The 112,722-nt window shown below is 70.3% G+C and carries 100 protein-coding genes (2 of these 100 cut by a window edge); 60 read left to right on the top strand and 40 right to left on the bottom strand.

The features are described from left to right. The 8 genes in view from ACIBJH_RS05220 to ACIBJH_RS05185 are tightly spaced (at most 44 nt apart) and all read left to right on the top strand, a layout consistent with a single transcriptional unit that may run on beyond the window. Positions 1-172, top strand: partial view of a TIGR03084 family metal-binding protein gene (locus ACIBJH_RS05220; RefSeq protein WP_399115450.1) — the final stretch only. It extends 635 nt beyond the left edge of the window; only the last 172 of its 807 coding nucleotides appear in the window; the start codon falls outside the window, past its left edge; it ends in the stop codon at positions 170-172. Then, positions 88-1,887: an acyclic terpene utilization AtuA family protein gene (locus ACIBJH_RS05215; protein ID WP_399115449.1), complete on the top strand. Its 1,800-nt coding sequence runs from the start codon at positions 88-90 to the stop codon at positions 1,885-1,887. Before ACIBJH_RS05220 ends, ACIBJH_RS05215 begins: the two co-directional genes overlap by 85 nt. Continuing rightward, positions 1,884-3,482 (top strand): acyl-CoA carboxylase subunit beta, encoded by a 1,599-nt coding sequence (locus ACIBJH_RS05210; protein WP_399115448.1) that lies wholly within the window; start codon positions 1,884-1,886, stop codon positions 3,480-3,482. The genes ACIBJH_RS05215 and ACIBJH_RS05210 overlap by 4 nt, the downstream gene beginning before the upstream one ends. An 8-nt stretch (positions 3,483-3,490) precedes the next feature. After that, positions 3,491-5,341, top strand: a complete 1,851-nt coding sequence (locus ACIBJH_RS05205; protein ID WP_399115447.1) for a biotin carboxylase N-terminal domain-containing protein — start codon at positions 3,491-3,493, stop codon at positions 5,339-5,341. A 44-nt stretch (positions 5,342-5,385) separates the two neighbouring features. After that, positions 5,386-6,516: an acyl-CoA dehydrogenase family protein gene (locus tag ACIBJH_RS05200; RefSeq protein ID WP_399115446.1), complete on the top strand. Its 1,131-nt coding sequence runs from the start codon at positions 5,386-5,388 to the stop codon at positions 6,514-6,516. Between the two features lie 39 nt (positions 6,517-6,555). After that, positions 6,556-8,055 carry a 4-coumarate--CoA ligase family protein gene (locus ACIBJH_RS05195; protein ID WP_399115445.1) on the top strand — a complete coding sequence of 500 codons (1,500 nt, stop codon included), beginning with the start codon at positions 6,556-6,558 and terminating at the stop codon, positions 8,053-8,055. Beyond that, positions 8,052-8,786: an enoyl-CoA hydratase family protein gene (locus ACIBJH_RS05190; protein ID WP_399115444.1), complete on the top strand. Its 735-nt coding sequence runs from the start codon at positions 8,052-8,054 to the stop codon at positions 8,784-8,786. Before ACIBJH_RS05195 ends, ACIBJH_RS05190 begins: the two co-directional genes overlap by 4 nt. Next, a complete protein-coding gene (locus ACIBJH_RS05185) occupies positions 8,774-9,400 on the top strand; it encodes a TetR/AcrR family transcriptional regulator (protein WP_399115443.1) in 627 nt (208 codons plus the stop codon). Before ACIBJH_RS05190 ends, ACIBJH_RS05185 begins: the two co-directional genes overlap by 13 nt. A gap of 91 nt (positions 9,401-9,491) precedes the next feature. Here the strand turns inward: ACIBJH_RS05185 and ACIBJH_RS05180 are convergent, their stop codons facing one another. Next, positions 9,492-10,592, bottom strand: coding sequence for a citrate synthase 2 (locus ACIBJH_RS05180; RefSeq protein WP_019075672.1), 1,101 nt, complete (start codon positions 10,590-10,592; stop codon positions 9,492-9,494). A gap of 161 nt (positions 10,593-10,753) precedes the next feature. On the opposite strand from ACIBJH_RS05180, the gene pdxH reads away from it, so the two are divergent. After that, entirely contained in the window at positions 10,754-11,434 is a 681-nt protein-coding gene (gene pdxH, locus ACIBJH_RS05175; protein ID WP_399115442.1) for a pyridoxamine 5'-phosphate oxidase, read from the top strand. 465 nt (positions 11,435-11,899) lie between these two features. Next, positions 11,900-13,318 (top strand): PAS domain-containing protein, encoded by a 1,419-nt coding sequence (locus tag ACIBJH_RS05170; RefSeq protein ID WP_399115441.1) that lies wholly within the window; start codon positions 11,900-11,902, stop codon positions 13,316-13,318. A gap of 7 nt (positions 13,319-13,325) precedes the next feature. Here ACIBJH_RS05170 and ACIBJH_RS05165 read toward each other — a convergent pair whose 3' ends face one another. Next, entirely contained in the window at positions 13,326-14,081 is a 756-nt protein-coding gene (locus ACIBJH_RS05165) for an SIS domain-containing protein (protein WP_399115440.1), read from the bottom strand. Between the two features lie 226 nt (positions 14,082-14,307). Here ACIBJH_RS05165 and ACIBJH_RS05160 point away from each other — a divergent pair, with 226 nt between their 5' ends. Together ACIBJH_RS05160 and ACIBJH_RS05155 are read left to right on the top strand one after the other, a co-directional pair. Next, positions 14,308-15,000 carry a metal-dependent transcriptional regulator gene (locus ACIBJH_RS05160; RefSeq protein ID WP_019075666.1) on the top strand — a complete coding sequence of 231 codons (693 nt, stop codon included), beginning with the start codon at positions 14,308-14,310 and terminating at the stop codon, positions 14,998-15,000. 518 nt (positions 15,001-15,518) lie between these two features. After that, the gene (locus tag ACIBJH_RS05155) at positions 15,519-16,376 is read left to right on the top strand and encodes an alpha/beta fold hydrolase (protein ID WP_399115439.1); all 858 of its coding nucleotides are present in this window, start codon (positions 15,519-15,521) and stop codon (positions 16,374-16,376) included. Positions 16,377-16,490: 114 nt separating this feature from the next. On the opposite strand, the gene ACIBJH_RS05150 is transcribed toward ACIBJH_RS05155, so the two are convergent. The 3 genes from ACIBJH_RS05150 to ACIBJH_RS05140 form a co-directional block, all read right to left on the bottom strand. After that, positions 16,491-18,101 (bottom strand): transporter, encoded by a 1,611-nt coding sequence (locus tag ACIBJH_RS05150; RefSeq protein WP_399115438.1) that lies wholly within the window; start codon positions 18,099-18,101, stop codon positions 16,491-16,493. Then, a complete protein-coding gene (locus tag ACIBJH_RS05145; protein ID WP_399115437.1) occupies positions 18,098-18,871 on the bottom strand; it encodes an ABC transporter ATP-binding protein in 774 nt (257 codons plus the stop codon). Before ACIBJH_RS05145 ends, ACIBJH_RS05150 begins: the two co-directional genes overlap by 4 nt. Positions 18,872-18,955: 84 nt before the next feature. After that, positions 18,956-19,609, bottom strand: coding sequence for a bifunctional DNA primase/polymerase (locus ACIBJH_RS05140; RefSeq protein ID WP_399115436.1), 654 nt, complete (start codon positions 19,607-19,609; stop codon positions 18,956-18,958). Positions 19,610-19,874: 265 nt separating this feature from the next. Here ACIBJH_RS05140 and ACIBJH_RS05135 point away from each other — a divergent pair, with 265 nt between their 5' ends. Both ACIBJH_RS05135 and ACIBJH_RS05130 read left to right on the top strand, forming a co-directional pair. Then, complete coding sequence (locus tag ACIBJH_RS05135) at positions 19,875-21,260, top strand: transcriptional regulator (RefSeq protein WP_399115435.1); 1,386 nt, start codon at positions 19,875-19,877, stop codon at positions 21,258-21,260. Positions 21,261-21,461: 201 nt separating this feature from the next. Continuing rightward, the gene (locus tag ACIBJH_RS05130) at positions 21,462-23,201 is read left to right on the top strand and encodes a hypothetical protein (protein ID WP_399115434.1); all 1,740 of its coding nucleotides are present in this window, start codon (positions 21,462-21,464) and stop codon (positions 23,199-23,201) included. A gap of 27 nt (positions 23,202-23,228) precedes the next feature. Here ACIBJH_RS05130 and ACIBJH_RS05125 read toward each other — a convergent pair whose 3' ends face one another. Continuing rightward, on the bottom strand, positions 23,229-24,542 hold the full coding sequence (locus ACIBJH_RS05125; RefSeq protein ID WP_399115433.1) for an ABC transporter substrate-binding protein: 1,314 nt from the start codon (positions 24,540-24,542) through the stop codon (positions 23,229-23,231). Between the two features lie 117 nt (positions 24,543-24,659). On the opposite strand from ACIBJH_RS05125, the gene ACIBJH_RS05120 reads away from it, so the two are divergent. Further along, complete coding sequence (locus tag ACIBJH_RS05120) at positions 24,660-25,160, top strand: hypothetical protein (protein ID WP_399115432.1); 501 nt, start codon at positions 24,660-24,662, stop codon at positions 25,158-25,160. A 106-nt stretch (positions 25,161-25,266) separates the two neighbouring features. Then, on the top strand, positions 25,267-26,148 hold the full coding sequence (purU, locus tag ACIBJH_RS05115; RefSeq protein ID WP_399115431.1) for a formyltetrahydrofolate deformylase: 882 nt from the start codon (positions 25,267-25,269) through the stop codon (positions 26,146-26,148). A gap of 173 nt (positions 26,149-26,321) precedes the next feature. On the opposite strand, the gene ACIBJH_RS05110 is transcribed toward purU, so the two are convergent. Then, positions 26,322-27,512 (bottom strand): maleylpyruvate isomerase N-terminal domain-containing protein, encoded by a 1,191-nt coding sequence (locus ACIBJH_RS05110; protein WP_399115611.1) that lies wholly within the window; start codon positions 27,510-27,512, stop codon positions 26,322-26,324. A gap of 59 nt (positions 27,513-27,571) precedes the next feature. After that, on the bottom strand, positions 27,572-28,153 hold the full coding sequence (locus ACIBJH_RS05105; RefSeq protein WP_019075572.1) for a sigma-70 family RNA polymerase sigma factor: 582 nt from the start codon (positions 28,151-28,153) through the stop codon (positions 27,572-27,574). A 334-nt stretch (positions 28,154-28,487) separates the two neighbouring features. Here ACIBJH_RS05105 and ACIBJH_RS05100 point away from each other — a divergent pair, with 334 nt between their 5' ends. Next, on the top strand, positions 28,488-28,877 hold the full coding sequence (locus ACIBJH_RS05100; RefSeq protein ID WP_399115430.1) for an STAS domain-containing protein: 390 nt from the start codon (positions 28,488-28,490) through the stop codon (positions 28,875-28,877). Between the two features lie 141 nt (positions 28,878-29,018). Further along, entirely contained in the window at positions 29,019-29,531 is a 513-nt protein-coding gene (locus ACIBJH_RS05095; RefSeq protein ID WP_019075570.1) for an EF-hand domain-containing protein, read from the top strand. Here the strand turns inward: ACIBJH_RS05095 and ACIBJH_RS05090 are convergent. Further along, complete coding sequence (locus tag ACIBJH_RS05090; protein ID WP_399115429.1) at positions 29,515-31,056, bottom strand: class I adenylate-forming enzyme family protein; 1,542 nt, start codon at positions 31,054-31,056, stop codon at positions 29,515-29,517. The genes ACIBJH_RS05095 and ACIBJH_RS05090 overlap by 17 nt on opposite strands. Positions 31,057-31,142: 86 nt before the next feature. Here ACIBJH_RS05090 and ACIBJH_RS05085 point away from each other — a divergent pair, with 86 nt between their 5' ends. From ACIBJH_RS05085 to ACIBJH_RS05070, 4 genes are all read left to right on the top strand, one after another. Next, on the top strand, positions 31,143-32,339 hold the full coding sequence (locus ACIBJH_RS05085) for an amidohydrolase family protein (protein ID WP_262063418.1): 1,197 nt from the start codon (positions 31,143-31,145) through the stop codon (positions 32,337-32,339). After that, positions 32,339-33,472: an acyl-CoA dehydrogenase family protein gene (locus ACIBJH_RS05080; protein WP_399115428.1), complete on the top strand. Its 1,134-nt coding sequence runs from the start codon at positions 32,339-32,341 to the stop codon at positions 33,470-33,472. The genes ACIBJH_RS05085 and ACIBJH_RS05080 overlap by 1 nt, the downstream gene beginning before the upstream one ends. A gap of 3 nt (positions 33,473-33,475) precedes the next feature. Continuing rightward, entirely contained in the window at positions 33,476-34,366 is an 891-nt protein-coding gene (locus tag ACIBJH_RS05075; protein WP_399115427.1) for an acyl-CoA dehydrogenase family protein, read from the top strand. A 509-nt stretch (positions 34,367-34,875) separates the two neighbouring features. Then, entirely contained in the window at positions 34,876-35,346 is a 471-nt protein-coding gene (locus tag ACIBJH_RS05070; protein ID WP_399115610.1) for an ATP-binding protein, read from the top strand. 341 nt (positions 35,347-35,687) lie between these two features. Here the strand turns inward: ACIBJH_RS05070 and ACIBJH_RS05065 are convergent, their stop codons facing one another. Beyond that, positions 35,688-36,644: a cyclase family protein gene (locus ACIBJH_RS05065; RefSeq protein ID WP_399115426.1), complete on the bottom strand. Its 957-nt coding sequence runs from the start codon at positions 36,642-36,644 to the stop codon at positions 35,688-35,690. Positions 36,645-36,739: 95 nt separating this feature from the next. Between ACIBJH_RS05065 and ACIBJH_RS05060 the strand changes: the two genes are divergently transcribed. The 5 genes from ACIBJH_RS05060 to ACIBJH_RS05040 all read left to right on the top strand — a co-directional run bounded on the left by ACIBJH_RS05060 (position 36,740) and on the right by ACIBJH_RS05040 (position 42,764). Continuing rightward, on the top strand, positions 36,740-37,651 hold the full coding sequence (locus ACIBJH_RS05060; protein WP_399115425.1) for an SDR family NAD(P)-dependent oxidoreductase: 912 nt from the start codon (positions 36,740-36,742) through the stop codon (positions 37,649-37,651). A gap of 108 nt (positions 37,652-37,759) precedes the next feature. Beyond that, positions 37,760-38,908: an acyl-CoA dehydrogenase family protein gene (locus ACIBJH_RS05055; protein WP_399115424.1), complete on the top strand. Its 1,149-nt coding sequence runs from the start codon at positions 37,760-37,762 to the stop codon at positions 38,906-38,908. Continuing rightward, the gene (locus ACIBJH_RS05050) at positions 38,908-39,957 is read left to right on the top strand and encodes a Zn-dependent alcohol dehydrogenase (RefSeq protein ID WP_399115423.1); all 1,050 of its coding nucleotides are present in this window, start codon (positions 38,908-38,910) and stop codon (positions 39,955-39,957) included. The genes ACIBJH_RS05055 and ACIBJH_RS05050 overlap by 1 nt, the downstream gene beginning before the upstream one ends. A 101-nt stretch (positions 39,958-40,058) precedes the next feature. Next, on the top strand, positions 40,059-41,390 hold the full coding sequence (locus ACIBJH_RS05045) for an MFS transporter (RefSeq protein ID WP_399115422.1): 1,332 nt from the start codon (positions 40,059-40,061) through the stop codon (positions 41,388-41,390). Between the two features lie 186 nt (positions 41,391-41,576). Continuing rightward, a complete protein-coding gene (locus tag ACIBJH_RS05040; RefSeq protein WP_399115421.1) occupies positions 41,577-42,764 on the top strand; it encodes a lactonase family protein in 1,188 nt (395 codons plus the stop codon). Between the two features lie 26 nt (positions 42,765-42,790). On the opposite strand, the gene ACIBJH_RS05035 is transcribed toward ACIBJH_RS05040, so the two are convergent. Next, on the bottom strand, positions 42,791-43,864 hold the full coding sequence (locus ACIBJH_RS05035; protein ID WP_399115420.1) for a GlxA family transcriptional regulator: 1,074 nt from the start codon (positions 43,862-43,864) through the stop codon (positions 42,791-42,793). An 84-nt stretch (positions 43,865-43,948) separates the two neighbouring features. Between ACIBJH_RS05035 and ACIBJH_RS05030 the strand changes: the two genes are divergently transcribed. After that, the gene (locus ACIBJH_RS05030; protein WP_399115419.1) at positions 43,949-45,262 is read left to right on the top strand and encodes an MFS transporter; all 1,314 of its coding nucleotides are present in this window, start codon (positions 43,949-43,951) and stop codon (positions 45,260-45,262) included. 3 nt (positions 45,263-45,265) lie between these two features. Here ACIBJH_RS05030 and ACIBJH_RS05025 read toward each other — a convergent pair whose 3' ends face one another. Together ACIBJH_RS05025 and ACIBJH_RS05020 are read right to left on the bottom strand one after the other, a co-directional pair. Next, positions 45,266-45,559, bottom strand: a complete 294-nt coding sequence (locus tag ACIBJH_RS05025) for an SCO0607 family lipoprotein (RefSeq protein WP_399115418.1) — start codon at positions 45,557-45,559, stop codon at positions 45,266-45,268. 126 nt (positions 45,560-45,685) lie between these two features. Then, complete coding sequence (locus ACIBJH_RS05020; protein WP_399115417.1) at positions 45,686-46,294, bottom strand: flavin reductase family protein; 609 nt, start codon at positions 46,292-46,294, stop codon at positions 45,686-45,688. Positions 46,295-46,516: 222 nt separating this feature from the next. Between ACIBJH_RS05020 and ACIBJH_RS05015 the strand changes: the two genes are divergently transcribed. After that, entirely contained in the window at positions 46,517-47,110 is a 594-nt protein-coding gene (locus ACIBJH_RS05015; protein WP_399115416.1) for an HAD family acid phosphatase, read from the top strand. Positions 47,111-47,154: 44 nt separating this feature from the next. Here the strand turns inward: ACIBJH_RS05015 and ACIBJH_RS05010 are convergent, their stop codons facing one another. Next, positions 47,155-48,642: an oxidoreductase gene (locus ACIBJH_RS05010; protein WP_399115415.1), complete on the bottom strand. Its 1,488-nt coding sequence runs from the start codon at positions 48,640-48,642 to the stop codon at positions 47,155-47,157. A gap of 40 nt (positions 48,643-48,682) precedes the next feature. Between ACIBJH_RS05010 and ACIBJH_RS05005 the strand changes: the two genes are divergently transcribed. Further along, positions 48,683-49,180, top strand: a complete 498-nt coding sequence (locus tag ACIBJH_RS05005) for a GNAT family N-acetyltransferase (protein WP_399115414.1) — start codon at positions 48,683-48,685, stop codon at positions 49,178-49,180. A gap of 10 nt (positions 49,181-49,190) precedes the next feature. Here ACIBJH_RS05005 and ACIBJH_RS05000 read toward each other — a convergent pair whose 3' ends face one another. From ACIBJH_RS05000 to ACIBJH_RS04985, 4 genes are all read right to left on the bottom strand, one after another. Further along, complete coding sequence (locus ACIBJH_RS05000) at positions 49,191-49,979, bottom strand: enoyl-CoA hydratase/isomerase family protein (protein WP_399115413.1); 789 nt, start codon at positions 49,977-49,979, stop codon at positions 49,191-49,193. Next, positions 49,976-52,201, bottom strand: a complete 2,226-nt coding sequence (locus tag ACIBJH_RS04995) for an acetate--CoA ligase family protein (RefSeq protein WP_399115411.1) — start codon at positions 52,199-52,201, stop codon at positions 49,976-49,978. Before ACIBJH_RS04995 ends, ACIBJH_RS05000 begins: the two co-directional genes overlap by 4 nt. A gap of 114 nt (positions 52,202-52,315) precedes the next feature. Beyond that, entirely contained in the window at positions 52,316-53,509 is a 1,194-nt protein-coding gene (locus tag ACIBJH_RS04990; protein WP_399115410.1) for a flavin-containing monooxygenase, read from the bottom strand. Positions 53,510-53,757: 248 nt separating this feature from the next. Then, positions 53,758-55,356: a subtype B tannase gene (locus ACIBJH_RS04985; RefSeq protein WP_399115409.1), complete on the bottom strand. Its 1,599-nt coding sequence runs from the start codon at positions 55,354-55,356 to the stop codon at positions 53,758-53,760. Positions 55,357-55,596: 240 nt separating this feature from the next. Between ACIBJH_RS04985 and ACIBJH_RS04980 the strand changes: the two genes are divergently transcribed. From ACIBJH_RS04980 to ACIBJH_RS04960, 5 genes are read left to right on the top strand one after another with little or no spacing between them, the layout of a single operon-like run. Further along, positions 55,597-56,049 (top strand): DoxX family protein, encoded by a 453-nt coding sequence (locus tag ACIBJH_RS04980; protein ID WP_399115408.1) that lies wholly within the window; start codon positions 55,597-55,599, stop codon positions 56,047-56,049. An 8-nt stretch (positions 56,050-56,057) separates the two neighbouring features. Then, a complete protein-coding gene (locus ACIBJH_RS04975; protein WP_399115609.1) occupies positions 56,058-56,489 on the top strand; it encodes a Zn-ribbon domain-containing OB-fold protein in 432 nt (143 codons plus the stop codon). Positions 56,490-56,501: 12 nt separating this feature from the next. Beyond that, a complete protein-coding gene (locus ACIBJH_RS04970; protein ID WP_399115407.1) occupies positions 56,502-57,104 on the top strand; it encodes a GNAT family N-acetyltransferase in 603 nt (200 codons plus the stop codon). After that, positions 57,101-57,982 (top strand): GNAT family N-acetyltransferase, encoded by an 882-nt coding sequence (locus tag ACIBJH_RS04965; RefSeq protein WP_399115406.1) that lies wholly within the window; start codon positions 57,101-57,103, stop codon positions 57,980-57,982. The genes ACIBJH_RS04970 and ACIBJH_RS04965 overlap by 4 nt, the downstream gene beginning before the upstream one ends. A gap of 10 nt (positions 57,983-57,992) precedes the next feature. Continuing rightward, positions 57,993-58,670 carry a pyridoxal 5'-phosphate synthase gene (locus ACIBJH_RS04960; protein WP_399115405.1) on the top strand — a complete coding sequence of 226 codons (678 nt, stop codon included), beginning with the start codon at positions 57,993-57,995 and terminating at the stop codon, positions 58,668-58,670. Positions 58,671-58,790: 120 nt separating this feature from the next. Here ACIBJH_RS04960 and ACIBJH_RS04955 read toward each other — a convergent pair whose 3' ends face one another. Beyond that, complete coding sequence (locus ACIBJH_RS04955; RefSeq protein ID WP_399115404.1) at positions 58,791-59,963, bottom strand: thiolase C-terminal domain-containing protein; 1,173 nt, start codon at positions 59,961-59,963, stop codon at positions 58,791-58,793. Positions 59,964-60,039: 76 nt separating this feature from the next. Here ACIBJH_RS04955 and ACIBJH_RS04950 point away from each other — a divergent pair, with 76 nt between their 5' ends. Together ACIBJH_RS04950 and ACIBJH_RS04945 are read left to right on the top strand one after the other, a co-directional pair. Further along, positions 60,040-61,230 (top strand): acyl-CoA dehydrogenase family protein, encoded by a 1,191-nt coding sequence (locus ACIBJH_RS04950; protein ID WP_399115403.1) that lies wholly within the window; start codon positions 60,040-60,042, stop codon positions 61,228-61,230. Continuing rightward, positions 61,227-61,712 carry a nitroreductase/quinone reductase family protein gene (locus tag ACIBJH_RS04945; protein ID WP_381244132.1) on the top strand — a complete coding sequence of 162 codons (486 nt, stop codon included), beginning with the start codon at positions 61,227-61,229 and terminating at the stop codon, positions 61,710-61,712. Before ACIBJH_RS04950 ends, ACIBJH_RS04945 begins: the two co-directional genes overlap by 4 nt. Before the next feature lie 61 nt (positions 61,713-61,773). On the opposite strand, the gene ACIBJH_RS04940 is transcribed toward ACIBJH_RS04945, so the two are convergent. Further along, positions 61,774-62,409 carry a TetR family transcriptional regulator gene (locus ACIBJH_RS04940; RefSeq protein WP_019075507.1) on the bottom strand — a complete coding sequence of 212 codons (636 nt, stop codon included), beginning with the start codon at positions 62,407-62,409 and terminating at the stop codon, positions 61,774-61,776. Between the two features lie 134 nt (positions 62,410-62,543). Between ACIBJH_RS04940 and ACIBJH_RS04935 the strand changes: the two genes are divergently transcribed. From ACIBJH_RS04935 to ACIBJH_RS04925, 3 genes are all read left to right on the top strand, one after another. Continuing rightward, positions 62,544-63,266: a VOC family protein gene (locus ACIBJH_RS04935; RefSeq protein ID WP_399115402.1), complete on the top strand. Its 723-nt coding sequence runs from the start codon at positions 62,544-62,546 to the stop codon at positions 63,264-63,266. A gap of 179 nt (positions 63,267-63,445) precedes the next feature. Beyond that, entirely contained in the window at positions 63,446-65,791 is a 2,346-nt protein-coding gene (locus tag ACIBJH_RS04930) for a PQQ-binding-like beta-propeller repeat protein (RefSeq protein WP_399115401.1), read from the top strand. Between the two features lie 32 nt (positions 65,792-65,823). After that, positions 65,824-66,315, top strand: a complete 492-nt coding sequence (locus tag ACIBJH_RS04925) for a hypothetical protein (protein ID WP_399115400.1) — start codon at positions 65,824-65,826, stop codon at positions 66,313-66,315. Between the two features lie 9 nt (positions 66,316-66,324). Here ACIBJH_RS04925 and ACIBJH_RS04920 read toward each other — a convergent pair whose 3' ends face one another. The 3 genes from ACIBJH_RS04920 to ACIBJH_RS04910 are packed head-to-tail and all read right to left on the bottom strand — an operon-like array spanning position 66,325 to position 68,662. Continuing rightward, the gene (locus ACIBJH_RS04920; protein ID WP_399115398.1) at positions 66,325-67,095 is read right to left on the bottom strand and encodes an enoyl-CoA hydratase/isomerase family protein; all 771 of its coding nucleotides are present in this window, start codon (positions 67,093-67,095) and stop codon (positions 66,325-66,327) included. Continuing rightward, positions 67,092-67,508 (bottom strand): Zn-ribbon domain-containing OB-fold protein, encoded by a 417-nt coding sequence (locus ACIBJH_RS04915; RefSeq protein ID WP_399115397.1) that lies wholly within the window; start codon positions 67,506-67,508, stop codon positions 67,092-67,094. The genes ACIBJH_RS04920 and ACIBJH_RS04915 overlap by 4 nt, the downstream gene beginning before the upstream one ends. Positions 67,509-67,513: 5 nt before the next feature. Next, positions 67,514-68,662, bottom strand: a complete 1,149-nt coding sequence (locus tag ACIBJH_RS04910; protein WP_399115608.1) for a lipid-transfer protein — start codon at positions 68,660-68,662, stop codon at positions 67,514-67,516. Positions 68,663-68,775: 113 nt separating this feature from the next. On the opposite strand from ACIBJH_RS04910, the gene ACIBJH_RS04905 reads away from it, so the two are divergent. Continuing rightward, positions 68,776-70,356: a FadD3 family acyl-CoA ligase gene (locus ACIBJH_RS04905; RefSeq protein WP_399115396.1), complete on the top strand. Its 1,581-nt coding sequence runs from the start codon at positions 68,776-68,778 to the stop codon at positions 70,354-70,356. Between the two features lie 226 nt (positions 70,357-70,582). On the opposite strand, the gene ACIBJH_RS04900 is transcribed toward ACIBJH_RS04905, so the two are convergent. Further along, positions 70,583-70,780 carry a hypothetical protein gene (locus tag ACIBJH_RS04900; RefSeq protein ID WP_399115395.1) on the bottom strand — a complete coding sequence of 66 codons (198 nt, stop codon included), beginning with the start codon at positions 70,778-70,780 and terminating at the stop codon, positions 70,583-70,585. A 229-nt stretch (positions 70,781-71,009) separates the two neighbouring features. After that, entirely contained in the window at positions 71,010-73,964 is a 2,955-nt protein-coding gene (locus ACIBJH_RS04895) for a BTAD domain-containing putative transcriptional regulator (RefSeq protein ID WP_399115394.1), read from the bottom strand. Between the two features lie 210 nt (positions 73,965-74,174). Between ACIBJH_RS04895 and ACIBJH_RS04890 the strand changes: the two genes are divergently transcribed. From ACIBJH_RS04890 to ACIBJH_RS04880, 3 genes are all read left to right on the top strand, one after another. Further along, positions 74,175-75,431 carry an amidohydrolase family protein gene (locus ACIBJH_RS04890; protein ID WP_399115393.1) on the top strand — a complete coding sequence of 419 codons (1,257 nt, stop codon included), beginning with the start codon at positions 74,175-74,177 and terminating at the stop codon, positions 75,429-75,431. Continuing rightward, positions 75,428-76,351: an LLM class F420-dependent oxidoreductase gene (locus ACIBJH_RS04885; RefSeq protein ID WP_399115392.1), complete on the top strand. Its 924-nt coding sequence runs from the start codon at positions 75,428-75,430 to the stop codon at positions 76,349-76,351. The genes ACIBJH_RS04890 and ACIBJH_RS04885 overlap by 4 nt, the downstream gene beginning before the upstream one ends. A 102-nt stretch (positions 76,352-76,453) precedes the next feature. Then, positions 76,454-77,104 (top strand): LuxR C-terminal-related transcriptional regulator, encoded by a 651-nt coding sequence (locus ACIBJH_RS04880; RefSeq protein ID WP_399115391.1) that lies wholly within the window; start codon positions 76,454-76,456, stop codon positions 77,102-77,104. Positions 77,105-77,135: 31 nt separating this feature from the next. Here ACIBJH_RS04880 and ACIBJH_RS04875 read toward each other — a convergent pair whose 3' ends face one another. Next, positions 77,136-77,930, bottom strand: a complete 795-nt coding sequence (locus ACIBJH_RS04875) for a hypothetical protein (protein ID WP_399115390.1) — start codon at positions 77,928-77,930, stop codon at positions 77,136-77,138. Positions 77,931-77,991: 61 nt separating this feature from the next. After that, positions 77,992-78,717, bottom strand: coding sequence for a hypothetical protein (locus tag ACIBJH_RS04870; RefSeq protein WP_399115389.1), 726 nt, complete (start codon positions 78,715-78,717; stop codon positions 77,992-77,994). A 160-nt stretch (positions 78,718-78,877) separates the two neighbouring features. Between ACIBJH_RS04870 and ACIBJH_RS04865 the strand changes: the two genes are divergently transcribed. From ACIBJH_RS04865 to ACIBJH_RS04850, 4 genes are all read left to right on the top strand, one after another. Then, a complete protein-coding gene (locus tag ACIBJH_RS04865) occupies positions 78,878-79,648 on the top strand; it encodes an SDR family NAD(P)-dependent oxidoreductase (protein ID WP_399115388.1) in 771 nt (256 codons plus the stop codon). A 110-nt stretch (positions 79,649-79,758) separates the two neighbouring features. Next, the gene (locus ACIBJH_RS04860) at positions 79,759-80,877 is read left to right on the top strand and encodes an LLM class flavin-dependent oxidoreductase (RefSeq protein ID WP_399115387.1); all 1,119 of its coding nucleotides are present in this window, start codon (positions 79,759-79,761) and stop codon (positions 80,875-80,877) included. Between the two features lie 87 nt (positions 80,878-80,964). Then, positions 80,965-82,686, top strand: a complete 1,722-nt coding sequence (locus tag ACIBJH_RS04855) for an amidohydrolase family protein (protein ID WP_399115386.1) — start codon at positions 80,965-80,967, stop codon at positions 82,684-82,686. Next, entirely contained in the window at positions 82,683-84,146 is a 1,464-nt protein-coding gene (locus tag ACIBJH_RS04850; RefSeq protein WP_399115385.1) for an aldehyde dehydrogenase family protein, read from the top strand. The genes ACIBJH_RS04855 and ACIBJH_RS04850 overlap by 4 nt, the downstream gene beginning before the upstream one ends. A 15-nt stretch (positions 84,147-84,161) precedes the next feature. On the opposite strand, the gene ACIBJH_RS04845 is transcribed toward ACIBJH_RS04850, so the two are convergent. The 3 genes from ACIBJH_RS04845 to ACIBJH_RS04835 form a co-directional block, all read right to left on the bottom strand. Next, entirely contained in the window at positions 84,162-84,599 is a 438-nt protein-coding gene (locus ACIBJH_RS04845) for an SMI1/KNR4 family protein (protein ID WP_399115384.1), read from the bottom strand. A 20-nt stretch (positions 84,600-84,619) separates the two neighbouring features. Continuing rightward, positions 84,620-85,012 (bottom strand): nitroreductase/quinone reductase family protein, encoded by a 393-nt coding sequence (locus tag ACIBJH_RS04840; RefSeq protein ID WP_399115383.1) that lies wholly within the window; start codon positions 85,010-85,012, stop codon positions 84,620-84,622. A gap of 93 nt (positions 85,013-85,105) precedes the next feature. Beyond that, positions 85,106-86,635, bottom strand: coding sequence for a CehA/McbA family metallohydrolase (locus ACIBJH_RS04835; RefSeq protein WP_399115382.1), 1,530 nt, complete (start codon positions 86,633-86,635; stop codon positions 85,106-85,108). 239 nt (positions 86,636-86,874) lie between these two features. Here ACIBJH_RS04835 and ACIBJH_RS04830 point away from each other — a divergent pair, with 239 nt between their 5' ends. From ACIBJH_RS04830 to ACIBJH_RS04820, 3 genes are all read left to right on the top strand, one after another. Next, positions 86,875-89,460 carry a bifunctional FO biosynthesis protein CofGH gene (locus ACIBJH_RS04830; RefSeq protein WP_399115381.1) on the top strand — a complete coding sequence of 862 codons (2,586 nt, stop codon included), beginning with the start codon at positions 86,875-86,877 and terminating at the stop codon, positions 89,458-89,460. Positions 89,461-89,541: 81 nt separating this feature from the next. Next, positions 89,542-90,102, top strand: coding sequence for a hypothetical protein (locus tag ACIBJH_RS04825; protein WP_399115380.1), 561 nt, complete (start codon positions 89,542-89,544; stop codon positions 90,100-90,102). A 157-nt stretch (positions 90,103-90,259) separates the two neighbouring features. After that, complete coding sequence (locus ACIBJH_RS04820; RefSeq protein WP_399115379.1) at positions 90,260-90,703, top strand: hypothetical protein; 444 nt, start codon at positions 90,260-90,262, stop codon at positions 90,701-90,703. A 121-nt stretch (positions 90,704-90,824) separates the two neighbouring features. Here the strand turns inward: ACIBJH_RS04820 and ACIBJH_RS04815 are convergent, their stop codons facing one another. Further along, positions 90,825-91,013, bottom strand: a complete 189-nt coding sequence (locus tag ACIBJH_RS04815) for a DUF397 domain-containing protein (RefSeq protein WP_399115378.1) — start codon at positions 91,011-91,013, stop codon at positions 90,825-90,827. After that, entirely contained in the window at positions 91,010-91,822 is an 813-nt protein-coding gene (locus tag ACIBJH_RS04810) for a helix-turn-helix domain-containing protein (protein WP_399115377.1), read from the bottom strand. The genes ACIBJH_RS04815 and ACIBJH_RS04810 overlap by 4 nt, the downstream gene beginning before the upstream one ends. 112 nt (positions 91,823-91,934) lie before the next feature. On the opposite strand from ACIBJH_RS04810, the gene ACIBJH_RS04805 reads away from it, so the two are divergent. Next, a complete protein-coding gene (locus ACIBJH_RS04805; RefSeq protein WP_399115376.1) occupies positions 91,935-92,327 on the top strand; it encodes an ATP-binding protein in 393 nt (130 codons plus the stop codon). A gap of 734 nt (positions 92,328-93,061) precedes the next feature. Continuing rightward, complete coding sequence (locus ACIBJH_RS04800; RefSeq protein ID WP_399115375.1) at positions 93,062-94,180, top strand: ADP-ribosylglycohydrolase family protein; 1,119 nt, start codon at positions 93,062-93,064, stop codon at positions 94,178-94,180. Between the two features lie 9 nt (positions 94,181-94,189). Here the strand turns inward: ACIBJH_RS04800 and ACIBJH_RS04795 are convergent, their stop codons facing one another. Together ACIBJH_RS04795 and ACIBJH_RS04790 are read right to left on the bottom strand one after the other, a co-directional pair. Continuing rightward, entirely contained in the window at positions 94,190-95,767 is a 1,578-nt protein-coding gene (locus ACIBJH_RS04795; protein ID WP_399115374.1) for a sodium:solute symporter family protein, read from the bottom strand. A gap of 135 nt (positions 95,768-95,902) precedes the next feature. Continuing rightward, positions 95,903-96,691: an SDR family oxidoreductase gene (locus tag ACIBJH_RS04790; protein ID WP_399115373.1), complete on the bottom strand. Its 789-nt coding sequence runs from the start codon at positions 96,689-96,691 to the stop codon at positions 95,903-95,905. An 81-nt stretch (positions 96,692-96,772) separates the two neighbouring features. Between ACIBJH_RS04790 and ACIBJH_RS04785 the strand changes: the two genes are divergently transcribed. Next, entirely contained in the window at positions 96,773-97,612 is an 840-nt protein-coding gene (locus ACIBJH_RS04785) for a hypothetical protein (RefSeq protein ID WP_399115372.1), read from the top strand. A gap of 86 nt (positions 97,613-97,698) precedes the next feature. Here ACIBJH_RS04785 and ACIBJH_RS04780 read toward each other — a convergent pair whose 3' ends face one another. Next, positions 97,699-99,546 (bottom strand): MFS transporter, encoded by a 1,848-nt coding sequence (locus ACIBJH_RS04780; protein ID WP_399115371.1) that lies wholly within the window; start codon positions 99,544-99,546, stop codon positions 97,699-97,701. Between the two features lie 187 nt (positions 99,547-99,733). Beyond that, entirely contained in the window at positions 99,734-102,787 is a 3,054-nt protein-coding gene (locus ACIBJH_RS04775; RefSeq protein ID WP_399115370.1) for a D-alanyl-D-alanine carboxypeptidase, read from the bottom strand. Positions 102,788-103,063: 276 nt separating this feature from the next. On the opposite strand from ACIBJH_RS04775, the gene ACIBJH_RS04770 reads away from it, so the two are divergent. The 3 genes from ACIBJH_RS04770 to ACIBJH_RS04760 all read left to right on the top strand — a co-directional run bounded on the left by ACIBJH_RS04770 (position 103,064) and on the right by ACIBJH_RS04760 (position 105,513). Further along, positions 103,064-103,816: a GPP34 family phosphoprotein gene (locus tag ACIBJH_RS04770; RefSeq protein WP_026179532.1), complete on the top strand. Its 753-nt coding sequence runs from the start codon at positions 103,064-103,066 to the stop codon at positions 103,814-103,816. 388 nt (positions 103,817-104,204) lie between these two features. After that, positions 104,205-105,062, top strand: coding sequence for a helix-turn-helix transcriptional regulator (locus tag ACIBJH_RS04765; protein ID WP_262062656.1), 858 nt, complete (start codon positions 104,205-104,207; stop codon positions 105,060-105,062). Between the two features lie 241 nt (positions 105,063-105,303). Then, positions 105,304-105,513: a DUF397 domain-containing protein gene (locus tag ACIBJH_RS04760; protein ID WP_262062655.1), complete on the top strand. Its 210-nt coding sequence runs from the start codon at positions 105,304-105,306 to the stop codon at positions 105,511-105,513. Between the two features lie 583 nt (positions 105,514-106,096). On the opposite strand, the gene ACIBJH_RS04755 is transcribed toward ACIBJH_RS04760, so the two are convergent. From ACIBJH_RS04755 to ACIBJH_RS04745, 3 genes are all read right to left on the bottom strand, one after another. Continuing rightward, positions 106,097-106,996 (bottom strand): MerR family transcriptional regulator, encoded by a 900-nt coding sequence (locus ACIBJH_RS04755; protein WP_399115369.1) that lies wholly within the window; start codon positions 106,994-106,996, stop codon positions 106,097-106,099. Positions 106,997-107,074: 78 nt separating this feature from the next. Further along, complete coding sequence (locus tag ACIBJH_RS04750) at positions 107,075-107,578, bottom strand: glutathione peroxidase (protein ID WP_359607098.1); 504 nt, start codon at positions 107,576-107,578, stop codon at positions 107,075-107,077. 58 nt (positions 107,579-107,636) lie between these two features. Beyond that, the gene (locus tag ACIBJH_RS04745) at positions 107,637-108,605 is read right to left on the bottom strand and encodes an ArsR/SmtB family transcription factor (RefSeq protein WP_399115368.1); all 969 of its coding nucleotides are present in this window, start codon (positions 108,603-108,605) and stop codon (positions 107,637-107,639) included. Between the two features lie 70 nt (positions 108,606-108,675). Between ACIBJH_RS04745 and ACIBJH_RS04740 the strand changes: the two genes are divergently transcribed. The 3 genes from ACIBJH_RS04740 to ACIBJH_RS04730 all read left to right on the top strand — a co-directional run bounded on the left by ACIBJH_RS04740 (position 108,676) and on the right by ACIBJH_RS04730 (position 112,519). Further along, entirely contained in the window at positions 108,676-109,863 is a 1,188-nt protein-coding gene (locus ACIBJH_RS04740; RefSeq protein ID WP_399115367.1) for an MFS transporter, read from the top strand. A 195-nt stretch (positions 109,864-110,058) separates the two neighbouring features. Further along, positions 110,059-111,189, top strand: a complete 1,131-nt coding sequence (locus ACIBJH_RS04735; protein WP_399115366.1) for a GNAT family N-acetyltransferase — start codon at positions 110,059-110,061, stop codon at positions 111,187-111,189. 193 nt (positions 111,190-111,382) lie between these two features. After that, complete coding sequence (locus tag ACIBJH_RS04730) at positions 111,383-112,519, top strand: DUF475 domain-containing protein (protein WP_399115365.1); 1,137 nt, start codon at positions 111,383-111,385, stop codon at positions 112,517-112,519. Positions 112,520-112,606: 87 nt separating this feature from the next. On the opposite strand, the gene ACIBJH_RS04725 is transcribed toward ACIBJH_RS04730, so the two are convergent. After that, on the bottom strand, positions 112,607-112,722 hold the 3' portion of the coding sequence (locus tag ACIBJH_RS04725; protein WP_399115364.1) for a Uma2 family endonuclease. Its footprint extends 451 nt past the window's final position; 116 of the gene's 567 nt are visible here — the last part of the coding sequence; its start codon lies beyond the right edge, outside the window — the gene reads right to left on this strand; it ends in the stop codon at positions 112,607-112,609.

Genomic DNA, 112,722 nt, shown 5'->3' with positions numbered 1-112,722 from the left:
CCCCGCCCTCGACTTCTGTCTTCTCGTCACCCAGCGAGCCCACCGCGCCGACCTCGCGGTGGAGGCCGTAGGGCCGGAGGCGGATCGATGGCTCGACATCGCCCAGGCCTTCGCGGGACCACCCGGCCCCGGGCGACAGCCGAAGCCGAAGTCGAAGGGGGCCGACCAGTGAGCCCCCAGCCCGCACCCCACCCTGCCGCACCCCTCCGCATAGGCAACGCCTCCGGGTTCTACGGCGACCGTTTCGACGCCCTGCGCGAGATGCTCACCGGTGGGCAGCTCGACGTTCTCACCGGGGACTATCTCGCCGAGCTGACCATGCTCATCCTGGGGCGGGACCGGCTCAAGGATCCGAGTGCCGGGTACGCCCGTACCTTCCTGAAGCAGCTGGAGGAGTGCCTCGGGCTCGCCCATGAGCGCGGGGTGCGGATCGTCACCAACGCGGGTGGGCTCAATCCGGCCGGACTCGCCGATGCCGTAGGGAAGTTGGCCGACCGGCTGGGGATGTCCGTGCGGGTCGCGCATGTCGAGGGGGACGATCTCGTCGCGCGGTATCCGGGGTCGCTCGCCGCCCACGCCTATCTCGGCGGGTTCGGTATCGCCGCCTGTCTCGAAGCCGGCGCCGATGTCGTCGTCACCGGACGGGTCACCGACGCGGCCCTGGTCACCGGTCCCGCCGTCGCCCACTTCGGGTGGGGGCCCGGCGACTACGACCGGCTCGCGGGTGCCGTGGTCGCCGGACATGTGCTGGAGTGCGGGACCCAGGCCACCGGCGGGAACTACGCCTTCTTCACCGAGCACACGGCGGACAAGCTCCGTCGCCCCGGCTTCCCGCTCGCCGAGATCCATGAGGACGGTTCGTCCGTCATCACCAAGCACCCCGGCACGGGGGGAGTCGTCGACGTCGGTACGGTCACCGCGCAGCTGCTCTACGAGACGCAGGGCGCGCGGTACGCCGGTCCCGATGTCACCGCCCGCCTCGACACCGTTCGGCTCAGCCAGGACGGGCCCGACCGGGTGCGGGTCGAGGGGGTGCGGGGGGAGGCCCCGCCGCCGACGCTCAAGGTCGGTCTCAATCGGCTGGGGGGCTTCCGCAACGAGGTCGCCTTCGTGCTCACCGGGCTCGACATCGAGTGCAAGGCCGCTCTCGTGCGGGAGCAGATGGACCTCGCGTTCAGCGACGCCAAGTCCCGGCCCGGTGAACTTCGTTGGGATCTCGCCCGTACGGATCACGCCGACGCATCGACCGAGGAGACCGCCAGTGCGCTGCTTCGGCTTGTCGTCCGGGATGCCGATCAGGAGGTTGTCGGGCGGGCGCTGAGTGCGGCTGCCGTCGAGCTCGCGTTGGCCAGTTACCCGGGCTTCCATGTGCTGACCCCACCTGGAAAGGGAGCGCCCTATGGCGTCTTCGATGATGTGTATGTCCCCCATGACGCCGTCGACCATGTGGCCGTCCTCCACGACGGTCGCCGGGTTGCTGTGGCCCCGGCCCACGACACCCTCGTACTGGAAGACGTTCCACAGCCTGCCCTCCCCGGGCCTCCGCCGGACGGGCCCACGGCGCGGGCGGCCCTTGGTCTGGTCGCCGGGGCCCGTAGCGGTGACAAGGGAGGGAACGCCAACGTGGGGGTGTGGGCGCGTACGGATGCGGCGTGGCGCTGGCTCGCCCATGCGCTGACCGTCGAACGGTTCCGCCAACTCCTGCCGGAGACCGAGGAGTTCACGGTCGTCCGCCATGTACTGCCGAACCTTCGCGCGCTCAACTTCGTCGTCGAGGGCATTCTCGGCGAGGGTGTCGCCGCCCAGCACCGTTTCGATCCGCAGGCCAAGGCCCTGGGCGAGTGGCTGCGTTCCCGTCGACTGGACATTCCGGAGGCCCTGCTGTGACCGTCCTTCCGTCCGCCCTGGACATCAACGGTCCCGACTACCGGGCCAACCGCGAGGCCATGCTCGCCAAGCTCACCGAACTGGACGCCGAGCACGCGAAGGCTCTCGCCGGTGGCGGGCCGAAGTACGTCGAACGGCACCGTAAACGCGGCAAGTTGCTCGCCCGCGAGCGCATCGAGCTGCTGCTCGACCCCGACACGCCCTTCCTCGAACTGTCGCCGCTCGCCGCCTGGGGCAGCGACTACGCGGTCGGCGCCGCCCTCGTCACCGGTATCGGGGTGGTGGAGGGTGTGGAGTGTCTGATCACCGCCAACGACCCCACCGTGCGCGGTGGGGCCAGTAATCCCTGGTCGCTGAAGAAGGCCCTGCGGGCCAATGACATCGCGCTCGCCAACCGGCTGCCCTGCATCAGCCTCGTGGAGTCGGGGGGCGCCGATCTGCCGTCCCAGAAGGAGATCTTCATCCCGGGCGGCGCCATCTTCCGCGACCTGACCCGCCTTTCGGCCGCCGGTATCCCCACGATCGCGGTCGTCTTCGGCAACTCGACCGCCGGCGGCGCCTACATCCCCGGCATGTCCGACCACGTGATCATGGTCAAGGAGCGCGCCAAGGTGTTCCTCGGTGGCCCGCCGCTCGTGAAGATGGCGACCGGCGAGGAGAGCGACGACGAGTCGCTCGGCGGCGCCGAGATGCACGCGCGTGTCTCCGGACTCGCCGACCACTTCGCCGTCGACGAACAGGACGCGCTGCGGCAGGCCCGCCGCGTCGTCGCCCGCCTCAACCACCGCAAGGCGTATGACGATCCGGGCCCGGCCGCACCCCCCAAGTACGACGAGGACGAGCTGCTGGGCATCGTCCCGGGGGACCTCAAAACCCCCTTCGACCCGCGCGAGGTCGTCGCCCGCCTCGTCGACGCCTCCGACTTCGACGAGTTCAAGCCCCTCTACGGCACCAGCCTGGTGACCGGCTGGGCCACCCTGCACGGTTATCCCGTCGGCATCCTCGCCAACGCCCAAGGGGTCCTCTTCAGCCAGGAGTCCCAAAAGGCCGCCCAGTTCATCCAGTTGGCCAACCAGCGCGACATCCCCCTCCTCTTCCTGCACAACACCACCGGCTACATGGTCGGCAAGGAGTACGAGCAGGGCGGCATCATCAAACACGGCGCGATGATGATCAACGCCGTCAGCAACAGCCGCGTACCGCACCTGTCCGTCCTCATGGGCGCCTCGTACGGCGCCGGCCACTACGGCATGTGCGGCCGCGCCTACGACCCCCGCTTCCTCTTCGCCTGGCCCAGCGCCAAGTCCGCCGTCATGGGCCCCCAGCAGCTCGCCGGCGTCCTGTCGATCGTCGCCCGCCAGTCGGCCGTGGCGAAGGGGCAGCCCTACGACGAGGAGGCGGACGCGGCGCTGCGCGCCATGGTGGAGCAGCAGATCGAGTCCGAGTCCCTGCCGATGTTCCTGTCGGGGCGGCTGTACGACGACGGTGTCATCGACCCGCGCGACACCCGCACCGTCCTCGGCCTGTGCCTGTCCGCCCTCCACACGGCGCCCTTCGAGGGTGCGCGCGGTGGCTTCGGCGTCTTCCGGATGTGAGGGATCACGTGATTTCGACAGTACTGGTCGCCAACCGGGGCGAGATCGCCTGCCGGGTCTTCCGCACCTGCCGCGAACTGGGCATCCGGACCGTCGCCGTGCACTCGGACGCCGACGAGAACGCGCTCCACGCACGCGTGGCCGACGCGACGGTACGGCTGCCCGGGGCGACACCCCAAGAGACGTACCTGCGCGGCGAGTTGATCGTGAAGGCGGCCGTCGCCGCAGGCGCGGACGCGGTGCACCCCGGCTACGGCTTCCTCTCCGAGAACGCCGACTTCGCCCGCGCCGTCCTGGACGCCGGCCTGGTGTGGATCGGACCCCCACCCGAGGCCATCGAGGCGATGGCGTCGAAGACCCGCGCCAAGGAGCTGATGGGCATCGCACCCCTCGGCACGGTCACCGAGTCCGACCTGCCCGTCCTGGTGAAGGCGGCGGCGGGCGGCGGCGGACGCGGCATGCGCGTCGTACGCCAACTCGCCGACCTCGACGCCGAGTTGACGGCCGCCCGAGCCGAGGCGACCAGCGCCTTCGGCGACGGCGAGGTCTTCGTCGAGCCCTACGTCGAGGGCGGCCGGCACGTCGAGGTACAGATCCTCGCCGACACCCACGGCACGGTCTGGGCCCTCGGCACCCGGGACTGCTCCCTCCAACGCCGCCACCAGAAGGTGATCGAGGAGTCCCCGGCCCCAGGCCTGACCGATGAACTCGCTGAGCAACTCGCCGAGTTGGCCGTACGCGCCGCCCGCGCGGTCGCCTACGAGGGCGCAGGAACGGTCGAGTTCCTCATCACCCCCGACGGCAGGCCCCACTTCCTCGAAATGAACACTCGCCTCCAGGTCGAACACCCCGTCACGGAGGCCGTGTTCGGCATCGACCTGGTCGCCCTGCAACTGCGGATCGCGGAGGGCGAGCCCCTGGAGCCCACCCCTCCCCACCCCCACGGCCACGCGATCGAGGCCCGCCTCTACGCCGAGGACCCGGCGACCGACTGGACCCCCCAGACGGGCACCCTGCACCGCCTGACCGTCCCGAACGGCGTCCGCCTGGACACCGGCTACACCGACGGCGACGACATCGGAGTGCACTACGACCCGATGCTCGCCAAGGTCGTCGCGCACGCCCCCACCCGCGCGGAGGCAGTCCGCAAACTGGCCGGAGCCCTGGACCGCGCGACGATCCACGGCCCCCTCACCAACCGAGACCTCCTCGTACGCTCCCTGCGCCACAAGGAGTTCACGACCGCCACGATGGACACCGGCTTCTACGACCGCCACCTCACCGAACTCACCGAGCCGGCCCCGGAGCCGTACGCCCCCCTCGCGGCCGCCCTCGCCGACACCCACGGTCGCTCCCGCTTCGCCACCGGCTGGCGCAACCTCCCGTCCCAGCCACAGACCAAGCGCTACGCCATGGCAGGCGAGGAACACGAGGTCCACTACCACCACACGCGGGACGGCCTGACGGCGGAAGGGGTACGCGTAGTCCACGCGGATGTGCGTCTGGTCGTACTCGAAGTGGACGGCGTGCAGCGGAAGTTCGAGGTAGCCCGCTACGACACCGACCAGGTGTACGTGAACGCGACGACCCTGACGGCCCTACCCCGCTTCCCCGACCCGGCAGCCCAACTGGCCCCGGGCTCACTACTGGCCCCGATGCCGGGCACGGTGGTGAGAGTCGCGGACGGCCTGGCCGTAGGAGCCGAGGTGAAGGCCGGAGACCCCCTCCTCTGGCTGGAGGCGATGAAGATGGAACACAAGATCACGGCCCCGGTAACAGGCCGACTGACGGCCCTACACGCCGTGCTGGGTCAACAGGTCCAGGTCGCCTCTCTACTAGCGGTAGTCCAGCCGACCTAAAGGGGCGCGGGGAACTGCGCGACCAGCCACGACGAAGGAGCCACATGCCCACCACCGAAACCGAAGAACACAAGGCACTCCGCCAAGCAGTCTCCGCCCTCGGCAAACGCCACGGCCGCACCTACGACCGCGAGCAACTCTGGTCCGAGGCCGCCAAACTCGGCTACCTAGGCGTCAACCTCCCAGAGGAATACGGCGGAGGCGGAGGCGGCATCGCCGAACTCTCCATCGTCCTGGAGGAGTTGGGAGCCGCAGGCTGCCCCCTCCTCATGATGGTCGTCTCACCGGCGATCTGCGGCACGGTGATCGCCCGCTTCGGCACGGAAGCCCAAAAGCAGGAATGGCTCCCCGCCCTCGCCGACGGCACCCGCACGATGGCCTTCGGCATCACCGAACCCGACGCCGGTTCCAACAGCCACCGCATCACCACCACCGCCCGCAGGGACGGCACGGACTGGCTGCTCACCGGCCGCAAGGTCTTCATCTCCGGCGTGGACCTGGCAGACGCGACCCTGATCGTCGGCCGCACGGAGGACGCCCGCACGGGCCGCCTCAAGCCCTGCCTGTTCATCGTCCCGCGCGACGCGGACGGCTTCACCCGCCGCCGGATAGACATGGAACTCCAGGCTGCGGAGAAGCAGTTCGAGCTGACCCTGGACGACGTACGACTGCCCGCCGACGCGCTCGTCGGAGACGAGGACGCGGGCCTGCTGCAGCTCTTCGCCGGCCTCAACCCCGAACGCATCATGACGGCCGCCTTCGCGATCGGCATGGGCCGCTACGCGCTCGCCCGGGCCGTCGAGTACGCACGCGACCGCACCGTGTGGGACGCCCCCATCGGCGCCCACCAGGCGATCGCGCACCCGCTCGCCCAGGCGCACATCGACCTCGAACTGGCCCGGCTGATGATGCAGAAGGCGGCGTATCTGTACGACGCGGGCGACGACGTCGGCGCGGGCGAGGCGGCGAACATGGCCAAGTACGCGGCGGGGGAGGCGTGCGTGCGGGCCGTGGACCAGTCCGTGCACACCCTCGGAGGCAACGGCCTCACGCGTGAGTTCGGGCTCGCTTCGTTGATAACCGCCGCGCGCGTGGCTCGTATTGCTCCGGTGAGCCGGGAGATGATTCTCAACTACGTCTCCCACCAGACCCTGGGCCTGCCCAAGTCGTACTAGCCACTCGGCGGCCCGCGCCAGTCCGTGCCAGGAGGAACCATGTTCCGCAGCGAGTATGCAGACGTCCCGGCCGTAGAACTCCCCATTCACGACGCGGTGTTGGCCGGAGCCGCGGAGTTCGCGGACGAGCCCGCGCTGATCGACGGCACGGACGGGACGACGCTCACGTACGCCCAGGTGGACCGGTTCCACCGCAGTATCGCGGCCGGGCTCGCCGAGGCGGGCGTAGGAAAAGGGGACGTCCTCGCGCTGCACAGCCCGAACACGGTCGCCTACCCGCTGGCCTTCTACGCCGCCACGCGCGCGGGTGCCACCGTCACGACAGTGCATCCGCTCGCCACGCCGGAGGAGTTCGCCAAGCAGCTGCGGGACTCGGCGGCCCGCTGGATCGTCACCGTGTCACCGTTCCTGGAGTCGGCCCGCCGGGCGGCCGAACTCGCGGGCGGCGTCGAGGAGATCTTCGTCTGCGACAGCGCGCCCGGACACCGCTCGCTGGCCGACATGCTCGCCTCGACGGCCCCCGAGCCGGTGGTCGACATCGACCCCGTGGAGGACGTCGCGGTCCTCCCGTACTCCTCGGGAACGACCGGCGTCCCCAAGGGCGTGATGCTGACGCACACTCAAATAGCCACGAACCTCGCCCAGTTCGAGCCCGCGGTCCCCACCGGCCCCGGTGACCGCATCCTCGCGGTCCTGCCGTTCTTCCACATCTACGGCCTCACGGCCCTGATGAACGCACCCCTGCGCAACGGCGCCGCGGTCGTCGTCCTCCCGCGCTTCGAACTCGAAACCTTCCTCGCGGCCATCCAGAACCACCGCATCACCGGCCTCTACGTCGCCCCGCCGATCGTCCTGGCCCTGGCCAAGCACCCGGCGGTCGCGCAGTACGACCTCTCGTCCCTGAAGTACATCATCAGCGCCGCGGCCCCCCTGGACGCGAACCTCGCCGCCGCCTGCTCGCAGCGCCTGGGCCTGCCGCCCGTGGGCCAGGCCTACGGCATGACGGAACTGTCCCCGGGCACCCATGTGGTCCCCGTGCAGGACATGCCCACGGCGCCCCCGGGCACGGTCGGCGAACTCCTCATCCGCGGCCCCCAGGTGATGAAGGGCTACCTCGGCCGCCCCGACGACACCGCCGCGATGATCGACGAGGACGGCCGGCTGCACACCGGGGACGTCGGCCATGTGGACGCCGACGGCTGGACGTTCGTCGTCGACCGGGTCAAGGAACTCATCAAGTACAAGGGCTTCCAGGTGGCCCCCGCCGAACCGGAGGCCCTCCTGCTCACCCACCCCGGCATCGCCGACGCGGCCGTGGTCGGCGAGTACAACGAGGACAACAACGAGGTCCCGCACGCGTACGTGGTCCGCCAGCAGGCGGCCGTAGACCTCCCCGAACTGACTGAAGGCGAGGTCATGATGTACGTAGCCGAACGCGTCGCCCCCTACAAGCGGGTCCGCCGCGTCACCTTCCTCGACGCCGTCCCGCGCGCCGCCTCCGGCAAGATCCTGCGCCGCGAACTCCGAGGCCGCTCATGACGCTGATCGGCCGCACACGCGAACGCGGCATCGAGACCCTGAGCCTGGACTCGCCCGACACCCGCAACGCGCTCTCGGCGCCCCTGGTGGCCGAGTTGGCGGACGCGCTGACCGACTGCGCCAAGGACACGGACGTACGGGCGATCGTCCTGACCCACACAGGGAACACGTTCTGCGCGGGCGCGGACCTCCGGGACCCACCGCCCCCGGACGCCCTGGTGGCCCTGCTCCGCCAACTCGTCGAAGTCCCCAAGCCGGTCGTCGCCCGAGTGACGGGCCACGTACGGGCGGGCGGTCTGGGCCTCGTCGCGGCCTGCGACATCGCGGCGGCGTCCGGGGAGGCCACCTTCGCGTTCACGGAGGTACGGATCGGGGTCGCCCCGGCGGTGATCTCCCTCCCGCTCCTGCCCCGCACGGATCCCCGCGCCCTCGCCCGCTACTACCTCACCGGCGAACGCTTCGACGCGCCGGAAGCGACCCGCATCGGCCTGCTGACAACGGCGGCCGAGGACGTCGACGACTCCCTCGCCCCCATCCTCGACGGCCTGCGCCGCTCCGCCCCCGAGGCCCTGGCCGAGACGAAACGGCTGCTCACGGCTAGGGTGCTGGAAACCTTCGACCGGGACGCGGCCGACCTGACCGCGCTCTCGGCACGGCTGTTCGCCTCCGCGCAGGCCCGCGAGGGAATGACGGCCTTCCTCGAACGACGGGATCCCGCATGGCTGGTGTGAGCACGGAGCCCGCGCCGGGCACGGTCGACCGCAGACCCAAACAGGACCGCAGCCGGGCCACCCGCCGGCGCCTCCTGGAAGCCGCCGTGTCCTGCCTCGCCGAACACGGCTGGGCAGGCTCCACGGTCTCCGTCGTGGCCGAACGCGCCGGCGTCTCCCGAGGCGCCGCCCAACACCACTTCCCCACCCGAGAGGACCTCTTCACGGCGGCCGTGGAGTACGTGGCCGAGGAACGCTCCACAGCCCTCCGGGCCCTGTTCCCGGAGGGCGCGGACGACCGCCGAGCAGTGGTCGAGGCCTTGGTCGACCTCTACACGGGCCCCCTGTTCCGAGCCGCCCTCCACCTCTGGGTAGCCGCATCGAACGAGGACCAACTCCGCCCCCGGGTAACAGAGTTGGAGGCGAAGGTGGGCCGAGAGACCCACAGAATCGCCGTAGACCTGCTGGACGCGGACGAGTCGAGACCGGGCGTACGAGAAACGGTCCAGGGCCTCCTGGACATGGCAAGAGGCCTGGGCCTGGCAAACCTGCTCACGGACGACAGAGGACGCCGGGAGCGAGTAGTGGCCCAATGGGCGGCACTCTTGGAGCACGCCTTGGGCCGAGGCCTTTAGGGGCGCGGGGTTGTGTCGATTTGCGGCTCCGCCGCGTGGGCGCGACCAGCCACAGCGCACCCGCACCCGCCCACGCACCTCAGGCCTCTCTTCAGTGGGCGATATCCCCAAACCCCTCAATCGACTCAGGCCCCCGAGACGCAGGCCCCACATACCGCGCAGACGGCCGCACCAACCGCCCCGTCCGCTTCTGCTCAAGAATGTGCGCCGACCACCCCGCGGTCCGCGCACACGTGAACATCGACGTGAACATGTGCGCCGGCACCTCCGCGAAGTCGAGCACGATCGCCGCCCAGAACTCGACGTTGGTCGCCAGCACCCGGTCAGGACGCCGAGCGTGCAACTCCGCGAGCGCGGCCTTCTCCAACGCCTCCGCGATCTCGAACCGCGGCGCCCCCAACTCCCGCGCCGTACGCCGCAGTACACGAGCCCGAGGGTCCTCGGCCCGGTACACCCGGTGCCCGAACCCCATCAGGCGTTCACCCTTGTCGAGCGCCTGCCGCACATACGCCTCGGCATCCCCGGTCCGCTCGATCTCCTCGATCATCCCGAGCACACGCGACGGCGCACCACCGTGCAACGGCCCCGACATCGCCCCCACGGCCCCCGACAGCGCGGCGGCGACATCGGCTCCGGTGGACGCGATGACCCGAGCGGTGAAGGTCGACGCGTTCATGCCGTGCTCGGCCGCAGACGTCCAGTACGCGTCCACCGCGGCGACATGCTTCGGATCGGGCTCGCCCCGCCACCGGATCATGAACCGTTCGACGACGGACTGCGCCTTGTCGATCTCGCGCTGCGGCACCATCGCGTTGCCCTGCCCGCGCGCGGACTGGGCGACGTAGGACAGGGCCATGACGGCCGCGCGGGCGAGGTCGTCGCGGGCCTGTTCCTCGTCGATGTCGAGGAGCGGCTTGAGGCCCCAGACGGGCGCGAGCATGGCCAGCGCGGACTGTACGTCGACGCGGATGTCACCGGAGTGCACCGGGATCGGGAACGGTTCGGCCGGCGGCAGCCCGGGGTTGAAGGCGCCGTCGACGAGCAGCCCCCACACGTTCCCGAAGGAGACGTGCCCGACCAGATCCTCGATGTCGACGCCCCTGTACCGCAGGGCGCCGCCTTCCTTGTCCGGTTCGGCGATCTCCGTCTCGAACGCGACGACTCCTTCGAGACCGGGTACGAAGTCGGACATCAGGCGGCTCCTCATGCTGTGGCTCCACGGTCGCGGGGGACTCGCGGGCCGAAGGTAGAGACATCAGCACCATAACGCCGGGTGCCACGGATAGGGAGGGCTGCGGCACTCAGTGCCACCCGAACTCGTGGCCGCACCGGCCGTACGGCAAGATGACCGCCGTGACCGACCGCGACCCCGCCGCCCGTGATCCCCGCCTCGACCCCGCCGCGATGCGCAAGCAGTACCGGATGGCGGGCCTGGACGAAAACGACCTGGCCGCCGCCCCCATGGTCCAGTTCGGCCGCTGGTTCGAGGAGGCGGCGCTCCAGGATCTCGTGTACGAGCCGAACGCCATGGTCGTCTCCACCGCCGACGCCGACGGCCGCCCCAGTTCCCGCACGGTCCTCCTCAAGGACTACGACGACCAGGGCTTCGTCTTCTACACGAACTACGAGTCCCGCAAGGCCCGCGAACTCGCCGCGAACCCGTACGTCTCCCTGCTCTTCCCCTGGCACCCGATGGCCCGCCAGGTCCTGGTCACCGGCACCGCCCGCCGCACCGGGCGTGACGAGACCGCCGCGTACTTCCGCACCCGCCCGCACGGCTCCCAGCTCGGCGCGTGGGCCAGCGCCCAGTCCTCGGTGATCGCCTCCCGGGCCGAACTGGAGTCGTCGTACGCCGAGTTGACCGCCCGTTACCCCGAGGGCGAACAGGTCCCGGTCCCACCCCACTGGGGCGGCTTCCGCATCGCCCCGCGGACGGTCGAGTTCTGGCAGGGCCGTGAGAACCGCCTCCACGACCGCCTCCGCTACACCGCGGAACAGGACGGCAGCTGGCGGGTGGAGCGGCTCAGCCCCTGACCCGTAGGGCTGGCCCCTGACCCGTAGGGGCCCGCAAACGCAGGCGACCCGCGAGCTCAGGTCCCTCCGCCTCGCGGCGGGGGAGCCGGCCGGACGTACCGGCGAGCTCGCGGGTCGGGTGACTGCGTTGGGTTAGGCCGGTTGCGTGCGACTCGCGCACGCGGGTCCGGCGCCGAACCGAGTACGACGGCGGGCCACTAGCCCGCAGTCACCTCTTCCGTCCGGTATTCATACATCTGCCGAACCACCTCCTTTCCGAAGTACTCGCCACCCTAAGAACCCCCTGCCGACGGATCAACCGCTTTTTCCGGATGCGGTCCGCGCCGGTGCCGGGAGGCGGCGCCGTACAACGATTCCCTCAATCTTTAGGAACGTGGTGTGTGCTGCGTCACGTTCGAGTTGAATGATGGTGAGTGAGTGAACCGACGCTCCGTGTCCGCGGACGCAGCCTGACAGGGGGTCCAGGTGAGTGCTTCCCGGCGTAGTGGGACCACCGACGAGTTGGGTCCCGAAGAGCCCGAGCGGGACGGTGGTCCCGAGGGACCCGGTGGGTCCGATCTGCTGGCTGCCCTGCTGGACGGGATGGACGCGGCACTGTGTGCCTTCGACGCCGACGGGGTGCTGACCCACTGGAACCGTGAGGCCGAGCGCATTCTCGGCTGGACCGCGGCCGAGGCCGTGGGGCGGCACGGGCTGGCCGGGTGGGCCGTACGGACCGCGGACGCCGAGGAGGTCGAGGCGCGGCTGATGTCCGCGATGCAGGCGCCCGGGCGGCAGGTGAATGAATTCGCCCTGCTGACCAAGGACGGTGGGCGGGTGCTCGTGCGAACCCAGTCCGCCGCCGTGCGCGGGCCCGACGGGAAGCCCGCCGGCGTCTACTGCGCCTTCAGTGAGGTGCATGCGCAGATCGACCTTGAGCGGTCGATCGCCCTGAGCGAGGCCCTCTTCGAGGACGCCTCCTGGGGGGTCGTGCTCGTCGACGCCGATCTGCGGCCCGCCGTCGTCAACGCGCATGCCGCGCGGGCGCTCGGTACCGGGCGCACGTCCGTCCTGGGGCGGCCTCTCGGCGAGCTGCTGGCCCAGGGCGTCGAGGAGCTGGAGGCCGCGCTCACGCACGTGCTGGCCGAGGGCGCGCCGCCCGCACCGGCCGAGATCTGGGTGAGCGTACGGACGCCCGAGGGGCATCTGCGGCGCTGCTGGCGCAGCGGGTTCCTGCGGCTGGCCTCGCCGCTCACCGAGGAACCGGTACCGCTCGGCGTCGGCTGGCTCTTCCAGGACGTCACCGAGGCCAAGCAGATCGAGCAGGAGGCCTCCCTGCTGCGCTTCCGCGCCCAGCAGCTGCACCGTGCCGCGCGTGCCGCCGCCGAGTGCGAGGACCCGCGCGACGCGGCCACCGTGCACCTCGACTTCGCCCTCGCCGGCTTCGCCGACCACGCGCTCGTCGACCGGGTCGTGGGTGGATCGTTGAACGATTCCGACGGGGACCAGGTCGCGGCCGTACGGCTCGTGCGGGTCGCCGCCACGCCCACGGGGGCGCCGGGGCCCAGCCTGCTCACCGGCGCGGCCGGGCTGCCCGTGCGCTACGGGGAGGGGCATCCCGCCCTGCAGTGCGTCGAACGCGTCGGCTCCGTGCGGGCCAGCATCGGCGTCGCCCCGCCCGAACAGGCCCGGGAGTGGGCCCGGGCCCGCCAGTGGCCCCTGGACGCCGTGCACGCGCTGTGCGCGGTGCTGCGCAGCCGGGGGCGGACGCTGGGTGTGGTGACGTTCCTGCGCGGGGCGGGCCGCAGCCAGTTCGAACGGTCCGACTCGATCTACGCCGAGGACGTGGCCGTACGGATCGCGGCGGCCCTGGACCTGGCGGCGGAGGCGGGCGAGAAACCGTAGGGGTGTCTCAGTACTGGTAGAAGATCCGGTCCCGGTACTCCTCGAAGACCCGGCCGTTCCACTCGTGGCCGCCGTCGACGTTCCCGGAGCGCAGCAGTGGCGGCTCGATGCCGCGGTCGGCCAGGGTCGCCGCGGCCGTCGCCATGACGGCCTGGAGGAGGGCCGCGGTGACGACCGTGGAGGCGGGGGCGAAGGGGGCGGGGATGGCGTCGTGGGTGAGTTCCGCGTCGCCGATCGCGATCTTCGAGTCGAGTACGACGTCGCAGTGGTCCTTGAGATACGTCCCCGAGGAGTGCCGTGACGTCGTCTCCGAGGCGTACGCCACCGAGGTCACGCCGATGACGCGGACGCCGAGGGCGCGGGCCTTCATGGCCATCTCCACGGGCAGGGCGTTGCGGCCCGACAGCGAGATGATCACCAGGGCGTCGCCGGAGCGCAGCGGTGACGTCTCCAGGACCACGCCCGCCAGGCCGTCGACCCGCTCCAGGGCGGAGCCCAGCGTGGCCGGCATGACGTCGACGCCGAGGACTCCGGGGACCACGAGGAGGTTCATCAGGGCGAGTCCGCCCGCGCGGTAGACGAGGTCCTGCGCGGCGAGCGAGGAGTGGCCGGCGCCGAAGGCGAAGAGGCGCCCGCCGTCGGCCACGGTGTCCGCGAGGAGCGTGCCGGCCGCCCCGACGGAGTCGGCCTCTTCGTCGCTGACCCGCTGGAGCAGGGTGATCGCGGCGTCGAAGAACTGGCCGGCCGGCGTACGGTCGCTCATGCGGGAGCCCCCTCGGTGAGTTTGTGTCGCGGATCACCGTGCGGTCTGGACCAAGGGGATGTCAATACGGCGACCGCACGTCTCCAGGGCCGCCGCGGGCGGCCGTAACCGGCTGGTTTCAACGGCGCGGCACGGTTGTCAGTGCGATGCGTCAGAATTGAGTCCAGGGCCAGCGCACGCGCCGCGGAGCCGCCGAGCTTCGGGCAGAGGTAATCGAGGGGCACGTATGTCCGGACTGATCGACACCACGGAGATGTATCTCCGCACCATCCTTGAGCTGGAGGAGGAAGGTGTGGTCCCCATGCGCGCCCGCATCGCCGAGCGGCTCGACCAGAGCGGCCCGACGGTGAGCCAGACGGTGGCGCGCATGGAGCGCGACGGCCTGGTGGCCGTCGCCAGCGACCGCCATCTGGAGCTGACCGACGAGGGCCGTCGCCTGGCCACGCGCGTGATGCGCAAGCACCGGCTCGCCGAGTGTCTGCTCGTCGACGTGATCGGCCTGGAGTGGGAGCAGGTGCATGCCGAGGCCTGCCGCTGGGAGCACGTGATGAGCGAGGCCGTGGAGCGGCGGGTCCTTGAGCTGCTGCGTCACCCCACGGAGTCGCCGTACGGCAATCCGATCCCCGGTCTTGAGGAGCTGGGCGAGAAGGACGGGGCGGACCCGTTCCTCGACGAGGGCATGGTGTCGCTGGCCGAGCTGGACCCGGGCCTGGACGGCAAGACGGTCGTGGTGCGCCGGATCGGCGAGCCCATCCAGACGGACGCCCAGCTGATGTACACGCTGCGCCGCGCGGGCGTGCAGCCCGGCTCGGTGGTGAGCGTGACGGAGTCGGCGGGCGGGGTGCTGGTGGGCAGCGGTGGCGAGGCGGCCGAGCTGGACTCGGACATCGCCTCGCATGTGTTCGTCGCCAAGCGCTGACCACGCCCTGAACCCGGCAGGGTCGTCAACTCGTGGGGCCGGAGAGGCAGTTGTGGCGTTCCGCCGGTCGCGGAGATTCCAAGATTCAGTGCGCTGAATCGCAGCGCGCGGACGCTTCGCGTGCCAGGCTGTCGCGTGAGGCATATGACCGTGAGGGGGCGGGAGGATGTGCCGCAAACGTGGGGAGGGCCCCGGCGCCGTGCGGCGCCGGGGCCTGTCCTCCCCTGTGCTGACCCGGAGCCCCGAGCTCTCAAGGTCATCCCCTTCGGACCGGTTTCCCCGAGCGGTCCGCCTCCCGCTGAAGATCTCCCCTCGGCAGCGGCGATCATTCCTTGAGCGGGGTCACTCGAACGAGGGGTGTTGCGGCCGGGGACCGCATTTTCGAATCTGTATTCGATAACCTGTGGGTGATGAAACGCGCGGGGCGTGACCTGTAGGAAGAGACGAGCAAGAGAAGAGACAGCAGCAAGAACGAACGGCACAAGCGGCAGAGCGTGGCTAGGGGGGTGCCAGGACCAATGGCGCGGCGCATCGACGTGACCGGAGCAGGCGGCGTACGCCTGGCCGCATGGGAGTTCGCGGACCCTCCCAAGCTGGGGGAGATCGAGCGGGCACCCGGAGTTCTCTTACTGCACGGCCTGATGGGCCGCGCCTCGCACTGGGCGTCCACCGCCCGCTGGCTCTCCGAACGGCACCGCGCGGTCGCACTCGACCAGCGCGGCCACGGCCAGAGCGACAAGCCGCCGCAGGCGGCGTTCACCCGTGAGGCCTACGTGGAGGACGCGGAGGCCGCGTTGGAACAGCTGAGGCTCGCCCCGGTCGTCCTCATCGGCCACGCCATGGGCGCGCTCACCGCGTGGCAGCTCGCCGCGAAGCGGCCCGATCTGGTGCGGGGGCTGATCATCTGCGACATGCGGGCCTCCGCGCTGGGCGCGGCCTCGCAGCGGGAGTGGTCCGACTGGTTCAAGTCCTGGCCCGTGCCCTTCGCCACGCTCGCGGACGTCCGCAAGTGGTTCGGCGAGGACGATCCGTGGGTGGAGCGGCCGAACCCGTCCCGGGGCGAGTTCTACGCCGAGGTCATGCACGAGTCAGCCGACGGGTGGCGGCCGGTGTTCGAGCCGGAACAGATGCTGAAGTCGCGGGAGACATGGGTGTACGACGCGCACTGGGAGGAGCTGGCCCAGGTGCAGTGTCCCGCGCTGGTCGTGCGGGGGCTGGACGGGGAGCTGGGGCGGGCGGAGGCGCAGGAGATGGTGCGGGTCCTTCCCAGGGGGGAGTACGCGGAGGTGGGTGACGCGGGGCATCTTGTTTTCTACGACCAGCCTGAGGCTTGGCGGGCGGCTATTGAGCCGTTTCTTGATGGGGTGCTGGTGTGAGATCGCCTAGGAGCTCGGGGGGTCGGGTGCGTGGGCGGCTGCGGGTGCGTTGTGGCCGGGCGCGCAGTTCCCCGCGCCCCTGAAGACAAAAGACAGCAAGACAAAAGCCGGAAGTCAGCCCTTGCTCACCGCCGCCAAGATTTCCGGCAGCCGCCTCGCCGTCCCGGGCGCCGCCATTCGCAGTCCCGCATACGTGATCGCCGCCCCATACCCCGCCCCCACCGGCAGCAGCACCCAGCTCCACTGGTCCCCGCCCGCGCTCACGTTGGACCAGATCGTGAGGACGATGACGGGGGAGCAGAGCAGGGCCGCCGAGATCATGCCGCCGAAGATGGAGATCCAGGCGAGGCCCGCCTGGCCGGGGGCGACGTTCTTGTGGCCGCCCTGGGGGATGGAGTAGGGGAAGCGGGCCGAGGTCCAGGCGCCGGTCGCGAGCATCGCGCCGAGGAGGGCGAAGGAGAGGCCGAGGACCTCCGGGAGCCGGTACCAGTCGCCGAGCATCGCCGTCGTGAGGACGGTCACCAGCGCCGCGTACGGCACGGTGATCAGCAGCAACGCCAGTGCGCGGGCGCGGAGTTCGACGTAGGCGTCCCTGGTCGTGGAGATCGTCATCGCGACCATCCAGAACGCGGAGGTGTCCTGCCCGAACTGGTTGTACATCTGGATGCCGAGCATCCCGGCGGCGAAGCACGCGAAGTAGACCGAGCCGGTGCCCTGGAGGGCGTTGAACACCGGCACGATCAGCCCGATCGCCAGTGAAGTCACCCACGCCGCCTTGGTCTTGGGGTCGCGCCAGACGTAGCGCAGGCTGCGCTCCATGACCGTGCCGGTGCGGCCGGCCGGGAGGAGCCGGGCCAGACCGCCGGCGGACCGCTTGTCCTTCGCGGCCGGTTCGGCCGACTGGAGGGTGGAGCCGTCGGGCGAGGTCATCAACTTGGTGAGGCTGCGCGACCAGAGGAAGAGCAGGGCCGCCAAAGCACCCAAGGACAAGGCCAGTTGGAGGGTCGCCAGGCCGTACGAACCCTTGCTCACCGAGTCCACCGCGCCGACCGCCGACGCGGGCGGTACCCAGCGCAACACCTGTGCCACCGGGTCGAGTTGGGAGAGCCCGGACGAACCCAGGCGCTGCGCACCGAAGTTGACCAACTGCGCGCCGACCGCGATCACCAGCCCGCTCAGCACCGCCAGGTCCCGCCCCTTCCGGCTGGTCAGCAGGCGGAGGTTGGCGGTGGCGACGGCCCGCGAGAGGGCCACGCAGATCAGCAGCGCGAGGACGAGGGCGAGGACCGCCGTGACGTAGGCGGCGGCGCCGTGCGCGACCGCGATCACCGAACCGAGCAGCAGCACCAGCGTGAACAACGGCCCGATGCCGACCAACGAGGCCGCCAGCAGCGCCCGTACGAGCGGCTGGGGCCGCAGCGGCAGCATCACCAGGCGGGTCGGGTCGAGGGTCTCGTCGCCGGACGGGAAGAACAGCGGCATCACCGCCCAGCCAAGACCCAGCACCGCCACCAGGATCACGACCACGGAGTCGGCGTGCGAGTCGCCGCGCAACGCGATCAGCCCGAGCAGTTGCAGCGCCGCGAACAGCAGCGCCACGACCGCCGACGCGACATACGCGGCCCGCCGGCCACCGGACTGCCGTAGACCGTTGCGCAACAACGACAGCTTCAGGCGTACGACGACCGGAGTGATCGAGGCCGGGGGCGTGAGGGTGTCGGTCATCGGGCGCCGCCGCCCAGCCAGTCGAGGTCGGAGCCGTGGTCGCGGGCGCCCGCGCCGACGAGTTCGAGGAACGCCTGCTGGAGGGTGGGGGATTCGCCGCGCACCTCGGCGAGGGTGCCCTGGGCGCGGATGCGGCCGGCGGCCATCACGGCCACCCAGTCGCAGAGCGACTCGACGAGTTCCATGACGTGGGAGGAGAAGACGACGGTGGCGCCGGAGGCGGTGTAGCGCTCCAGGACGCCCCGGATGATCTGCGCGGAGACCGGGTCGACGCCCTCGAACGGCTCGTCCAGGAACAGGACTTCGGGATTGTGGAGGAGAGCGGCGGCGAGCCCGATCTTCTTGCGCATACCGGTCGAGTAGTCGACGACGAGCTTGTGCTGCGCCCCCGCCAGGTCGAGCACGTCCAGCAACTGCGTGACCCGCTTGTCGACCTCGGCTCCGGGCAGTCCTCGCAACCGCCCGCTGTAGCCGAGGAGTTCACGTCCTGAGAGTCGTTCGAAGAGTCGCAGGCCCTCGGGCAGCACTCCGATCCGCGCCTTCACGGCCACGGGGTCACGCCAGACGTCGTGCCCGACGACCTCGACCGTCCCCTGATCGGGCCGCAGCAACCCGGTCACCATGGAGAGAGTCGTGGTCTTCCCGGCCCCATTGGGCCCGACCAGCCCGATGAACTTCCCGGCGGGCAACTCCAGATCGATCCCGGCAACGGCGATCTGTTGCCCAAACCGCTTCCAGAGCCCACGCACACGCACGGCAGCAGACGTCATACTCTGCAGCCTACGGTCAGGGGTCCCACCTAAGGGGCGCGGGGAACTGCGCGACCAGCCCCCACCGACCCGCACCCGCCAACGCTACCGGTCCCTCCCACACGCATAGGCGAGCGGCGAGATCAACTCCTCCGCATCCGGCAACCACCGATTCGCCGCAGTCGGCCGGCAGGCCCACTGCACAGCCCCCCGAGACCCGAACCGAGTGGGCGGCGCCGCCACAAACCCACCCTCACCCAGCACCACAAGATCCAACGACGCCGGAGACCACCCGATCTTCCGTACAAGATCCGGCACCTTCACCGAAGCCCCCGGCAGAACAAAGAACTCCATCCGCCGCGCCGGCGTCAACGTGACAGGACCCAGCGTCAACTCCATGCGCTCCATACGGGCCAGCGCCAGGAACCCGGCAGTCTCCGGAACGGAAATCGCGTCGAACGTCCGCCCGGTCGGCAGCAGAATCGATGCCCCTGGCTGCTTCTGCCACATCCGGCGCGCGACCGTCGCACTGCCCGTCGCCTGGGTCGCCCAGTCCTCACGCGCCGGATGTGCGCCGGGTGCGGCGCACGCGGGGTCCTCGCACGAGCAGCGCTGCACCCCGTCGACGGCTTCCAGCCAGGTGCCGGGAAAGACGTCCCAGTGGCGCTCCTCGGCGTAGCGTACGGCTGTCTCCAGCAGCGATTCCCCGCGCTGCTTCGGAATCTGAGCGGCTTCGGTGCCCGCGATCGTCTCTTCCACGCCCAACACAACTCCCGCACCCACCTCGGGTTACGGCTGTAGCGCGCGCGGGGGAGGAGCATCGATTCCGCAACTGGGGCGCATGGATGCATGTGCGGGGGCGCGCGGGAGGACCGAGGGCGGGATCGGGGTAGCCACGTGAGGGGCGGGCACGAGCTTTTACCCCGGCATTCTTCGCATGCTTCGCATTTTCGCCATGTTCGCTGGGCATTGATCTTCTCGGCCGGATCTTTTCGCTTCAGGGGTTGTTCCCAGGGGGTACGCCATGGCCGCAAGGCCACTTGTCGCGCGGCAGCCGAACGAACGGCTGCAGGCGCTCATCCAGGAGGCGGGGTGCTCGAACGCCGGGCTGGCCCGCCGGGTCAACATGTGCGGCGCCGAGCACGGTCTCGACCTGCGCTACGACAAGACGTCCGTGGCCCGTTGGCTGCGGGGACAGCAGCCGCGCGGGCGGGCTCCGGCGATCATCGCCGAGGCGCTGGGCCGCAAGCTGGGCCGTACGGTCACGATCGACGAGATCGGTATGGCCAACGGCAAGAACCTCGCGTCGGGTGTGGGCCTGCAGTTCTCGCCGACCGTGCTCGGGGCCATCGAGCAGGTGTGTGAGCTGTGGCGCAGTGACGTGGGGCGGCGGGACTTCCTGTCCGGTTCGTCGGTCGCGGCGTCCGCGCTGGTCGAGCCGAGCCGTGACTGGCTGATCTCCTCGCCGGACTCGCAGGTGGCACGCGCGGCGGGACCGCGGGTGGGTCAGTCCGACGTGGCGGCCGTGCGCGCGATGACGCAGGCGCTCAGCGAGTTGGACCACCAGTACGGCAGCGGGCATGTGCGCCCGGTCGTCGTGCACTACCTCAACAGCGTCGTCTCGGGGCTGCTCGCGGGCTCGTACCGGGAGGCCGTGGGGCGTGAACTGTTCGCCGCCGTCGCCCGGTTGACGGAACTCGCCGGCTACATGGCCGTCGACACCGGTCAACCCGGCCTGGCGCAGCGGTACTACATCCAGGCGCTGCGCCTCGCCCAGGCGGCCGGGGACCGGGGATACGGCGGGTACGTCCTCGCCGCGTCCATGAGTCACCTCGCCGCGCAGCTCGGGAACCCGCGTGAGATCGCGCAGTTGGCGCGGGCGGCGCAGGAGGGGGCGCGCGGTCGTGTGACGCCGCGGGCCGAGGCGATGTTCCACGCGGCGGAGGCGCGCGGGCACGCCCTGATGGGTGACGCGCGGTCGGCGCAACTGGCGTCGGGGCGCGCGGTGAGCGCGCTGGACGCGGCCGATCCCTCGTCCGGGGACGACCCGGCGTGGATCGGGCACTTCGACGAGGCATATCTCGCCGACGAGTTGGCGCACTGCCACCGCGATCTGGGGCAGGCCGAGGCGGCGGCCAGGTGCGCGCAGGAGTCCCTGGACGGGCACCCGGAGTCGCGGGCCCGCCGCCGGGCCATCGGGTACGTCCTGCTGGCGAGCGCGCAGGTGCAGCAGCGTGAGATCGAGCAGGCCTGCAACACGGGCCTGAAAGCGGTGGAGTTGCTCGGTTCGCTGCGCTCCAACCGGGGCGCCGAGTACCTGGACGACTTCCAGCAGCGCCTGGAGCCGTACCGGGACGAGCCGGTGGTGCGGGAGTTCGGGGCGCGGATGGAGTTGCAGGCCGCCGCGTGAACAGGGAGTGAACGAAGCGTCCGGTGGTGCTTCCGGTGGTGAAAGGAGGGCGTGGAACGGGATTTGGCGCGGATGAGGGGCCGGAGTTGTTACCGAGGTCACAAGTGGAGAGGTCCAGTCCAGTGCTGCGTGGCACCGGGCTCGGGGTACCCGGTAGCGTGAACCGACGATCCCGAAGGTCCCCCATTCGTAGGAGTCCCGGTGACGCAGAGTGGACAGGGCGAGGAGCCCTCGGCGCGGCCCGCGCGCGAAGGCATCGTGCTGCCCTCCGACGGAGGTGAACCCCTCCTTCCGGGCATGACGGGCGGGCGCGGTAACCAGCAGTCGGTCGGGCAGCCGCCGAGCACACCCCCGGGCGGCCAGGCCTGGGGCGGGTCATGGGGCCCGGACCAGCAGCCCGACCCCCAGCACCAGCAGCAGCGGACCCCGGCCCCGCCGCCGGGCCAGGGCTGGGGGGACGCACAGCAGCAGCCGCAGCAGTGGGGTGCCGCCCCCGAGCAGCCCTCCCCGTGGGGCGCCCAGGACGGCATCCCGAGCCAGCCGGGGGCGCTGCCCCAGGAGAGCGCCCAGCACGCGGCCTACGGCGTCCAGCAGCAGTCGTACGCGCAGGAGTACCCGACGGGACCGGGATACGCCCCGGAGCAGTCCGCCGGATACGCGGCGGGCGCACAGGGCTACGGAGCGGGCACGCAGGACTACGGCTACGGATACGGAGCTTCCGGTTCGGGCGCCGCGCCCCTGCCCCCCGCCACCCCCGCCGCCACGTCCTCTTCCTCGTCCGCGTTCCCGAGCGCCCCGCTGCCGCCCGCCGACGAGGGCGCGACGCAGTACATCCCGCCGGTGGCCAACATCCCCGGCGACGAGGGCGCCACCCAGTTCCTGCCGCCGGTCCCGGCCGCGCCGATGGACGAGGGGGCGACGCAGTTCCTCCCGCCCGTGCTGCCCGGGGCACTGCCGCCCGAGGTGTCCGGCGGTGCCGGGCCGATGCCGCCGGCCGCGCATCCCGACGCACAGCCCACGCAGTTCCTCCCGCCGGTGCCCGCGCAGGGTGGCCCTCCCGGGTACGGGGGACGGCCGGGCGGGGCGGAGGACCGGCAGCCGCCCGCCGAGTTCGACAACCTCTTCCGCACCGGCGAGGCACCGGCCGGATCGACGCAGCAGCTGCCGCGCTTCCAGCAGCCGCCACGGGCCGAGCAGCCGGGCTACGGCCAGCAGGGCCACGGACAGCAGGGCTACGCGCAGCCGTCGTACGCCCAACCTCCCTACGCCGAACCGGCCTACGCCCCGCCGGGGCATGACGACGACGGTGGTCGGGGCGGGCGCCGTTCGCGGGTGCCGTTGATCGCCGGGGTCGGGATCGTCATCGCGATCCTCGGGGTCGGTGCCGGGGCGATGCTCAGCGGTGGCGGGAGCAAGAGCGACGACAACAAGACGGTCGCCGCGACGTCGCCCGCGACCGACGGTTCCGCGTCGGCGGGCGGCGACGCCGCCAAGCAACAGGCCGTCGCCCTCGACAAGTTGCTCGCCGACAGCGGCAGCAGCCGGGCCTCGGTGATCCGTGCCGTGGGCAATGTGAAGGCCTGCAACAACCTCGGCGACTCGGCGTCCGACCTGCGGGACGCGGCCGGGCAGCGCACCGAACTGGTCACGAAACTCTCGCAGTTGACGGTGGACAAGCTGCCCGACAACGCGGCCCTGACGACCGCGCTCACCAACGCGTGGAAGGCGTCCGCGTCGGCGGACAACCACTACGCGGCCTGGGCCGACCAGGCCGCCGGCAAGAAGGGTTGCAAGAAGGGCCAGGCCCGCACCACCGGCCAGACCGCGGCGGGCAACGCGGCGAGCGGAGTGGCCAGCAACCAGAAGACCAAGGCCGCCGCGCTCTGGAACACGATCGCGAAGACCTACGGTCTGACCCAGCGCCAGCCCACCCAGCTCTGAGAAAGCAGGCACGGACGGGCGCGCACCTCAGTCGAGGTTCGCGCTCTCCAGTGTCCCCGTCATATCGAAGAAGCCTTTCTTCGCCGACACCAGAACGCCCTGGCGTACGACCTGAAGGGTCACCGAGGCGTTGACCAGGCGGGACAGACCCACGGAGGCGAGATCGTCGTCGTCCGTGGAACTCCACTGGAGCGTCGGCGTGAGCCCACCCGTGGTGATCTTGACGCCGTCGTCGAGGGCGCGCCGTACGGTGTCGGCGGTCACCTCACCGTTGCCGAGCGAGTTCACGACCGTCTTGAACGCGGTGTACGCGATCCAGGTCGTCTCCACCCCCGCGTCCGCCGGGTCGATCCGGTTGTCGCCGAAGGCCACCTCGTTGACGGCCTTCTTCATCGGGTCCCAGCGCGGGTCGCCCGCGACCGGGTACCAGCCGGTGATGTACGACCCCTCGTAGGGACCGGACTGCCCGCCCGTCGAGTTGATCTCGGTCTGGTCGACGCTGCCGAGCACGGTCGCGGTGCGCACGGCGGGATAGTCCTCGCGCTCGCGCCGGAAGGAGTCCATGAAGGTGTCGGTGCGGTCCCCGAGCGAGGGCACCACGCACCCCTCCTTCGAGGAGCTGCCGCCGGACGCGCTCTCCAGCGCGCTCGTCGACTGCCGGGAGTACTCGGTGAGGTTGTCGGCCGCGAGCTGGTCGGTGGCCGGTCCGTGCCCGCCCGCCTTGAGCCCCGCGTTCAGCAGCGGGGGCAGGTCGTCGCCGGCGATGGAGTCGGGCCGGACCAGGGTCACCGTGCCGCAGCCGGGGGCGAGTTGCTTGCCGAGGCCGGCCAGCAGCGCGGGCTGGCCGCCGTTGACGGGGTAGGACAGCGCGCGGGTGAACTCCTCGCTCGTCACGCCGTAGCCGCCGATGTACGGGATGCCGGCGCCCTCCAGCGGGGCGAAGAACGAGTCGCTGAACTCGCTGTAGGAGCCGACGACCGCGACGACGTTCTCCTTGACGGCCTGCCGGGCGCACTGCGCCGCGGAGACGCTGGTGTTGTGGTCGTTGCAGGTCAGAACCTTGAGCTTGCGGCCGTTGAGACCGCCGTGCTTGTTGATCCACTTCGCGTACGCCGTCGCCATCGCGGGCATGCCGGGTTTGTTGGTCGCGTTGGTGTCCCAGGGCGCCCAGGTCATGACGGTGATCGGGGCGTCCGCGGAGCCCGAGGTGCCGGGGATGACCCCGCAGCCGGCCGCGAGCGACGCGCACGCCAGCAGTGCCGCCGCCGATCTGGCGGTGGCTCTGACGGGCCGGGTGAACGTGGGGAGGAAGGTGCTGCGGTTGCGCCGCCTGCCGGTCATGTACACACACGCTTCCGTCATACCGCTAACCCGCGAGTGACTCCTGGTCAACAAGTGGTGACGCGGAGGTGAATTGCGGGGGGCGTTCCTGTGCGTGTGACAAGGAACGTACGATCGATGACCGTGCAAGCTCCGGAGAACTCTTCCCGTCGCCCCCGTCGCTCCTTCACCATGGGCGGCATGCCACTGAACGACATGCCGTGGTGGCGCTGGCGCAGCAACGTGCGTTCCGCGCTGCACATGCTCTCCGATCCGGTGTTCCAGCAGAACGTCTGGCTGGCCGGTGTCGACGGGTACGGGGACGTCACCGACGCCGTCTACCGCCTCGTCGAGGACACCTGGCTGGACAACTGGTCCGCCGAGAAATACGTCGGCACGATCTTCCGCGACTCCCAGGAGGCGGCCCTCGTCGACTCCGCCGTCCTGCGTGTGCTGCGGATCATGCACCAGGTCGGGCCCGACGCCCCGGTCTCCGCGTACGTCGACCACCAGGCGTGGCCGGAGGCGGTGCGGGCGGCCCGCGACGCGCACGTACGGATGGCGTCCAGCGACGGGGAGGACCCGGACGTGCCGCCGCGCACGCTTGAGGTGCTGCAGATCATGACGCGGTCGGCGTAGACCGCGAGTCGGCGCGAGGCGGCTCGGCTACGGCCGCCCGGTTGCCGTCGGTCCGGGTGGCGGACGCCGGTCCCCCCTCCCAGGGGGATATGGGACCCTGTCCTGCATGAACGCGCAGTCCACCCGAGCCGCGGCGCCCGCCGACCAGTACGTCCTGACCCTGTCCTGCCCCGACAAGCAGGGCATCGTGCACGCCGTGTCGAGCTACCTCTTCATGACCGGCTGCAACATCGTGGACAGCCAGCAGTTCGGCGACCAGGACACGGGTCTGTTCTTCATGCGCGTCCACTTCTCGGCGGAGCCGCCGGTGACCGTGGACAAGCTGCGGGCGAGCTTCACGGCGATCGGTGACGCCTTCGGCATGGACTGGCAGATCAACCGGGCCGACGAGAAGATGCGCATCGTCCTCATGGTCAGCAAGTTCGGCCACTGCCTGAACGACCTGCTGTTCCGGGCGCGGATCGGGGCGCTCCCCGTGGAGATCGCCGCGGTGGTCTCCAACCACACCGACTTCGCCGAGCTGGTGGACTCGTACCACATCCCCTTCCACCACATCCCGGTGACGAAGGACAACAAGGCCGAGGCCGAGGCGCGGGTCCTGGACCTGGTCCGCGAGGAGAACGTCGAACTCGTCGTCCTCGCCCGCTACATGCAGGTCCTCTCCGACGACCTCTGCAAGGCGCTCAGCGGCCGGATCATCAACATCCACCACTCGTTCCTGCCGAGCTTCAAGGGCGCGAAGCCGTATCACCAGGCGCACGCTCGGGGCGTCAAGCTCATCGGGGCGACGGCGCACTATGTGACCGCCGACCTCGACGAGGGCCCGATCATCGAGCAGGAGGTCGAGCGGGTCGGCCACGACGTGACCCCGGACCAGCTGGTGGCGATCGGCCGGGATGTTGAATGCCAGGCGCTGGCGCGGGCCGTGAAGTGGCATGCGGAGCGGCGGATTCTCCTTAACGGGCGCCGGACTGTGGTGTTCGCCTAGGAGCTCGGGGCTTCGGGTGCGTGGGCGGCTGCGAGCCGGTGGGGGCTGGTCGCGCCCACGCGGCGGAGCCGCAATCGACACAGCCCCGCGCCCCTTCTTGACTCGGGCTCAGTTTCGTCTGTAGGGGCGCGGGGAACTGCGCGAGCAACCACGGACTACCCGCACCCGCCCGCCTACATCCGGCTCAAGCTCGCCGTAGCGAACAGCACATCCCTGATCGCCCCCCGATCCCCCAACTGCCCGGCCGCCGCGTCCTCCGGCGACACGTGACCAGCCGCCAGGTGACAGAACTCCACGCCATCCAGGGCGATATGGGCCACTTCCCGCTCGGCCGACCCCACCGCCCCGGGTGAGTCGAGCGGGATCAGCCACTCACCGCCACCGTGCCCCTCGATCTCCAGCCGCAGGCTGCGTCCGGGATCCCCGGCCGGGACCAGGTGCCGCCCCTCGGCCGGCGCAGCCAACCCGTGGCGCCGGCGCTCGGCCAGCACCGCCGGCAGCATGCGGGCCGCGAGGTCGATCATCCGGTTCAGGCTGCGCGGTGACGGGGGCTCGTAGGGATAGTCGACCGCGTCCGCGATGTCCTCCGCGTGGACCCAGCACTCGAAGGCCCGGTCGAGCATCGCGTCGTGCAGCGGCAGCTCGAAGTCGCCGTAGGAGACTGCCCGTTTGCCGGTGGTGGTGCCGGTGAACGACACCGTGCGGACGATGGTGTGGCTCTGTTCGCGCCAGGGTGCGCGGATGGAGCGGGTGGGCGGGAAGTACGAGGCGCGCCAGTACGCCTCGGTGCGCGCGGCGGGGTTCGCGGCCTTGTCGGCCGTCTCCCCGGTCAGCGGGTCGTCGAGGCCGAGCGCCGTCGCGACCAGGCCGTCGACGGTCAGCAGATGCGCGATGACCCCGGCGACGGTCGTACGACGGCTCGCCGGGGCCCGGCCGTCGAACCAGCGCAGCCGCACGGGCGCGTGCCACTCGGCGTCGCCTATGTCCTGGAGCAGGGCGTCCAGGCGCGCGGTCTCGGCGTCGTACGGCGTCGCCCACTCGGGCACCGGGATGCGCGGCGGGCGGCGGTCGAAGGAGCCGGACAGGACGCGGGTGCGCAGGCCGGGGTCGAGGTCGAGGGGTTCGACGGGGTGGAGGAGGCCGACCGCGCCGCGCAGCCGCAGCGCCTCGTCCGCGCAGGCGCCGCACTCGCCGAGGTGCTCCTCGACGGCCGCGGTCTCCGCCGCCGAGCACGCGGCCAGCGCCCACGCGCCGAGCAGCGCCTTCAGCACCGGGTGCTCCAGGACCAGCGGCGCGGGCCGGGACGCGGTCTCGTCCAGCTCGGGCAACGGCTGCCCGCCGTCCTCGACGGAGGCCCGGGGCATGGGAATGCGCGGCGGCACGGCAGGCCCTTCGTACGCCTCGTGCTCGTCGTTCGCGTCGCTCACACCGCACCCCCTGGTCCCGCTGGTTCCGGCGGTGCGCCGGTGTCGTGGGCGGTGGACAGGAGTTGGAGGCCCAGGCGCAGCCGACGGCGGGCCTCGTCCTCGGTGACGCCGAGGTCGACGGCGGTCTGGCGGTAGTCGCGGCGCTGGAAGTAGGCCAGCTCCAGGGCGGCCCGCAGCGGGGCGGGCATGGACGTGACGATGTAGTCGGCGCGGGCGGCGACGGAGGCGCGGCGGACCTTGCGCTCCAGTTCCTCGGTGGAGCCCTGGCCGCCCTGGGCGAGGGCGGCGGTCTCGGTGGCGCGCAGCCGCTGCACGGCGAGGCGGGCGGTCAGCGCGGCCACCCAGGAGCGCAGCGGGCCCTGCTTGGGGTCGTAGGCGTCGGGGTGTTCCCACACGTGGGCGAAGACCTCGCGGGTGATGCCGTCGGCGGCGCGCTCGTCGCCGAGGACGCGGTGGGCGAGGGCGTGCACGAGGGAGGCGAAGCGGTCGTACAGCTCACCGAGGGCCGCCGCCTCGCCGCGGGCCAGCCGCTGCTGCATCTTGCGGTCCCATCGGGGCGGTGCGTCCTTCGTCGCCATGCGGCCCCCTCACCGTGTCCGTGCCCGAGTCAAGCCTGCGCCCACCGTCTCTTCGAATGTAGTCGGCACCTCGGACAGCGCACGCCCCTTCGTGCAATCGCACGCCCCCGAAGGGGCGCGGGTGGTAGCGGACGTATGCCTACCCGGTCCACAACTGCGGTCCACAACTGATCGAACAGGATCGAAGGCGACTAAAACAAGCCTCTTCGGACCGCTTTCCGTTTCTGTTGCCGTGTTTCAGGGAACGGCCGCTGGGCAGCCGCGCTGCAAGGAAGCGTAGGTACGGCTTCCGTTTCCGGACGGTTTCCGGGAGTTCCGGCTAGCGAAAGGCGCGATGGTGGCCTTCAAAGTGAACGACGGCGAGCGCGGCGGCTGGTCCGTGCTCCTCGTGTCCGGCGAACTGGACCTGGTGACCTCGCCGGTGCTGCGCCAGCGGGTGCACGACGTGGTGGCGGACGGCCGCCACAGCCTGGTCGTCGACCTCTCCGAGGTGCTGTTCTGCGACTCCAGCGGCGTCGGGGTGCTGATCGCCGCCCGCCGGCTGATCCGCTCCTGCCAGGGGCATCTGCGGCTGATCCTGCCGGCCCAGGGAGCCGTCGACGGCTCGCACGTCAACCGCGTGCTCGGCGCCCTCGGAGTGCGCCGCCTCTTCGACGTCTATCCCGATGTGATGACGGCCACAGAAGAGGCCCCCGAGGAAGAGGCGGACCCCCTCTCGGCGTGACGCGTCGGTTTCCGGGGTGACGCCGTTGTTTCGGAATTTCCCCGGTCTTGGTACAAGCGACGTTTTCGGCTCCCGGACCCGCCCCGGCGTCGTACGCTCCAGCCAAGCGCACCCCCACATGAGTAAGGCGGCCCGAAAGACATGGTCAGCACCGAGTACGAGCGACGGATCGCCGCCCGGTTCGCCACCTTCGACCAGGACGGCAACGGCTTCATCGACCGGGAGGACTTCAACTCGGCGGCCAAGGCGCTGCTCGCGGAGTTCGGCACGGCGGCCCGCTCCGACAAGGGACAGGCCCTGTACATCGGCGCGGAGGCGTTCTGGCAGGGCATGGCGGGCATCGCGGACCGGGACGGCGACCAGCGGGTCAGCCGGGAGGAGTTCGTGGGCGGCGCGGTCAAGCGGCTGCGCGACAACCCGGAGCGCTTCGCCGAGATCGGCCGCCCCTTCCTGCACGCGGCCCTCGACGTCGCGGACCCGGACGGCGACGGCTCGGCCACCATCGCGGACACCGTGCGCGTCCTCAAGGCACTCGGGGTGCCCGACGACATCGCCGCCATGGCGGCCGACGCACTCGACACGGACAGCGACGGCAAGGTCGGCGAGGCGGAGATCGTCTCCGCCTTCGCCCGCTACTTCACCGTCCCGGAATAGCTCCGGGATCCGTCCCGGGATCCGAATAGCGCTCCCGCAGCTTGTACTTGAGCACCTTGCGCAGCGTCTCGTTGCGCGGAAGGGCGTCCACGATCTCCAGCTGCTCCGGCAGCTTGTGCACGGACAGCCCTTCCGCGCGCAGATAGTCCGTCACCGCCGACAAGGTCAACTCCCTGGCCCCCGGCGGCTGTTCGACCACCGCGCAGACCCGCTCCCCGCGCTCCGCGTCCGGCAGTCCCACGATGGCCACGTCACCGACGTCCGGATGCGCGGCGAGCAGATCCTCGATCTCCTTCGCGGAGATGTTCTCGCCCTTGCGGATGATCACGTCCTTCAGCCGCCCGGTGAGGATGAGATGCCCGCTGTCGGTGACGACCCCCAGGTCCCCGGTGCGCAGGAACCCGTCCGCGTCGAAGGCCTCCGCCGTCTGCGCGGGGTCCAAGTACCCCTGGCACACGGCCTCCCCGCGCAGCCGCACCTCCCCGCCCTCGGCGATCCGTATCTCCATCCCCTCGGGCGGCCGCCCCTCGGTCGTGGCGAGGTTCTCGGTCGTGTCCTCCGGGTCGCCCATGGTGATCATCGGCACCTCGGTCATGCCGTAGCCGTGGGTGAGCTGGACCCCCATCTCCCGTACGACGGAGTGGTAGACCTCCGGCGGCTTGGGCGCCCCGCCGCCCGCGAGCAGTCGTAGCGAGGGAATGACCTTCGTCCCCGGCTGCTTGCGCTGCTCGGCAAGGAACATGGAATAGAAGGCGGTTGAGCCACCGGCCACCGTCACCCCGTGCTTGCGGTAGCCCTCCAGCGCGTCCGGCAGCGCGAACTGCTCGAACATCACCGCCGGGAAGCCGTACAGCAGCAGCATCACCGTGTAGTCGGGCCCCGCGATGTGCGCGTACGGGAAGGCCATCGAGCCCACGTCGTCCGCCGTCAGCCGCAGCGCGTGCGCGAGGCACGAGCCGCCCGCGATCAGCGAACGGTCCGTGTGCAGCACGCCCTTGGGGTCGGAGGTGGTGCCGGAGGTCCAGTAGATCCAGCGGACCGAGGTGCCGTCGGCGGGCGGTGGCGGGAGCAAGGACGGCTCTCCGTCCGGGAGTCGGGCGTCGTCGTACGCCTCGAAGATCCCCCGCGCGCCGAGCCGCCGCGCCATCTCCGTGTGGTCGAAGCCGCGCCAGGTGCCCGGCACCGCGAAGTACTCCGCCTTCGACTCCCGCAGCGCGAAGCCGACTTCGCGGTCGCGGTAGAAGGGGATCACCGGCGTCTGTACGGCGCCCAGGCGGGCCAGCGCGAAGGAGAGCAGGGCGGTCTCGATGCGGGTGGGCAGCTGCCAGGCGACGACCGTGCCGGGCCGTACGCCCATGCCGTACAGGCCCGCCGCCACCCGCTCCGACCGGTCCCGCAACCCGCCGAAGGTCAGGGCGCGGTCGTCCTGGAGGAAAACGGGCCGGTCGGGGGTCAACTCGGCGCGGCGGACGACCAGTTCCCACAGCGTGCGGGCGGAACTCAGGGAGTGCGGCGTCTCGTTCATGGTGCCCCCTCCTTGGCTGACGACTCGTCAGGTGACATGCTATCTGACGGGTCATCAGATAAGTACCGTCCGGCGGAGGGGAACCCATGACCACCGAACTGCCCCGCATCATCAGCGTCGACGACCATGTGATCGAACCCGCGCACCTCTTCGAGACCTGGCTGCCGGCGAAGTACCGCGAGCGCGGCCCCCAGCCGCTCACCGCCGGAATCGGTGAACTCGCCTACGTGGCGGGCAAATACCAGATCACGATGGACCCGGACGGCCCGCCCACCGACTGGTGGATCTACGAGGACCTCAAGTTCCCGTACAAGCGCAACATCGCCGCCGTCGGCTTCGACCGCGACGAGATGACCCTGGAAGGCATCACCCGCGAACAGATGCGCCGCGGCTGCTGGGACCCCAAGGCGCGGCTCGCGGACATGGACCTCAACCATGTCGAGGGCTCGCTCTGCTTCCCGACCTTCCCGCGCTTCTGCGGCCAGACCTTCGCCGAGGCGCACGACAAGGAGGTCGCCCTCGCCTGCGTCCGCGCCTACAACGACTGGATGGTCGAGGAGTGGTGCGGCGACAGCGGCGGCCGGCTCATCCCGCTCTGCCTGATCCCTTTGTGGGACGTGGAGTTGGCGGTCGAGGAGATCCGGCGCAACGCGGCACGGGGCGTCCGCGCGGTCACCTTCAGCGAGATTCCGACGTATCTGGGGCTGCCGTCGATCCACTCCGGCTACTGGGACCCGTTCTTCGCCGTCTGCCAGGAGACCGGCACGGTCGTCAACATGCACATCGGCAGCAGCTCCCAGATGCCCGCCGCATCCCCCGACGCGCCCCCCGCCGTACAGGCCTCGCTCTCCTTCAACAACGCGATGGCCTCGATGATGGACTTCCTCTTCAGCGGGGTCCTGGTGAAGTTCCCGACCCTCAAACTCGCCTACTCCGAAGGCCAGATGGGCTGGATCCCGTACGCCCTGGAGCGTGCCGACGACGTGTGGGAGGAGCACCGCGCGTGGGGCGGGGTGCGGGATCTCATCCCCGACCCGCCGTCCACGTACTACTACCGGCAGATGTTCTGCTGCTTCTTCCGCGACAAGCACGGGGTCGCCTCGCTGGACGTGGTGGGGCGGGACAACGCGACCTTCGAGACCGACTACCCGCACGTCGACTCGACCTTCCCGCACACCAAGGAAGTCGCCCTCGACCACGTGAAGGGTCTCGACGACGAGACCGTCTACAAGCTCATGCGGGGCAACGCGATCCGCATGCTGGGCCTGGACCTCGACCGGTAATGGACCTCTCGTACACGGCCGAGGAGGACGAGTACCGGGCGCGCTTGCGGGAGTGGCTGGCCAAGGTGCTCCCCACGTTGCCCTCGAAGCCGTCTCCGGACGACTGGCCGGGCCGGCGCCTCTACGACCTCGGCTGGCAGCGGATGTTGTACGACGCCGGGTACGGCGATGTGCACTGGGACGCGTCTCCGACCACCCGGCTGATCTTCCTGGAGGAGACGGAGAAGGCGGGCGCACCCTACGTGGGGGCCAACTTCGTGGGGCTGTTGCACGCCGGGCCGACGATAGCCGCCGAGGGCACGCCCGAGCAGCGGGAGCGGTGGCTGCCGCCCGTGCTGCGCGGCGACGAGGTGTGGTGCCAGGGGTTCAGCGAACCCGAGGCCGGTTCCGACCTCGCGTCGCTGCGCACGCGCGCGTGGCGGGACGGCGACGAGTATGTGGTGACCGGTTCCAAGATCTGGACCTCGCACGCCGAAGTCGCCGACTGGTGCGAGCTGTTGGTGCGGACGGATCCTGCGGCGCCCAAGCATCGGGGGATCAGTTGGCTCGCCATGCCGATGGACGCGGCGGGCATCACCGTACGGCCGCTGCGGACGCTCGCCGGGTCCGCGGAGTTCGCCGAGGTGTTCCTCGACGAGGTGCGGGTGCCTGTCGGCAACCGGGTGGGGGACGAGAACGACGGGTGGCGCGTGACGATGGTGACGCTGTCGTTCGAGCGCGGTACGGCTTTTGTGGGTGAGGTCGTCGCCTGTCGGCGGGTGTTGGGCGAGCTGGCTCGCGAGGCGCGGAGCAATGGGCGTTGGGACGATCCTGTGCTGCGGCGGCAACTGGGGCGGTTGAACGCCGAGTTCCGGGCGTTGTGGCGGCTTACTCAGTGGAACGTGAGTGAGGCGGAAGCCTCCGGCGGCGTTCCGGGTGTGGGCGGGTCGGTCTTCAAACTCCGGTACTCGCATGCGCGGCAGGAGTTGTACGACGCCGCTGCGGATGTGCTTGGGCCCAACTCCCTTGATCTGGAGCGGCCTTGGGTGCTCGATCGGTTGTCGTCGCTGTCGTACACGATCGCTGCGGGGACCTCGCAGATTCAGCAGAACATCGTGGCCGAGCGGATTCTCGGGTTGCCGAAGGGGAGGTGAGCGGTGCGGTTTCAACTGACGGATGATCAAAGGGCGTTGCGGGATGCAGTACGGGATGTAATCGGTCGTTCGTCGGGTGCGGGTGCGTGGGGGCTGGTCGCGCAGTTCTCCGCGCCCCTAAAGGCTCCTCGGCTGGACCGGGGTTTGTGGCGGGCCCTCGGTGATCTCGGGCTGTTCTCCCTGCGACTGCCCGAAGCCGACGGCGGAGCCGGACTCGGGCTGCCCGAAGCCGTGTTGGTGTTCGAGGAGGTCGGGGCGGCGCTGGTGCCTGGGCCGTTGGTCGCTACGCATCTTGCTGCCGGGGTGGTTCCGGGGGCCGCCGCCGGGGAGACCGTGGTCGCCGCTGCCGATGGGCGGCTTGTGGAGTGGCTGGACGAGGCCGATGTCGTGCTGCCGGGGGCCGAGGGTGCCGTGGCGCTGCGGTCGGTGGATCCGTTGACGCCCTTGCATCGGGTGCCGGCGCCTGCGCGTGTCGAGCCTGTCGCTGTTCTGCTTACCGCTGCCGAGCAGCTTGGTACTGCCTCGCGGGTGTGTGGGCTCGCGGTGCAACACGCCCGGACTCGTGAGCAGTTCGGGCAGCCGATCGGGGCGTTCCAGGCCGTGAAGCAGTTGTGCGCGCGGTCGCTGGTGCGGGTGGAGGTGGCGCGGGTCGCCGTGTACGCGGCAGCCGTGACCGCGGATCCGGTGGACATCGCGGCGGCCCGGCTGCTGGCCGACGAGGCCGCTGTGCGTGGGGCCCGGGACTGTCTGCAGGTGCATGGCGGGATGGGCTTCACCTGGGAGTCCGAGGTCCATCTGCATCTGAAGCGGGCGTGGGTGCGGGCCCAGCGTGGCGGTGGAAACACGGAGAGTGAGGAGTTGCTCGCGGCCGATCTGGTGGGCGGAGCGGTGTAGTGGGGCGCCTGCCTGCGATGACCGGGGCGGCTCCGACAACGGTGTCGCGGATCGTGGCACGGCGGAATCACGCAGCGTTGATATCGGGTTGTGTCCTATGCGTGACTCGTCACGGCCCGGAGTCGTCCCGGGGCTCCGGTACCTTGTGTGGGATGCGAGTGGTTCAAGGTACGAGCCATGCCGGTGTTGCCTGTGAGGCGGCTCCGGATCGGGCGGTGCGCTCCGCAGTTCGTATGGCAGAACGGGCTTTCACCCCTGCCTGTTCGACTCCCCGCAATGAGCGTCGCACAGTATCCCGCACGCGTACTCCTTCGCGCTGGAATATGCCCGAAGCGCTTGTTGGGGTGACGGAACGTCAATCATGCTGTCTCGCAAGGGATTCACGTTCCGTGACCCTGGCTCCGGTCGTTGTTCTGGCCATGCAGAAAATGGCTACGATCGTGGCCCTCGTGAGGCGCGAGGCTATGTGTCCGCCGGTTCGGATGGTGTGAGCGGTGCAGGTGCTTCAAGTGCAGCTGGAGATCCGGCCCGACCCCGCAGAGGTGGGGCGGGCCAGGAGATGGGCGCGCTCCCGGCTCGCCGGGTCCGGGATAGAAGCAGACGAACCGCTCGCGGAGACGCTGATCCTGCTCGTCTCCGAACTCGTCACCAACGCGGTGGTGCACACCGGTTGTCCGGCCGTGCTGCGGCTCTCCCTGCCGGACGAGGCGGACGAGTCGGCCACGGTCCGCCTTGAGGTCGCCGACACCAGCTGTACGGCTCCCGTGCCGCGTTGCGCGGAGGGGGACGAGACCGGCGGGCGCGGACTGGCGCTGGTGGACGGCCTCGCCGATCGCTGGGGCTGGAGCGCCGAGGGTACCGGCAAGCGCATCTGGTGCGAGCTGGACCGGGGCAGTCAACCCCGGGATGCGGCGGCCGCGTTCGGGGGCGGTGTCACGGCGTACGGGGGGTTCGAGGGCTTCGCGTACGAAGCCGTGTAGGTGCTGTCTGCAAGTGCCCGGTGGAGATGCGCCGGGCCGTGCTTCCGCGCGCGCCCTGCGGCAAAGTGGTGCTTAAGGAATAAATCCCCGGATGGGCGTTGACGCGACGTGACCGTTTGGTCACGCTTGTGGGCAGCGATTCGCCGCGAGGGGACGACGAGGGCTTCGGTGACGGGGGCCCTCGGCGAGTGTGGGTCGTGTTCGGCGTGGGTTCCCTCGGGGCGGGGAGCCGGGACGGGTACGCCGGAGTCGGATGGCGGCAGCGCGGTGCCGTGCTCGGGGCGGGCAGCAGCGCGCCGCCATCCGACCGTAAGTCCGGCCCTCGTCAAAACCGGACTGACCTAGAGGATGGCGATCGGGGCCACCGGGGTTCCCGTCGCGCCCACGAAAGGTTCGGGCATCGCGGACAGGAAGAACGCATAGCGGTTCTCTTGTCCACAAGCTGTGGACAACTCTTCGAGATTCCAGTTCTGGCCTTGCGGCATCCCCATCTCGACCAGGTCGAGGGCGTGCACGGGCAGCCACAAGTCCTCGATCTCCGGCGGAAATATCTCGAAGGTGAGGGTGTCGTTGGCTACCGCCGCGACATCCCGCGCGTGGAACCACTCCGGCGTACGGACCGAGAGACCGGGTGACGGGTAGCCGTAACCGTGCTTGTCGCCGGACAGGTACACCTGCACCTGCCCGGTCCGTACGAGCACGATGTCGCCCGCGCGGACCCGGGTGCCGGCGAGTTGCTCCGCGGCCTCCAGGTCTTCCGGCGTGACCGCGTGACCGCCTTCGAGCCGGTCGACGCCCCGCGCGCGTGCGACGTCGAGCAGCACCCCGCGCGAGACGATGTGCCGCGCCTTGTCGATACCGCTGAACTCGGCGCCCCCGTGCGGCGTCACGGTGCCGGCCGGGCGGCCGTTGTAGAGCTTTCCCGAGTGCGAGACGTGCGTCAGCGCGTCCCAGTGGGTGCCCGCCTGCAGCCCCATCGTCACCGCGTCGTCGCTGCACGCGACCGTCCCCGGGCCGAACAACTCCTGGTTGATCTGCACCATCGCGTGCAGCGGATTGACCCGGCCCGGGATCATCCCCGTCTGCACGCCGTCCGCCTGGAGGGGGAGGGCGAGCGGGATACGGCGGCCGGTCCGGATCTCGGCGGCCGCCTCGCGGACCACCTCGTCGGTGATCAGGTTCAGCGTGCCGATCTCGTCGTCCGGTCCCCAACGGCCCCAGTTGTTCACGCGCTTGGCGATGTCGTGGAACTCCGGACCGAGTGACGGCGGTGGTGGCGGTGACGGCGGCAGTGACATCGGGGCCTCCCCGGGGCTTGTCCTCAGGCATCTGACGGGTCGTAGAATCTGAGTCGAATCTAACGGACCGTCAGAAACTGCGGGAGGGGCCGGACATGGGGAACTTCTTGGCAGGCAAGGTCGTCGCCGTCACGGGCGCGGGCCGGGGCATCGGCCGGGCCGTCGCGCTCGCGGCGGCGGCCGAGAGGGCGCGGGTCGTCGTCAACGACTACGGCGTCTCGATGGACGGCGCCTCGCCGACGAGTGAGATCGCCGAAGGGGTCGTCAAGGAGATCGAGGCGGCGGGGGGCGAGGCTGTCGCCGTCGCCGACGACATTTCTACGATGGCGGGTGGGCAGCGGGTTGTCGACGTCGCGCTGTCCTCGTACGGGCGGGTCGACGGTGTGGTGTGTGTCGCCGGGATTCTGCGGGAGCGGATGCTCTTCAACATGTCCGAGGAGGAGTGGGATCCCGTTCTCGCCACGCATTTGAAGGGGACGTTCACTGTTTTTCGGGCGGCTTCTGCGGTGATGCGGAAGCAGCGGTCCGGGACGTTGATCGGGTTCACCAGTGGGAATCATCAAGGGTCGGTTTCGCAGGCGAATTACAGTGCGGCGAAGGGCGGGATCATCTCGCTGGTGCGGAGCGCTGCGCTGGGGTTGAACAAGTACGGGGTGACCGCCAATGCGGTGGCGCCTGTTGCTCGTACGCGGATGTCGGCGAACGTTCCCATGGAGTTGGCGGAGATCGGGTCGCCGGAGGATGTTGCCGCGTTGGTTGTGTATTTGCTTTCGGATGCTGCTCGGGAGGTGGGGATCACCGGGCAGGTCTATACCGTTGCGGGGCCGAAGATCGCGGTGTGGGCGCAGCCTCGGGAGTTGCGTGCGGGGTACGCCTCCGGCGGGTGGACGGCTGAGAAGATCGCGGAGTTTTTGCCGGGGTCTGTGGGTGTGGATCCGATGCCGATGCTTTCTCGGTTGCAGGAGATGGAGAGGGCTGCGCGGGAAGGGAGTCGGCCCAACGCCTAAGGGGGTGGGGTGGTGCGTTGTGTGGCGAGTGCGGGTGCGTGGGGGCTGGTCGCGCAGTTCCCCGCGCCCCTTAGGTGGGAAACCTGAGCGGTGTTTTTAGGAGCCCCTGTGGATTTTGGATTCGCTGGCGAGGACGAAGAGTTTCGGGTGGAAGCTCGGGCCTGGCTTTCTGCGCATGCGGAAAGTGGTCAGGATCGGCGGGCTTGGGAACGCACGCTCGGCAAGAGCGGGTGGATCGGGCTGGGTTGGCCTGAATCCGGCTACGGAAATCGCACCGCCACTCTCACTCAACAGGTCGCCTGGGCCGAGGAATACGCTCGGTCGGACGCGCCGCCCCGGTCCGGGCACATAGGTGAGAACCTGCTCGCGCCCACCCTCGTCGCACACGGCACCGACGCGCAGAAGTCCCGTTTTCTGCCTGCCATTGCCGCGGGGGACGAACTGTGGTGTCAGGGGTACAGCGAGCCGGGGGCCGGGTCCGATCTGGCCGGGGTGCGGACCGTTGCCGTACGGGAGGCGGACGGGTATCGGATCAGTGGGCAGAAGATCTGGACCTCGCTCGCCCATGAGGCCGACTGGTGTTTTGTGCTGGCTCGGACCGAGGTGGGGTCGCGGCGGCATCACGGGTTGAGTTTTCTGCTGGTGCCGATGGATCAGCCGGGGCGTGTCGAGGTGCGGCCCATCCGGCAGTTGACCGGGACCAGTGAGTTCAACGAGGTGTTCTTCGACGGGGCGTTGGCGCGGGGCGAGCATCTTGTGGGGGGTGAGGGGGGTGGTTGGAGCGTTGCCATGAGTCTGCTCGGGTTTGAGCGGGGGGTATCCACCCTTGCTCAACAGGTCGGGTTCGCGCGGGAGTTGGGGCGGGTTGTCGAAGCCGCTGTCGCTTCCGGTGCCGTGCTCGATCCCGTCCTGCGCGATCGACTCGTGCGGCAGTGGGCCGAGTTGCGGACCATGCGGTGGAACGCCCTGCGGACGCTCGGGCGGGCCGGGGACGCCGGCGCGCCCAGTGTGGCCAAGCTGCTGTGGGGCGGGTGGCATCAGCGGCTCGGGGAGCTGGCGATGTCGGTGCGGGGGGCCGGGGCGGCGGTGGGGCCCGTGGACTGGTCGCCGAGCGCCTCGTACGAACTCGACGTGCTTCAGCACCTGTTCCTCTTCTCGCGGGCCGACACCATCTACGGCGGCTCGGACCAGGTTCAGCGCACGATCATCGCCGAGCGGGTGCTCGGTCTGCCCAGGGAACCCAAGGGGGTCGTCTGATGCGCGGTGTGGTCTTCGACGGCAAGCAGATCCAGGTCGTGGACGACTTGGAGGTGCGGGAGCCCGGGGCGGGGGAAGTGCTGGTCGCCATTTCCGCGGCCGGGTTGTGTCACAGCGATCTGTCCGTGGTGGACGGGACCATACCTTTTCCCGTTCCTGTGGTGTTGGGGCATGAGGGTGCGGGGGTGGTGGAGGCCGTGGGTGTGGGGGTCAGCCATGTGGCGCCCGGTGATCATGTGGCCCTGTCCACGCTCGCCAACTGCGGGACCTGCGCCGAGTGCGACCGGGGGCGGCCGACCATGTGCCGGCAGGCCATCGGGCGGCCGGGGAAGCCGTTCACGCGGGGCGGGCAGCCGGTCTACCAGTTCGCCTCCAACTCCGCCTTCGCCGAACGGACCGTGGTGAAAGCCGTGCAGGCCGTGCGGATACCCAAGGACATTCCGCTGCCGTCCGCCGCGCTCATCGGGTGCGGGGTGCTGACGGGGGTCGGCGCCGTGCTGAACCGGGCGCGGGTCGATCGGGGGGAGAGTGTCGTCGTCATCGGGACCGGCGGGATCGGGCTCAATGTCCTTCAAGGGGCGCGGATCGCGGGGGCGTCGCGGATCGTCGCCGTCGACGCGAACCCGGCGAAGGAGGAGGCGGCGCGGAAGTTCGGCGCGACCGACTTCCTGAAGTCCACGGAAGGGGTGCGTGACCTGCTGCCCACGGGGGCGGACCACGTCTTCGAGTGCGTCGGACGGGTCGAACTGGTCCGGCAGGCCGTCGACCTCCTCGACCGCCACGGCCAGGCGATCCTGCTCGGCACGGCACCGGCGACGGCGGAGGCGTCCTTCCTCGTCTCGTCGATGTTCCTGGACAAGTCGATCCTCGGCTGCCGGTACGGATCGTCACGACCCCAGCGGGACATCCCGCTGTACACCCAGCTCTACCGCCAAGGGCGGCTGCTGCTCGACGAGTTGGTCACCAGGACGTATCCGGTGGAGGACTTCGAGAAGGCGGTGGGGGACCTGGAGGCGGGGCGGGTCGCGCGGGGGGTTCTGACGTTCTGACGCCCGTACTGGCCGTCGCCTGACGGAGGCATGGCGGGAGTTGTCCACAGGTGGGGAAAATCCCGTGGGGCGTTGTCGGTGACGGCCCGTAGCGTGCTGGCATGACCTACCGCGACGTTGTCTCCCGACAGGTCCTGACCTGGGCCTGCACCGCCGTCGGTGCCCGTATGCCCGTGGCCATGGCCCCGCTCGCGCTGGTCTTCCTGGTGCGCGAGCGGCCCGGCGGCTACTCGCTGGGCGCGATCATCGCGGCGGCGTACGTCCTCGGGGAGATCGTCGGCGCCCCGGTGCTCGGGATGCGGCTGCGGCCCGAGCGGGCGCGGGGGCAACTGGCGGTCGGGCTCGCGCTCGGCGCGACGGGCTTCCTCGGGCTCGGGATGTTTCCGGGCGCGCATCCCGTCGTCCTCGCCGGGTTCGCGTGTCTCGCCGGGGGCGCCCCTTCCGCCGCGACCGGTGGGCTGCGCACTCTGCTCAGCTCCCTGGTGCCGGAGCGGTCCGTGGCACAGGCGCTGTCCGTCGAGTCGATACTCACGGCGGGCGTGTGGGCCGTCGCCCCGGCGGCCGTCGCGGGGCTGGCCCTCGGCATCGCACCCCGCGTCCCCCTGCTGCTCGCGGCCGGTCTGATGGCGTCCTCGGTCGGGGGGTTGTGGCTGCTGCCGGCGGGGTGGGACGGGGGTGGCGCGAGGGCCGCCGACGGTGGGGGCGGGGGCGGGGGTGGGGGTGGTGCAGGGGCCTCTGACGGTGGGGGCGAGGGTGGTGCGGAGGCCTCCGAGGGCGAGGGCGGTACCGGCGCTCGCATGCTCGCGATGCTGGTCGGTGCCTGGCCGGTGTACGTCACCGGGGCGGCCAGTGTCGCGGTGCTCGGACTGTCGGAACTCGTCCTGCCCGCTCTGCTCGAACAGCGCGGCATCGGTGTCGGCTGGTCCGGCCCGCTGCTGAGCGGGATGGCGGTGGGCGGCGGCCTCGGCGCCTTCGTCTACGGCCTGCGCGGCTGGCCGGGGCTGCTGCGCACCCGCAGCCTGGTGCTGATGGCCGGGACCTCGGCCTGTGTGACGCTCGCCGCGCTGATACCGAGCACGCCCGGGATCGCGGTCGCGCTCGTCATGGGCGGCACGCTCCAGTCGGGCGCGATGGTCACCCGCAACCTGTCCCTGCGCGAGGTGCTGCCGCCCGACGCCCTGGCCGCCGGCTACTCGGTCATGTACGCGGCGGCGAGCGTGGGTTACGCGGCGACGGGGTCGCTGGCCGGGGCGCTGCTCAAGGTGACGGCGCCGTCGACGGCGATCCTGGTGGGGGTGGGCCTGACCGTGCTGCTGACCGTGACCGGGTGGTGGGGCGAGGTGCGGCGCGTGGGCCGGGCGGCGGCGCGGGGTGCCGACGTCATCGTGGCGCGGTCTGCGAAGTCGGGCGCCTCGAAGCGGAGTTGGCGGTGAGTGGCCGGTGATTCTTACGAAGCCCGGACGTCAGGCCTTGGTGAGCCTTTTGTCCGCCTATGTGCCGCGGTCGCGGGCTAGCGTTGCAGCCGTCCGGTGGTGAGCGTGAGTCGCTCCGCCGGCTCCTGATCCCGCGTTCCGCAATTCGTTTCCGCGTTCCGTTTTCCGTAAGAGGAGTACCCACACATGGCTCTCGCCAAGGCCCGCGCCTCCCGCATGTCCCGCACCTCCCGCGCCGTCCGGATCGCCCGCACGGCGGGTACGGGCGCCGTCGCGCTCGCCGCCGCGGCCCTCTTCGCCGCGCCCGCCGCCAGTGCCGCCGACGGCCACCGTGGCTCCGACTCCCGCGCCCACCGCGGCAGTTCGACCGTCTTCGTGCAGACCGACGACACGACCGCCAACTCCGTGGTCGCCTACGAGCGCGCCGCCGACGGCACCCTCGGCCAGAAGGGGGTCTACCGCACCGGGGGCAAGGGCGGCGTCCTGGCCGGCACCGTCGCCGACCACCTTGCCTCGCAGGGGTCGCTCGCCTACGACCGGCACAACCAGCTGCTCTACGCCGTCAACGCGGGCAGCGACACCGTGACCGTCTTCGCCGTGCACGGCACCCAGCTGCGCCGTGTCCAGGAGCTCTCCAGCGGCGGGCAGTTCCCGGTCAGCGTCACCTTCCACGGCGACCGGGTCTACGTCGCCAACGCGCTCGGCGGCGGTTCGATACAGGGCTTCGCGCGGACCGGCGAGCGGCTGGTCAAGGTCCCCTCCTGGCACCGCGAACTCGGCCTGGCCACAACCGCTTCGGCCGTAGGACAGATCTCCTTCACGCCCGACGGTTCCAAGCTCGTCGTCACCACCAAGGCCGCCGGGCAGAGCATCGACGTCTTCCCGGTCAGCCGCCACGGCGGGCCGTCCGCGCGGCCCGTGGTGACCTCGCTCCCGGGGGCCGTGCCGTTCGGCTTCGACTTCGACTCCGCCGGACGGATCCATGTGACGGAGGCCGGGACGAACTCGGTGGGTACCTTCGCCGTCGCCCGTGACGGCGCACTGACCGCGAAGGGCACCGTCGCGACCGGCCAGACCGCCACCTGCTGGGCCGTCACCGCCGCAGGGAACGTGTACGTCTCCAACGCGGTCAGCGGCACGGTGTCCGGCTACCGGGTGGGCGCCCAGGGCAAGTTGACCGCGCTGGGCAACACGGCCACCGACGCCGGCACGGTGGACGCGGCGGCCTCCTCCGACGGCCGCTACCTCTACGTCCAGACCGGGATCAAGGGCATCGTGGACGAGTTCCGGGTCGACAAGAACGGGTCGCTCACCGAGATCGGCTCGGTCGTGGTGCCCGGCGCCGTCGGCGGGGAGGGCATCGTCGCGGGCTGACGGGGCGACACACGCGGAGCACGGGTTCACGGCGCGGCGCCGACACCGCCGTAGCTCTCGGACCCGCTGCTCCTGCCCCCGCCGCCGGTTCGGAACGTGCGGCGGTACGTCGTCGGGGTCACGCCGAGCGCCGCCTGCAGATGCTGGCGCATCGACTGGGCGGTGCCGAAGCCCGCGTCCGTGGCCACCTGGTCCATGGACAGGTCGGTGGACTCCAGGAGGTGCCGGGCGCGTTCGACGCGCTGCTGGGTGAGCCACTGGCCGGGGCTGACCCCGACCTCCTCGCGGAAGCGGCGGGTGAAGGTGCGCACGGACATCGCCTCCTGCTCGGCCATGTCGCGCAGCTGGATCGGCTCGTGCAGCCGGCCCAGCGCCCAGGCGCGGGCGGCGGTCGTGGTCGCCAACTGCGGGTCGGGGACCGGGCGGTGGATGTACTGCGCCTGCCCGCCGTCGCGGTGCGGCGGCACGACCGTACGGCGGGCCACGTCGTTGGCGACCGCCGTGCCGTGGTCGCGGCGCACCATGTGCAGGCACAGGTCGATGCCGGCCGCGACGCCCGCCGAGGTCAGGACGTCGCCGTCGTCGATGAACAGCACGTCCGCGTCGACCTCGATCCGCGGGAAGAGCTGCTGGAAGCGCTCGGCGTCCGCCCAGTGCGTGGTCGCCGGGCGGCCGTCGAGGAGACCGGCGGCGGCGAGGACGTAGACGCCCGTGCAGATCGACGCGAGGCGGGTGCCGGGGCGGATCCGGGCGAAGGCATCGGCCAGTTCCGGGGTGAGGACGCCTTCCTCGAAGACCGGGCCGAGTTCGTACGACGCCGGGACGATCACCGTGTCGGCGGTGGCCAGGGCCTCCGGCCCGTTCGGGACCTGGATGGCGAAGTCGGCGTCGGTGTCGACGGGGCCGGGCGGCCGGACCGAACACGTCACGACCTCGTACAGCAGCCGTCCCTCGGCGTCCCTGGGGCGCCCGAAGATCCGGTGCGGGATGCCCAGCTCGAAGGGGAGCAGCCCGTCGAGGGCGAGCACGACGACACGGTGCGGGCGGAAACCGTCAGTGGCGGTGCCAGTGGCTGCGGCGGTCGCGGTGACTGTGGCCATGACCCGATTGTATGGCCCGATCCTAGCGAATGCTGTCCTTCGGGCCAATGGATCGGATCGGCCGCAGGCCGGAAGCTGTATGGCGTGACCCAGACAACCGAACCGACCACAGTCGTGAACGAGACCCGGCCCTCCCCGCGCGTACGCATCCACCGTGCCTGGTTCGTCGCGGCCGTCACCTTCGTGACGATCATCGGCGCGGCGGCCTTCCGCTCGCTGCCGGGGCTGCTGATCGATCCGCTGCACCAGGAGTTCGGCTGGTCGCGCGGCACGATCGGGGCCGCGGCCTCCATCAACCTCGCGCTGTACGGGCTGACGGCCCCCTTCGCGGCGGCGCTGATGGACCGCTTCGGCATCCGGCGGGTCGTCGCGGTCGCGCTGACCGTGATCGCGCTCGGTTCCGGTCTGACGGTGTGGATGACCGCGCCCTGGCAACTCCTGCTGTGCTGGGGCCTGTTGGTGGGTCTGGGCAGTGGTTCGATGGCGCTGGCCTTTGCCGCGACGGTCACCAACCGCTGGTTCACCACACGGAAGGGCCTGGTCACCGGCATCCTCACCGCCGCCTCCGCCTCCGGCCAGCTGATCTTCCTGCCGCTGCTGTCCTGGATAGTCGAGGAGCACAGCTGGCGCCCGGCGGCCGTGACCGTCTCCCTCGCGGCCCTCGCCGTCGTCCCCTTCGTGTGGCTGCTGCTGCGCGACCACCCGGCCGACGTGGGCGCGAAGCCGTACGGCGCCGTCGAGTTCGTGCCGAAGCCGGAACCGGTGACGGGCGCGGCCCGCCGCACACTCACCGTCCTCTTCAAGGCGGTCCGCACCGGACCCTTCTGGCTGCTGGCCGGCACCTTCGCGATCTGCGGCGCCTCCACCAACGGCCTGATCCAGACCCACTTCGTGCCCGCCGCCCACGACCACGGCATGCCCATCACGGCGGCGGCCTCGCTGCTCGCGGTGATCGGCGTCTTCGACGTCGTCGGCACGATCGCCTCCGGCTGGTTCACCGACCGCTTCGAACCGCGCCGCCTGCTCGCCGTCTACTACGCCCTGCGCGGCATCTCCCTCCTCTTCCTCCCCATGCTGCTGGCCCCGACGGTCCACCCGCCCATGCTCTTCTTCATCGTCTTCTACGGCCTCGACTGGGTCGCCACGGTCCCCCCGACCCTCGCCCTGTGCCGCGAGCAGTACGGCGAGGACAGCGCGATCGTCTTCGGCTGGGTGCTCGCCTCGCACCAGATCGGCGCGGCGCTGGTGGCCTTCCTCGGCGGGGTCGCGCGGGACGCGTTCGGCTCGTACGACATGGTCTGGTACGTGTCCGGGGCGCTGTGCGCGGTGGCGGCACTGATGGCGCTGGTCATCCGGCGGCGGCCGGTCCTGAAGACGGGCGCGGTCGCGGTGGCGTGAGGCCTACGGCGCCGCGGTGATGTTCCCCTTCGCGTCCACGGTGTGGGTCTCCCAGTAGGTGTCCCACTTGTCGCCGACGTGCTGCGGCACCTTCCCCTTCGGGTAGCGCGTGTAGCCGCTCGGCGGGGTGTCGCCGTTCTTCACGCAGGCGCCACCGGAGGTGCTGCCGACGGCGAGGACCGGGTACTCGCCCGAGCCGCACATGGCGTCCTCCATGGAGAACGAGCAGGCGGACAGCGGCCCGGCGGTGGATATGAGGATGGCGGTGAGAACGGCGACTCGCGTGCGCTTCCTCATGGTTGGGGTCCCCCGGTCAGTTGCTCGAATCGGTCTGAGAGCAAGACTGTCGGAGCGGAAGCGGACCTTCATGAGTACGGGGGCTCAACACCGGAGCGCGGGTTACTCAGGGGAACTGAGGAGCAATCAGAGGAACCGGCCCCGGTGGAACAGCAACGGCGCTCCGTCCCCGTCGTCCGTCGTCCCCAGCGCGTCCACCCGGCCCACCACGATCAGGTGGTCGCCCCCCGTGTGCACCGCGTGGATCGTGCAGTCGATCCAGGCGGCGGTGCCGGTGAGGCGCGGGGAGCCGGAGACCGGGGAGGCGTCGTAGGGCACGCCCGTGAACTTGTCCCTGCCGCTGATCGCGAAGCCGCGGCACAACTCGCCCTGGTGGGCGCCGAGTACGTTGACGCAGAAGACGCCGGCGCGGGCGATGCGGGGCCACGTCGTGGACGTACGGCCGACCATGAAGACGACGAGCGGCGGGTCGAGGGAGAGCGCGGAGAACGACTGGCAGGCGAAGCCGGCGGGGCCGGGTTCACCGACCGCCGCGGGGGCGGTGATCACCGTCACGCCGGTCGCGAAGTGGCCCAGTACGTGCCGGAATTGGCCCTGGTCGACCGGTGCGCGCTCGTCGTCCGCGACGCACCGGAGCTCCGGCCGCGGCAGCGCCTCGACAGGCTGCGCGGCCGGAGCGCTTCCGGACGACCTGAGGTAGCGGACGGCGGCGGCGGCCGCTCCTGCGTGTCCCATCACACCACCCATTGAAGCTGACGGGTCATCAGATAGGAAGGGGTGCGGGCGACGGGGGTTCTGACAGCTCGTTCATAAACTCCCGGGAAGAACATGGGAGTTACGACGCCGCACGGACCTCCCTGAGTCACTCCCCGCACACCCGCCCGCAGCAGAGTTCCGCAACGACCGCCGCCGGTACGGAACCGGTGGCCGCCGCGACCCCCGAGGAGCATCCACCCGATGAACCGTCTCACCGCACGCGGCACCGCAGTTGCCGCCGTGGCAGGGCTCGCCCTGACCCTCGCCGCCGCCCTGCCCGCGCAGGCCGCCGACTCGACCGTCACCGAGGCCCAGTGGCTGTCCGACGTCGCCGCCGTCACCGGCCCCGCGCAGACCTACATCGACTCCCGTGCCGCCGCCAACACCTCGGGCGCCAAGCTGGCGGTCGTCCTCGACATCGACAACACCTCGTTGGCGTCCTACTTCGAGGGCGGCTACCCCACCCCGGCCACGGCACCGGTACTCGCCCTGGCCAAGGACGCGCACGCCAAGGGCGTCAGCGTCTTCTTCGTCAGCGCCCGCACCAACCTGATCGACGTGGCCACCAAGTACAACCTGACGAACGTCGGTTACACCGTCGACGGCCTCTACACCCGCACGCTCATCGACATCGCGAGCGAGAGCGTCGCCGACTTCAAGACCTCCCAGCGCAAGGCGATCGAGGCCAACGGCTACGACATCGTCGCCAACATCGGCAACAACACGACCGACCTGACGGGCGGCTACGCCGACACGACGTACAAACTCCCGGACTACGACGGCCTGTTGGACTGACGGCGGCGCGTCTCGCCCGGGTGAGGGGGCTCCCTTCACCCGGGCTAGCTCTTGTTCAGCGACCGTGTCACGCCCGCGACGACCGCTGTCGTCAGCAGCCAGCCGGCCGCGATCAGGGCGTAGGAGAGCCATTGCGCGAGGCTTCCGTCCGGCCAGTACCAGGCGCCGCGCTGGCCGAGGCCGCCGATGGGGATCAGCAGGTCGAGGGCGTAGACGAGGGCGTTGAACGACGGGCCCTGGCCTGCCTGGACCCGGATGGGACTCTGGTGGTCGAAGACGACCGTGCCGAGGACGGTCAGCGCCACGATCCACACGCCGGCCAGCCAGGGGCGGTAGCCGTAGCCGACCAGGGCGTCGAGCAGGTGCCCCCACACCCGGCCCGCCGGATGCAGAGTGCCGCGGCGGTGGCGCTGCTTGGCCAGCAGCACCTTGCGCGCGTCGTCCTCGTGGCCGACCTGCCGGTACCAGCTCGCCAACTGCTCGTAGGGCTGCGGTGCGTAGCCGGGCTCGCGCCGGACCCACTCGACGCGGCGGGTCACGTCGTAGCCGCGCAGACCCTCCTCGGACTGGAGGGAGGCGTAGCCGAACCCCTGGAGCCGTACGACACCCGGCCAGCTGTCCTCGCCGTCGTGCAGGACCGAGACGTGGGCCCCACGCAGGTCCACCGCACCGGAAGGGGGCGCTGCGGGCGTGAAGTGGAGTTCCGCCGCCTGCATCCTTGAGCAGTCCAGGGCCACGTCCGTGCCGTTCAAGAAGGCGCCGTCGAAGGTGAGTTGATCGGATACCTGCGCGCCGCGCAGCTGTACGGTCCCCTCGGCGGTGAACCCCTCGGAGAAGACCAGGGTCTGGGCCACGGCGTTGTCCGCGAGGAGCACCGGCCCGTCGGGGTTGTCGAGGTGGGCGCCCTCCATGAACAGGCCGCCGGGCAGGTGGGCTCCCAGCAGCCGGATGCCTCCCTGGGCGGTGAAGCCTCTCCGGCAGAAGACCCCGCCCTCCATGACCAGACCGCCGGCGAACAGCGCCCAGCCCTCCGGGTCCGACAACTTCGCCCCGCCCAGCTGCAGTTCGCCCGCGATGCGCGCCCGCATGAGCGAGAGCCTGCCGTGCAGGACCGAACGCCTCAGGTCGAGGGTGCCCTCGACGGAGGCCAACGTGGCGTCGATGCCCGGTACTTGGCAGCCGACGATGCCGATCGTCCGGGTGGTGGCTCCGGAGAGACTCGGCCCTTCCTCGAACCAGCAGCCCTCGAACCGCAGCAGCTGCCCGATCTCCGCGTCGGCCAGGTCGAGTTGGCCGGTGATCCGCGCACCGATGACCCGCAGCGCGGTGACCGCCCCCGGTGGTGCGGCGTTGGCTCCCCGCGCCAGTGCCGTCACGACAGCGGCCCGAAGCGTGCGCTCGGGTCCCCAGCCCGCTCCCTCCGCCGGATCGTTCTCGTCCGGTGCGCCCACGCGCAGGTCCACCAGGCGGCCTTCGGGGAAGGCGTCCCACAACTCCCGTTCGGGCGGAGTCATTTCTCCGTACGACAGCATGCGCACAGCGTAGAGACCGACGTCCCGGATACCTGCCCGGATGATCGAGGCCGAGCGACTCCTTCTGCGACCCCTGGGTGTGGCCGACGTCGACGCGTTCGTCGCGTTGCACGCGGACGATCGAGTGAACCGGTTCGTGGGTTCCTACTCGCGGCAACAGGCCCTGGAACGGCTGCGGTTGATCGAGGGGCAGTGGGCCGAACGCGGGCACGGGCTGTGTGCGGTGGAGCTGAAGGCCGGTGGGGGGTTCATCGGCCGGGCCGGGCTGAACCACTGGCCGGTCTTCGACGAGGTCGAGATCGGGTGGACGCTGAAGGCCGAGGCGTGGGGGCACGGCTACGCGACCGAGGCGGCTCGCGCCTGTCTTGAGTGGGGGTTCGCGAACCTGGAAGCGGACTACTTCACCGCCATGATCCACCCCGGGAACACCGCCTCGGTGCGCGTCGCCGACCGGCTCGGGTTCACCCTGCTCCGCGACGACGTGCTGATGGGCAAGTCCGTCACCGTGTACTCGCTGGACCGCCCGTCCCCGGGGTGAAGCACGCGGATCACCGCCCCCGGTACTCCGGACTCCGCCGCTCCACGAAACTCGCCACGCCCTCCCGCGCGTCCTGCGTCGTCATGTTGATCTCCTGGGCCGCCGCCTCCGCCGCGAACGCGGTCGTGCGGTCGCTGTCCAGGGAGGCGTTGACGAGCTGCTTGGTGAGGGCGAGGGCGCGGGTCGGGCCGGTGGCCAGGCGGTGGGCCCACTCGCGGGACGTCTTCTCCAACTCCCCGTCCGGAACGACCCGGTTGACGAGGCCGAGGCGTTCCGCGTCCGTGGCGGTCAGGGCGTCGCCGAAGAACATCAGCTCCTTCGCCCGTTGCGGGCCGATCAGGCGGGGGAGCAGGTAGGCGCCCCCGCCGTCCGGGACCAGGCCCCGGCGTACGAACACCTCGATGAACCGCGCCGACTCCGCGGCCAGGACGAGATCGCAGGCCAGGGCCAGATGCGCGCCCAGGCCCGCCGCCGTGCCGTTCACCGCCGCGATCACCGGTTTCTCGCAGTCCAGGACGGCCGCGATCAGGCGCTGCGCGCCCAGGCGGATCGTGCGGGCCACGTCGCCCGCCACCCGTTCGCCGGTCGCCGCCGCGCCGCCCCTCAGGTCCGCGCCCGCGCAGAAACCGCGTCCGGTGCCGGTGAGGACCACCGCCCGGATGGACGGGTCCGCCGACGCATCGGTCAACAGGCGTATCAGGCAGTCCCGTTGGTCCGGGGTGATCGCGTTCATGGCCTCGGGGCGGTTGAGGGTGACGTACGCGACCTGGCCCGAGACGGAGTGCACGACCTCGCTCATCGGCACACCGCCAGCGCGTCCAACGCCACCGCGCCCTGTCCCCGGGGCAGCACCATCAGCGGGTTGATGTCCAACTCGGAGAGCACATCGCCCAGTTCGAGGGCCATGCGCTGCACGCGCAGGATCACCTCCACCAGCGCGTCCAGGTCCGCCGGCGGTCGCCCCCGTACCCCGTCGAGCAGGGGACGGCCACGCAACTCACCGAGCATGTCGGCCGCCTGGTCCTCGCCGAACGGCGGCACCCGTACCGCCACGTCCCGCAGCACCTCGACCAGCACCCCGCCGAGACCGACCGTCACCGTCGGCCCGAACAGGTCGTCCTGGGTGACGCCGACCACCATCTCGACGCCCCGCTCGACCATCTGGCAGACCAGGACACCGTCCAGGGTCACATCCTCGTAGCGGGCGATGTCCGTCAACTCGCGGTAGGCGTCCCGGACTTGGCTGGCGGAGGTGAGACCCACCTTCACCAGGCCCAGTTCCGTCTTGTGCGCGATCTCGCCGCCCGACGCCTTCATCACCACCGGGTAGCCCACAAGGCCCGCCGCCCGTACGGCCGCCGCCGCGCTCGTCACCAGCTGCTCGCGGGGCACCCGGATGCCGTAGGCCCGCAGCAGTTGTTTCGCCGCGTGCTCGCTCAGTTGCTGGCCCGGGCGCATCAGGGCCTGGGCCTTGCGGAAGGAGGGGGAGAGGGTGCGGGGGGCCTCGTCGAAGGGGGAGCGGTAGGCGTGGACGAAGCGGTGGTGGGAGAAGTAGGCGCGCAGTGCCGTGATGCAGTTGCCGACCGTGCGGAAGGTGGCCACTCGCGAGGAGCCCAACAGGACGTCCCGGTACGCCGGTTCGGTGCCGACCGGTGAGCCCCACACCACGCACACCAGCTTGTCGGTGCGTTCGGCCGCGGCGACGAGGTCCTCGACCAGTTTGTCGCTCAGCGGCGGGAAGGGGCCCGTGATCGGGCACACCAGGACGCCCACCTCCGGGTCGTCGAGGATCGCGTCGATGATCTTCCGGCCGCGCCAGTCGCCCACCGGGTGACCGCCGTTGTCCACGGGGTTGGCCACGCTCAGGTACGGCGGTATCCACTCGTGCAGCTCGGACTGCCTGGCCGTGGACAGCTGCGGCAGGTGCAGTCCCGCCTCGCTGGCCAGGTCGGCGAAGTGGGCGCCCGTGCCGCCGGAGATGGAGTAGACGACGACCCCGTCGGCTACGGGGGGCTTCGCCCGCGCCAACAGGCTTGCGGTGTCCTGGAGTTCGTCGAGGCCGTCGACGCGGAGCACGCCGTACTGGCGCATCGCCGCGTCCACCACCGTGTCCGCGCCGGTGAGTTTGCCGGTGTGGGAGGCGGCGGTGCGGGCGCCGGTCTCGGTGCGGCCGACCTTCACCGCGACGACGGGCACCTTGCGGCGGGCGGCGCGGTCGGCGGCGAGGAGGAAGGCGCGGCCGTCCTTGAGGCCCTCCAAGTAGCAGGCTATGGCGCCCACTTCGGGGCGTTCGGCGAAGTAGGAGATGAAGTCGGCCGTCTCCAGGTCGGCCTCGTTGCCGGTGGGTGCCCAGTGCGAGAGGCGGATGCCGAGTTCCTGGAGGGCGAAGACCGGGCGGCCCTGGTGGCCGGACTGGGTGATGAGGGCGATCGCGGGGCCGTCGAGGTCCTCGCGGAACTTCTCGAAGGCGTTGAGGTTGGTGTTCGGGCCGAGGAGCCGTAGACCGGATCGGCCCACGGCGGCGGCCAGTTGCTGCTGCGCCAGTGCGCCCTCCTCGCCCGTCTCCGCGAAGCCGGACGCGAAGGCGACCGCGAACTTCACCTTCGCCTCGGCCAGTTGCTCGATCACGGGGAGCGGGTCGGCCACCAGCACCACGGCCAGGTCGACCTGTTCGGAGAGATCGGCGACGGAGGGAAAGCAGGGGACGTCGAAGACCGTCGTACGGGTGGGGTGCACCGGGTACAGGCGCGCTCCCACCCGGTCGGCCCAGGACATGAGTTGGCGGGTGATGCCGGTGTTGGGGCGTCCCTCCGCGTCCGAGGCGCCGATCACGGCGACCGACTCGGGGCGGAAGAAACGGTCCAGGTCGGGTACGCCGGCGTACAACGGCCGCCCGCCGACATCGAGATCGTCGACGTCGGCGGGCCTTCCGTGGACGGCGGGGCCGGGTTGCTCACCGCAGGCGATGACCCGGGCCCGGCGGGAGTCGGTGGTGAGGGTGCCGTGGGTTGATCCAAGCATCGGTCCGCCCGCTCCTGTGTGACAGTCGTGACAGCACAATTAACTGACGCACTGTCAGATTACTGAACTGACACTGCGTCAGGAACTGTCGTGCACGCAAAGAACGGGCGGAACCTAGCTCACGGCACTTTTGCGGACGGACTTGGCGAGGGCCTTCGCGATCTTCTCCGCGTCCATCGCCAGCTCGCGGAGCATCCCGCTGATGGGGTTGGTGAAGCCGGTGAAGTACAGACCGGGCGCGTCCTTCGGGGAGCGGGCGCCGTGCACGACCGGCTTCCCCCGCGCGTCCAGCACACCGAGATGACCGACGAGACCCTCCAGCGAGCGGACGTACCCCGTGGCCGCGACGACGGCGTCCGGTTCGATCCGCTCACCGCCGGCCAGCACCACCTTGCCGTCCTCGAACGCCTCCACGGCCGCCACGACCTCCACCCGCCCCTTGCGCACGGCGTCGATCAGACCGACGTCCTGCACCGGGATCGACCCGTCCTTGACCCGGCTGTACAGCCCGGTGTCGGGCCGCGCGAGCCCCTGCTCCGACAGGTCCGGCACGCTGAGCTTGGCCATCGGCCCCGCGAGCCGGTCGACCAGGCGGACCGGCAGCCGTCGTACGACGATGCCCGTGTACTGGGCCGCCCAGCCCGCGGTCGAGCGGCGCACGATGTGCGGGGTGGTGCGCACGGAGAGTCGTACGCGCGACGCACCGCCCTCCACCAGGTCGACGGCGATCTCCGCGCCCGTGTTGCCGACGCCGACGACCAGGACGTCCCGGCCCGCGTACGGCTGCGGGTTGCGGTAGTCGGCGGCGTGCAGCAGTTCGCCGGTGTAGGTGTCGCGGCCGGGCCAGTCGGGCAGCCGGGGGGTGTGGTTGGTGCCGGTGGCGACGACGACCGCGCGGCCGGTCAGCTCACGGCCGCCGGTGGCGTGCAGCAGCCAGCCGGTGCCGTCGGCCGAGCGCTCGATGCGGGAGACCTCGACACCGGTGACGATCTCCAGCTCGTGGACCTCGGCGTACTTCTCCAGGTAGCGCACCACGTCGTCGCGCGAGACCCAGCGCCCGAAACGGCGCGGCATCGCGAGGCCCGGCAGACCCGACAGCCGCCGGGTGGTGTGCAGGTGGAGGCGGTCGTAGTGGCCGCGCCAGGACGCCCCGACCCGGTCCGACCGCTCCAGTACGACGGCACGGATGCCCCGCGCGCGCAGCGCGTACGCGGCGGCGAGTCCGCCGGGGCCGCCGCCGATGACGTACACGGGGCGGTCTGCGTGGTTCTGTGGCGCCGGGGTCGGGGACGCTGTGGAGTCGGCCATGAGCGCGAGCGTAATCACGTCCCACGTTGATGGGTCTCGGTCAAGACCGGAATTGGTTGCGGATTGATCACGGGTGTGGAGGAGTGGGTGCGGCCGGTGACGTAGGGCGTCTGGTTGTGAGGGCCCGGTGGTTGTGCACGCCTTGGGAAAAGCCACGACGCCGAGCCCGCATCGTGCGCGGAGGGGCTCGGCGTCGTGGCGCGGTGACCGGAGTGCATGACGGGAAACCGGTACCGCGTCCTGGGTGTCTACTTGGCGCGCTTGGCCTTGTGGCCGGTCACCTGGGCGATCCAGGTGATGAAGTCGCCCGGGTCCGTGTTGGCGCCGTGGCCCTCGTCCCAGTAGTAGATGTGGTTCACGTCGTCGCCCAGGTTGTCGAGGCGGGCGGCGAGGTTGGCGGCGACCGTCAGCGAGGTGTCCGAGTCCTTGGTGCCCAGCCGGATCCACCAGTGCTTGGAACGGTTCGGGTTCACCTTCTCCACCAGGTGGAACATCGGGTTCATCAGGTCGAGCTTCGCCGGGATGTCACTCGCGACGCGCTTGCTGCTGAGGCCCGTCGAGTCGTTCTTGGCGCCGTACGCCGTGAAGTGGCGGGCCAGGGTGGTGCCCGCGCCGAACTCGTTGTTCTCGCCGGCCGACAGGTCGAAGGCGTCGAAGGCCGGGGTGTCCTTCTTGCGGGCGCCCACGTGGGTGAGGAAGTCGGCCCAGGTGAATGTCGCCTTTCCGCCGGACCAGGTGATGAAGGTGTTGGCCTTCAGATAGGTCTCGCGGGCCGAGTCCGAGAGGGCGGCGAGGTAGGTGGTGGCCGACGGCTCCAGGTACTGCTCGACCAGGTACTCGTCGAGGTTGCGGGCGTTCAGCGGACCGAAGCCGCCGAGGCCGCGCAGCTTCAACCCGGCCTGGTACTCGGCGAATTGTGCCTGCAGCGCCTTCGACACCGTCTGGTCGACCTGCTTGCCGGTGCTCAGGTCGTTGCCGCCCCAGTTCCACTCGTAGGCGCCGTCCGCGTGCTCCAGGTCGGTGATCGGGCACCAGGCGCCGGTCGCGAAGATCGCGTCGGAGGCGTCGGCCGCGCCGATCTCCTTGAGGTACTTGTCGTAGATCGGGCTGTCACCGGACGCGCCGAGCAGGGAGGACAGGGCGCCGCCCGCGCTGGTGCCTGCCGAGACGATCCGCTCGACGTTGCCGGGAATGCGGCCCTTGTTGGACTTCACGTACCGGACGGCGGCCTTGAGGTCGACGATCGCGGCCGGGGCGGTGCCGTAGTACTCGCCACCGGAGTTCTTGAGCGTACGGCCGCGGGCGCCGGGCTCGATCACGACGTAGCCGGCGGCCAGTGCGAGGAGCTGGTTGCTGGAGGTCGCGCCGCCGGTGGCGTTGGTGTTGCCGTTGGCGCCGGGGGCGGAGGCGCTTGCGGAAGTGGAGGCCGACGCACTGGGTGCGCCGCTGGGGGCCGCGCCGCCGCCCATCGCCGAACCGCCGCCACCGACCTCGGTGGCGGTCGCCACGGAGGCGGGCAGATAGCCGCCGACGGAGTTGGCGAACAGGATCGGCGCGTTGCTCGCGTCGACCGCCTTGCCGTCGATCTCCACGGGGGCGCTGACGATCAGCGACTGGTAGGTGGCGTCGACCGGCTTGGCGACGTAGGTGATCGCCTTCCAGAAGTGGTAGACGACCTTGTGCTCCGTGCCCTCGGTGTCCGTGATCGTCTTCGTCAGCTTCGTGTAGGCGTCCGGGTCGAAGACCAGGGCGTCCGAGGAGGAGGACGACGATGTCGAGTCGCTCGCGTTCGCGCTGAGCGCGATGCCGCCGACCGCCGCGACACCGGCGGTGGCGCCGATGCCCATGACTACCGTCCTGCGCTTCACTGCCCTGTGCTTCACCGTGCTGCCTCTCGTCTTCCCGACCGTTCCCGACCGCGTTTTCGGACCGCTTCCTGGCCTTGCGCTTGCGAACGTAATCGGCGGCGAACAAAATCGTCAACAATCTGCCGGGATTCATGGCGGGCCCACAGCGGCACGGCCCGCGCACAGGATTTTCATGGCCCCCTCTCGGCTTTCCTCAGCTTCTGACGTACCGTCAGATTCATGGATGCGATCTGGCTCGACGGAGCGGAATGGCTCGCGGTCCTCCGCATAGGACTCGGCCTGTGGTGGCTGGAGAGCTGGCGGCACAAGGACAAGAAGGCCTGGTTCGAACGCGGCACCGGCATCGCCTGGGCCGCCGACGTAGCCGCCAAACACCGCTGGACCGCGGTCCGTTCGGGCTTCGACGTGATGGTCGCGCCGCGCCCGCGCACGATGGCGTACGTCGTCGTCTACGCCGAACTCGCCGTAGGCCTCGGCCTGGTGGCGGGCTTCCTCACCCCGGTCGCCCTCGTCGGCGGCCTGCTCCTCAACGTCCTCTACTTCACCCTCATGATCCACGACTGGGCGGAGCAGGGGCAGAACGCGATGATGGCGCTCATCTCGGCCGTGGCACTCCTCGCGATGTCCTGGCAGGTGTGGTCGCTGGACGACGCGATCGGATGGTTCCGGTGACCGGCGAGATGCGCCACGCCCCCCGCTTCGACCTCCCCGAGACGGACGCGTTCACCCGAACCTACTGGGACGCGGCCGGCCAGGGCAGACTGCTGATCCGCCGCTGCGCCGACTGCGGCCGGGCCCACCACTACCCGCGCGAGTTCTGCCCCCACTGCTGGAGCGAGAACGTCACCTGGGAGCCCGCGAGCGGCCACGCCACCCTCTACACCTGGTCCGTCGTCCACCGCAACGACCTGCCGCCCTTCGGACAACGGGTGCCGTACGTCGCCGCCGTCGTCGACCTCGCGGAGGGCCCGCGCATGATGACGGAACTGGTCGACTCCGACCCGGCCGACCTCCGCGCCGGAACGCCGGTCGAGGCCGTGTTCCGGGACGGAGTACCGGTCTTCAGGCTTCCGCCCGGGAAAAATGACACACCCCGTGCACGGGGCACTTGATTCAATGGCGCGATGGCCCACATACGCGAGCGGTCCCTCCAGCAGAACCCGCTGCCCGAACTGAACGGCCACGGACTCCGACTGCGCCCCTGGGACGCCGACGACGACACCGACGTCGCGGACTGGCTGCGCGGAGTGTCCGACCCCGAATTCCAGCGCTGGAACACCCCACTCCGCCCGGTCACGGACCTCATCGGCGCCCGCAACTCGCTCCGCTCCCGCGCCGAGGGCGCCGAGGACGGCGTCAGCGCCTCGTTCCGCGTCATGGACGCCGCCGACGGTACGACCCTCGGGCACGTCGGCGTCAACGACATCGACCACATCATCCGCGTCGCCCGCGTCGGCTACTGGACCCTCCCCGAGGCCCGCGGCCGGCACGTCGCCACCCGCGCCCTCACCCTCACCGCCCGCTGGGCCCTGACCGACCTCGGCCTGCACCGCCTCGAACTCGGCCACGCCCTCGGCCACCACGCCTCCTGCCGCGTCGCCGAACGCTGCGGCTTCCCCGCCGAGGGAACACTGCGCGGGGCGACGTTCGAGGCGGGCCGACGCGACGCGTTCCGCGACGTCCACCTGCACGGCCGCCTGGCGACCGACCCGGAGACAGCACTGTGACGGCGACCCCCACCTGGCACATCACCGCGGACCTCGACCAATTCCTGTACCTGGCAGGGGACTTCCTCCGGTCCCGCCCCGCACCCCACACACTCCAACTGACGGTCACGGACACCCTGCGCAGCCGCGGGCGCCACATCTACGGCGACGGCGACCCGGAGTTCGGCGTCCTGGAACGCGACGGCACCGTCACGGCCACGTTCTTCCGCACACCCCCCGGCCGCCTCATGCCGACCCGCCTCACCCCCGGCGAAGCCGAAGCGCTGGCAGCCCAACTAGCCGACAGAGGCACCGAGTTGCCCGGCATCATGGCCGAACAGGACACGGCGACGGCCTTCGCGGAAGCATGGCGACGACGAACCGGATCCGCACCCGAGACCGGCGTCCACCAACGCCTCTACCGTTTGGGCGAGTTGACGATCCCGAACCCCGCCCCTCCGGGCCGCCCAAGAGTCGCGACGGCAAAGGACCGCGAACAACTCATGCGCTGGTACGGCGAGTTCGTGGCGGCGATCGGCGAGCACGGAGCCACGATCGGCTCCGCCGCATGGGCCGACGCACGGATCTCCTACGGCGGCGTCACGCTCTGGGAGACCCCCGACGGAACACCCGTGTCGATGGCCGGAGCCACGGCGAAGGTGGCCGGCCAGATCCGCGTCGCCCCCGTCTACACACCGGCGGACCTGCGGGGCCGCGGCTACGCAGGCGCCGTCACGGCGGAGGTCAGCCGAGCCGCGCGTACGGCGGGCGCGACCGAGGTCCTCCTCTTCACCGACCTCGCGAACCCGACCAGCAACGCCCTCTACCAACGGATCGGGTACCGCCCGGTCACGGACTTCACCGCATACGACTTCGGACACGGCACCGGGCCGAGGTGATACTCGACCCATGGCAACGGAAACGGGACCGGACCTCCACGAACTGCTGAAGTCACTACGGGTATGGGCCCCCGGGACGACAGAACTACGGGCGTTCGACCCGACGACGGCACCGGACACCCCCCTCGCCCTCTTCACGACGTGGTTCGCGGAGGCGGTGGCGGCGGGGGAGACCGAACCCCACGTGATGTCCCTGGCGACGAGGGACGACGAGGGCCTGCCCGACGTACGCATGGTGATGCTGCACGGCGCCGACACGGAGGGCTGGTCCTTCGCGACCCACGCGACGAGCCGCAAGGGCAACCAGTTGAAGAACTTCGCGTACGCCGCCCTCTCCTTCTACTGGCCCCGCCTGGGACGCCAGATCCGCCTTCGCGGCCCGGTCCTCCCCGCACCCCCCGACGAATCCCAGTCCGATCTGCACGCGCGCTCGACGGGAGCCCTGGCAGCGGCCCTGACCGGCCACCAAAGCGAAGTCCTCCCGTCCTTGGACGAGTTGACCCGAACCTCCGAAGCGGCCTGGGAACGCGCCCGACGTGAGCCGGATGCACCGGTCCCGTCCTGGACCCTGTACCGCGTCTTCCCTGATGAGGCCGAGTTCTTCCAGGGCGATTCACTACGACGGCATGTTCGGCTGAGTTATGTCCGTGAGGAGCGGAGGTGGGCGAAGGGGTTGCTGTGGCCCTGAGTTGTGAGGTTGCTGTTGGGCCACTCGCTTCTTGTCAGTGTCGGTCCGTGGAAGCCCGACACTGGCAAAGAAGCGAGTGGCCCAACGGTCACTGAACAAGCAACCTCACGACCAACACCCTCACCCCCGCCCCAACACCACAGTCCCAGAAGAGCAGAACCACCCCCCGGTCCCGGAAGCAGCCCCAAGACGCGGCAACTCACCTCCCCCAACCCTGACTTGACGAGCGCCCGCCTCCCCCCGCAGCTGCCTGACCGCCTCCACCAGCAAGAACAGCCCCCGCATACCCGGATGTTGGGCCGAGAGACCGCCGCCGTCCGTGTTCACGGGGAGTTCGCCGCCGGACACCCGCAAGCGCCCCTTCTCCACGAAGGCGCCCCCTTCACCCTTCGCACAGAAGCCCAGATCCTCCAGCGTCACCAGCGTCATGTAGGTGAACGCGTCGTAGATCTCCGCGAAGTCGATCTCCTCGGGGCGGACGCCGGCTCGTTCGAAGGCCAGGCGGCCGCTCACCGCCGCCGGGGACACCGTGAAGTCGGGCCATTCGGACATCGCGGCGTGCGAGACGTGTTCGCCGGTGCCGAGTATCCAGACCGGTGCGGTACGGCAGTCGCGTACGTACTCTTCCGCCGCCAGCAGGACCGCCGCCCCGCCGTCGGACCGTATGCAGCAGTGCAGTTTGGTGAAGGGGTCCGCGATCATCGGGCCGGCCAGGACGTCGTCCACGGTGATCGGGTCGCGGAACATCGCCTCGGGGTTCAGGGCGGCATTGGCGCGAGCCTGTACCGCCACCTCCGCCAACTGCTCGATCGTCGTGCCGAATTCGAGCATGTGGCGGCGCGCGGCCATCGCGTACTTGGCGATCAGTGTGTGGCCGTAGGGGACCTCGAACTGGAGCGGGCCCCGTGCGCCGAAGGAGAGGTTGCCGGTTCTGCGGCCCGCCTTGATGTCGGCGCGGGCCGTCGAGCCGTAGACCAGCAGTACGGCGTTCGCATGGCCCGCGGCTATCGCGTCCGCCGCGTGCGCCGCCATGACCTCCCAGGTGGAGCCGCCGACCGCCGTCGAGTCGACCCAGGTGGGGCGCAGGCCCAGGTATTCGGCCACCTCCACCGGTGGCAGGGTGCCCAGGCCCGCCGATGCGAAGCCGTCCACCACGGCCCGTTCCAGGCCCGCGTCGGCCAGTGCGCGGCGGGCCGCCTGGGCGTGCAGGGCGTAGGGGGTCGTGTCGTCGACCCGTCCGCAGTCGGACAGCGCCACGCCCACCACGGCGACCTTGCGGCTCCCCGCTGTCATGAGGGGCCTCCTCCCTCTGTGCATATCGTGCCCGGACTCCTAATATGACGGACCGTCAGATCTGGAGGGAAGTGTCATGGACGCCAGCTTCACCGCCGAGCAGGACGAGATCCGCCGTACCCTCCGCGAACTCCTCACCAAGCGCAGTGGGTCGGACCGGCTCCGGGCCGCCGTCGACAGTCCGGCCGGGCACGATCCCGCCCTCTGGGCCGCCCTCGCCGACCGGCTCGGACTGCCGGGGCTCGCGCTCCCGGAGTCGTACGACGGTGTCGGCTGTACGGCCACCGAACTCGCCCTCGCCTGCGAGGAGACGGGCCGTGTCCTTGCCCCCTCCCCGCTGCTCGCCACCGCCGTGCTCGCCGCTCCTCTCGTCCTCGCCCTCGGGAGCGAGGCCCAGCGCGCCCGGCTGCTGCCTCGCATCGCCACCGGTTCGCTGACGGCCGCTCTCGCCGTTCCCGGGCCCGCCCTCACCACCGCCCTCACCCTCACCGGCCCCAACGGCGGCCAGTGGGCCGGCGGCGGGCGCGCGGGCGGGGTGCAGGCCAGGCAACAGGGGGACGGTGGGTGGCGGTTGTACGGGCAGGTCGCGCAGGTGCTCGACGGGCACAGTGCCCAGCTGTTGCTTGTCGCCGCTCATGCCGGGGGGTTCGCCCGGTCGCGGACCTTGGTGTTTCTCGTCCAGGGGGACGCCGTCGGGCTCGTACGGACCCGGCAGACCGCACTCGACGCGACCAGGCCGCAGGCGCGGATCGAACTGCGGGACGTGGAAGCGGAGTTGCTGGGCGCCGATGACAGCCCGCGGCTGCTGCGGGAGTTTTCCGCGCTCGGTGACACCGTCGCCACCGCGCTCGCCGCCGAGGCCGTCGGAGCCGCCGACCGGGCGTTGGAGCGGACCGTTCAACACGTCAAGCAGCGGGAGCAGTTCGGGCGGGCGATCGGGTCGTTCCAGGCGGTGAAGCACCGGTTGGCCGATGTGTATGTGCAGGTCCAGGCGGCCAAGTCGGCTGCCTACTACGCGGCTTGGGGGACCTCCCACGGGGAGCGGGTGGGCGGGCTCGCCCTCGCGCAGGCGCTGGAGGCGTTGCGGGCGGCCGCCGGTGAGGGGATCCAGTTGCACGGGGGGATCGGGTTCACCTGGGAGCACGAGGCCCATCTCTATTTCAAGCGTGCCGCCGGTGACGAACTGCTCTTCGGGCCGGTGCACCGGCTCCGGGCGTACGCCGCCGAGGGTGCGCGTCTCTTCGAGAGCCGTGAGGTGACGGTGTGATCGGTGTGCGGCTGGTGCAGAAGGTTTCGTCGACGCCCGGGTTCGCTCGCGTCGCCCCGCATGTCATCCCCGCCCTCGACCGGGCCGTGCACCGGCTGACCCGCGGGAAGGTGCTGCTCAGCGCCCAGATGCTGCCGGGGGTGATCCTGACGGCGCGGGGTGCGCGGAGCGGGCAGCGGCGGAGTACTCCGCTGGCCTGTATGCCGGTTGAGGACGGGTGGGTTCTGATCGGGTCCAACTTCGGGCGCACGGGGCATCCGGCCTGGACCCGCAACCTCATCGTTCACCCTGAGGCCGAGATCAGTTGGAAGGGTGTGGAAATTCCGGTCACCGCACGGCTGTTGGAGGGGGAGGAGCGGGCCGAGGTGTGGAAGGCGGCCCTCGTCTTCTGGCCGCCGTATGCCACGTATCAGGCGCGGGTGGAGCGGGAGATCCGGCTGTTCCGGATCACACGCAGGGCAGGCGACGGTCCACCTGGGTGAACCGCCGCCCGCGAGACAGGACTTGGGACCTGAGAAGTCAGAACCTGGGAAGCAGGAACCGCTACTTCGTCGGCTTCTTGCCGGTCACGCCCAGGTGGACCAACAGCGCCAGGTTCGGCTTGAGTTCAGCCTGCTTGACGCCCCACGTCTGGAAACCCTTCTGGTGCGAGGCGACCGCCGCGAGCATCGCGACCAGTGAACCGGCGACCGCCGCCGGGTTCACGTCCTTGTCGACCCTGCCCTTGGACTGCAGTTCGGCGACCGCGTCCGAGAGGGAGTTGTTCACGGAGTTGAGGATCTTCATGCGGATCTTGTAGAAGCGTTTGTCGCCCTCGGCCGCTCCGAGGTCGACGACCCGCAGGATCGCGTCGTTCCGGCGCCAGAACTCCAGGAATCCGTCCACGAGTTCCTGGGAGGTCTGCCAGCCGGCCTTGCCGACCCATGACCGGCCGGCGAGCAGTTCGGTCAACTGCCCGCCCTCCGTTGCCATTTGCTCGGCGATTTCCAGGACGGCACCTTCGACGTCCGGGAAGTACTGGTAGAAGGTCGCGGGTGAAGTCCCCGCCTTCCGGGCGACATCGATGACTTTGACGTCCCGGTAGGGGGAGGAGCTGAGCATCTCGCTTAGGCAGTCGAGCAGCTTCTGCCGGGTCGCCTGCCCACGCCGGCCGGCCACGCGGCCGTCGACGGTACGCACTTGTCCTGTCATGCCGTCAGCTTACCGAGGGGTGATCGGAGCGCGATTCGGCCGACTGCAAATGGGGTGCACGAGGGTCCAGAGGGTGGTGTGCCTGGTCTGCGGGGTGCGTGTGTCGCCGCTACTTTGACGGTATGGCCGAAAACAGGGCATCCGCGTACGGAGAGGGCGTCCCCTGCTGGGTGGACGCGCAGCTGCCGGACCTGGCTGCGGGCAGGCGGTTCTACGGTGAGCTCTTCGGGTGGACCTTCGAGGGGGCGTACGGCGGCTCCGTATGGGCCCGCAAGGACGGTGAGCCGGTCGCGGCGCTCGCCCACAAGGCGGACGGGCGGCTGCCGACCGTGTGGACGGTGTACTTCGCGACGCCGGACGTGGTGCGGCTGACCGGGCGGATCCGGGACGCCGGCGGGCAGGTGTTCATGGCGCCGATGCCCGTGGGGGAGCTGGGCACGGCCGCCCTCGCGGCCGATCCGGAGGGTGCCGTGTTCGGGCTGTGGCAGGCGGCCCGCCATCCGGGTTTCGGGGTCCGGCACAAGGCGGGCACCTTCGGCTGGGCCGAGCTGTACGCCCGCGACACGGAGAGCGCGAACACTTTCTACGGCGGACTTTTCACAGACGCCCTCTTCGGACCGGAGGCCGCTCCCGACTTCGGGCGGGCGCCCGTGTCCGACGTGTTCCCGGTGGAGATGCCGCCGCATTTCCTCGTTCACTTCCGGGTCGACGACATCACCGCTGTTCTGGGGGCCGTGCGGCGGCTCGGCGGGCGCGTTCAGGTCCCGCCCTTCGAGACGTCGTACGGAAATGTGGCCGTCGTCACCGACAATCAAGGGGCGTCGTTCGCGCTGCAGCAACGTTGACACCTGGACGTTTGTCCGGAGATATGCCGAGACACCCCGATTAGTCGCCGGGTTCGCAACCTGTGGCCCGGCCAGGAAGAATCAGGGTGCGTGCCGCCATGGCGGTGCGGTGGTGAGACGCTGCACGGGGTCGCGTACATATGTGGGTGACGTGGCCCGTACGGGGAGGTGGCAGGCAAGTGGTGGATCAGCTGACGCAGCACGATCCGCGGCGGATCGGGCCGTTCGAGGTGCTCGGGCGGCTGGGCGCGGGCGGCATGGGGCTGGTCTATCTCGCGCGCTCGGCGTCCGGCCGGCGGGTGGCGATCAAGACCGTGCGGACGGAACTCGCCGAGGACCAGCTGTTCCGGGTCCGTTTCACGCGCGAGGTCGAGGCCGCGCGGGCTGTCTCCGGGTTCTACACCGCTGCCGTGGTCGACGCCGATCCGCGGGCGGCCGTGCCGTGGCTGGCCACCGCGTACGTTCCCGCGCCCTCCCTCGAAGAGATAGTGAACGAGTGCGGGCCGATGCCGGCCCAGGCGGTGCGCTGGCTCGCGGCGGGGGTCGCGGAGGCGTTGCAGTCCATTCACGGGGCGGGTCTTGTTCACCGTGACCTCAAACCGTCCAATGTGCTCGTGGTCGAGGACGGGCCGCGGGTCATCGACTTCGGTATCGCCTCCGGTGTGTCGAACACCCGTTTGACGATGACGAACGTGGCGGTGGGCACCCCCGCCTACATGTCTCCCGAGCAGGCCAAGGACTCCCGCAGCGTCACCGGCGCGAGCGACGTGTTCTCGCTCGGCTCGATGCTCGTGTTCGCCGCCACCGGACACCCCCCGTTCCACGGCGCCAACCCGGTCGAGACCGTCTTCATGCTGCTGCGCGAGGGCCCCGACCTCGCCGGTCTCCCGGACGAACTGCGCCCCCTCATCGAGTCCTGCATGCAGATGGAGGCCACCGGCCGCCCGAACCCGGCCGACCTCCAGGCCCAGCTCGCGCCCCATCTCTTCGGCTCCGGCTCCGACGACAGCGGTACGGCCTCGGCCTGGCTGCCCGAGCGCGCGGTGACCCTGATCGAGACCCGGCGCGGCGGACGCCCGCCCGTGAAACCGACGCCCACCGCGGGCCGCAGCGGTGGCGGGCGCGCCGCCGTACCGCCGCCGCCCTCCCACGACCCCGTGGTGCCCGTCCCTGTCGGTGCCCCCGACACCGGGCCCGTACGACTGGCCGGCGCGCCCGTGCCGATCGGCCCCGGTCCCCGGGTCGCCGACGCCCGTGCCGCCGCCGTGAAGGCACCCCCTCCGGAGGCCGGCCTCGTCGCCTCCTGGTCCCGGCCCCGGCCCGGCGTCAACGGCACCGACGCCGCCGTAGGACCCGCCGTACCCGCACCGCCGCCGCTGCCCCCGGAGACCGCCTCCGGCTGGCGCCCCTGGCGGTTCCGGATGTCGAACGACGTCTGGGGCACCCCGACCGTCGCCGGCGACCTCGTCTACGTCACCTCCTTCGAGGTGCACGCCCTCGACGTGCAGACCGGCCGCCGCTCCTTCAAGACCAGGGACGTCGCCTGGTCGATGGCGGTCGCGGACGGCCGTATCCACGCCTCGGACGGCCCCACCCTCTTCGCCCTGGACGCCCGCGAGGGCGGTGACCTGTGGCGGCTGTCCACCGAGGCCTGGGTGTACTCCCTCAAGGCCGAGCGCGGCACCGTCGTCACCGGCACCCGCGGCGGTGGAGTGCAGGCCTGGGAGGCGTCCACCGGGCAGCAGCTGTGGCAGCTGACCGGCGCGCAGACCGACTTCGAGTCCCCGGAGGCGGGCCCCGCGCTGCACGACGGCACCGTGTACGTGTGGCAGGACGCCCGGCTGCGCGTCCTCGACGCCCGGACGGGCGACGAGCGCTGGTCGTACCCGATCGGCGACGCGGCCTCCTGCGGGGGCGTACCCGTACGGGTCACCGCCGCCCCGGACGGTCACGTCTACGTCGCCGCAGGCACCCGCGTCCTGTCCGTCGAGGTGGCGAGCGGCCGGGTCCGCTGGCACTTCGAGGCCCCCGCGGTCTTCCTCTGCGCCCCGACCTTCGCCCCCGGCCCCGCGGTCACCGGAGGCGGCATCTACCTCGCCGACTACCTCGGCACCGTCTACGCCCTCGACGCCGCCGACGGCCGCGACCGCTGGCGCATCGCGACCGAACCGCGCGCCTCCATCGAACCCGTCCTCGTCGCCGCCGGACACGTCCACGTCGGCAGCGGCAAGGGCCTCTACACGCTCGACGCGGTCACCGGCACCCCCAAATGGCGCTTCCAGGCGGGCGGCGACATCGTCGGCGCCCCCGCGGTCGCCGAGGGCCGGATCCACTTCGGCTCCACCGACCACCTCCTCTACACCCTCAAGGCCGACGACGGCCGGCTCCGCTGGAAGCTCGCGACCGGCGGCGAGATCACCGGGGCGCCCGTCGTCCGGGACGGTGTCGTGTACGCGTGCAGCAAGGACCGCTGCGTCTACGCCCTCGACGCGGAGAAGGGGACGGGCACCGCAAGGACCGCGTGAGCGGGGCCTGTTGAGATCGGTACCATGAGCGGATGCAAACGCGGGGGCGCAGGCTCAGATTCACGGCAGTACTGGCACTGACGGTTCTCACCCTCACCGGCTTCTCCACCGGACGGCACCACAGCAGCAGCCGGCACCGGAGCGGCAGTGGTGGCGGCGGGTGCAGCAGTTCGAGCCAGGACCACGACACGTCCACTTCACGCCGGTCCACCTACCGGTCCACGCCCACCCCCACGGCCTCCGGGGACGGGAACTCCGCACTCGGCAGGGTGACGCTGGTGAGCTGCGCGACCGACGCGAAGCCGTACGCCGTCGTCGAGGTCACCAACCCCAACAACCGCAAGCTCACCTTCGACCTCTCGGTGACCTTCATGGACAAGCAGGACCTGAGGATCGAGGACGTCCACCCGAAGAAGACCGTGCCCGCGAACGGCACAGTGCGCGTCAAGGTCAAGTTCGGTGGTGGGGAATCCGGCGAGGTGCTCGACCACTGCGAGGTGGATCCCACGGCTCTCTGGGAGTGACTCCCGCCCTCACCTCACCCGGAACCCGTTCCCGCGGGCGGCGAACAACTCCGCCTGCCGTTCGGTCGGGAGATTGCCGAGGGCGATCAGCGGCGGCGCCTGCGCATAGGCCTGCGCCCGCGCCGCCTCCTTCGCCGCCCACAGCGCCCGTACGGTGCCCTGGACACCCTCGGTCGGATACCCGGCGATGACGGTCGCACAGGCCACGGCGGCCGCCAACGCCCCACCGGGCGGCGCGAGTTCGGACACGAGCCCGATGTCGTACGCGCGCCGCGCCGAGATCCGCTCGGCCGTCCCCATGAGCATCATCCGCGCCACCTCGCCGTACGGCATCCGGTGCGCCATCAGCACCGACTCGTAGGCGCTGACCATGCCGTAGGTGGTGTGCGGGTCGAAGAACACGGCGGTCGGGTCGGCGACGACGAACTCGCTCTCGCCCAGCAGATAGAAGGCCCCGCCGCAGGCCATCCCGGCCACGGCGGAGATCACCGGCTTCCACAGGTCGTTGGCCTTCGGCCCGATGCGCAGCAGCGGATCGTCCTGCATGTAGGGCGAGTCGGGCTGCGGCACGACCGCGTCCCGGTCGAGGCCGGTGCAGAACGCCCGCTCCCCGGCCCCGGTGAGGACGACGGCCCGTACGGTGTCGTCGAACCGGAACTCCCGCCATACGGCGGCCAGTTCGGCGGCCGTGGCGAGGTCGACTGCGTTCAGCTTGCGCGGCCGGTCGAGGGTGACGACGGCGACCCCGGTGTCCTTGTCGGCGGCGATCCGAAGCGTCATGACCGCTCCAGAACCCACTGCGGAAGCCCGTCCGCGTCGAACACCACCTGCACCCGCGCCCCGATCCGAACACGTTCAGGGGCAAGGGAGTTGAGAGCGGCCCCCGGCCCGCTGACCAGATTCCCGACCAGCCGGATCCGCGGGACGTCGACCAGCTCGACGACGATCACGTTGTACGGCGCGACGGCGGCGTAGCCGGGCAGCAGCGGCGGATGCGGGAAGACGTACGACCACACCCGCCCGCGCCCGCTCACCTGCCGCCACTCGCTCGCGAAGGACTGGCAGTGGGGGCAGCAGGGGCGGGGCGGGAAGCGGGGTTCGGCGCAGGCGGCGCAGGTCTGGACGCGGAGTTCGCCGGCGCGGGCGTACTCCCAGAAGGGGGCGCCGTCGGTGTCGGTCACGGGGGAGAGCATGGCGGTCAACTCCTCAGTAGGAGTGCGGAGGTGGGGACGCCCTCGCCCGCCGTCACCAGGCAGGTGGCGGCGTCCGGGACCTGGGCGGTGCTGGTGCCGCGCAACTGCCGTACGCCCTCGTTGATCAGGTTGAAGCCGTGGACGTACGCCTCGGAGAGCCCGCCACCACTGGTGTTGAGGGGGAGCCGCCCGCCGATTTCGAGGGCACCCCCTTCCGTGAAGGCGCCGCCCTCGCCGCGCCCGCAGAAGCCGTAGCCCTCCAGGGAGAGCGGGACGAGGGCGGTGAACGCGTCGTAGATCTGGGCGACATCGACGTCCTGCGGGGTGAAGTCGGCGTGTTTCCACAGGTGTCGGGCGGCGGTCCAGGCGGGTCCGGTGAGCGGGTCGTCGTTCCAGTAGTTGACCATGCCGTGGTGCTGGGCGGGGAGGCCCTGGGCGGCGGAGTGGATGTGGACGGGGGTGCGCCGGCAGTCGCGGGCGCGCTCGCGCGAGACGACCACGCAGGCCAACGCCCCGTCCGTCTCAAGGCAGTTGTCGAAGAGGCAGAGGGGTTCGCTGATCCAGCGGGAGGTCATGTACATCTCGCGGGTGAGCGGGCGGTCGTACATGATCGCGGCCGGGTTCTGGTTGGCGCGGTTGCGGCAGGCGAGTGCGACGTTGAACAGGTGGTCGCGGGTCGCCCCGTACTCGTACATGTAGCGGCGGGTGAGCATGGCTATTTCGTCCGCCGGCCGGAGGAGTCCGAAAGGGCGGGTCCACTGGGCGGGGGTGGGGAGTTGGCGGTCGGTGTTGGTCCAGGGTCTCGCCCCGCTGCCCCGCTTCCGCGACCGCCAGGCCACGCCCACCGTCGCCTGCCCGGCGGCGATGGCGGTGGCGAGATGCGCGACGGTCGCGCAGGAACCGCCGCCGCCGTACCCGACCTTGCTGAAGAAGGTCAGGTCGCCGAAGCCGACCGCCTTCGCCAGCTCGACCTCGTCGGTCTCCTCCATCGTGTAGGAGGCGAGGGCGTCGACCTCGCCGGGCGCGATGCCCGCGTCGTCGAGCGCGGCGAGCACGGCACGACAGGCCAAGGTCCGTTCATCCTCGGGGAGTTGCCTGGCGAAGGAGGTCTGTCCGATGCCGACGATCGCGGTCGCGTCCTTCAGTCCGGCCATGCGCTGTCCGGCCATTCTCCGTGCACCTCCGAGTGACACCGGGAAAGCTGACAGGGCGTCAGGCTACAGCTAATCTGACGGACAGTCAGCTACTGGGTACAGGGAGGCCGTTCATGCGCGGAGACAGGGAATGGGGCAGCATCCCGGGCCTGGTCCGGTCGGCCGCGGAGCGGTACGCGGACGCCGAGGCGGTGGTCGAGGGCCGCGCGCGTATCTCCTACGCCGAACTCGGCGCCCGGGTGGAACGCGCGGCGGCGGCCTGTCTCGCCGCCGGAGTCGAGGTCGGCGACCGGGTCGGCATCTGGGCGCCCAACTCGCTGGACTGGATCGTCTCGGCGCTCGGCGCGGTGTCGGCGGGCGCGGTGCTGGTGCCGCTGAACACGCGCTTCAAGGGGACCGAGGCGGCGTATGTGCTGCGCGGCAGCGGGGCGCGGCTGCTGTTCGTGACCGGGACGTTCCTGGGCACGTCGTACGTGGCGTCGCTGCGCCGGGCGGCGGGGGAGGGGGCGGGCGACGGCCCGCTGCCCGGACTCCCGGCGCTGGAGCAGGTCGTGGTCCTCGCCGACGACGCACCGGCCGACTTCCGCACCTGGAAGGACTTCCTGGCGGGCGGGGAGGGGGTGGGCGAGGCGGAAGTGCGGGCGCGGGCAGGGGAGTTGGACGGCTCGACGGTCTCGGACATCATCTTCACCTCGGGCACGACGGGCCGCCCGAAGGGCGCGGTGATCACCCACGCGCAGACCCTCCGCGGCTACGAGATCTGGAGCGACCTGGCCGGGCTGCGGCAGGGCGACCGCTATCTGATCGTGAACCCCCTCTTCCACACCTTCGGCTACAAGGCGGGCGTGATCGCCTGCCTGATGCGGGGCGCGACGATGATCCCGCAGCCGGTGTTCAACGTGGACACGGTGCTGGCGAACATCGCCGCGGAACGGGTCTCCGTCCTCCCCGGCCCGCCCACCCTCCACCAGTCCCTCCTCGACCATCCGGCCCGCGACACGCACGACCTGTCCGCGCTGCGGCTGGTGGTGACCGGCGCGGCGGTGGTGCCGTTGCGGCTGGTGGAGCGGCTGCGGGGCGAACTGGGCGTGGGCACGGTCCTGACGGCGTACGGCCTCTCGGAGGCCAGCGGCATCGTCACCATGTGCCGGCGCGGGGATGACCCGTCGGTCATCGCGTCGACGTCGGGGCGGGCGATCCCGGGCACGGAGGTCCGGGTGGAGGCACCCGTCGGCTCCCCGGGCGAGGTCCTGGTCCGCGGCTTCAACGTGATGCGCGGCTACTACGAGGACCCGGCGGCGACGGCGGAGGTCCTGGACGCCGACGGCTGGCTGCGCACCGGTGACGTGGGAGTCCTGGACGAGGCGGGCAACCTGCGGATCACCGACCGGATCAAGGACATGTTCATCGTCGGCGGCTTCAACGCGTACCCGGCGGAGATAGAGCAGCAGCTGGGTCTGCATCCCGATGTGGCCGACGTGGCGGTGATCGGCGTACCGGACGCCCGGCTCGGCGAGGTCGGGAAGGCGTACGTGGTCCGGCGACCGGGGGTGACTCTGACCGGCGACGACCTGATCGCCTGGGCCCGCCGCGAGATGGCGAACTACAAGGTGCCGAGGGTGGTGGAGTTCGTGGGGGAGCTGCCTCGGAACGCGAGCGGGAAGGTGGTGAAGGGGGAATTGCGGGGGTCGTGACCCGTCGTGACGCGTGGAATGGCACTCGACTGCTTGGTGCTGGACAGCGAAGGGCTGCCGTCCGGCGACGACTGCCATCGACGCCGCGCCGGCAGTCGTCGCCGGACGGCAGCCGGGCGGGGGCGTGCTGTACGTCCCCGGACATGCATCGGCCGCGACGGCTCCCCCTCGGTGCCGCCGCGGCCGATCCCCCCGTACCGGGAGAAGGTCTAGCCGGGTCCGGATGTCACGTCACGTGGGTGTTGTCCGGGGTGACGGTCCCGCCGTCCTCGTCCTCGTCCGCGATCACCGTGACGTGAGTGTTCAGCGGCTTGATCGGGCTGCCGGTCACATGGGTGTTGAGTGGTGTGATCTCCTCACCGGCGGGTTCGTCGGTGACGTGGGTGTTGTCCGGCGTGACCGTGTCGTTCTCGGTGTCGCTCATGGTGGTGCCTCCCCTGTTGGAACAAGTCGGAACTGTGAGAGACCCGTCCGGTCACTCCCCCGAGGATGACCGGACGGGCACTCGGTCGCCCACCCTAGATGCCGGGCCCGGCGACTTCACCGGCGGTCCGCCTGCCCCCCGACGCGACGGATCGACTACGAAGAGACTGCCTGGCGGCGATAAACGAACGATGAACGCCGCCCCGCGCCCCGCTCGTGCGGAGTGAGCCCTAGGAAGTCGCGACCTGGGTGAGGAGCGAGCGCACCTGCGCGGCCTCCTGCGAGTCCAGCCCCTCGTAGATGTCGAGGGCCTCCTGCCAGCAGACCTGGGCCCTGCCGGAGTGCCCGATGCCGTTCAGCGCCTTGCCCAGCACGGTGAGCACATGCGCCCGCCGCCACTCGCCGCCGATTCCCCGCAGGACGGTGAGTGCCATTTCGGCGTTGCTCGCGGCGCTGGCCTGCTGGCACGCGTCGAGGTCGACCTCCGCGAGCCGGCAGAGCGTCATCCCCTCCCACAGGCGCTGGCGGCTGGAGCGGAAGACCCGAAGGGCCTCCTCCAACTGTTCGGTGGCGTTGGCGTGCTGGCCCGTTTTGCCCAGGGCCATCCCGAGCGCGTAGTGCCCGTTCGCTCCGCGCAGGGAGTGGCCCAGGTTCTCGTAGATGTCGGTTCCCTGCCGGGCGAGCTCGACCGCCGATTCGGCACGGCCTGTCGCGAGGTGCAGGCGGGACAGGTTGCAGAGGCCGGCCGCCGCTCCCGCCATGTCGCCGCAGTGCCGGAACTTCGTGATGGCCCGGCCGAAGTGGTCCTCGGCGTCCTGGTGCCGGTTCTGGTAGAAGGCGATGCTTCCCAGGATGTTCGCCGCCCAGCAGGACGGCAGCAGGTCGTCGGTGGTCTCCGCGAGCCGGAACGCCTCCTGCGCCTCCCGGTACGCCATGTCGAAGAGTCCGGAGAAGAGGCGCGCGTTGCTCAGGACGACCGAGGCCCGGCCCTGCGCCCGGACGTCGCCCTCGGCCCGCGCGGCGTCGCACAGGGCCGCCGCGGCCGCTTCGTACTCCTTGGAGTTGGCGCCCGACTCGGCCAGGTCGACCGACGCCCACAGGAGGTCGATCGCACGGCGCAGGGTGGCCTTCTCGGTGGACTGCCGTACGCAGGCGAGCAGCGGTACGGCCTCCGAGTAGAGCCAGTCCCACGCCGCTTGGCGGTTCGCGAAGGTGAGGCCTTCGACGGCGGTCGGCTCCAGGTGGTCCACCAGCCGGTCTCCCGGCCGTTCGATCCCGTAGACCCCGGCCGCCGTGGCCAGGTAGAAGTCCAGCAGCCGGGAGATCGCCGCACCCCGCTCGCTCGGCGGTGACTCGTCCCGCTCCGCGCACGCACGCGCGTAGAGCCGCACCAGGTCGTGGTACCGGTAGCGGCCGGGCGCCGCCGACTCCACCAGCGACGTGTCGACGAGGGACTCCAGGACGTCCTCCGTCTCCTCGACGGACAGGTCCAGTACGGCCGCCGCCGCGGCGAGGGAGATGTCGGGGCCGTCCGCGAGGCCCAGCAGCCGGAAGGCGCGTGCCTGGGCCGGCTCCAACTGGCCGTAGCCCAGCTCGAAGGTGGCCTTCACGGCGAGGTCGCCGGCCTGGAGTTCGTCCAACCGGCGCCGTTCGTCGGCGAGTTTCGCCGCGAGGACCGAGACCGTCCAGGTGCGGCGGGCCGCGAGCCGGGAGGCCGCGATGCGGATCGCCAGCGGGAGGAAGCCGCACGCGGCGACCACGTCCAGGGCGGATTCCCGTTCGGCGGCGACGCGTTCGGTGCCCACGATCTTCGTGAAGAGCTGCAAGGCCTCCTCGGGGGACATCACGTCGAGGTCGACGAGATGGGCCCCGGCCAGGTCCACCATCCGGACGCGTGAGGTGACCAGCGCCGCGCAGCCCTCCGTACCCGGGAGCAGCGGCCTCACCTGGGCAGCGTCCCGCGCGTTGTCCAGCAGCACCAGCACCCGACGGCCGTCGAGCACGGACCGGTACAGCGCCGACCGCTCCTCCAGCGAGTCCGGTATCGCGGAGTCCGCGGTGCCCAACGCCCGCAGGAACGCGCCGAGTACGGTCTCGGGTTCCGCCGAGCGGGAGCGCGCGCCCTGGAGGTCGACGTACAACTGGCCGTCGGGGAAGGCGGATCGGGCCTGGTGGGCCACGTGCACGGCGAGGGTCGTCTTGCCCACGCCACCGATGCCGGCCAGCGCCGACACCGCCATGACGCGGCCCTCGGCCGACGCCAGGACCTCGCTCAGTTCCGATACGAAGGCCGCGCGGCCGGTGAAGTCCGGGACCGTGGCCGGGAGTTGGTGGGGGCGGACCGGTGCCGGCGCGCTCTCCGGCGCGGGTGCGGACGGTTCCGCGAGGGCGGGGTCGGCCTGGAGGATGCGCTGCTGGAGTTCACGCAGGCCGGGGCGCGGGTCCACGCCCAGTTCGTCGGCGAGCAGGCGCCGGGTGTCGGCGTACACGGCGAGGGCCTCGGCCTGGCGGCCGGAGCGGTACAGGGCGAGCATGAGCAGCTCACGGAACCGTTCCCGGAGCGGGTGTGCCGCTGTGACCGCCGTCAGTTCGCTGACCGCCTCCGCGTGACAGCCCTGCTCCAGGTCCATGTCCAGCCGCGATTCGAGGAGTTGGAGCCGCCACTCCTCCAGGCGGACGCGCTGGGCTCCCGCGTACGGGCCCGGCAGTCCGGCCAGCGGCTCCCCGTCCCACAGGGCCAGCACCTGGCTCAGCAGATCCCGCGCGTGGCACAGGTCGCCCGCCGACTTCGCCTTCTCCGCCTCCATCGCCAGGTCCTGCGCCACCGCCGCGTCCAGCGCGCCGTCGGGCAGGCCCCGTACGGCGTACCCGCCCGACTCGCTGACCAGGACCCCGGCGTCCAGGGCCTTCCGCAGCCGGGACGCGTACGTACGCACCGCGGCCAGCGCCTGCGACGGAGGGTCGTCGCCCCACAGGGCGTCGATCAGCTCGGCGGCGGTCGCCGTCCGGCCGTCGCGCAGCAACAGCGCGGCGAGCAGGGCGCGTTGCTGAGGAGAGCCCATGGGCAGCGAAACAGGGCCCCGCCAGGCACGTACCGGACCGAGCACGCTGAAGCGCAGCGCCGTCGACTCGTCCGAGTCGGAGCCGGGGCGCCACTGCTCCGGTACTCGCGGTCCACCGTCCATCGCCGTTCCCCCTAGGCATGCCTGATAACTACGACAGTTTGCCTTGTCGGAGGCGGTCGCGTCAGCACTCGGAGACAGCGCTCACAGGTCGGCACGCGGGATATCACAAGGCTCTCACACGGCCCGCGCACAGTTCCGCACAGAACCGAGCACCCCGAACCCGGATCCAGCTAGCTGACGGGTCGTCAGATCGGCGCTACCGTGAGCGCCATGGACACCCAGACCACCACTCATGCCGCACCCGGGACACCCCTTCCGCCGATCATCTCCGTCGACGACCACACCGTGGAGCCCGCCGACGTCTGGCAGCGGCGGCTGCCCAAGAAGTACCTGGACACCGGCCCGCGCGTGGTGCGCGCGCCGCTGAAGGAAATGACGTTCCTCGGCGGCCGGTTCAAGCCCGTCATGGGCGAACCCGGCGACGACGGACCGATCGGCGACTGGTGGGTGTACGAGGATCTGCACCGCCCGCTCACCCGCCTCGACACCGCCGTCGGCTACAGCAGGGACGAGATCAAGCTCGAAGTCATCACTTACGAGCAGATGCGTCCGGGCTCCTACGACGTCCCGTCCCGGCTCGCCGACATGGACGTCAACCACGTCCAGTCCGCGCTCTGTTTCCCCACCTTCCCGCGCTTCTGCGGCCAGACGTTCACCGAGGCCGCCGACCGCGAACTCGGGCTGCTCTGCGTCCGCGCCTACAACGACTGGATGGTGGAGGAGTGGTGCGGCCCGCAGGCGCGGGGCCGCCTCATCCCGCTCCCCCTGATCCCGCTGTGGGACGCCGAGTTGGCCGCCGCCGAGGTCCGCCGCAACGCGGCCCGCGGCGTCCGCGCCGTCGCCTTCTCCGAGATACCCCCGCATCTCGGCCTCCCGTCCATCCACACCGACGACTGGGACCCCTTCCTGGCGGCCTGCGCGGAGACACGGACGGTCATCGCGATGCACATCGGCTCCAGCAGCCGTATGCCGTCCACCTCCGCCGACGCCCCGCCCGCCGTCGGCTCCACCATCACCTTCGCCAACTGCTGCTACTCCATGGTGGATTGGCTGATGAGCGGCAAGTTCGAACGCTTCCCCGACCTCAAGGTCATGTACGCCGAGGGCCAGATCGGCTGGATCCCCTACATCCTGGAGCGGGCCGACGTGGTCTGGGAGGAGAACCGCGCCTGGGGCGGCGTAGCCGACAAGGTCCACCGCCCGCCGTCCGAACTCTTCACCGAGCACGTCTACGGCTGCTTCTTCGACGACGCCTTCGGGCTCCGCAATCTGGACGCCATCGGCGTCGGGAATGTGCTCTACGAGACCGACTACCCCCACTCCGACTCCACCTGGCCCAAGTCCCGCGAGGTCGGCGAGGCACAGATGGGGCACCTGCCGCCGGACGTGGTCGAGCGGATCGTGCGCGGGAACGCGATCGAGTTGCTGGGCCTGACGCCGGACGGCCTGTGGGGCGGGCCCGCATGAGCGGCCTCGCCTACGGCATCCAGCTGCCCGTCCAGTCCCAGAGCACCATCTACGCCGAACCCTGGGAGGCCGACGCGGGCCCCGCCGACCTCGTCGAGATCGCCCGCGCCGCCGACCGGTCCGGCTTCGACTACATCGCGGGCTGCGACCACGTCGGCGTCCCGCGCCGCCTCGCCGCCGCGATGAGCACCATCTGGTACGACCCCGTCGCCACCCTCTCCTTCCTTGCGGGCGTCACCGAGCGGGTCCGACTGCTCAGCCATGTCGCGGTCGTCGGGCTGCGCCACCCGCTGATCACCGCCAAGCAGTACGCCACCCTCGACCACCTCAGCGGCGGCCGGCTGCTCCTCGGGGTCGGCGCCGGGCACGTACGGGAGGAGTTCGAGGCGCTGGGCGTCGACTTCGACCGCCGCGGGCCGGTTCTCGACGAGACGATCGACGCCCTGCGCGCCGCCCTCGGCCCGGACGAATTCCCCGAGCACCACGGGAAGTTGTACGACTTCGAGGGGCTGGGGCAGCGGCCCAGGCCCGCGCAGGAACACATCCCCCTCTGGGTCGGCGGCTCCTCACCCGCCGCCGTACGCCGGGCCGCCCTCAAGGCCGACGGCTGGCTGCCGCAGGGCGACCCGCGCGACCGGCTGCCCGCGCAGATCGAACGGATCCGGCGACTGCGCGAAGAGGCCGCCCTCCAGGGGCCGTTCATGTTCGGGGCCATCACCGAACCGCTGTACGTCGGCGACCCGGGGTGGGAGGTCGGCCGTCGCACGCTCACCGGCACGCCCGAAGCCCTCGCCGAATCGCTGCGCGCCTACCGGGCGATGGGCGTGGACCGGATCCAGGTCCGGTTCCGCTGCCGCGACCGCGCCGAACTCACCGACCAGATAAGCGAGTTCGGGACCGAGGTGGGGCCGCTGCTCTGACCACGGCTTGTCCGGCTGATCACAACCTGTTTGAACACGGTCACGCCGAGCCGCGTATGTACAGACGTACGGACGTCATGGCTCCGGCGGAAGGACCCCGAAGTGCGATCCTCCCAGCGGCTCTCCGTCGTCGTGGCCTCCGCCGAGGGCACCTGGCCGCACGACGGCTGGCCGGCCCCGGACGACCAGTTCGTCAGCCGTGTGCTGCGGGTGGCCCCGCCGTACGACGGACTGCGGGAGACCGTGGCGGACGTCGTGATGCTGCGCTGCGAGGACCCGGCCGTGTCCTTCCCGGGGCTGTTGGCCGCGCTCGACGCCAGGGGAGTTCCGGCGATCGTCGTCAGCGGACGCCAGGACACCGAGACGGTGGTCGAGGTGTTCCGGGGCGGGGCGGGCTATCTGGTCGAGGGTGACTACTGCGACGAGATGCTGTCGGGGGCGGCCATGGCGGCGGCCGTCGGCCACACGTACCTCTCGCCGTCAGCGTCCGCCGCCCTGCGCGAGGGGGCCCGGCGGATGGCCGCGACCGACGACGCGATGGGACGGCTGCGCGCGCTGCTCTCCCCGCGCGAGCAGCAGATCATGGAACTGCTGTCGACCGGCCTGGGTGCCCAACAGATCGGCCAGCGGCTGACGTTGAGCGAGAAGACCGTCCGCAACAACCTCAGCAACATCTACGCCAAGCTCGACGCGAGGAGCGGCACGGACGCGGTCCTGCGCTGGCTGGGAGCCACGCCCGTGCTTCGCACCTGAGAACCGTCCCAACCTGTCCGGGAGCGCCGGATCAGGGTGCCGGGACCTCCGACAGCGGAATTTCCACGTCGGTGACGCCGGCGCCGCCCTCACCGAATCCGGGTTCCTCGTCCTGGAGGGCCTTGGTCGAATTCAGCGCGCTGTCCGCCGCCGCGGTTCCGCATTTCACGTTCCGCAGCCAAAGGCGTCCGTCGGGCGTTCCGTTGTTCAGGATCTGCGGATAGAAGACGTGCACGGTCGCCGCGCCCTCGCTGGGCGCGAAGAACACCGTCTGGCCGTCCTGTGCCTCCTTGTACGTGGCTTTCAGGAATCCACTGACATCGGTGCGCTTGGCCGACCACATGAAGAAGGCGGTGCTGTCCGCCTGCACGGTGTCCGTCCGGCTGAACGCCAGCGTGGTCGTCTTGTCGTCGCGCGTGATGTTGATGGTCGACGTGCTGAATTCCAGGCCGACTTCGAAGAGCGAGTTCCCGAGTTTCGTGCCGGCCTCGGTGACGGTGCCCTCCTCGACCTGGAGGGTGCGGGTCACGGATGTGCTGATGTTGAAGGTCTTCGTCGCGGTGCCGGTGGAACCGCAGTTGTCGGTCACCGGGGAGACGCGTTCGTTGGGTCCGAGGCTGTTGGCCTTGAACTGGACGTCGACAAACTGGCAGTCGGCCAGCTTGTCGGAGTCCGCGGAGCAGTCGGCGGTCACTTCGGACGGGGTGGCGGCGTTCGCCTGGTTCATCAGCGGGACGATCACCGCGAGCGCCGCCACGGGGGCCAGCATCAGGGTGACGCGCTTCTTCTTGCTCCGGTGGCTTCTGCTGCGGCCGGTCCGGGACATGGGTATCTCCTGGGGGGTATAAGGGAGTTGAGCTGCGGGTTCGTGGGGGCCGGCCGGTGGCTCAGCAGTCCTCCAGGACCGCCTTGGAGGTGCCGTCCACGACCCCGGGGGCACCCGCGGCGCCCGGCAGGATCACCGGTCCCTCGACGACATCCGGTGCCACGAAGTTCTGCTCCGGGCTGGCGGGCAGAGTGGTGGTCTGCTCCTGGGCGTCGATGCGCACCCGCCACTCGCCGGTCATGCGCTGCAGCTTCGGCGTGAACTCCATGTGCAGCACCTTGCCGACCGGCACGTCCCGTGCCTCCGTGTCGCCGGCCGTCGCCGACTTCACGGTCATGTCCAGGGTGCCCTTGTGCTTGCTCCAGGACCCGCTGAGGAATCCGAACAGGCCGCCCGCGGCGCCCTGTTGGGTGGAGACGTACTTGCCCTGGCCCTGGGCCGCCGTCGCCGACCAGGTGATGGACACCTTGGCCGGATCGGTGGCGTTGGGCTCGCAGTTCGGGAAGTCGATGGACGCCTTTTCGGTCGGCCCGTCGAAGGTCTCGAAGTTCGTCTCGACGAAATCGCAGTTGTCGGAGAGAAAACCGTCGCCGAAACTGCTGTCCAGCGACTGCTCCTCGCCATTGATCTTCCTGGACTGTTCGCACATCTTGATGATCTGGTCCGGCGTCTTGGCGTCGGCCGCGTTCGCCGACGGAAGAAGACTGACGATGGCGCCGCCGGTCGCGAGTGCCGCACCGATCGCCACGTACCTGACTTTCCTGTTGCGCAATCTCCGCTTTGCCATACCCGGCATTCTTGGAGTCAAGCAGAAGTATGGCCAGGGTCAAATATCCCTACTCCACGGTCACTTCAAGTGTGCTTGTGCAATCCACGGGACTCCATCTGACGCTTCGTCAGATCCGGCGCTACGATGACCTGCATCCACCGATCCCGAGGAGGCCCGCATGGGCAAGCTGGACGGGCGTGTCGTCATCGTCACCGGAGCGGCGCGCGGACAGGGGGAGCAGGAGGCGCGGCTGTTCGCGGCCGAGGGTGCGAAGGTCGTCGTGGCGGATGTGCTGGATGAGCAAGGGGAGGCGCTGGCAAAGGAGTTGGGCGCGTCCTATGTGCATCTCGATGTCGGCGAGGAGGCGGACTGGAGCGCCGCCGTGGGGGCCGTGAAGGAGACGTACGGGCGGATCGACGGGCTGGTCAACAACGCGGGGATCCTGCGGTTCAACTCCCTTGTGGACACGCCCCTTGAGGAGTTCATGCAGGTCGTGCGGGTGAATCAGGTCGGGTGCTTTCTCGGGATCAAGACCGTGGCGGCGGCTATGGAGGACGGGGGCACGATCGTCAACACGGCGTCGTACACGGCGGTCACGGGGATGGCGGCCGTGGGGACGTACGCGGCTACCAAGCACGCGATCCTCGGGCTCACGCGGGTGGCGGCCCTGGAGCTGGCCGATCGGCGGATACGGGTCAACGCGATGTGTCCCGGCGCCATCGACACCGCGATGTCCAACCCGGCCCAACTCGACCCGGACGCCGACGTGGAGGGGATGTCCCGGGCCCTGGACGAGCTGTACCGCAAGCTCGTGCCGCTCGGGCGGATCGGGAAGCCGGCGGAGGTCGCCCGCCTCGCGCTGTTTCTGACCTCGGACGACTCGTCGTACATCACCGGGCAGCCGTTCGTGATCGACGGGGGCTGGCTCGCGGGGGTCAGTGTCATCTGACGGCCGTATCGGAGTTATCTGACGGGGCGTCATCTATTGACGAATCTGACGCTACGTCAGAAAGTCGTAGCACTCATAGGCACCACCTGGACTTGGGACGGTGAACCTCCTTGGAATTCGGGCTCTTTGTACAGGGATACGTGGGCAAGCGGGCCGAGACGGACCCGCTGGCCGAGCACAAGGCGCTGATGGAGGAGACCGAGTACGTCATCCAGGCGGACAAGTCCGGTTTCAAGTACGCCTGGGCGTCCGAGCACCACTTCCTGGAGGAGTACTCGCACCTCTCGGCGAACGACGTCTACCTCGGCTACCTCGCCCACGCGACGGAACGCATCCACCTGGGGTCGGGCATCTTCAACCCCCTCGCCCAGGTCAACCACCCGGTGAAGGTCGCCGAGAAGGTCGCCATGCTCGACCATCTCTCCGGCAACCGCTTCGAGTTCGGGAGCGGGCGGGGTGCGGGCTCGCACGAGATCCTCGGGTTCATACCGGGCGTCACCGACATGAACTACACCAAGGAGATCTGGGAAGAGACCATCGCCGAGTTCCCCAAGATGTGGCTCCAGGACGAGTACGTCGGCTTCCAGGGCAAGCACTGGCAGCTGCCGCCGCGGAAGGTTCTGCCGAAGCCGTACGGGAAGGCGCACCCGGCGATGTGGTACGCGGCGGGCTCCCCTCCGTCGTACGCCATGGCCGCGCGCAAGGGGCTCGGTGTCCTCGGGTTCAGCATCCAGAAGGTCTCCGACATGGAGTGGGTGCTGGAGCAGTACAAGACGGCGATCGTGAACGCCGAGCCGGTGGGGGCGTTCGTCAACGACAACGTGATGGTGACGACGACCGCGATCTGTGCGCCCACGCATGACGAGGCGATTCGGATCGCGACCAGTGGTGGGCTGCACTATCTGCCCTCGCTGGTGTTCCGGTACCACGACACGTTTCCTCGGCCCGAGGGGTTCCCGGTGTGGCCGGAGACTCTGCCCGAGTACACGCCGGAGTTCGTCGAACTCCTCGTGGAGGAGGAGCTGTTGATCTGTGGGGATCCGGACGAGGTGCTCACGCAGTGCAAGCGGTGGGAGCAGGCGGGGGCGGATCAGTTGAGCTTCGGGTTGCCGGTGGGGGTGCCGAAGGAGGAGACGTTGCAGACGATTCGGTTGATCGGGGAGCACGTGATTCCGAAGATCGATACGGATCCTGTTCACCGGACTTCCCGGTTCCGGGCTGCCGCGTAGTCGCCGTTGCGGGGTGCGGGTCCGCTGTGGCTGGTCGCGCAGTTCCCCGCGCCCCTGAAAGTCACGGAGTTGAGGAGGCTGAACCTCGTGCTCGATCACGTCATCAAAGGGGCGACGGTTGTTGACGGGACCGGCTCGCCCGCATTCGTTGCCGACGTCGGTATCCGCGACGGTCGGATTGCCGTCATCGGTGCTGTCACCGAGGAATCCCGTACCACCGAAGATGCCGCCGGGCTCGTGCTCGCGCCCGGGTTTGTCGATCCGCACACCCACTACGACGCGCAGCTGTTCTGGGATCCGTATGCGACGCCCTCCCTCAATCACGGGGTGACGACCGTCGCGGCCGGGAACTGTGGGTTCACGCTCGCGCCGCTGAAGGCGGAGGACGCCGACTACACGCGGCGGATGATGTCCAAGGTCGAGGGGATGTCGCTGGTCGCGTTGGAGGAGGGGGCGCCCTGGAGTTGGCGTGGGTTCGGGGAGTATCTGGACGCGCTCGAAGGGCGGATCGCGGTCAACGCCGGGTTCATGGTGGGGCATTGTGCGTTGCGGCGGTATGTGATGGGGGCGGATGCCGTCGGTGGGCAGCCCAGTGCGGAACAACTCGCCGAGATCGTCGGGCTGTTGCACGACGCCATGGATGCCGGGGCCTGGGGGTTCTCCACCACCCAGTCCTCCACCCACTCGGACGGGGACGGGCGGCCGGTGGCCTCCCGGCACGCTCGGCCGGAGGAACTGCTCGCCCTCTCGCGGGCCGTGGGGGAGCACGAGGGGACGCAGATCGAGGCGATCGTCGCCGGGTGCCTGGATCAGTTCAGTGACGCCGAGATCGATCTGTTCGTCGAGATGAGTGCGGTGGCCGGGCGGCCCCTGAACTGGAACGTGCTCACCGTGGATGCCGCCGTGCCCGAGCGGGTCCCGCGTCAGCTGTTCGCCAGTGAGCGGGCGCGGAAGGCCGGCGGGCGGGTCGTCGCGCTGACCATGCCGATCCTCACGCCCATGAACATGTCGCTGGGCACCTTCTGCGCGCTGAACCTGATACCCGGGTGGGGGCCGATCCTGGGCCTCCCCGTGCCCGAGCGGATCGCCCGGCTGCGCGAGCCCGACGTACGGGCCGAGATGCTGCGGAACGCCAACAGCAAGGAGGCCGGGGTCTTCCGGCGGCTCGCGAACTTCGGACGGTATGTGATTGGGGACACGTACAGCGTTGCCAATGAGGGGCTGACCGGGCGGGTGGTCAAGGACATCGCCGAGGAACGGGGGCAGGAGCCCTTCGAGTGTCTGGTCGAGATCTGTGCGGCCGATGAGCTGCGGACCGTGTTGTGGCCGATGCCGTCCGACAACGACCCGGCCTCCTGGGCGCTGCGTGCCGAGACCTGGCAGCACGAGGACGTGCTGCTCGGCGGGTCCGACGCGGGGGCGCATCTGGACCGGATGTGCGGGGCGCCGTACACGACCCGGTTCATCGGGGACTGTCTGCGCGGGCGGAAGCTGGTCGGGCTCGAACAGGCCGTGAAGATGCTGACCGACGATCCGGCGCGGCTGTTCGGGCTGCGGGAGCGCGGGCAGGTGCGGGAGGGCTGGCATGCGGACCTGGTGCTCTTCGACCCGGAACGGATCGACGCCGGCAAGGCCACCCTGGTGCACGACCTGCCGGGTGACAGTCCGCGGCTCGATTCGAAGGCGATCGGGATACAGGCCGTGTGGGTCAACGGAGTTGAGGCCATTCGCGACGACGTGGTGAGCGGGTCCGTGCCGGGGCGGGTGCTGCGGTCGGGGCGGGACACCAGGACGGTGAGTACCAGGTGAGTTCTCAAGTCGCCGACGGGCAGCGGTTGTTCGTCGGCGGGGAGTGGGTCGAGCCGGACGGTGGGCATTACGCCGTGGTCGATCCCGCGACCGAGGAGACCGTGGGGTGGGCGCCCGAGGCCTCGCGGGGGCAGGTGTTCGCCGCCGCTGCCGCCGCCCGGGAGGCGTTCGGGGCGTGGTCGCGTACCCCGCCCGAGGAACGCGCGGCGATCCTCGGGCGGGCGGCCGACCTCGTCCGTGGCCGGCTGGTGCCGTACGCCGAACTCGCCCAGGCGGAGACCGGCGCCACGACCGGGACCGCGCGCGCCATGCAGGTGGGTGTGGCCGCCGCCCGGTTCCGGCGGTACGCGACCGTGGAACCGACCGAGTGGGCGATCGCCCCGCAGGTCAACGAGGCCGGGCCGTTCGGGCGGGCCGCCGTCATGGGGGCGCTCGCGGTACGGCAGCCGGTGGGTGTCGTCACCTGCATCACGTCGTACAACAACCCTTGGGCCAACCCCGCCGGGAAGATCGCCCCCGCCCTCGCCATGGGCAACACGGTCGTCGTGAAACCGGCCCCGCAGGACCCGCTGTCCGTCTACCGGATGGCGGAGGCGCTGGAGGCGGCCGGGGTGCCGCGCGGGGTCGTGAACGTCGTCAACGGGCGTGCCGTGGAGGTCGGGGAGGCGGCCGTGGAGTCGCCGGACGTCGACATGGTCAGCTTCACCGGCTCCACGGCGGTCGGGCAGCGCATCGCCGAGGTGTGCGGGCGCGGTATGAAACGGCAGTTGATGGAGCTGGGCGGGAAGGGCGCGGCCGTCGTCTTCGACGACGCCGACCTCGGCTCCGCCGTCTCCGGGATCGGTACGACCTTCTCCTTCTACAGCGGGCAGATCTGTACGGCGCCGACGCGGGTGCTGGCCCAACGGGGCGTGTACGACAGGGTTGTCGACCAACTGGCCGCCTATGCCGGTCGGTTGAAGGTCGGGGATCCGCGCTCGCCGGACACGGTGGTCGGGCCGGTGATCTCGGCGGCGCACCGGGAGCGCGTCGAGTCGTACGTCGAACTCGGCCGCAAGGAAGGCGCGGTGGTCGTCGCGGGCGGTGAACGGCCCTCCGGCGGGCCGGGGTTCCTGGTCGCCCCCACCGTCCTCGCCGACTGCGGGCCCGAGATGAGAGTGGTCCGCGAGGAGATCTTCGGCCCGGTCGTCGTGGTCGTCCCCTTCGACGACGAGGAGGAAGGGATCGCCCTCGCCAACGACAGCGACTACGGCCTCATCGACTACGTCTGGTCCGGGGACGTGGCCCGCGCGTTCCGCGTGGCACGGCTGCTGCGGGCCGGCGGGGTGGGCGTCAACACGGTGGGCCGCAACATGGAGGCGCCGTTCGGCGGCTTCAAGAAGAGCGGCGTCGGCCGGGACGTCGGCTCGTACGCGCTGCACGCGTACAGCGAGGTACAGGCGATCGTCTGGCCGGGGTGAACTTCTGGTTCCCGGCTACTGATACCAGTCGTCGCCTTCGGACGAGAGGGAACGGTTCAGGTAGTCGTGCAGATCGCGGGCCACCCACCGGCGACTGTCGTCCTCGTGCTCCCACACGAAGACGTCGTGCCGCCCGTCGGGAACGCGTACGAAGGCGAACTGGTCGCCGCCGCCGTTGTCGCCGAAGAAGAGCAGCGGTTCGAACGGCATGTAGAGGTCGACAAAGGTCGGTTCCGACCAGAAGGACAGGTTGTCCTCGACGATCCTTTCCAGGGGCCAGACGGTGGCGAGTGCGTAGGGGCCGCTGATGCCGTTCGTCTCCTGGAGCAGATCCGTGAGGGCGTCGGGGATCCGTCGCCCGAGCCTCCGCTCCGCCGCGCGGAGGGACGGCCGATCGACGGGGTCGGCGAACTTGGCCTCGGGGAAGGCTCGTTGGGCCGCTTCTTTCCACATGGGTGCAGAGTGGGCGGGGCTCAGTCCCGCAGATCCACCCGCACCGTCAGCAGGTTCGACCCCATCGCCTTCACCGCCGCGCTGTTGAAACGCGGCAGGGTGCGCAGGCGGGCGCGGGGGTCGTCGTCGGGGAGGAGGTGGGCCGTGCCGGTGTGCCAGCGGCCCATGATCCGTACCCGGACCTGCGGGTTCGCCTTGATGTTGCGGACGTAGTGGGAGAGTTCGCCGAACTCCGAGACCAGCCAGAAGGTGTCGCCGACCCGACGGCCGCCGAGCGGGGTGCGGCGCGGCAGGCCGGAGACGCGGCCGGTGGTCTCCAGGACGGTCTGGGTGGGGAGGCGGCGGGTGACCGCGTTCAGGGCGCGCTGGATGCGGCTGACGGAGCGGTACTTGGACTCGGGGGTGCTCGGCATCGGTTTCCGGTTCTCCTGTCGACTGGGTGGCGGTGGCCGGTGGCGGTACAGCTCCTGGGGAGCCTCTCACGGCCCCCGGCGCCCGCCCTCGGGTCATCGTCCGGCGGTGCCCAGGAAGATCGGATTCGTGAACGCGGCCAGCGCCCCGGGGAGCGGGCCGGCCGCCGTCTCGTGCCTCAACTCGGCCCGTACGTAGGCCGCGTAGGCCGGAGTCGTCCGCCATTCCACGGTGCCCGTGCCCCCGACCGGCAGCGCTTCGCCGGTGAGCAGCGTGCCTTGGTCGGTCACGAGGCGGACGGTGCAGCGTGGGGCGCCGGTCACCTCCAGGCGGACGGTGACGGCGGCGTCCCGGGCGATCTCCAACCGTTCGCCGATACCGGCGTGTTCGCCCTTCGGCCCCGTCGCCGTGAAGGCCAGCGACACGCTCTTCGACTCGGCGACATAGGAACGCCCCGCCCGAATGCCGTCCTGGATCGCCTCCCTCGTCAAGTCGTCGGCCAGGACGACGGTTTGGGGCAGGCCGACCGCGTCCGGGTCGCGGTGGGCGTCGCTGTTGCCCATCGCCGGGAGCCACTCCCGGTTCTCCCGCACCGAGGCCACCAGCGTCGCGTCCCAGGAGGCGAGGGCCACCTCGTCGTCGGGCGTGTAGGGACCGTTCCACACCTCGACCGCGTCCGCCTCGCCGAAGCCGAACTTCCAGGCGCAGCCGATGCAGGTGGCGTGCGGATGCGCGGGGACGACCAGGCCGCCGGCCCGGCGGATCTCGCGGGCGAACCGGCCGAAACGGTTGTCGCGGGCCCGGTAGCGCCAGTCGACGAAGGTGCCGGGTTCGGTGCCGAGGGCGACGACATGACCGTTGCGGGTCGTGACCTCCTCACCCAGCATGATCAGCAGGTCGTCGCCCGCCTCCGAGGCCCAATGGGGGTGCGAGGAGTGCGTGTTGTGCTCGGACGTGTTGATGAAGTCCAGGCCCGCCGCCCGCGCCAGCGCCGCGATCTCCGCGGGGGTGCGGCGCCCGTCCGAGTACCAGGAGTGCAGATGGCAGTCACCCCGGTACCAGGCCCGGCCCCGGCCCTTCGCCCGCTCCGGCGGATACACCGGCCGCGGGGCGGCGCCCGGTTCGCCGTAGGTGAGCGTGATCGTGAGCTCGTACGACAGTCCCTGCGGGGACACCGTGTAGGGGCCCAGCGCGATGTGCCAGGTGCCGGCGTCCACCGGGCCGGGGAGGTAGCCGGGCGTCGCGTCGTCGGCGCGGAGGAAGAACTCCGTGCGCGCCCCGCCCGACCAGCCCCGGAAACCCCGGCCGCCGAGTCCGGTGCCGTGCTGGTCGAAGACACCGATGTCGAGGGCGTTGCCCTGGGTGCCGGCCGGGACGGACGGTCTGTCGTAGGTGTACGCCACCTTGAACTCGCGTACCCCCGCCGGGACCTCGACGGGGACGTACACATAGTCGGGCGAGCCGGTCGGGAGGGTGCCCCGGACGGTCCGCGTCTCCTGGGCACCGCTTGCAGGGGTTGTCGCGCCGCTTGCGAAGGTCACACTTCCCAACGTAAGCGCGGCGGTGGCGCCCGTCACGATCAGTGCACGTCGGTCGAGGCCGTTTCCGTGATCGTCGTCGCACATGCTGCTGCTCCCGGGGTGTCGTGAGTGACGGGGACGGTGCAGAGGTGACCCGTACGACTCTGATAGTCGGCTGTGAACTCCCGGGCAAGGAAAGGGAATCGGCGGGTGACGGGAAACCGGAGCCGGTGCGGGGAGGGCGGAGCGCTCCCCTGGCCAGTGACACCGTGTAACGACCTGACCGGCCGGAACGAATCGGGCGCCCCTCTTTGGCCTGATCACACCGATCGTATGCTCGAAGGATGACGACACCCGCGAGCTCCGGAACCGGCCCGACCGAGAACTCCATGCGTCGCGCCCTCAAACGCGCCCGTGACGGCGTCGCCCTCGACGTGACGGAAGCGGCGGTGCTGCTCCAGGCCCGCGGCGAGGCCCTGGACGACCTCACCGCGTCCGCCGCCCGGGTGCGCGACGCGGGCCTGACGGCGGCCGGCCGCCCCGGTGTGATCACGTACTCGAAGAGCGTCTTCATCCCCCTCACCCGCCTGTGCCGCGACAAGTGCCACTACTGCACCTTCGTCACCGTCCCCGGCAAACTCCGCCGCGCCGGCCACGGCATGTTCATGTCCCCGGACGAGGTCCTCGACATCGCCCGCAAGGGCGCGGCCCTCGGCTGCAAGGAAGCCCTGATCACCCTCGGCGACAAGCCCGAGGACCGCTGGCCGGAAGCACGCGAGTGGCTCGACGCGCACGGCTACGACGACACCATCGCCTACGTCCGCGCCATCTCCATCCGCATCCTGGAGGAGACGGGCCTGCTGCCCCACCTCAACCCCGGCGTGATGACATGGACGGACTTCCAGCGCCTCAAGCCGGTGGCTCCGAGCATGGGCATGATGCTGGAGACGACCGCGACCCGGCTCTGGTCCGAGCCCGGCGCCCCGCACTACGGCTCCCCGGACAAGGAACCCGCCGTACGCCTACGGGTGTTGGAGGACGCGGGCCGCTCCTCCGTCCCCTTCACGTCCGGGATCCTGATCGGCATCGGCGAGACGTACGAGGAGCGCGCGGACTCCCTCTTCGCGCTGCGGAAGGTGTCGAGGGCCTACCACGGCATCCAGGAACTCATCATCCAGAACTTCCGCGCCAAGCCGGACACGGCGATGCGCGGCATGCCGGACGCGGAGTTGGACGAGTTGGTGGCGACGGTCGCGGTGGCCCGCCACATCATGGGCCCGTCGGCCTGCCTCCAGGCACCGCCCAACCTCGTGGACTCCGAGTACAAACGCCTGATCGGCGCGGGCATCGACGACTGGGGCGGGGTGTCCCCTCTCACCATCGACCATGTGAACCCCGAACGCCCTTGGCCGCAGATCGAGTTGCTGCGCGAACAGTCGGCGGAGGCGGGCTTCGAACTCCGCGAACGGCTCTGCGTCTACCCCGAGTTCGTGGGCCGCGGCGAACCCTGGCTGGACCCACGGCTGCTGCCCCACGTACGGGCCCTGGCCGACCCGGAGACGGGACTGGCGCGTGCGGACGCGGTCGTGGAGGGCCACGCCTGGCAGGAACCGGAGGAGGCGTTCGTGTCCTCCGGCCGTACGGATCTGCACGCGTCGATCGACACGCAGGGCCGTACGTCCGATCGCCGGGACGACTTCGACGAGGTCTACGGCGACTGGGCCGCCCTGCGCGAGGCGGCGGCGCCCGGCATGGTGCCCGAGCGCATCGACACGGACGTACGGCAGGCACTGGCGACGGCGGCCGACGACCCCACGAAGCTGACCGACGCGGAGGCCCTCGCCCTGCTGCACGCGGACGGCCCGGCGCTCGACGCGCTGACCCGGATCGCGGACGACGTACGGAAGTCGACGGTCGGTGACGAGGTGACGTACATCGTCACGCGGAACATCAACTTCACCAACGTCTGCTACACGGGCTGCCGCTTCTGCGCCTTCGCGCAACGCCGTACGGACGCGGACGCGTACACGCTGTCGCTGGACCAGGTGGCCGACCGCGCCCAACAGGCCTGGGAAGTAGGGGCGGTCGAGGTCTGCATGCAGGGCGGTATCCACCCCGACCTGCCCGGCACGGCGTACTTCGACATCGCGAAGGCGGTGAAGGAGCGGGTTCCCGGGATGCACGTCCACGCGTTCTCCCCGATGGAGGTGGTGAACGGCGCGACGCGCACCGGCCTTTCGATCCGCGAGTGGCTGACGGCCGCGAAGGAGGCGGGCCTCGACACCATCCCCGGCACGGCGGCGGAGATCCTCGACGACGAGGTCCGCTGGGTCCTCACCAAGGGCAAGCTGCCGACGGCGACCTGGATCGAAGTCGTCACCACGGCACACGAGTTGGGCATCCGGTCGAGCTCGACGATGATGTACGGCCATGTGGACCAGCCCAGGCACTGGCTGGGACATCTGCGGACCCTGGCCTCCGTCCAGCAACGCACGGGCGGTTTCACGGAGTTCGTGACGCTGCCGTTCATCCACACGAACGCTCCGGTGTACTTGGCGGGGATCGCGAGGCCGGGCCCGACGATGAGGGACAACAGGGCGGTAGTGGCGATGGCGAGGTTGTTGCTCCACCCCCACATCCCCAACATCCAGACGAGCTGGGTGAAGCTGGGCTCGGAGGGCGCGGCGGAGATGCTGCGCTCCGGGGCGAACGACCTCGGCGGCACGCTGATGGAGGAGACGATCTCGCGGATGGCGGGTTCGTCGTACGGCTCGTACAAGTCGGTACGCGATCTGGTCGCCGTGGCGGAACTGGCGGGCCGCCCGGCAAGACCGCGCACGACGCTGTACGGCGAAGTGCCGGAGGAGCGCCAGCGGGCGGCGGCGGTGTCGGACGGACACCTGCCGGAGCTGCTGCCGGTGCTGGACTGAGGGGACGGTCGCCCGGATGGGGGCCGGTACGATGATCCGACCCCTGTTCGATAGGGATGTGGGGGCTGTGTAGCTGAGGAGATGCGTGCCGTGCCTGCCTCGAAGGTCTGGGTGACCGGTTTGACGGTGGGAGCGATCGCCGCGGTCACGGTCCTGGCCGTCCAGGCCAACAAGGGGCCGCACCCGAAGGCGGCCGCCGCCCGCCCGAGCGCCTCGGCGTCCGCGCACGCGTCCACGTCCCCCAAGCCGCACGCGACGGCCGCCGCGGTACCCGCCTCCTCCGGCACCGGGCGCCGCATCGTCTACGCGCTCGGCCAGAAACGGGTCTGGCTGGTCGACGCGAGCGACAAGGCGGGCCGCACCTTCCCGGTCTGGCCCGGCACGGTGAGCCCCGACCCCGGCACCTACACGGTGTCCGTCCGCAAGGACGCCACGACGGGCTCCGACGGCGTCCAGATCGAGAACATCGTCTACTTCGCCACCAAGTCCGGTCTCAACATCGCCTTCTCCAACGCGGTCGACGGCTCCTCACCGCCAGCGGCCGCCGGCAAACAGACGGGCGGGGTGCGCATGGGCAAGGCGGACGGGGCGGCGCTGTGGACGTTCGGGACGACGAGCACGAGAGTGATCGTGGTCAAGTAGGCCCAACGAGTGCTGTGCATCAGGGAGTTGCTGGTCGCGGGAACACGTCTGTCGCACGAACCGGCACACGATCTTCACGCCCATATCAATGGGTGCGTATGCCGAAATGCTGCAAACTTCTCCGACGATCACCCATCTGTCAAAGGAACACGCACATATGAACAACACAACGGGGAAGGCGCTGCTCGTCGGCGCAACGGCGGCCTTGGTCTCCTCGCTCGTCGCATCGCCCGCTTCGGCGGCGACGACGACGGTCAACTTCGTAGCGTGCCGTCACAATCCGACCTACTGCATCAATGGTGACAAGACGTACACCAAGGGCACCTCGACGCGGATCGTGGACGCCATCGGCGGGGACAGGGAGACCGGTGTCAAGCGCACCGGGACCTACTACGCGCGCTGGACCTACAAGAAGCCGGGCGGCAAGACCAAGGTCGGCGCCGGCTGGAAGAAGGCCACGGTCAGAAAGATCGACGGCATCTACTCCGCCTACGCAGGCTGGGGCCACGCCGACGGCAAGGGGCTGAAGGTCCCCAAGAACACTGTCGTCTGCGTGCAGTACAAGGGCAACAGCTTCAAGGTGTGCGAGAAGCTCACGTAGTCCCGCGCCCCTTCACGCTGATCCGCATCGGCGGCAGCCGGTGCCGGGCGATTTCCTCGGAGTCGCCCGGCACGCCGCGCCCGCCGCGCACGATGACTTGCGCGGTCCTTTCGCCCCAGGCTCAGCGGCCGGCGAACGCCACGAACTCGGCCCACGAGGCATCCGCGAAGGCGAGTTGAGCGCGTTGCGTGTTCTTGGAGTCGCGTACGTGGACGGTGGCGTGGGCTGGGGCTACGGCGACCTCGACGCAGTCAGGCTCGTCGTTGCCGCTGTAACTGCTCTTGAACCACACCAAGGTTGAGGAGGTCATGTCTCTTCTCCCGGCACTTTCTTGATGAACGCCAGCGACTCCCGGGGCGAGAGAGCCTGCGCTCGGATCATCCCATAGCGCATTTCCAGGATCTGGACCTCCCGAGGAGTGCTGATCACCCGGCTGTGCAACTCGGCCGCCGAGTACCCCAGTGTCTTTCCGTCCCGGAGTTTCAGCACACGGAACGAGCCGCTCACACTCGCGTGGCCCTCCCGGTCCGTGGGCATCACCTGGATCTCCACGTGCCGCAACTTGCCTACCTCCAGTAGGTGTTCAAGCTGTTGCCGCTGCACCATTCTGCCCCCGACCGGTCGTCGCAGGGTCGACTCCTCCTGGACGAAGGTGATCAACGCCCGAGGCGTGCGCTCGAAGACCTCTTTGCGCGCCATACGGGCGGCCACGAGACGTTCGATCTCCTCTTCCGTGTATGCGGGGCGCCGCATCTCGTACAACGCCTGTGCGTACTCCGGTGTTGGGAGCAGACCGTGGATGTGCAGGGCGGTGTAGGCCCCCATTTCCACGGCCTCGTCCTCCAGGTTCTTCAGGTCGCGAACCTTCTTCGGGTAGCGCGCTTGCTCCACGTCCTCCTTCATCGCGGAGATCTTCCCGCCCGCCCCCGACACCTCGTCCGCCTTGTCGAGGAACTCCGGCTTGGCGGCCCGTCGCCCCCGCTCCACCGAGGACACCATCTCCTCGCTGTACCCGATCCTCACCCCGAACTCCGCCTGCGACAGCCCGGCGGCCTCCCGCCACATCTTGATCTGACGGCCGACCGCCTTCAGTACGGCCATGGCCTCTTCGTCGTCCACACCGCCACCTTCCGCACACGAGCCGGACGACCCCGGACCGCACCCGGACAGTCGCGCTCCGTACCGACATGAATGCTGTTCAGGGTAGACAGGAGTGACCACGCTGAGTGATGTGAACGAAGAAATCATCCAAGCCGCGCCCCTGGTAGGGCACTTCACCGTCCTGTTGTCCGCGACCCGGCGGGGAGCCCGCTTGGCCCGTCTCCTCACGGAACGTCAACTCGCCGACTGGGGACTGCCGTCCGAGGCGGCGGAGCACGTCGTCGCCGAACTCGCCGCGAATGCCGTCGTGCACGGGCGCGTGCCGGGCCGCGACTTCAGACTGGCGCTACGGCTCGACGCGCACGGCACGCTCCGTATCGAGGTGACGGACGCTCGGGGCGACCGGGTCCCGCATGTCCCGAACTCGGCCTCGGCGTACGCGGACCGTTGGGGTGTTGATGAGGCACTCGCCCCCTGCAGGACCGTGTGGGCCGAACTCGTGCCGGGTCAGGTGGATCCGTGACCCGGACGAGCGTGTTGATGATGAGGTCTGTCACCAGTTGCTGTTGGGCCACTCGCTTCTTTGCCAGTGTCGTGCTTCCGCCCGATTGAGAAGCGAGCGAGCGGCCCGGAGGGAGCGCGTCCCCGCCTCGCCTGCACGCCGCGTCGGCTCAGCGGCCAACCCCCGGTGGGGACACCCGCAAGAGGCGGGATGAGGAATGGGGGATGGATGGAGACTCCGGGCCGGTCGTCGGCAACTGGCGGCGGTACACCCCTCTGGACTGTGGGGTCATTTCTAACCTGTCATGGGGCCAGTCAGCGGTTAGTCTGACCCACACACCTTCCAGCACCCCCACCCATCCATCCACCCACTCGCGGTTGGCCGCTGAACCGGCCCGGCGTGCAGACGAGACGCGGACGCGCCCCCGCCGCACCGGCCAGCGACACAGCTCAGGCATGGGCCCTCCTGCCCAGGCCACCCGTCCTTCCGGGCCGCTCGCTCGCTTCTCGAACGGGCTGGAGCGGGCCGAGTCAAGGGTGGCCCGCAGGGCCATCGCCGAAGGCGACGCGTAGCGCCCTTTACTCGGGCCGTGGAAGCCCGACACTGGCAAAGAAGCGAGTGGCCCAACGGCACTATCGAAAACGCAGGCCGGTCCAACTCCCCGCATACCGATCCACCCCCTCAACCCACCGTCCCCGTTCGATTACAGTGCTGAACTGACTCGTACGTACGGACGGAGCCCGGAGGAGGTCTTGGTGGGTACGGCAGTCGGGGCCGTCTGGGGCCGGGTCGAGCAGCAGGACTTTCGTAGCCGGGTGCGGGGGACCCTGCTGGGGGCCGCCGTGGGGGACGCGCTCGGCTCGCCCGTCGACCTGTTGGCGATCGACGAGATCCGGGAGGCCTACGGCGCGGAGGGCGTCGTGGATCTCGTCTTCGGGTACGGGCGGCGCGGCGCCGTCACGCATCTCACGCAGCTCACCCTCTTCACCGTCGACGGGCTGATCCGGGCGCAGGTCAGACGGGACACCGGTGCCTGGCATCCGCCCACCGATCTGCACCGGGCCTACCTGCGGTGGGCCGCCACCCAGCACGACTGGGGACCCGACGAGCGTCGTAAGGACGACGGGTGGCTCGCACGCGAGGAGTGGCTCTACGCGCGGCGCGATCCGACTCGGGCCTGTCTGCTGGGATTTGGGGACGAGCGGATGGGGACGCTCGACGCGCCCAAGAATCCCGGTGAGGTCGGGGGCGAGGCGGCGGCCCGTTCCGCGCCCTTCGGGCTGCTCGTCGGGTGGGAGCCGCAGCTTGTGATGCAGCTCGCCGTCGAATGCGCGGCGCAGACTCATGGGCATCCCATCGGGTACCTGGCGGCCGGTGCCTACGCCGTCATCGTGCACGGGCTGGCCCGGGGGGAGAGCCTCGACGCCGCCGTGCAGCGGGCGCTCGCGCTGCTTGCCGCCCGGCCCGGGCATCAGGCCGTCTCCGATGGGCTTCAGCGCGCCCTCGGTGCCGTACGGCAGGGGATGCCCACCTCCGGGCGGGTCGAGGAACTCGTGGGGGACGGGAGCGCGGAGGGGGTGCTCGCCGGGGCCGTGTACTGCGCGCTCGTCGGTGAGGACGTACGGCACGGGATGTGTCTCGCAGTGAATCACGGCGGGCCCTCCGGGGTCGCCGGGGCGCTCACCGGTGGGCTGCTGGGGGCCCTGTACGGCGAGACGGCCCTCCCACCAGCCTGGCTGGCCGAACTGGAGGGCCGTCCCACGCTGCTCGTGCTCGCGGACGACTTCGCCGTGGAGATGACCCAGGGGCCCGCGTTGCACGGGCCCGCCGGGTCCTCTCCGGGCTGGATCGCCCGGTATCCCCGAGGGGCGTGACCCGACGGACTACGACTGGCTGCCCACCACGTCGTCGCCCGCCCCGGCCTGCGCCGGTACCGCGACCGCCGCCGCCTCGCCGTCGTCGTCCCCGCCCCCGTTGATCTTCTCGATCAGCGCGTCCCGTTCCGGGGTGTCCTCGGGCTTCACATAGCCGATGAAGATGTAGAGGACGAGCGACACCGCGAGCGGTATCGACACCTGGTACTGGAGCGGCACCCCGCCGTCGATCTCCCAGTTGATCGGGTAGTTGACCAGCCAGAAGGCGAACAGGCCCGCCGCCCAGCTCGTCAGCGCCGCCGTGGGACCGGACTTGCGGAAGGGGCGCAGCAGGCCCAGCATCATCGGGATCGCGATCGGGCCCATCAGGCCCGCGACCCACTTGATGACGACGGTGATGATGTCCTTGAACGTGGGCGAGTTGATCTGCGTCGCCACCGCCATCGACAGGCCGAGGAAGACGACCGTCGTCACCCGGGCCGCGATCAGCCCCGAACGGTCCGTCCACGCACGGGCCTTGGCCGATACGACCGGTGCAACGTCCCTCGTGAACACGGCCGCGATCGCGTTCGCGTCGGACGAGCACATGGCCATGGTGTGGGAGAAGAAGCCGACCACGACCAGGCCCAACAGGCCGTGCGGCAGCAGCTGTTCGGTCATCAGGCCGTACGAGTCGGAGCCGTCCGGCTTCTGTGCGTGCACCAGGAGCGGCGACATCCACATGGGGAAGAACAGGACCGTCGGCCAGATCAGCCACAGCGCCGACGACAGCCGGGCCGAACGCTCGGCCTCGTGGGGGCTCTTGGTGGCCATGTAGCGCTGGGCCTGGTTGAGCATGCCGCCGTTGTACTCGAAGAGCTTGATGAAGAGGAACGCGAGGAGGAACACCGTGCCGTAGGGGCCGACGAGCGGTTTGCCGTGGCCCTGCAGCGCCGGTTCGTCCCAGGCGCCGAGGAATCCGATGCCCTTGTCGTTCAACTTCAGTACGACGGCCACGAACATGGAGATGCCGGCGAGCAACTGGATGACGAACTGGCCGAGTTCGGTCAGCGCGTCCGCCCACAGGCCGCCGATCGTGCAGTAGACGGCTGTGATCGCGCCGGTGACGAGGATGCCCTGGTTGAGGGACACACCGGTGAAGACGGACAACAGGGTTGCGATCGCCGCCCACTTGGCCGCCACGTCCACGATCTTCAGCAGCATCCCGGACCAGGCGAGCGCCTGTTGGGTGCGCAGGTTGTAGCGGTTCTTCAGGTACTCAAGCGGGGAAGCCACATGGAGCCGGGAGCGCAGCCGGTTGATGCGCGGCGCGAACAGCTTGGAGCCGATGGCGATGCCCAGGGCGATCGGGAACGACCAGGTGATGAAGGAGGTGATGCCGTAGGTGTAGGCGATGCCCGCGTAGCCGGTGAACATGACCGCGCTGTAGCCCGACATGTGGTGCGAGATGCCGGACAGCCACCAGGGCATCTTGCCGCCGGCGGTGAAGAAGTCGCTCACGTTGTCGACACGCTTGTGCGACCACACGCCGATGGCCACCATCACGCCGAAATAGCCGACGAGTACGGCCCAGTCGAGCCCGTTCATATGCGCCCTCCCACGATTGAGCCGGTTCAGCCCGGGGCTCATCGTGGGCGGTCGTGCGTGAGCACGACAAGTAAGCGCACGGTCAAGGGCGAGTAAAATCGTTCGGATTGATGTTCCGTGTTCACCTACATGAACTCATCGCATCAGCTCCCCGGCGTTGACCAGCAACGACTGTCCGGTGATCGCCCGCGCCCGTTCCGACGCCAGGAACACCGCCGCGTCCGCCACATCCCCGTCCGTCGCCAGCTCCGGCAGCGCCATCCGGTCCGACAGCCGCTTCAGCACCTCCGCCTCCGGCACCTTCTCCGTGTGCGCGGTGAACTGCACGTACGCCTCCACCGGCGGCCCCCACATCCACCCCGGCAGCACGGTGTTCACCCGGATCCGGTACGGCCCCAACTCCCTTGCCAGCGAGTACATCGCGCTCGTCAGCGCCCCCTTCGACGCCGCGTACGCCGCCTGCCGCACCTGCGAGGGCGCGGCCACCGCCGACTGCGTCCCGATGAAGACGACCGAGCCGCCGCCCGCCTCCTTCAGCGAGGGCAGGCACGCCCGGGTCATCCGCAGCGTCCCCAGCAGGTTCACGTCGAGCACCGATTGCCAGGTGGCGAAGTCCGCGTCCTCGATCCCGCCGAAGTAGCTGTCCCACGCGGCCACATGGACCACCGCGTCGATCCGCCCGAACCGCTCCCGCGCCACCTCCGCGAGCGCCTCGCACTGCGCCTCGTCCGTGATGTCCGTCGACCGGTACGCCGTGTGCGACCCGTCGGGGTCGATCTCGGCGGCCGACTTGGCGAGATGCGACTCCGTGCGCGCGCCGAGCACGGCGTTGCCTCCGTCCCGTACGACGGCGGCGGCGACCTGGTGGCCGAGTCCGGCCCCGACCCCCGAGACGACGACGGTCTTGCCCGCGAGCAGCGACATCCGATCCCTCCCGGGGTCTGGCGATTTATCTGACGGGGCGTCAGAGTATGGGCGACCGGCGGAGGACGGAAGGGGAGCGACGTGAGCGAGGACACCCGGAGCGACGTGTACGCCGAGCTGGCCGCCGTAGGACCGTACGGAGTCCGGCCGGGCCACGCGCTGATCACCATGGTCGAACCGCATCCCGGCCACGAGTACGCCTACAACCGCTGGTACGAGGACGACCACTACTACGCCGGCGCGATGGCCATGCCCTGGATGTACGCCGGCCGCCGCTGGGTCGCCACCCGCGACCTCCAACTCCTGCGCCACCCCGAGAAGTCGGCGATCGCCCAGCCCGTCACCGCCGGCTGCTACCTCTCCACGTACTGGGTCACCGAGGGCCGTTACGACGACCACATGAAGTGGACCGTCGGCATCAACAAACGGCTGAATCGCGACGGGCGGGTCTACCAGGACCGTACGCACGTCTTCACCGCGTTCCAGGACCACGAGGCGACCGTGTACCGCGACGGCGCGGCCGGGCCGAGGGACTTCCACGCCCTCGACCACCCTTACGCCGGGCTGGTGTTGGAGGTCGTCGACAGCGAATCGGCCGAGCAGCGCGCCGAGTTGCTGGAGTGGCTCCGCTCCCGGCACCTCCCCAAGCGGCTCGCGGGCTCCCCGGCCGCGATGGTGACCGTGTTCCGTCCCACCCCGCTGCCGGGCGACCGCATGACCTACGTCAAGCAGGTCGAGGGGGTCGACACCCGGCTGACGCTGCTGTGGTTCCTGGAGGCGGATCCGCGGGACTGCTGGGAGGAGTACTTCACGGGACTGGACACGGCCGTGGCCGAATCGGGCCTGGGGACGGTCGAGTTGGTGGCGCCGTTCATCCCCACGGTGCCGGGCACGGACAGGTATGTGGACCGGCTTCGGTGATCTCTTCGACGCCCGTCACTTTCAGCCCGTTGGGGGTCCCCCCTCTGGGGGAGTTTGCGGACGAGGCCGTTCAGGCCGATGAACGCTCACTTCAACTCGTCCGGACACGGAGTGCCTCGCGGCAACTGGTAGGGCGCCGCCAGCCTGTACGTCCCCGCCTTCGGCGCCAGCAGCATCGTCCACTTGTCGCCCTTGGAGTCCTCCTCGGTCTCCATCAGGCAGCCGTTGAGGTTGTCGTACGTCTTCGGGGTGCCCTCGGCGCGATGCTTCGACGCGTCGGTCTCCTGCGGCGGCTTGAGGCTCTTGCCCTTCGCGTCGACGACGCTCAGCCACGGCGAGTACGGGATCCGGATCAGGATCCGGCCCTTCTTCTTCACCTCGATGGTCAGCTCGCCCTGCTCGGCCCGGTCGACGACCGCGTTCGGCTCGGCTAGCGGTGTCGGGTCGGTGACCTGGAACAGCTGCCAGTTCGTGTCGCCCCAGACCTGCTTCAGATACGGCATCCCGCGCTGGACCAGGTCCCGTTCGCGCTCGCCGCCGTCGCCGTCCAGCTTGTCCTTCGGCAGGACGACGTAGTGGACGGCCCAGCGCTGGAGCCACTCGTGGTAGTTCGCCGAGTTGAGGGTGTCGTCGTAGAAGAGGGGGTTGCGCTCCATGTCGGCCTGGCGGTTCCAGCCGCGGGCCAGGTTGACGTAGGGCGCGAGCGCGGAGGCCTCGATGTGGGAGGCGGCCGGGACGACCTCGACCCGGCCGCGCTCGGCGCCGACCTCCTGGAGTTCGTTGACCAGCGGGGCGAGTTCGTGCGACCAGGACGCGGCGGGCGCGGTGTTGACGACGTCGTCGACCGACTTGAAGCCGATCCAGCCGGTGAAGCCGATGAAGGCCAGCACGATCGTGTACCACTTGCGCGAGCGGGGCGTCACGAACGGCAGCGCGGCGATCAGGGCCACGCCGGCGAACAGCATCGCCAGCCGGCTGATGTTCGAGCCGATCTGCGAACTGACCAGCCAGACCAGGATGACCCCGATGCTGTACACGGCCGCCGTGATCCGTACGGTGATCCACTCGCGCGGCACCAGGAAGTAGACGAGGACCCCGGACGCCAGCGGAAGGATCATCGAGCCGAACAGCATCGGCTGGGTGCCGGAGAACGGGAACAGCCAGGCGGACACGGCCACCACGGCCGCGGGCGCGAGGCCGAGCGCCCAGGCGCCGGGCCGCCGCTTCTGCAGGAACAGGGCCACGGCGACCAGGCCCACGAACAGTCCGGCCACCGGCGAGGACATCGTCGCGAGCGCGGCCAGCGGGGCCGCGCACAGGGCCTTCGCCCAGCGTTTGTAGCGCCAGCGGTAGGGCCAGCAGAAGACGACGGCCACGGCGCCGAGCCCGAACACCATGCCCAGGCCGTACGTCACCCGGCCCGAGGCCGCGTTGCACAGCAGCGCGAAGACACCCGCGAGCGAGGCCCACAGCGGGTTCTTGACGGAGCGGCTGCGGATCAGGATCAGGGTGAGCAGGCCCGCCGAGATCGTCCCGGCGATCATCATCGTCGTACGGACACCGAGGACCGACATCAGATACGGCGAGACCACGCTGTACGACACCGGGTGCATGCCGCCGTACCAGGCGAGGTTGTACGCCGAGTCCGGGTGCCGGCCGACGAACTCCGCCCAGGCGTCCTGCGCCGCCAGATCGCCGCCACTGTTCGCGAACGTGAAGAACCAGACGATGTGCAGGACCCCGGAGAGCAGCGTGAAGCCGATCACCGGGTGGCGGAGGAAGGGTGCGCGGAGGCGGTCGACCAGACCCGCCCAGCGGGTGCTACCGCCAGGTGTCGCTTCGTGGTCCGTGTGCTGCGCGGGCAGGTGTATTCGCGGGCCGGCTACCGGGCCCGGATCGGCATCGTCGGCGCGTGTCGGCTCCGCTGTGGCCACCTGAAGGCACTCCCCGTGTCCCGTCTTCTGTTCCCGGCCGCGTCCCGTCCCGTTCCCGGCCTGTTCGACGCCGCGTCCCCTCGACCGGCGACGTGCCCCGATTCGCGACGCTAGCACGCACCCCGCCGACGGGCTCCCGTGCGGGTGGCCGACCGGCGGGGTGCGGTGACGTACGGCGCCTCGTGGGTCAGCCGAGACGCTTCAGCTTCGCGGTCAGGGCCGGTTCCGCGAGATCCTTCTGCAGGGCGACCGGCACCTTGACCGCGCCGCCCGAACCGTCGCCCACGGTGAGGGTGCCCACCTTGGTGCCGGCCTTCGCGGTGTGCGGTACGGCGTCGGAGGCGAAGGACAGCTTCACCTTCAGGCCGGCCCAGCCGACCGCGGCGACGTCCTTGGTGACGACGACCGGCGTGTGACCGCCCAGCTGGTCGTCCACGTACCCGACGACGTCACCCTTCTTCAGGATCTTCGCCGACTTCATCGCGTCCTGCGCCGCGAGCATCGCCGTCTTGCTGACCGCGTTGACCGTGTCGATGATCGGCGCGGTGTGCTGGCCGAGGATCGCGCCGACGACGACGGCCGTCTCGCCGCCGACCTCCTTGGTGGCGGCGAACAGCAGGTTGCCGCCGGCCGCGGTGGTGGTGCCGGTCTTGATGCCGAGCGAGTTGTTGTACGGCACCAGGCGGTTGTAGTTGGTCCACTTCTTGCCGGACGGGTCGACCCAGCTCGGCAGCTTGGTGATGTCCATCAGCGCCTGGATCCCGACCAGTTGATTGCCCAGCTTCACCTGGTCCTCGGCGGTGGAGACGGTGGTCTCCTTCAGCCCGGACGCGTCGGTGTACGTCGTGTTCGTCATCCCGAGCGACTTCGCGGTGTCGTTCATCTTCTTGATGAACGCCGCCTCGGAGCCAGCGTCCCAACGGGCCAGCAGTCGCGCGATGTTGTTCGCCGACGGGATCATGATGGCCGACAGCGCCTGCTTCTCGGTGAGGACGTCGCCCGCCTTGACGGTGTTGAGCGTGGATTCGCCGTCCTTGTCGTAACCGCCCTCCTTCTCGGCGGTCGCGTCCACGGTGATCTTCTCGCCCTCCGCACCCGCCTTCAGCGGATGGTCCTTGAGGACGATGTACGCAGTCATCGCCTTGGCCACGGACCCGATCGCGACCGGCGTCTGCTTGCCGAAGCTGCCCATCGTGCCGATGCCGTTGACGTCCATCCAGCCCTGGCCCTCGCTCGGCCACGGGAGGTTCGCCTTGCTGCCGTCGAAGGTGTACGAGTCCTCGGCGGTGAGCGTGAGGGACGGCGTCGGCAGCGGTCGCAGAGCCTGCACTACTGCAAACACGATCGCCAGCAGGACGACCAGCGGGGTCCAGATCTTGACCCTGCGGATCGCGGTGCGGACCGGGGTCTCCGGCGGCGGCGGGGTGTTGGTCAACTCGGCGAGGAGATCCAGCGGGGGCTTCGGGGGAAGCGGCTGCTGGGTCGTGCGCTCGGGGCCGACCTGGGCGGTGTCCCTGCGGGGTGTGCGGGGCGTGCGGGGTTCGTCGAGGGGCTTCAGCGCGACGAACTTGCTGGTGCGCTCGGCGGGGGCCTCGGGGGCCTTCGGGGCGGGCGGTGCCTTGAGGGTGGTCGTCGGCTGGTCCACCGCGGGCTTGGGCGGCCGTACGGCCTTGAAGACGGCGGTGGGCTGATCGACCGCCTCGGCTACGCCGTCGCCCGGCTCCGTTTTCCCACCCGCACCACCCGTGCGGGTTGCGTTGTCGGCTGCGGGTGGAGCCTGTGGGGCGGGGGCGCCGTCGGCGGCTTCCGGTTCGGGGTCGGGATCGGGTTCGGGGGTGGGGTCGGAGCCGGAGCCGGGGCCGGGCGTTTCGGAGGCCGGGGCGGCGTCTTCCGGCTCGTCTGCCGCGTCTTCGGGTGAGTCGGGTGAGTCGGGTGAGTCGGGTGAGTCGGGTGAGTCGGGTGAGTCGGGCGCGGTGTCTGACGGTTCGGCTGCGGAGGCGCTGGGCGCCGCGTCTTCCGGCTCGTTTTCGGAGGCGCGGGGTGCGGTGTCTTCGGGTTCGGGTGTGGAGGGGCGGGGTGCCGCGTCTTCCGGTTCGGCCGCGGACGCGCTGGGTGCCGCGTCTTCCGGTTCGTCTTCGGGGGCCCCGGGTGCGGTGTCCTCCGGTTCGGCTGCGGACGCGCCCGGCGCGGTGTCCTCCGGCTCGTCCTCGGACGTCCCGGGCACGGCGTCCTGTGGTTCCGCGTCCGCGTCCCCGGCGGCCTCCGACGTCTCGGCCGCGTCGCGAACCGCGTCCTCGCGGGCGCCGGTGTCCTCCGGGCGGGCGTCCGTGATCTCGTCGGCCACGGACTCGGCCTCGGCCTCGCCGGCTTCCGCGGTCTCGGGAACCGCGTCCTGTGGGCCGTCCTCGGTCTCGGCGTCGGCCGCCTCGGCCGCCACGGCGCTCACGGAGCCCTCCTCGGTCTCCGTAGCGGCCTCAGCGGCCTCGGGGCTGCCCTTGGCAGTGCGGGTCGCCACGACCACGGTCTCCGCGCTCTCGGCGGACTGCGCCGCGCCCTCGGCCGTAGAAGCCTCGCCCGCGTCGTCGGCACTCGCGGGTTCCTCCGCGGCCGAACCGTCCGGCTCGTCGGCTCCCGACACCCAAGCCGCCACAGCCGCCCGCAGCCGGGCATCGCCCGCGGGGCCGCCCTTGGCGGAAGGGTTCTGCGGATCGACGGCTCCGGCGGCTTCGGCAGCTTCAGCGTCCTCACCACCCGCCGAGACCTCGGCGGCCTCGGAGCCTTCGCCGTCCTCGGCGGACTCGACGCCCTTGGGACTCTCGCCACTCACGGCGGACTCGGAACCGTCGGCGGACTCGCCACCCCCGGCCGACTCGGAACCGTCGGAGCCACCGGCTCCGCCCGCGTCGGCCGCCCCACGGGACCCGCCGGCCTTACCCGACCCACCAGCCCCACCGGCCGCACCCGACGACCCGCCGGCATCACCAGCCCCGTCGGTGCCGCCCCCCTCCCCGTCCTCCGCCGTCTCCGGCCGCAGTTCACGGATCGAGAAGATCTTCGTCGCGGTGTCCACACCCCCGCGCTGCGACGACGTCGACGTGGCCTCGCGGGCCACCGCCAGGCGCGGGTCGCGTTCGGACCTCGCCTCGGGAACCGGACTCGCGCTCCCCGGCGTCGGTTCTGCCGACGACTCGCGCTGCTTCGACCTGTCGGGGGACTCGCCCGCCACCGATGCCTCCTCCATGAGCCGCACGCCCACCGTGCGTCAACCGAACCGACCGAGATAGCCGAGACAGCTACAAAAACAGCTGAAAACAGCCGGTAAATCTCCTACCCGCAGCCCGGACAACGCATCAAACACCGTTGTCCGAACGATGTACCAGTGTCCTGTGTGCGGGCTTAACCCCTGCGGTAGACGAGAACGACATACCTACCGGTTCCACTACGAAGCGGTCACGCACCCTCGACAGACAGATGTGAGAGGGGTCACCCTGTCATTCATCCACGCGGGGAGGCATGGATGGGCAGGAGCCGCAGAACACTTCCGGAAGAGCTTCTGCTGCTGGCATTGGACCCGGCCACGGGTACCACTGCGCAGCCGCAGTCGCTCGACCTCGGCCTGGCCGGAGCACAGCTAGTGGAGCTGGCGCTGGCCGGACGGATAGCCCCAGACGGGGATCGTATCGCCGTGGTAGTCCCACGGCCGACTGGAGATCCAACTTTGGACTGCGCGTTGGAGTTGCTGCGAAGGCGTGGCGCTCCCGTGCGTGCAGTGAACTGGATTGGCGGGCCCCGACTGGGACTTCGCCAGACCTACCTCTCGCATCTGGAGCGGTGCGGCATGGTGCATGCCGTGGCGGGACAGATGTGCGGGGTGTTGCCCACGACTCGCTATCAGGCGACGGACAACGAGATCAGCCGTGAGATCAGGGCGCGACTCGATTCCGCGATCCGCACCGGCGTACCGCCGGACCCGCGGACCGCCGCGCTCGCCGCACTGGCGCACGCGGTGGGTCTGGGCAAGCACCTGTATCCGGGTAATGAGGGACGTTCGTCCCGCTCCCGGCTGCGGGACCTGATCAGGCACGACCCCATGGGCGGACTCGTGGCGCACGCCGTGATGGACGTCCAGAACGGTGTGGCCGCACAGCCACGCCGCAGCCCGGCCCCGGCCGGCCGTCAGGCCGCGCCCGGATCAAGGCCACCGGAACCGGCTCGTGGTGTTCCGATGCAGCCGCACCGCGGCACCATGGCGCGCGCCGTGGCTCACTGAGCCGCAGTTCCACGGCACACGCCCGCATCAGTCACGACAGGACCGCACGACCGCAGTACACGCACCACTCAGTACCGCAATACCGCAGTACCGCCGCACCGCCAGTCCCCAAGACCCGGTTCGGGAGCCGCTGGTCCGAGCGGGGTGGAGTAGACGTAACGTCACTCCACCCCGCTCGGCCGCATCTACGGACACCGTGGCCGACCGGAACCTGGCTCGTACCTGCCGCATATCCACCGTTTCCCAGCGGTAGAAACCACCTTGGTGGCAGTCTGCTCAACAGCAGATACGCAAAGTGGCAAGCAGTGAGCAGCAAGTAGCGGCAAGTAGCGGCAAGTAGCAGTAAGCAGTGGCAAGCAGAGGCATGCAGCCGGAGGTGCACGTTCCCGTGGCGTCAAGTGTCAATCCCACCGTCAGGCGACGCCGGTTGGGCCAGGAGTTGCGTCGGCTCCGCGAGCTCAAGGGCATGACGGCCGAAGAGGTCGCCGAGCGGCTGCTGGTGTCGCAGTCGAAGATCAGCCGGCTGGAGAACGGCCGGCGCAGCATCAGCCAGCGCGACGTCCGCGATCTGTGCGGGGTCTACGAGGTCGAGGACGTCCGGATCGTCGACTCGCTGATGCAGATGGCCAAGGACTCGCGCCAGCAGGGCTGGTGGCACTCCTTCGGCGACATCCCGTACAGCGTCTACATCGGCCTGGAGACGGACGCGGCCTCGCTGCGGGCCTACGAACCCCAGATCATCCCGGGCCTGTTGCAGACCCGGCCCTACGCCGAGGCGCTCATCCGGGGCGCGTTGCCCGAGACCTCGCCGAGCGACATCCAGAAGCGCGTCGAGGTGCGGCTGCGCCGGCAGGAACGTGTCTCCGCCGCGGAATCCCCGCTGCGCCTGTGGACGGTGCTGGACGAGGCGGCGCTGCGCCGGGTCGTCGGGGGCCGTCAGGTGATGCGCGAGCAGCTGGAGAACCTCGCCGAGATGTCCCAACTCCCGCACGTCACCGTGCAGGTGCTGCCGTACGAGGTGGGCGCGCACCCCGGCCTCAACGGGCAGTACGCGATCCTGGAGTTCCCCGACGCGGCGGACTCCAGCGTCGTGTACATCGAGGGCGTCACCAGCGACCTGTACCTGGAGAAGGCGGCCGACGTGCAGAAGTACAGCGTCATGTACGAGCACCTGCGCGCCCAGGCCCTGAACGTGGATCAGTCGCATCAGTTCATCGCGGACATCGCGAAGGAGTACGCCCGCTGAGTGGCCTGTCCGGCGGAAGGGGCCGCACTGTACACCTTCCGCCAGCCAGGATGGAAGCACCAGGGGAATATGCCACCCGGTCGAGTGAATGGCCGCTTCGCCTACCGATGTTGGCGAGTAGCGTCGATCACGCCATCGAGCAACAGGCGTTGGCGCAAACCGTGTTGTACGTCCGGAGTGTTCGTGGCCGGACGGGACGCGCGGGGACAGCGACTCATCAACTGGCGTAACCGGAGCAAAAATGGCAATTCAGCAAGGCGCCAACGACAACTGGATCAAGTCCTCGTACTCGGCCGGAAACGGCGCGTGTGTCGAGGTCAAGTCCCCAGCTCTCGCGGCGTTGGCCGTACGGGACTCCAAGACCCTCGACGGCCCCACACTTGCGTTCCCCGTCGACGCGTGGAACGCCTTCGTGGCCGAGGTCGGCAGGGGGACTGTCGGCCTCGCGTGACGAATGATCACTCCAATTTCATAGGTACACCGAAAGAGCCCTCTCGACTGGCCCGCCGTCCCGGCCGAGGGGGCTCGGCCACGCCCACGCGGCGCCGCCCATCACACCCAGGGCGCCGCCCACCGGGCCGACAAGGCGACGGCCGCCGGGCTCGCGCCACGCCCAACGGCCGCCAGTTCTACGGCTACTGAGCCCGCGCCGCACCCAACGGGCCCGCGCCGCACCTGTCGGGCCTGGGCCGCGACTGTCGGCCCTGTGCCGCGCTGGTGGGCCCATTCTCACGGCTGCCGGGCCGTTTCTGCGGCTGCCGGAGCCATGCCCCTCCCACGGCGATCGAGCCCGACCCGCGGCTACAGGGACCGGGCCCGATCTACGGCTACTGAGCCCCGGCCGCGGTCAACAGGCGCCGGTTCCACGGCTACCGAGCCCCGTGCCACGGTCAACGGCCGCCGGTTTCACGGCTACCGAGCCCCGTGCCACGGTCAACGGCCGCCGGTTTCACGGCTACCGAGCCCCGTGCCACGGTCAACGGCCCCCGGTTTCACGGCTACCGAGCCCCCGCCACAGCCAACGGCCCCCGGCCCTACCGCTGTTGATCCCCCGTCACGCCCACTGAACCAGGATCCCGCTCCACCGGAAACGCCACATCGCACACCGCGTCCCCCGGCCCCGCGGCCGCCCAGTCCGCGAAGTACACCTCTCGGCACGGACCGGCGTACCGCAGCCCCTCCGCGGTCACCCACTGCTCCACCGCCTCGAACGCGGCGAGGATCTGCGGATGTGCCACCTGCGCCTTGGTGATGCGGGTGTACGCCAGCCGCCGGGCCGGTTCGACGCGGACCGCGGTCTGCCGGGTCCGGCCCTGCCGCGCGACCCACGCCCGCGCCGCCGCCTCGTCCGCGACCGGCACGCAGGACTCGGCCGGCCCGTCGCTCTCCGTCGACACCTCGGAGTGGTAGGCGACGAACGGCGCACCGCTCACGCCCCCGCACTCCTCGGCCGCCGCCTCCAGGCGCCCGAGCGAGGCCCCGATCCAGGCCGGCAACTCGTCCGCGAGGATGTGCCGGGTCTCGGTGATCAGCACCTGTTCCGGTACCTCGACCGTCTCGACCATGAACTTTCCGTACATCTCGGAGCTCCTCCCCGAAAGGCGTGCACGGAGGTACTCGGCGAGCGCGCGCTGCCCGGCGATCCGGGTCTCGACGTCAGTCCAGTACGCGGCGAGGAGTCCGGCCGCGTCCACCCCGTCCGCCTCGACCAGCGCGGCGATCCGGGCCAGCGGCATGTCCAACTGCCGTAGCAGCGCCACGAGTCGGGCCCGCTCGACCTGGCCGGCGCGGTAGTAGCGGTAGCCGCTGACCGCGTCGACGCGTGCCGGTGACAGCAGCCCGAGGCGGTCGTACAGCCGCAGCGCTTTGGCCGAAAGCCGCGCCCGGGCCGCGAACGCCCCGATGGTCAGCAGTTCGTCGTCCACCTCAACCATCCTCCGTCACCGGGCGGAATCCGTCCGCCCGGCGACAAGGACGCTCGGCCTTGCCCCAGGGGCAAGGTCAACACCTTCCTAGGCGAGGGAACCCTCCACCGCCGCCACGACCTCCGCCGACTCCGGCTCGGTCTGCGGGGAGAAGCGGGCGACGACCGTGCCGTCGCGGCCGATGAGGAACTTCTCGAAGTTCCAGCGGATGTCGCCGGTGTGGCCCTCCGCGTCCGCGAAGCCGACGAGGCGGTCGTACAGCTCGTGCCGGCCGTCGCCGTTCACCTCGACCTTCTCGGTCAGCGGGAAGGTCACGCCGTAGGTGGCGGAGCAGAACTCGGCGATCTCCTCGGCGCTGCCGGGCTCCTGCCCGAGGAACTGGTTGCAGGGCACGCCCAGCACGGTGAAGCCCTGTGCCGCGTACCGCTCCTGGAGCCGCTCAAGGCCCGTGTACTGGGGGGTCAGCCCGCACTTGGAGGCCACGTTCACCACGAGGACGGCCTGGCCGGCGTACTGCGAGAGGTCCGCCGAGCCGCCCTTGAGCGACCCGATCTCGACGGCGAGGGGACCCGTGTTCTCTGTAGTCGTCATAACCGGATGCTAACTCCGGTAAATGTCGTTCTCGCGGGCGGCCCATGCGCCTCCGGACTCAGGCACCGGCGGCAGCCTCCACCACGACCTCCCCGGCCGCCGTCCGCGAATACAGCACCGAGCGCCCCGCCCGCCGCCGCTCCACCAGCCCCGCGTCCCGCAGCACCTTCAGATGCCGGCCCACCGAGCCGAGCCCCTGCCCGGTCACGGCGGTCAGCTGGCTGGTGCTCATCGGCGAGCCGAGCAGCACCAGCACTTCCGCCCGCGAGGCGCCCAGCAGCGTCCCCAGACTCTCGGGCACCGCCCGCCCGCCGGGGTCGGCGAGGACGCCCGAGCACGGGTAGATCATCGCGTACCGGTCCGGTTCCTCCCAGGACACCCACCCGGCCCCGGGCGTGACCGGCATGAAGAGCAGCTCCGCGCCGGAGATCTCGCGCGGTGGATACTCGTGCAGATTGACCTGGAGCCGGTTCTCGCCGAGCCACCGGGTCCGGCCCGGCCGCAGCGCGTCCAGCACGGCCGCCCAGCCGCCCTGGCTCACCTGTGCGGTCCGCGCGACCACATCGGCCTCCAGGACGCGCCGCCGCCGCTCCCAGGACGGCCGTACGGTCTCCTCCCACACGTACTCCAGGAGCCGGGCCGCCCGCTCGGGCAGGTCGTCGCGCTCCAGGGCGGCGGGGAGCGGTCCGGCGAGGGAGACCATGAGGTTCGCGCGCGCGGCGGCCGGCGGGGCCGTACGCACGCGTGCGACGGTCTCCTCGAACGACTCCCGGTCCGTTTGGGTCGGGCAGACGAAGTCGGCGATCCAGGACCGCCCGAGCGCCGCCCGCACCAGCGCCCCGGTGACCGGATCGGCCGCCAACTGCCGCCGGTAGCCCGGGAGATGGTCCCGCAGCCACTCCTGCTCACCGGGGTGCGCGCCCACCCCGGCGTGCAGCAGTTTCAGCGAGGCGAAGGTCTCGGCGAACGACGACAGCACGAACCGGCTCCGGGCGAGGGTGTCGGCGTTGAGCTGCCACCACCCCATCCGCACCCCCGCTGTTTCGCGTCCGCGCGAAAGAATACGACCCGCGCCCGCACCCCCGCAGACTCCGCGCATGCGCAGCTACCGCGAGCTCTTCCGCACCCCCGAATACACCCCGTTCTTCCTCTCCTTCGCCACCCAGAACGCGGCCCTGACCATCAGCGGTCTCTCCCTCGCCACCCTCGTCTACCGGGCCACGGACTCGCCCCTGCTGTCGGCGGTCAGCATGTTCGGGCCGCAGCTCGCCCAGATGATCGGGGCGACCTTCTTCCTCTCCGGCGCCGACCGGCTGCCCCCGCGGGCCACACTGACCGGCATCAACACCGCCTTCGCCGGCTGTACGGCACTCCTGGCGCTGCCCGGTCTACCGATCGGCGCGGTCTTCGCCGTCGTGTTCCTGCAGGGCCTGATCGCCTCGCTGGGCGGGGGAGTGAGCGGGGGCCTGCTGAACGAGATTCTGCCCAAGAAGGGCTTCGTACTGGGGCGTTCGGTGTTCAACATGGCCTCCGGTCTGATGCAGGTCACCGGCTTCGCGACGGGCGGCGCCCTGCTGGCGCTCCTGTCCCCGCGCGCCTGCCTGCTCCTGTCGGCGGGCCTGTACGTCACCACGGCCCTGCTGCTGCGCCTGGGCCTGAGCGCCCGCCCGCCACGCACCGCGGGCCGCCCGTCGGTCGCCGCCACCTGGCGCACGAACGCCCTCCTGTGGTCCGCACGCCCCCGCCGCCTGGCCTTCCTCGGCATGTGGGTCCCCAACGGCCTGATCGTCGGCTGCGAATCCCTCTACGTCCCCTACGACTCCGGGTCCGCGGGCACGCTGTTCGCGAGCGCGGCGCTGGGCATGTTCGTCGGCGACCTGACCCTGGGCCGCTTCGTACCGCCCGCCCTGCGCCGCCGCCTGGACATCCCGCTGCGTCTCCTGCTGGCCGCGCCGTACCTGTTCTTCGCGCTGCGGCCGGGCCTGCCGTGGGCGGCGATCGCCGTGTGCGTCGGCTCCGTCGGCTACGGCGCGAGCCTCGTCCTCCAGGAACGCCTGATGGAGCTGACGCCCGACGAACTCGCGGGCCACGCCCTCGGGTTGCGCTCCGCCGGCATGCTCACCATGCAGGGCGTCGGCGCGGCCCTCGCCGGCACGGCGGCCCAACTGACCTCTCCGGCAACGGCGATGACCCTGATGGCGACCGCATCGGCAGCGGTGACAGGGGTGTTGGCGGTAGGCGCCCGGCAGGACCGACTGCTGACGGTCTCCGCCGGTGCGTCCTGATCGACACCGCCCGGGTGATCCGTACGATCCCGCACGATCCGTACTTTTCCGTGACCACAGGCATCCTTGACAGCGTCCGTACTGTTTCGCGACGTTTGAGACCTGCCGAACTCTTCGTGTCTCGTCGTACCGTGGAACGAGTAGGCAAGGGCGCGGACGACGCGTCGTGGGGGAAATGTGGGGGGACGGTCGCCCATGCGATCCATGCGATCCAATGGCAAGGCGGACATCACGATCCACAGACCGGAGGAGTTGAGCACCTCGCTCCGCCAGGCCTGGCACAAGGCGATGGACGAGTCGCCGGACTACGCGAACCCTTTCCTGGCACCGGAGTTCGCGGACGGCGTCGGCCGTCACCGCGGCAGTGCGCAGGTGGCGGTTCTGCACGAGGGCGGGGAGCCGGTCGGCTTCTTCCCGTACGAGCGCAACCCGGTCGGCGTCGGCCGGGCCATCGGCCTCGGCCTCTCCGACTGCCAGGCCCTGGTGCACCGGCCCGGTGTCACCTGGGACGTCCAGCAACTCCTGCGCGCCTGCGGCCTGTCGGTCTTCGAGTTCGACCATCTGGTCGAGGAACAGCAGCCGTTCGGCCGCCATGTCACCGGCACCTTCGCCTCCCCGGTGATCGACCTCAAGGACGGCGACGGCGAGGTCCCCTACGCCGAGTGGCTGCGCGGCGCGTACCCGGGCATCGCCAAGACGACGCTGAAGAAGGAACGCCGGCTCGGCCGCGACCTCGGCGAGATGCGCTTCGTCTACGACGACCGGAACCCCGAGGTCCTGCACACGCTGATGCGGTGGAAGTCCGCCCAGTACCGCAGAACCGGCCGCATGGACCGCTTCGCCCGCCCGTGGATCGTAGACCTCGTGGACCATCTCTTCCGGGTCCGAGAGGAACACTTCACCGGGATCCTGTCCGTCCTCTACGCCGGTGACCGCCCGGTCGCGGCCCACTTCGGACCGACGTCCCGCACGCTGTTCGCGGCCTGGTTCACGGCGTACGACCCCGAACTCCGTTACTACTCCCCGGGGTTGATCATGCACCTCAGGATGGCCGAGGAGGCGGGCCGGCACGGCGTGCGCCTCATGGACCTGGGGCGCGGCGACAAGGAGTGGAAGGACTGGCTCAAGACCCGTGAACTGCGCGTGGGGGAAGGTTTCGCCACCCGCCCCCACCCGGTCGCGACGGCCCACCGCCTGTGGCGCCGCCCGGTCCGCGGCCTGCGCAACACGGTCCTGGCCCACCAGTCCCTGCGCGACCCGGCCGACCGCCTCCTCAAGACGGTGGGCGCGCTGCGCACGTCGGGCCGGGCGGCGCTCAGGAAGTGACGACGCGGCGCCACCGACTCCGACTCCGGAAGGGGCCCTGGACCATCGACGTCCAGGGCCCTTTTTTCGTGCTCCTCGTCAGCCCCGTCACCCGCACGACAGGCGGCCGTGGTAGACAACGCCGATGATGGTCGGGGCTGTTGACGGGTACCCGGCCCGCGGGCGACCGCGCGACAACAGGAAGGGGCAACCCGTGCTTCTGAAGACCTTCCGCTGGTCGTTCGCGGTCACCGCGATCGGCCTGGCCCTCGGAGTCTGGTACGGCGGCTGGACGGCGTTCGGCGTCATCGCGATCCTGGCCGTCCTGGAGATCTCGCTGTCCTTCGACAACGCGGTGGTCAACGCCGGGATCCTGAAGAAGATGTCCGCCTTCTGGCAGAAGATCTTCCTCACGGTGGGCGTCCTGATCGCGGTGTTCGGCATGCGCCTGGCGTTCCCGGTGGTCATCGTCGCCGTCACCGCGAAGAAGAACCCGATCGACGCGGTGAACCTCGCCCTGACCGACAAGGACCGCTACGAACAACTGGTCACCGACGCCCACCCGGCGATCGCGGCCTTCGGCGGCATGTTCCTCCTGATGATCTTCCTCGACTTCATCTTCGAGGACCGCGACATCAAGTGGCTGGGCTGGCTGGAACGCCCCCTCGCCAGGCTCGGCAAGGTCGACATGCTCTCGGTCTGCCTAGCCCTGATCGTCCTCCTGATCACATCCTTCACCTTCGCGACCCACGCCCACCAGCACGGCGGCGCCCACGCGGACAAGGCCCAGACGGTCCTCGTCTCCGGCATCGCGGGCCTGATCACGTACATGATCGTCGGCGGCCTCTCCGGCTTCTTCGAGAACCGCCTGGAGGCGGAGGAGGAAGCCGAGGCGGAGGAACGCGAACGCGAGGGCGGACGCCCGGCGGTCGTACTGGCGGGCCAGGCCGCGTTCTTCATGTTCCTGTACCTCGAAGTCCTGGACGCCTCCTTCTCCTTCGACGGCGTGATCGGCGCCTTCGCCATCACCAACGACATCGTCCTGATGGCACTGGGCCTGGGCATCGGCGCGATGTACGTCCGCTCGCTGACGGTGTACCTGGTCCGCCAGGGCACCCTCGACGACTACGTCTACCTGGAGCACGGCGCCCACTACGCGATCGGCGCCCTCGCCGTGATCCTCATGGTCACCATCCAGTACCAGATCAACGAGGTCATCACCGGCCTGGTCGGCGTCCTCCTGATCGGCTGGTCCTTCTGGTCGTCGGTGCGACGGAACAACGCGCTCGCGGGGGCGGGGGAGGGAGACGGGGTGGCGGCCGAGGAGGCGGATGCGGCGAGGGTGCCGTAGCGCGGGAAAAAGGCGACGGCACTGTTCACGTACGGCCGAGTACTCGGCGGCAACGACCAGCCGGCCCACGCCGTCGAACCCCATGGATCAGATCTGGCCGAGGTCGATCTCCATCGGGAAGGGGGCTGCCACCTTGAGGGTCCCCATGAACACCTCTCCCTCCCGGTAGGTTTTCGTCGCGGGGTCGAGAACGTAGGTGTACA

Source organism: Streptomyces sp. NPDC050548, assembly GCF_044457385.1.
Taxonomy (GTDB): Bacteria; Actinomycetota; Actinomycetes; order Streptomycetales; family Streptomycetaceae; genus Streptomyces.
This window is presented reverse-complemented; position numbering and strand designations above follow the sequence as displayed.

Bases quoted from the DNA above. Each gene is read 5' to 3' on its own strand.
- ACIBJH_RS05215 (WP_399115449.1), top strand. From the start codon at position 88: ATGGCTCGACATCGCCCAGGCCTTCGCGGGACCACCCGGCCCCGGGCG.
- ACIBJH_RS05200 (WP_399115446.1), top strand. From the start codon at position 5,386: ATGCCCACCACCGAAACCGAAGAACACAAGGCACTCCGCCAAGCAGTC.
- ACIBJH_RS05195 (WP_399115445.1), top strand. From the start codon at position 6,556: ATGTTCCGCAGCGAGTATGCAGACGTCCCGGCCGTAGAACTCCCCATT.
- ACIBJH_RS05190 (WP_399115444.1), top strand. From the start codon at position 8,052: ATGACGCTGATCGGCCGCACACGCGAACGCGGCATCGAGACCCTGAGC.
- ACIBJH_RS05185 (WP_399115443.1), top strand. From the start codon at position 8,774: ATGGCTGGTGTGAGCACGGAGCCCGCGCCGGGCACGGTCGACCGCAGA.
- ACIBJH_RS05180 (WP_019075672.1), bottom strand. From the start codon at position 10,592: ATGTCCGACTTCGTACCCGGTCTCGAAGGAGTCGTCGCGTTCGAGACG.
- ACIBJH_RS05165 (WP_399115440.1), bottom strand. From the start codon at position 14,081: ATGAGCGACCGTACGCCGGCCGGCCAGTTCTTCGACGCCGCGATCACC.
- ACIBJH_RS05160 (WP_019075666.1), top strand. From the start codon at position 14,308: ATGTCCGGACTGATCGACACCACGGAGATGTATCTCCGCACCATCCTT.
- ACIBJH_RS05155 (WP_399115439.1), top strand. From the start codon at position 15,519: ATGGCGCGGCGCATCGACGTGACCGGAGCAGGCGGCGTACGCCTGGCC.
- ACIBJH_RS05150 (WP_399115438.1), bottom strand. From the start codon at position 18,101: ATGACCGACACCCTCACGCCCCCGGCCTCGATCACTCCGGTCGTCGTA.
- ACIBJH_RS05145 (WP_399115437.1), bottom strand. From the start codon at position 18,871: ATGACGTCTGCTGCCGTGCGTGTGCGTGGGCTCTGGAAGCGGTTTGGG.
- ACIBJH_RS05135 (WP_399115435.1), top strand. From the start codon at position 19,875: ATGGCCGCAAGGCCACTTGTCGCGCGGCAGCCGAACGAACGGCTGCAG.
- ACIBJH_RS05125 (WP_399115433.1), bottom strand. From the start codon at position 24,542: ATGACCGGCAGGCGGCGCAACCGCAGCACCTTCCTCCCCACGTTCACC.
- ACIBJH_RS05120 (WP_399115432.1), top strand. From the start codon at position 24,660: ATGACCGTGCAAGCTCCGGAGAACTCTTCCCGTCGCCCCCGTCGCTCC.
- purU (WP_399115431.1), top strand. From the start codon at position 25,267: ATGAACGCGCAGTCCACCCGAGCCGCGGCGCCCGCCGACCAGTACGTC.
- ACIBJH_RS05110 (WP_399115611.1), bottom strand. From the start codon at position 27,512: ATGCCCCGGGCCTCCGTCGAGGACGGCGGGCAGCCGTTGCCCGAGCTG.
- ACIBJH_RS05105 (WP_019075572.1), bottom strand. From the start codon at position 28,153: ATGGCGACGAAGGACGCACCGCCCCGATGGGACCGCAAGATGCAGCAG.
- ACIBJH_RS05100 (WP_399115430.1), top strand. From the start codon at position 28,488: ATGGTGGCCTTCAAAGTGAACGACGGCGAGCGCGGCGGCTGGTCCGTG.
- ACIBJH_RS05095 (WP_019075570.1), top strand. From the start codon at position 29,019: ATGGTCAGCACCGAGTACGAGCGACGGATCGCCGCCCGGTTCGCCACC.
- ACIBJH_RS05090 (WP_399115429.1), bottom strand. From the start codon at position 31,056: ATGAACGAGACGCCGCACTCCCTGAGTTCCGCCCGCACGCTGTGGGAA.
- ACIBJH_RS05085 (WP_262063418.1), top strand. From the start codon at position 31,143: ATGACCACCGAACTGCCCCGCATCATCAGCGTCGACGACCATGTGATC.
- ACIBJH_RS05080 (WP_399115428.1), top strand. From the start codon at position 32,339: ATGGACCTCTCGTACACGGCCGAGGAGGACGAGTACCGGGCGCGCTTG.
- ACIBJH_RS05065 (WP_399115426.1), bottom strand. From the start codon at position 36,644: ATGTCACTGCCGCCGTCACCGCCACCACCGCCGTCACTCGGTCCGGAG.
- ACIBJH_RS05060 (WP_399115425.1), top strand. From the start codon at position 36,740: ATGGGGAACTTCTTGGCAGGCAAGGTCGTCGCCGTCACGGGCGCGGGC.
- ACIBJH_RS05050 (WP_399115423.1), top strand. From the start codon at position 38,908: ATGCGCGGTGTGGTCTTCGACGGCAAGCAGATCCAGGTCGTGGACGAC.
- ACIBJH_RS05045 (WP_399115422.1), top strand. From the start codon at position 40,059: ATGACCTACCGCGACGTTGTCTCCCGACAGGTCCTGACCTGGGCCTGC.
- ACIBJH_RS05040 (WP_399115421.1), top strand. From the start codon at position 41,577: ATGGCTCTCGCCAAGGCCCGCGCCTCCCGCATGTCCCGCACCTCCCGC.
- ACIBJH_RS05035 (WP_399115420.1), bottom strand. From the start codon at position 43,864: ATGGCCACAGTCACCGCGACCGCCGCAGCCACTGGCACCGCCACTGAC.
- ACIBJH_RS05025 (WP_399115418.1), bottom strand. From the start codon at position 45,559: ATGAGGAAGCGCACGCGAGTCGCCGTTCTCACCGCCATCCTCATATCC.
- ACIBJH_RS05020 (WP_399115417.1), bottom strand. From the start codon at position 46,294: ATGGGACACGCAGGAGCGGCCGCCGCCGCCGTCCGCTACCTCAGGTCG.
- ACIBJH_RS05015 (WP_399115416.1), top strand. From the start codon at position 46,517: ATGAACCGTCTCACCGCACGCGGCACCGCAGTTGCCGCCGTGGCAGGG.
- ACIBJH_RS05010 (WP_399115415.1), bottom strand. From the start codon at position 48,642: ATGCTGTCGTACGGAGAAATGACTCCGCCCGAACGGGAGTTGTGGGAC.
- ACIBJH_RS05005 (WP_399115414.1), top strand. From the start codon at position 48,683: ATGATCGAGGCCGAGCGACTCCTTCTGCGACCCCTGGGTGTGGCCGAC.
- ACIBJH_RS05000 (WP_399115413.1), bottom strand. From the start codon at position 49,979: ATGAGCGAGGTCGTGCACTCCGTCTCGGGCCAGGTCGCGTACGTCACC.
- ACIBJH_RS04995 (WP_399115411.1), bottom strand. From the start codon at position 52,201: ATGCTTGGATCAACCCACGGCACCCTCACCACCGACTCCCGCCGGGCC.
- ACIBJH_RS04990 (WP_399115410.1), bottom strand. From the start codon at position 53,509: ATGGCCGACTCCACAGCGTCCCCGACCCCGGCGCCACAGAACCACGCA.
- ACIBJH_RS04985 (WP_399115409.1), bottom strand. From the start codon at position 55,356: ATGGGCATCGGCGCCACCGCCGGTGTCGCGGCGGTCGGCGGCATCGCG.
- ACIBJH_RS04980 (WP_399115408.1), top strand. From the start codon at position 55,597: ATGGATGCGATCTGGCTCGACGGAGCGGAATGGCTCGCGGTCCTCCGC.
- ACIBJH_RS04975 (WP_399115609.1), top strand. From the start codon at position 56,058: ATGCGCCACGCCCCCCGCTTCGACCTCCCCGAGACGGACGCGTTCACC.
- ACIBJH_RS04970 (WP_399115407.1), top strand. From the start codon at position 56,502: ATGGCCCACATACGCGAGCGGTCCCTCCAGCAGAACCCGCTGCCCGAA.
- ACIBJH_RS04960 (WP_399115405.1), top strand. From the start codon at position 57,993: ATGGCAACGGAAACGGGACCGGACCTCCACGAACTGCTGAAGTCACTA.
- ACIBJH_RS04955 (WP_399115404.1), bottom strand. From the start codon at position 59,963: ATGACAGCGGGGAGCCGCAAGGTCGCCGTGGTGGGCGTGGCGCTGTCC.
- ACIBJH_RS04950 (WP_399115403.1), top strand. From the start codon at position 60,040: ATGGACGCCAGCTTCACCGCCGAGCAGGACGAGATCCGCCGTACCCTC.
- ACIBJH_RS04935 (WP_399115402.1), top strand. From the start codon at position 62,544: ATGGCCGAAAACAGGGCATCCGCGTACGGAGAGGGCGTCCCCTGCTGG.
- ACIBJH_RS04925 (WP_399115400.1), top strand. From the start codon at position 65,824: ATGCAAACGCGGGGGCGCAGGCTCAGATTCACGGCAGTACTGGCACTG.
- ACIBJH_RS04920 (WP_399115398.1), bottom strand. From the start codon at position 67,095: ATGACGCTTCGGATCGCCGCCGACAAGGACACCGGGGTCGCCGTCGTC.
- ACIBJH_RS04915 (WP_399115397.1), bottom strand. From the start codon at position 67,508: ATGCTCTCCCCCGTGACCGACACCGACGGCGCCCCCTTCTGGGAGTAC.
- ACIBJH_RS04910 (WP_399115608.1), bottom strand. From the start codon at position 68,662: ATGGCCGGACTGAAGGACGCGACCGCGATCGTCGGCATCGGACAGACC.
- ACIBJH_RS04905 (WP_399115396.1), top strand. From the start codon at position 68,776: ATGCGCGGAGACAGGGAATGGGGCAGCATCCCGGGCCTGGTCCGGTCG.
- ACIBJH_RS04900 (WP_399115395.1), bottom strand. From the start codon at position 70,780: ATGAGCGACACCGAGAACGACACGGTCACGCCGGACAACACCCACGTC.
- ACIBJH_RS04895 (WP_399115394.1), bottom strand. From the start codon at position 73,964: ATGGACGGTGGACCGCGAGTACCGGAGCAGTGGCGCCCCGGCTCCGAC.
- ACIBJH_RS04890 (WP_399115393.1), top strand. From the start codon at position 74,175: ATGGACACCCAGACCACCACTCATGCCGCACCCGGGACACCCCTTCCG.
- ACIBJH_RS04885 (WP_399115392.1), top strand. From the start codon at position 75,428: ATGAGCGGCCTCGCCTACGGCATCCAGCTGCCCGTCCAGTCCCAGAGC.
- ACIBJH_RS04875 (WP_399115390.1), bottom strand. From the start codon at position 77,930: ATGTCCCGGACCGGCCGCAGCAGAAGCCACCGGAGCAAGAAGAAGCGC.
- ACIBJH_RS04870 (WP_399115389.1), bottom strand. From the start codon at position 78,717: ATGGCAAAGCGGAGATTGCGCAACAGGAAAGTCAGGTACGTGGCGATC.
- ACIBJH_RS04865 (WP_399115388.1), top strand. From the start codon at position 78,878: ATGGGCAAGCTGGACGGGCGTGTCGTCATCGTCACCGGAGCGGCGCGC.
- ACIBJH_RS04845 (WP_399115384.1), bottom strand. From the start codon at position 84,599: ATGTGGAAAGAAGCGGCCCAACGAGCCTTCCCCGAGGCCAAGTTCGCC.
- ACIBJH_RS04840 (WP_399115383.1), bottom strand. From the start codon at position 85,012: ATGCCGAGCACCCCCGAGTCCAAGTACCGCTCCGTCAGCCGCATCCAG.
- ACIBJH_RS04835 (WP_399115382.1), bottom strand. From the start codon at position 86,635: ATGTGCGACGACGATCACGGAAACGGCCTCGACCGACGTGCACTGATC.
- ACIBJH_RS04830 (WP_399115381.1), top strand. From the start codon at position 86,875: ATGACGACACCCGCGAGCTCCGGAACCGGCCCGACCGAGAACTCCATG.
- ACIBJH_RS04825 (WP_399115380.1), top strand. From the start codon at position 89,542: ATGCGTGCCGTGCCTGCCTCGAAGGTCTGGGTGACCGGTTTGACGGTG.
- ACIBJH_RS04820 (WP_399115379.1), top strand. From the start codon at position 90,260: ATGAACAACACAACGGGGAAGGCGCTGCTCGTCGGCGCAACGGCGGCC.
- ACIBJH_RS04815 (WP_399115378.1), bottom strand. From the start codon at position 91,013: ATGACCTCCTCAACCTTGGTGTGGTTCAAGAGCAGTTACAGCGGCAAC.
- ACIBJH_RS04795 (WP_399115374.1), bottom strand. From the start codon at position 95,767: ATGAACGGGCTCGACTGGGCCGTACTCGTCGGCTATTTCGGCGTGATG.
- ACIBJH_RS04790 (WP_399115373.1), bottom strand. From the start codon at position 96,691: ATGTCGCTGCTCGCGGGCAAGACCGTCGTCGTCTCGGGGGTCGGGGCC.
- ACIBJH_RS04775 (WP_399115370.1), bottom strand. From the start codon at position 102,787: ATGGAGGAGGCATCGGTGGCGGGCGAGTCCCCCGACAGGTCGAAGCAG.
- ACIBJH_RS04770 (WP_026179532.1), top strand. From the start codon at position 103,064: ATGGGCAGGAGCCGCAGAACACTTCCGGAAGAGCTTCTGCTGCTGGCA.
- ACIBJH_RS04760 (WP_262062655.1), top strand. From the start codon at position 105,304: ATGGCAATTCAGCAAGGCGCCAACGACAACTGGATCAAGTCCTCGTAC.
- ACIBJH_RS04755 (WP_399115369.1), bottom strand. From the start codon at position 106,996: ATGGTTGAGGTGGACGACGAACTGCTGACCATCGGGGCGTTCGCGGCC.
- ACIBJH_RS04750 (WP_359607098.1), bottom strand. From the start codon at position 107,578: ATGACGACTACAGAGAACACGGGTCCCCTCGCCGTCGAGATCGGGTCG.
- ACIBJH_RS04745 (WP_399115368.1), bottom strand. From the start codon at position 108,605: ATGGGGTGGTGGCAGCTCAACGCCGACACCCTCGCCCGGAGCCGGTTC.
- ACIBJH_RS04740 (WP_399115367.1), top strand. From the start codon at position 108,676: ATGCGCAGCTACCGCGAGCTCTTCCGCACCCCCGAATACACCCCGTTC.
- ACIBJH_RS04735 (WP_399115366.1), top strand. From the start codon at position 110,059: ATGCGATCCATGCGATCCAATGGCAAGGCGGACATCACGATCCACAGA.